General features: G+C 46.3%; 100 protein-coding genes, 1 tRNA gene and 1 other RNA gene (3 of these 102 running past the window's edge). 51 read left to right on the forward strand and 51 right to left on the reverse strand.

The features are described 5' to 3' along the window. Positions 1 to 3: the final stretch of an MlaC/ttg2D family ABC transporter substrate-binding protein gene (locus F5971_RS00550; protein ID WP_246187749.1), read on the forward strand. Its footprint begins 654 nt before the window's first position; the window shows 3 of its 657 coding nt (coding positions 655-657); its start codon lies beyond the left edge, outside the window; its stop codon occupies positions 1 to 3. Further along, positions 1 to 283, forward strand: partial view of an STAS domain-containing protein gene (locus F5971_RS00555; RefSeq protein ID WP_193493433.1) — the 3' portion only. 11 nt of this gene lie to the left of the window's left edge; 283 of the gene's 294 nt are visible here — the last part of the coding sequence; its start codon lies off the left edge, out of view; it ends in the stop codon at positions 281 to 283. The genes F5971_RS00550 and F5971_RS00555 overlap by 14 nt, the downstream gene beginning before the upstream one ends. Positions 284 to 385: 102 nt before the next feature. Next, complete coding sequence (locus F5971_RS00560; RefSeq protein ID WP_036506380.1) at positions 386 to 628, forward strand: BolA family protein; 243 nt, start codon at positions 386 to 388, stop codon at positions 626 to 628. 20 nt (positions 629 to 648) lie between these two features. Continuing rightward, entirely contained in the window at positions 649 to 1,911 is a 1,263-nt protein-coding gene (gene murA, locus F5971_RS00565; protein ID WP_036506383.1) for a UDP-N-acetylglucosamine 1-carboxyvinyltransferase, read from the forward strand. 11 nt (positions 1,912 to 1,922) lie between these two features. Continuing rightward, positions 1,923 to 2,570 (forward strand): ATP phosphoribosyltransferase, encoded by a 648-nt coding sequence (gene hisG / locus F5971_RS00570; protein WP_036506386.1) that lies wholly within the window; start codon positions 1,923 to 1,925, stop codon positions 2,568 to 2,570. Further along, the gene (gene hisD / locus F5971_RS00575; protein WP_193493435.1) at positions 2,571 to 3,878 is read left to right on the forward strand and encodes a histidinol dehydrogenase; all 1,308 of its coding nucleotides are present in this window, start codon (positions 2,571 to 2,573) and stop codon (positions 3,876 to 3,878) included. It abuts the gene before it with no gap. A 31-nt stretch (positions 3,879 to 3,909) separates the two neighbouring features. On the opposite strand, the gene F5971_RS00580 is transcribed toward hisD, so the two are convergent. After that, positions 3,910 to 5,055: a trypsin-like peptidase domain-containing protein gene (locus tag F5971_RS00580; RefSeq protein WP_193493437.1), complete on the reverse strand. Its 1,146-nt coding sequence runs from the start codon at positions 5,053 to 5,055 to the stop codon at positions 3,910 to 3,912. A gap of 68 nt (positions 5,056 to 5,123) precedes the next feature. Between F5971_RS00580 and F5971_RS00585 the strand changes: the two genes are divergently transcribed. Further along, complete coding sequence (locus F5971_RS00585) at positions 5,124 to 5,894, forward strand: Nif3-like dinuclear metal center hexameric protein (RefSeq protein WP_193493444.1); 771 nt, start codon at positions 5,124 to 5,126, stop codon at positions 5,892 to 5,894. On the opposite strand, the gene F5971_RS00590 is transcribed toward F5971_RS00585, so the two are convergent. The 3 genes from F5971_RS00590 to ppk2 form a co-directional block, all read right to left on the reverse strand. Next, positions 5,891 to 6,436, reverse strand: a complete 546-nt coding sequence (locus F5971_RS00590) for a Z-ring associated ZapG family protein (protein WP_036506399.1) — start codon at positions 6,434 to 6,436, stop codon at positions 5,891 to 5,893. The two genes, F5971_RS00585 and F5971_RS00590, sit on opposite strands and share 4 nt — an antisense overlap. 114 nt (positions 6,437 to 6,550) lie before the next feature. After that, positions 6,551 to 7,123, reverse strand: coding sequence for a cob(I)yrinic acid a,c-diamide adenosyltransferase (locus tag F5971_RS00595; RefSeq protein ID WP_036506402.1), 573 nt, complete (start codon positions 7,121 to 7,123; stop codon positions 6,551 to 6,553). A gap of 22 nt (positions 7,124 to 7,145) precedes the next feature. Continuing rightward, entirely contained in the window at positions 7,146 to 7,907 is a 762-nt protein-coding gene (ppk2, locus tag F5971_RS00600; RefSeq protein ID WP_193493446.1) for a polyphosphate kinase 2, read from the reverse strand. A gap of 323 nt (positions 7,908 to 8,230) precedes the next feature. Between ppk2 and F5971_RS00605 the strand changes: the two genes are divergently transcribed. Next, complete coding sequence (locus tag F5971_RS00605) at positions 8,231 to 8,713, forward strand: YajQ family cyclic di-GMP-binding protein (protein ID WP_193493448.1); 483 nt, start codon at positions 8,231 to 8,233, stop codon at positions 8,711 to 8,713. Positions 8,714 to 8,787: 74 nt separating this feature from the next. Here F5971_RS00605 and F5971_RS00610 read toward each other — a convergent pair whose 3' ends face one another. Then, positions 8,788 to 9,549 carry an SDR family oxidoreductase gene (locus F5971_RS00610; RefSeq protein WP_193493450.1) on the reverse strand — a complete coding sequence of 254 codons (762 nt, stop codon included), beginning with the start codon at positions 9,547 to 9,549 and terminating at the stop codon, positions 8,788 to 8,790. Positions 9,550 to 9,775: 226 nt separating this feature from the next. Here F5971_RS00610 and F5971_RS00615 point away from each other — a divergent pair, with 226 nt between their 5' ends. The 7 genes from F5971_RS00615 (at position 9,776) to F5971_RS00645 (ending at position 17,562) form a co-directional block, all read left to right on the forward strand. After that, entirely contained in the window at positions 9,776 to 10,243 is a 468-nt protein-coding gene (locus tag F5971_RS00615; protein WP_036506414.1) for an FxsA family protein, read from the forward strand. Between the two features lie 212 nt (positions 10,244 to 10,455). After that, positions 10,456 to 10,749 carry a co-chaperone GroES gene (locus F5971_RS00620; protein WP_036506416.1) on the forward strand — a complete coding sequence of 98 codons (294 nt, stop codon included), beginning with the start codon at positions 10,456 to 10,458 and terminating at the stop codon, positions 10,747 to 10,749. Positions 10,750 to 10,813: 64 nt separating this feature from the next. After that, a complete protein-coding gene (gene groL / locus F5971_RS00625; RefSeq protein ID WP_036506418.1) occupies positions 10,814 to 12,457 on the forward strand; it encodes a chaperonin GroEL in 1,644 nt (547 codons plus the stop codon). Between the two features lie 147 nt (positions 12,458 to 12,604). Next, complete coding sequence (locus F5971_RS00630) at positions 12,605 to 13,627, forward strand: coiled-coil domain-containing protein (RefSeq protein WP_193493452.1); 1,023 nt, start codon at positions 12,605 to 12,607, stop codon at positions 13,625 to 13,627. Between the two features lie 75 nt (positions 13,628 to 13,702). Beyond that, positions 13,703 to 15,028, forward strand: coding sequence for a prephenate-dependent tRNA uridine(34) hydroxylase TrhP (gene trhP, locus F5971_RS00635; RefSeq protein WP_223116238.1), 1,326 nt, complete (start codon positions 13,703 to 13,705; stop codon positions 15,026 to 15,028). 7 nt (positions 15,029 to 15,035) lie between these two features. Continuing rightward, complete coding sequence (locus F5971_RS00640) at positions 15,036 to 15,938, forward strand: prenyltransferase (RefSeq protein ID WP_193493456.1); 903 nt, start codon at positions 15,036 to 15,038, stop codon at positions 15,936 to 15,938. A 115-nt stretch (positions 15,939 to 16,053) separates the two neighbouring features. Continuing rightward, positions 16,054 to 17,562, forward strand: coding sequence for a fumarate hydratase (locus F5971_RS00645; protein ID WP_193493458.1), 1,509 nt, complete (start codon positions 16,054 to 16,056; stop codon positions 17,560 to 17,562). A gap of 62 nt (positions 17,563 to 17,624) precedes the next feature. On the opposite strand, the gene F5971_RS00650 is transcribed toward F5971_RS00645, so the two are convergent. Genes F5971_RS00650 through coaE form a run of 5 tightly spaced genes read right to left on the reverse strand, consistent with a single transcriptional unit; the run spans position 17,625 to position 22,284 of the window. After that, complete coding sequence (locus F5971_RS00650) at positions 17,625 to 18,887, reverse strand: nucleotide sugar dehydrogenase (protein WP_193493460.1); 1,263 nt, start codon at positions 18,885 to 18,887, stop codon at positions 17,625 to 17,627. Beyond that, positions 18,884 to 20,533 carry a glucose-6-phosphate isomerase gene (gene pgi, locus F5971_RS00655; RefSeq protein WP_036506421.1) on the reverse strand — a complete coding sequence of 550 codons (1,650 nt, stop codon included), beginning with the start codon at positions 20,531 to 20,533 and terminating at the stop codon, positions 18,884 to 18,886. The genes F5971_RS00650 and pgi overlap by 4 nt, the downstream gene beginning before the upstream one ends. Positions 20,534 to 20,556: 23 nt before the next feature. Continuing rightward, a complete protein-coding gene (gene galU / locus F5971_RS00660) occupies positions 20,557 to 21,429 on the reverse strand; it encodes a UTP--glucose-1-phosphate uridylyltransferase GalU (RefSeq protein ID WP_036506422.1) in 873 nt (290 codons plus the stop codon). A 20-nt stretch (positions 21,430 to 21,449) separates the two neighbouring features. Continuing rightward, a complete protein-coding gene (locus tag F5971_RS00665; RefSeq protein ID WP_337588570.1) occupies positions 21,450 to 21,653 on the reverse strand; it encodes a DNA gyrase inhibitor YacG in 204 nt (67 codons plus the stop codon). After that, positions 21,640 to 22,284: a dephospho-CoA kinase gene (gene coaE, locus F5971_RS00670; protein WP_036506424.1), complete on the reverse strand. Its 645-nt coding sequence runs from the start codon at positions 22,282 to 22,284 to the stop codon at positions 21,640 to 21,642. Before coaE ends, F5971_RS00665 begins: the two co-directional genes overlap by 14 nt. Positions 22,285 to 22,407: 123 nt before the next feature. On the opposite strand from coaE, the gene F5971_RS00675 reads away from it, so the two are divergent. Then, on the forward strand, positions 22,408 to 23,754 hold the full coding sequence (locus F5971_RS00675) for an MATE family efflux transporter (RefSeq protein WP_246187734.1): 1,347 nt from the start codon (positions 22,408 to 22,410) through the stop codon (positions 23,752 to 23,754). Between the two features lie 51 nt (positions 23,755 to 23,805). On the opposite strand, the gene F5971_RS00680 is transcribed toward F5971_RS00675, so the two are convergent. After that, on the reverse strand, positions 23,806 to 25,503 hold the full coding sequence (locus F5971_RS00680) for an L-lactate permease (RefSeq protein WP_036506426.1): 1,698 nt from the start codon (positions 25,501 to 25,503) through the stop codon (positions 23,806 to 23,808). Positions 25,504 to 25,797: 294 nt separating this feature from the next. On the opposite strand from F5971_RS00680, the gene phbB reads away from it, so the two are divergent. Next, positions 25,798 to 26,547, forward strand: a complete 750-nt coding sequence (gene phbB, locus F5971_RS00685; protein ID WP_036506428.1) for an acetoacetyl-CoA reductase — start codon at positions 25,798 to 25,800, stop codon at positions 26,545 to 26,547. Positions 26,548 to 26,621: 74 nt separating this feature from the next. Here the strand turns inward: phbB and F5971_RS00690 are convergent, their stop codons facing one another. The 3 genes from F5971_RS00690 to F5971_RS00700 form a co-directional block, all read right to left on the reverse strand. Next, entirely contained in the window at positions 26,622 to 29,255 is a 2,634-nt protein-coding gene (locus F5971_RS00690; RefSeq protein ID WP_193493462.1) for a DUF349 domain-containing protein, read from the reverse strand. Between the two features lie 166 nt (positions 29,256 to 29,421). Further along, positions 29,422 to 30,567: a hypothetical protein gene (locus F5971_RS00695; protein ID WP_193493464.1), complete on the reverse strand. Its 1,146-nt coding sequence runs from the start codon at positions 30,565 to 30,567 to the stop codon at positions 29,422 to 29,424. 122 nt (positions 30,568 to 30,689) lie between these two features. Then, positions 30,690 to 31,118 (reverse strand): YchJ family protein, encoded by a 429-nt coding sequence (locus tag F5971_RS00700; RefSeq protein WP_036506437.1) that lies wholly within the window; start codon positions 31,116 to 31,118, stop codon positions 30,690 to 30,692. Positions 31,119 to 31,214: 96 nt separating this feature from the next. On the opposite strand from F5971_RS00700, the gene sbcB reads away from it, so the two are divergent. Beyond that, positions 31,215 to 32,663: an exodeoxyribonuclease I gene (sbcB, locus tag F5971_RS00705; protein ID WP_193493466.1), complete on the forward strand. Its 1,449-nt coding sequence runs from the start codon at positions 31,215 to 31,217 to the stop codon at positions 32,661 to 32,663. Between the two features lies 1 nt (position 32,664). Beyond that, a complete protein-coding gene (locus F5971_RS00710) occupies positions 32,665 to 33,219 on the forward strand; it encodes a hypothetical protein (protein WP_193493468.1) in 555 nt (184 codons plus the stop codon). A 27-nt stretch (positions 33,220 to 33,246) separates the two neighbouring features. Here F5971_RS00710 and F5971_RS00715 read toward each other — a convergent pair whose 3' ends face one another. After that, positions 33,247 to 36,087 carry an insulinase family protein gene (locus tag F5971_RS00715; protein WP_193493470.1) on the reverse strand — a complete coding sequence of 947 codons (2,841 nt, stop codon included), beginning with the start codon at positions 36,085 to 36,087 and terminating at the stop codon, positions 33,247 to 33,249. A gap of 218 nt (positions 36,088 to 36,305) precedes the next feature. Between F5971_RS00715 and F5971_RS00720 the strand changes: the two genes are divergently transcribed. Next, positions 36,306 to 37,187 carry a Tim44 domain-containing protein gene (locus tag F5971_RS00720; RefSeq protein ID WP_036506442.1) on the forward strand — a complete coding sequence of 294 codons (882 nt, stop codon included), beginning with the start codon at positions 36,306 to 36,308 and terminating at the stop codon, positions 37,185 to 37,187. A 61-nt stretch (positions 37,188 to 37,248) separates the two neighbouring features. Here the strand turns inward: F5971_RS00720 and yaaA are convergent, their stop codons facing one another. Next, a complete protein-coding gene (yaaA, locus tag F5971_RS00725; RefSeq protein WP_193493472.1) occupies positions 37,249 to 38,019 on the reverse strand; it encodes a peroxide stress protein YaaA in 771 nt (256 codons plus the stop codon). Positions 38,020 to 38,049: 30 nt separating this feature from the next. Then, positions 38,050 to 38,283 (reverse strand): DUF2789 domain-containing protein, encoded by a 234-nt coding sequence (locus F5971_RS00730; RefSeq protein ID WP_036507227.1) that lies wholly within the window; start codon positions 38,281 to 38,283, stop codon positions 38,050 to 38,052. A 195-nt stretch (positions 38,284 to 38,478) separates the two neighbouring features. Between F5971_RS00730 and trpS the strand changes: the two genes are divergently transcribed. Continuing rightward, complete coding sequence (gene trpS, locus F5971_RS00735) at positions 38,479 to 39,759, forward strand: tryptophan--tRNA ligase (RefSeq protein WP_036506449.1); 1,281 nt, start codon at positions 38,479 to 38,481, stop codon at positions 39,757 to 39,759. A gap of 83 nt (positions 39,760 to 39,842) precedes the next feature. Here trpS and F5971_RS00740 read toward each other — a convergent pair whose 3' ends face one another. From F5971_RS00740 to F5971_RS00750, 3 genes are read right to left on the reverse strand one after another with little or no spacing between them, the layout of a single operon-like run. Next, positions 39,843 to 41,264 carry a DUF4139 domain-containing protein gene (locus tag F5971_RS00740; protein WP_193493474.1) on the reverse strand — a complete coding sequence of 474 codons (1,422 nt, stop codon included), beginning with the start codon at positions 41,262 to 41,264 and terminating at the stop codon, positions 39,843 to 39,845. A 24-nt stretch (positions 41,265 to 41,288) separates the two neighbouring features. Then, a complete protein-coding gene (locus tag F5971_RS00745) occupies positions 41,289 to 43,250 on the reverse strand; it encodes an SUMF1/EgtB/PvdO family nonheme iron enzyme (protein ID WP_081763658.1) in 1,962 nt (653 codons plus the stop codon). A 51-nt stretch (positions 43,251 to 43,301) separates the two neighbouring features. Continuing rightward, positions 43,302 to 43,514, reverse strand: coding sequence for a DUF2788 domain-containing protein (locus F5971_RS00750; RefSeq protein ID WP_036506454.1), 213 nt, complete (start codon positions 43,512 to 43,514; stop codon positions 43,302 to 43,304). 186 nt (positions 43,515 to 43,700) lie between these two features. Here F5971_RS00750 and dauA point away from each other — a divergent pair, with 186 nt between their 5' ends. Next, positions 43,701 to 45,437 (forward strand): C4-dicarboxylic acid transporter DauA, encoded by a 1,737-nt coding sequence (gene dauA / locus F5971_RS00755; protein ID WP_193493476.1) that lies wholly within the window; start codon positions 43,701 to 43,703, stop codon positions 45,435 to 45,437. Positions 45,438 to 45,440: 3 nt separating this feature from the next. Here the strand turns inward: dauA and F5971_RS00760 are convergent, their stop codons facing one another. Both F5971_RS00760 and radD read right to left on the reverse strand, forming a co-directional pair. Next, positions 45,441 to 47,438: a putative bifunctional diguanylate cyclase/phosphodiesterase gene (locus F5971_RS00760; protein WP_193493478.1), complete on the reverse strand. Its 1,998-nt coding sequence runs from the start codon at positions 47,436 to 47,438 to the stop codon at positions 45,441 to 45,443. Positions 47,439 to 47,579: 141 nt separating this feature from the next. Next, the gene (radD, locus tag F5971_RS00765; RefSeq protein WP_237748457.1) at positions 47,580 to 49,328 is read right to left on the reverse strand and encodes a DNA repair helicase RadD; all 1,749 of its coding nucleotides are present in this window, start codon (positions 49,326 to 49,328) and stop codon (positions 47,580 to 47,582) included. A 57-nt stretch (positions 49,329 to 49,385) separates the two neighbouring features. On the opposite strand from radD, the gene F5971_RS00770 reads away from it, so the two are divergent. Further along, positions 49,386 to 49,868: a GNAT family N-acetyltransferase gene (locus F5971_RS00770; RefSeq protein WP_036506457.1), complete on the forward strand. Its 483-nt coding sequence runs from the start codon at positions 49,386 to 49,388 to the stop codon at positions 49,866 to 49,868. A gap of 150 nt (positions 49,869 to 50,018) precedes the next feature. Here the strand turns inward: F5971_RS00770 and luxS are convergent, their stop codons facing one another. Continuing rightward, positions 50,019 to 50,525, reverse strand: a complete 507-nt coding sequence (luxS, locus tag F5971_RS00775) for an S-ribosylhomocysteine lyase (RefSeq protein ID WP_193493480.1) — start codon at positions 50,523 to 50,525, stop codon at positions 50,019 to 50,021. Between the two features lie 81 nt (positions 50,526 to 50,606). On the opposite strand from luxS, the gene F5971_RS00780 reads away from it, so the two are divergent. From F5971_RS00780 to F5971_RS00795, 4 genes are all read left to right on the forward strand, one after another. Then, entirely contained in the window at positions 50,607 to 52,904 is a 2,298-nt protein-coding gene (locus tag F5971_RS00780) for a sensor domain-containing protein (protein WP_193493482.1), read from the forward strand. Positions 52,905 to 53,259: 355 nt separating this feature from the next. After that, positions 53,260 to 55,341 (forward strand): two-component system response regulator, encoded by a 2,082-nt coding sequence (locus F5971_RS00785; protein WP_193493485.1) that lies wholly within the window; start codon positions 53,260 to 53,262, stop codon positions 55,339 to 55,341. Positions 55,342 to 55,358: 17 nt separating this feature from the next. Next, a complete protein-coding gene (locus tag F5971_RS00790) occupies positions 55,359 to 56,516 on the forward strand; it encodes an FIST signal transduction protein (protein WP_036506462.1) in 1,158 nt (385 codons plus the stop codon). Positions 56,517 to 56,543: 27 nt separating this feature from the next. After that, the gene (locus tag F5971_RS00795; RefSeq protein WP_051513807.1) at positions 56,544 to 59,084 is read left to right on the forward strand and encodes a response regulator; all 2,541 of its coding nucleotides are present in this window, start codon (positions 56,544 to 56,546) and stop codon (positions 59,082 to 59,084) included. A 29-nt stretch (positions 59,085 to 59,113) separates the two neighbouring features. Here the strand turns inward: F5971_RS00795 and F5971_RS00800 are convergent, their stop codons facing one another. Further along, on the reverse strand, positions 59,114 to 60,109 hold the full coding sequence (locus tag F5971_RS00800) for an MDR family oxidoreductase (protein ID WP_193493487.1): 996 nt from the start codon (positions 60,107 to 60,109) through the stop codon (positions 59,114 to 59,116). Between the two features lie 272 nt (positions 60,110 to 60,381). On the opposite strand from F5971_RS00800, the gene F5971_RS00805 reads away from it, so the two are divergent. Further along, complete coding sequence (locus tag F5971_RS00805) at positions 60,382 to 63,243, forward strand: EAL domain-containing protein (RefSeq protein WP_051513810.1); 2,862 nt, start codon at positions 60,382 to 60,384, stop codon at positions 63,241 to 63,243. Between the two features lie 8 nt (positions 63,244 to 63,251). Here F5971_RS00805 and F5971_RS00810 read toward each other — a convergent pair whose 3' ends face one another. Next, on the reverse strand, positions 63,252 to 64,223 hold the full coding sequence (locus F5971_RS00810; protein WP_193493489.1) for a calcium/sodium antiporter: 972 nt from the start codon (positions 64,221 to 64,223) through the stop codon (positions 63,252 to 63,254). A 256-nt stretch (positions 64,224 to 64,479) separates the two neighbouring features. Between F5971_RS00810 and F5971_RS00815 the strand changes: the two genes are divergently transcribed. Next, positions 64,480 to 64,567 (forward strand) — tRNA-Ser (locus tag F5971_RS00815). 324 nt (positions 64,568 to 64,891) lie between these two features. Here F5971_RS00815 and F5971_RS00820 read toward each other — a convergent pair. From F5971_RS00820 to F5971_RS00840, 5 genes are all read right to left on the reverse strand, one after another. Continuing rightward, positions 64,892 to 65,299 carry a type II toxin-antitoxin system HicB family antitoxin gene (locus F5971_RS00820; protein WP_193493491.1) on the reverse strand — a complete coding sequence of 136 codons (408 nt, stop codon included), beginning with the start codon at positions 65,297 to 65,299 and terminating at the stop codon, positions 64,892 to 64,894. A 65-nt stretch (positions 65,300 to 65,364) separates the two neighbouring features. Then, the gene (locus tag F5971_RS00825; RefSeq protein ID WP_193493493.1) at positions 65,365 to 65,526 is read right to left on the reverse strand and encodes a type II toxin-antitoxin system HicA family toxin; all 162 of its coding nucleotides are present in this window, start codon (positions 65,524 to 65,526) and stop codon (positions 65,365 to 65,367) included. Between the two features lie 310 nt (positions 65,527 to 65,836). Continuing rightward, on the reverse strand, positions 65,837 to 67,138 hold the full coding sequence (locus F5971_RS00830; RefSeq protein ID WP_223116225.1) for an NAD(P)/FAD-dependent oxidoreductase: 1,302 nt from the start codon (positions 67,136 to 67,138) through the stop codon (positions 65,837 to 65,839). Positions 67,139 to 67,238: 100 nt separating this feature from the next. Beyond that, entirely contained in the window at positions 67,239 to 67,607 is a 369-nt protein-coding gene (locus F5971_RS00835; RefSeq protein ID WP_193493495.1) for a nuclear transport factor 2 family protein, read from the reverse strand. 110 nt (positions 67,608 to 67,717) lie between these two features. Continuing rightward, a complete protein-coding gene (locus F5971_RS00840) occupies positions 67,718 to 68,548 on the reverse strand; it encodes a helix-turn-helix transcriptional regulator (protein ID WP_193493497.1) in 831 nt (276 codons plus the stop codon). Between the two features lie 374 nt (positions 68,549 to 68,922). Between F5971_RS00840 and F5971_RS00845 the strand changes: the two genes are divergently transcribed. The 3 genes from F5971_RS00845 to F5971_RS00855 all read left to right on the forward strand — a co-directional run bounded on the left by F5971_RS00845 (position 68,923) and on the right by F5971_RS00855 (position 70,668). Continuing rightward, positions 68,923 to 69,102, forward strand: a complete 180-nt coding sequence (locus F5971_RS00845; RefSeq protein ID WP_036506473.1) for a MerR family transcriptional regulator — start codon at positions 68,923 to 68,925, stop codon at positions 69,100 to 69,102. Continuing rightward, entirely contained in the window at positions 69,102 to 69,677 is a 576-nt protein-coding gene (locus tag F5971_RS00850) for a MerR family transcriptional regulator (protein WP_246187735.1), read from the forward strand. The genes F5971_RS00845 and F5971_RS00850 overlap by 1 nt, the downstream gene beginning before the upstream one ends. Positions 69,678 to 69,870: 193 nt before the next feature. Beyond that, positions 69,871 to 70,668, forward strand: coding sequence for a DODA-type extradiol aromatic ring-opening family dioxygenase (locus F5971_RS00855; RefSeq protein WP_193493499.1), 798 nt, complete (start codon positions 69,871 to 69,873; stop codon positions 70,666 to 70,668). An 85-nt stretch (positions 70,669 to 70,753) separates the two neighbouring features. Here the strand turns inward: F5971_RS00855 and F5971_RS00860 are convergent, their stop codons facing one another. Then, positions 70,754 to 71,305: a sugar O-acetyltransferase gene (locus tag F5971_RS00860; protein WP_036506475.1), complete on the reverse strand. Its 552-nt coding sequence runs from the start codon at positions 71,303 to 71,305 to the stop codon at positions 70,754 to 70,756. 173 nt (positions 71,306 to 71,478) lie between these two features. Between F5971_RS00860 and F5971_RS00865 the strand changes: the two genes are divergently transcribed. Then, positions 71,479 to 72,324 carry an SDR family oxidoreductase gene (locus F5971_RS00865; protein ID WP_036506479.1) on the forward strand — a complete coding sequence of 282 codons (846 nt, stop codon included), beginning with the start codon at positions 71,479 to 71,481 and terminating at the stop codon, positions 72,322 to 72,324. 72 nt (positions 72,325 to 72,396) lie between these two features. After that, the gene (locus F5971_RS00870) at positions 72,397 to 73,761 is read left to right on the forward strand and encodes a hypothetical protein (RefSeq protein WP_193493501.1); all 1,365 of its coding nucleotides are present in this window, start codon (positions 72,397 to 72,399) and stop codon (positions 73,759 to 73,761) included. Here F5971_RS00870 and F5971_RS00875 read toward each other — a convergent pair whose 3' ends face one another. From F5971_RS00875 to F5971_RS00885, 3 genes are all read right to left on the reverse strand, one after another. Next, positions 73,762 to 75,162 carry a sensor domain-containing diguanylate cyclase gene (locus F5971_RS00875; RefSeq protein ID WP_193493503.1) on the reverse strand — a complete coding sequence of 467 codons (1,401 nt, stop codon included), beginning with the start codon at positions 75,160 to 75,162 and terminating at the stop codon, positions 73,762 to 73,764. It lies immediately after the preceding gene. A 148-nt stretch (positions 75,163 to 75,310) separates the two neighbouring features. After that, positions 75,311 to 75,631, reverse strand: a complete 321-nt coding sequence (locus F5971_RS00880; RefSeq protein WP_036506487.1) for a high-potential iron-sulfur protein — start codon at positions 75,629 to 75,631, stop codon at positions 75,311 to 75,313. Positions 75,632 to 75,960: 329 nt separating this feature from the next. Further along, on the reverse strand, positions 75,961 to 77,145 hold the full coding sequence (locus tag F5971_RS00885; RefSeq protein WP_193493505.1) for a multidrug effflux MFS transporter: 1,185 nt from the start codon (positions 77,143 to 77,145) through the stop codon (positions 75,961 to 75,963). Between the two features lie 207 nt (positions 77,146 to 77,352). Between F5971_RS00885 and F5971_RS00890 the strand changes: the two genes are divergently transcribed. Both F5971_RS00890 and F5971_RS00895 read left to right on the forward strand, forming a co-directional pair. Further along, entirely contained in the window at positions 77,353 to 78,384 is a 1,032-nt protein-coding gene (locus F5971_RS00890) for an AI-2E family transporter (RefSeq protein ID WP_193493507.1), read from the forward strand. Positions 78,385 to 78,398: 14 nt separating this feature from the next. Then, positions 78,399 to 79,979 carry an MFS transporter gene (locus F5971_RS00895; RefSeq protein WP_193493509.1) on the forward strand — a complete coding sequence of 527 codons (1,581 nt, stop codon included), beginning with the start codon at positions 78,399 to 78,401 and terminating at the stop codon, positions 79,977 to 79,979. Positions 79,980 to 80,124: 145 nt separating this feature from the next. Here F5971_RS00895 and gcvP read toward each other — a convergent pair whose 3' ends face one another. Continuing rightward, positions 80,125 to 83,025 carry an aminomethyl-transferring glycine dehydrogenase gene (gene gcvP, locus F5971_RS00900; protein ID WP_193493510.1) on the reverse strand — a complete coding sequence of 967 codons (2,901 nt, stop codon included), beginning with the start codon at positions 83,023 to 83,025 and terminating at the stop codon, positions 80,125 to 80,127. A gap of 312 nt (positions 83,026 to 83,337) precedes the next feature. On the opposite strand from gcvP, the gene F5971_RS00905 reads away from it, so the two are divergent. Further along, entirely contained in the window at positions 83,338 to 83,958 is a 621-nt protein-coding gene (locus tag F5971_RS00905) for a methylamine utilization protein (protein ID WP_193493511.1), read from the forward strand. A 21-nt stretch (positions 83,959 to 83,979) separates the two neighbouring features. Next, positions 83,980 to 85,860: an adenylate/guanylate cyclase domain-containing protein gene (locus tag F5971_RS00910; protein WP_193493512.1), complete on the forward strand. Its 1,881-nt coding sequence runs from the start codon at positions 83,980 to 83,982 to the stop codon at positions 85,858 to 85,860. A gap of 153 nt (positions 85,861 to 86,013) precedes the next feature. Here the strand turns inward: F5971_RS00910 and F5971_RS00915 are convergent, their stop codons facing one another. From F5971_RS00915 to F5971_RS00925, 3 genes are all read right to left on the reverse strand, one after another. Next, positions 86,014 to 86,499, reverse strand: a complete 486-nt coding sequence (locus F5971_RS00915; RefSeq protein ID WP_193493513.1) for a methylated-DNA--[protein]-cysteine S-methyltransferase — start codon at positions 86,497 to 86,499, stop codon at positions 86,014 to 86,016. Position 86,500: 1 nt separating this feature from the next. Then, positions 86,501 to 87,865, reverse strand: coding sequence for a DNA-3-methyladenine glycosylase 2 family protein (locus F5971_RS00920; protein WP_193493514.1), 1,365 nt, complete (start codon positions 87,863 to 87,865; stop codon positions 86,501 to 86,503). Between the two features lie 158 nt (positions 87,866 to 88,023). Further along, the gene (locus F5971_RS00925; RefSeq protein WP_193493515.1) at positions 88,024 to 89,340 is read right to left on the reverse strand and encodes a lytic murein transglycosylase; all 1,317 of its coding nucleotides are present in this window, start codon (positions 89,338 to 89,340) and stop codon (positions 88,024 to 88,026) included. A 103-nt stretch (positions 89,341 to 89,443) separates the two neighbouring features. Here F5971_RS00925 and F5971_RS00930 point away from each other — a divergent pair, with 103 nt between their 5' ends. Further along, on the forward strand, positions 89,444 to 90,424 hold the full coding sequence (locus tag F5971_RS00930) for a DUF4862 family protein (RefSeq protein WP_193493517.1): 981 nt from the start codon (positions 89,444 to 89,446) through the stop codon (positions 90,422 to 90,424). 76 nt (positions 90,425 to 90,500) lie between these two features. On the opposite strand, the gene F5971_RS00935 is transcribed toward F5971_RS00930, so the two are convergent. Next, positions 90,501 to 92,066, reverse strand: coding sequence for a SulP family inorganic anion transporter (locus F5971_RS00935; RefSeq protein WP_193493519.1), 1,566 nt, complete (start codon positions 92,064 to 92,066; stop codon positions 90,501 to 90,503). Between the two features lie 181 nt (positions 92,067 to 92,247). Here F5971_RS00935 and F5971_RS00940 point away from each other — a divergent pair, with 181 nt between their 5' ends. Beyond that, entirely contained in the window at positions 92,248 to 93,081 is an 834-nt protein-coding gene (locus F5971_RS00940; protein WP_193493521.1) for an alpha/beta fold hydrolase, read from the forward strand. Here F5971_RS00940 and F5971_RS00945 read toward each other — a convergent pair. The 6 genes from F5971_RS00945 to F5971_RS00970 all read right to left on the reverse strand — a co-directional run bounded on the left by F5971_RS00945 (position 93,015) and on the right by F5971_RS00970 (position 98,079). Beyond that, positions 93,015 to 93,941: a DUF1853 family protein gene (locus F5971_RS00945; RefSeq protein ID WP_193493523.1), complete on the reverse strand. Its 927-nt coding sequence runs from the start codon at positions 93,939 to 93,941 to the stop codon at positions 93,015 to 93,017. The genes F5971_RS00940 and F5971_RS00945 overlap by 67 nt on opposite strands. 4 nt (positions 93,942 to 93,945) lie before the next feature. Next, positions 93,946 to 94,452, reverse strand: a complete 507-nt coding sequence (locus tag F5971_RS00950) for a disulfide bond formation protein B (protein WP_036506506.1) — start codon at positions 94,450 to 94,452, stop codon at positions 93,946 to 93,948. 26 nt (positions 94,453 to 94,478) lie between these two features. Further along, positions 94,479 to 94,814: a YdbL family probable chaperone protein gene (locus tag F5971_RS00955; protein ID WP_036506509.1), complete on the reverse strand. Its 336-nt coding sequence runs from the start codon at positions 94,812 to 94,814 to the stop codon at positions 94,479 to 94,481. Positions 94,815 to 94,825: 11 nt separating this feature from the next. Continuing rightward, positions 94,826 to 95,026, reverse strand: coding sequence for a YnbE family lipoprotein (locus F5971_RS00960; RefSeq protein WP_246187750.1), 201 nt, complete (start codon positions 95,024 to 95,026; stop codon positions 94,826 to 94,828). A gap of 74 nt (positions 95,027 to 95,100) precedes the next feature. Beyond that, positions 95,101 to 97,413, reverse strand: coding sequence for an intermembrane phospholipid transport YdbH family protein (locus tag F5971_RS00965; protein WP_193493525.1), 2,313 nt, complete (start codon positions 97,411 to 97,413; stop codon positions 95,101 to 95,103). Between the two features lie 27 nt (positions 97,414 to 97,440). Beyond that, positions 97,441 to 98,079: an O-methyltransferase gene (locus tag F5971_RS00970; protein ID WP_193493527.1), complete on the reverse strand. Its 639-nt coding sequence runs from the start codon at positions 98,077 to 98,079 to the stop codon at positions 97,441 to 97,443. Between the two features lie 114 nt (positions 98,080 to 98,193). Between F5971_RS00970 and F5971_RS00975 the strand changes: the two genes are divergently transcribed. From F5971_RS00975 to ftsZ, 3 genes are all read left to right on the forward strand, one after another. Further along, positions 98,194 to 98,541: a hypothetical protein gene (locus tag F5971_RS00975; protein ID WP_036506516.1), complete on the forward strand. Its 348-nt coding sequence runs from the start codon at positions 98,194 to 98,196 to the stop codon at positions 98,539 to 98,541. A 445-nt stretch (positions 98,542 to 98,986) separates the two neighbouring features. Beyond that, a complete protein-coding gene (gene ftsA / locus F5971_RS00980; RefSeq protein ID WP_036506518.1) occupies positions 98,987 to 100,246 on the forward strand; it encodes a cell division protein FtsA in 1,260 nt (419 codons plus the stop codon). Between the two features lie 46 nt (positions 100,247 to 100,292). After that, positions 100,293 to 101,483, forward strand: a complete 1,191-nt coding sequence (gene ftsZ / locus F5971_RS00985) for a cell division protein FtsZ (RefSeq protein ID WP_036506521.1) — start codon at positions 100,293 to 100,295, stop codon at positions 101,481 to 101,483. A gap of 55 nt (positions 101,484 to 101,538) precedes the next feature. On the opposite strand, the gene F5971_RS00990 is transcribed toward ftsZ, so the two are convergent. Continuing rightward, on the reverse strand, positions 101,539 to 102,342 hold the full coding sequence (locus tag F5971_RS00990; RefSeq protein ID WP_193493529.1) for an RluA family pseudouridine synthase: 804 nt from the start codon (positions 102,340 to 102,342) through the stop codon (positions 101,539 to 101,541). Between the two features lie 92 nt (positions 102,343 to 102,434). On the opposite strand from F5971_RS00990, the gene F5971_RS00995 reads away from it, so the two are divergent. The 5 genes from F5971_RS00995 to F5971_RS01015 all read left to right on the forward strand — a co-directional run bounded on the left by F5971_RS00995 (position 102,435) and on the right by F5971_RS01015 (position 109,814). Next, the gene (locus F5971_RS00995) at positions 102,435 to 104,231 is read left to right on the forward strand and encodes a sensor histidine kinase (protein WP_193493532.1); all 1,797 of its coding nucleotides are present in this window, start codon (positions 102,435 to 102,437) and stop codon (positions 104,229 to 104,231) included. After that, a complete protein-coding gene (locus tag F5971_RS01000; protein ID WP_036506524.1) occupies positions 104,231 to 105,580 on the forward strand; it encodes a sigma-54-dependent transcriptional regulator in 1,350 nt (449 codons plus the stop codon). Before F5971_RS00995 ends, F5971_RS01000 begins: the two co-directional genes overlap by 1 nt. 249 nt (positions 105,581 to 105,829) lie before the next feature. Beyond that, entirely contained in the window at positions 105,830 to 106,852 is a 1,023-nt protein-coding gene (locus tag F5971_RS01005) for a TAXI family TRAP transporter solute-binding subunit (protein ID WP_036506526.1), read from the forward strand. A gap of 71 nt (positions 106,853 to 106,923) precedes the next feature. Continuing rightward, positions 106,924 to 109,053: a TRAP transporter permease gene (locus F5971_RS01010; RefSeq protein WP_036506529.1), complete on the forward strand. Its 2,130-nt coding sequence runs from the start codon at positions 106,924 to 106,926 to the stop codon at positions 109,051 to 109,053. A 5-nt stretch (positions 109,054 to 109,058) separates the two neighbouring features. Beyond that, entirely contained in the window at positions 109,059 to 109,814 is a 756-nt protein-coding gene (locus F5971_RS01015; RefSeq protein WP_193493534.1) for a sulfite exporter TauE/SafE family protein, read from the forward strand. A gap of 37 nt (positions 109,815 to 109,851) precedes the next feature. Here F5971_RS01015 and F5971_RS01020 read toward each other — a convergent pair whose 3' ends face one another. Beyond that, on the reverse strand, positions 109,852 to 110,346 hold the full coding sequence (locus F5971_RS01020) for an Lrp/AsnC ligand binding domain-containing protein (protein WP_036506536.1): 495 nt from the start codon (positions 110,344 to 110,346) through the stop codon (positions 109,852 to 109,854). A 239-nt stretch (positions 110,347 to 110,585) separates the two neighbouring features. On the opposite strand from F5971_RS01020, the gene F5971_RS01025 reads away from it, so the two are divergent. Continuing rightward, positions 110,586 to 110,972, forward strand: a complete 387-nt coding sequence (locus tag F5971_RS01025; protein ID WP_036506539.1) for a RidA family protein — start codon at positions 110,586 to 110,588, stop codon at positions 110,970 to 110,972. Between the two features lie 27 nt (positions 110,973 to 110,999). Then, a complete protein-coding gene (gene alr, locus F5971_RS01030) occupies positions 111,000 to 112,091 on the forward strand; it encodes an alanine racemase (protein WP_036506541.1) in 1,092 nt (363 codons plus the stop codon). 43 nt (positions 112,092 to 112,134) lie between these two features. On the opposite strand, the gene F5971_RS01035 is transcribed toward alr, so the two are convergent. Together F5971_RS01035 and F5971_RS01040 are read right to left on the reverse strand one after the other, a co-directional pair. Then, complete coding sequence (locus F5971_RS01035) at positions 112,135 to 112,929, reverse strand: response regulator (RefSeq protein WP_036506544.1); 795 nt, start codon at positions 112,927 to 112,929, stop codon at positions 112,135 to 112,137. 56 nt (positions 112,930 to 112,985) lie between these two features. Then, positions 112,986 to 113,525, reverse strand: coding sequence for a DUF2058 family protein (locus tag F5971_RS01040; protein WP_036506547.1), 540 nt, complete (start codon positions 113,523 to 113,525; stop codon positions 112,986 to 112,988). 206 nt (positions 113,526 to 113,731) lie between these two features. Between F5971_RS01040 and ffs the strand changes: the two genes are divergently transcribed. Further along, positions 113,732 to 113,828, forward strand: an RNA gene (gene ffs, locus F5971_RS01045) — signal recognition particle sRNA small type. 177 nt (positions 113,829 to 114,005) lie between these two features. Here the strand turns inward: ffs and F5971_RS01050 are convergent. Then, a complete protein-coding gene (locus tag F5971_RS01050) occupies positions 114,006 to 114,932 on the reverse strand; it encodes a phosphatidate cytidylyltransferase (protein WP_036506550.1) in 927 nt (308 codons plus the stop codon). Then, positions 114,929 to 115,343 carry the 3' portion of a lysophospholipid acyltransferase family protein gene (locus F5971_RS01055; RefSeq protein WP_193493537.1) on the reverse strand. The gene runs 215 nt beyond the window's last position, so the window shows 415 of its 630 coding nt (coding positions 216-630); the start codon falls outside the window, past its right edge; it ends in the stop codon at positions 114,929 to 114,931. The genes F5971_RS01050 and F5971_RS01055 overlap by 4 nt, the downstream gene beginning before the upstream one ends.

A 115,343-nucleotide genomic window follows, 5' to 3' on the forward strand; every position in this document is an offset into this window, starting at 1 on the left:
TGAGTTAAAGGAATCGACCCTATACTTGTCGGGTGATATTGTCTTCGCTACCGTAGTCGATATGCGTGATGCCTTTGTTAAATTGATGAATACTCAGGCGCGTGATGCGAAGTTGAGTGTTGATTTTTCAGGGGTGGGTAGAGTAGATAGTTCAGCGTTGTCCCTGTGGTTGTGCGGTCTTCGTGCAGCAAAAAATCAAAATATTCAGCTGTCCCCGCTGTCTATACCTGCGGATTTGCGATCAATTGCTGAGTTGGTCGGGCTTGAAATGACAGCCCATTGATTTGAGTCAGTAGGGCCAAAAAGGCTAGGTCGCCTTTTTGGCCCTTTTTCGTTATGATGTCCACCTTGTTCAGCGCGGCTCTACACTGTACCGGAGTTTTCTATGCATGCCGATGAAGTAAAAAAAATTATTGAACGTCAGTTAGATGGTTGTCAGGTGTATACTGCAGGTGAAGGCTGTGACTTTCAAATTACTGTGGTAGGTTCTGTTTTTTCTGGACTGTCTCCTGTTAAAAAACAACAACTGGTTTACGGTTGTTTAAATAAAGAAATCGCAAGTGGGGCAATACACGCCATCACCATTAAAACCTATACCCCAGAGCAATGGGCCGATATCGCAGGTTAAGCGATTAAACAGGATTCTAAATGGATAAGTTATTAATTGAAGGCGGTGCCTGTCTGAATGGCGAGGTTTGGATTTCGGGTGCCAAAAACTCGGCATTGCCTATTCTTGCAGCTTCAATTCTGTCAGATGAGCCCATCAATATTACCAATCTTCCTGATTTGCATGATATCTCAACGATGCTTGAGCTATTGCGTAAGATGGGGGCAGAAATCAGTCGAGATGAAAAGTTTAGTGTTGTAATCAATACAGGCTCGCTCAACTCGGTCATAGCTCCTTATGAGCTCGTCAAAACGATGAGAGCCTCTATTTTAGTGCTTGGGCCTCTGTTGGCGCGGTATGGTAAAGCCGAGGTGTCTTTACCCGGTGGGTGTGCAATTGGCAGTCGTCCAGTCGACCTTCATCTGCGTGGCTTGGAAGCCATGGGTGCAAAAATCGAAGTGGACGGTGGTTATATTCGAGCGAGTTGTAATGGACCCTTAAAAGGGGGGCGAGTCTTTTTTGATACAGTGACCGTTACTGGGACTGAAAACATTTTAATGGCGGCGACCCTAGCAGAGGGGCAAACCCTGATCGAAAACGCGGCACGTGAACCTGAAATCGTTGATTTGGCAAATTGTTTAAATGCGATGGGCGCGGATATCACGGGTGCAGGAACGGACATGATTACCGTGAGGGGCGTTAAGTCCTTGAAAGGGTGTCGTTACCCCGTTATGGCGGATCGTATTGAGACCGGAACCTTTCTTGTAGCCGCAGCGGCCACTGGCGGTCGAGTTAAGACTTTGCATACACGCCCTGATACGCTTGACGCAGTATTGCAAAAGCTGGAAGAGGCGGGTGCGCATGTGACAGTGGGCGATGATTGGATTGAGTTGGATATGCAAGGACGTCGACCCAAGGCTGTGAATATAACAACAGCACCTTATCCAGGGTTTCCTACTGACATGCAAGCTCAGTTTGCTGCAATGAATGCTGTCGCAATTGGCGTTGGTATCATCAAGGAGACCATCTTTGAAAATCGCTTTATGCATATGCAAGAGATGATTCGATTAGGTGCGGATATTACCATTGATGGCAAGTCAGCCATCATTGAGGGTGTTAAGCGCTTAAAGGCGGCACCGGTCATGGCAACCGATCTTCGTGCATCGGCCAGCTTGGTCATAGCGGGCTTGGTGGCCGAAGGTGATACCTTAATTGATCGCATCTACCATATTGATCGTGGCTACGAAGCGATTGAAGAAAAATTCCGTGCACTGGGTGCAGGCATACGGCGTATTAAAGCTTAAGAGAGAAAGTTATGACGCAACAGCTTACGATTGCCCTGTCAAAAGGCAGGATCTTAGACGAAACCCTACCGTTATTGGCGGCTGCTGACATTTTTCCGGCTGAGGATATATCACGCAGTCGTAAGCTGATTTTTGATACAAACCATCCTCATATACGTTTAATGGTTATTCGCGCAACCGACGTTCCCACTTATGTAGAGTACGGTGGTGCAGACATGGGGGTTTCAGGTAAGGATGTGCTCATGGAGCATGGGGGGCAGGGACTGTATGAACCCTTAGATCTAGAAATCTCTCGCTGTAAGTTAATGGTTGCAGGCCTTAAAAACGCGGGACGTGTCGAGGGGCGGATGCGTGTAGCAACAAAGTTTGTTAATGTGACTCGAGAGTATTATGCCCGGTTAGGAACGCAGGTTGATATCATAAAGCTCTATGGGGCAATGGAGCTTGCGCCAGTGATGGGGCTGGCGGATCGAATCGTGGATATCGTTGATACTGGCAATACACTCAGAGCCAACGGCTTGGAAGCGATGGAGCATATTGCTGATATTAGCTCTCGTCTGGTTGTTGGACAGCCTGCAATGAAAATGAAGTATGAACTGATTCAGCCGATCATTGAGCAAATGAGAGCGGCCGTAATTGCTAAACGAGAGGGTTTATAAATGACGCAAGTGTCTATCAAACGTTTGTCCTCCTCCCAAAGCGATTTTGCGCAGCAGCTAGATGCATTGTTGGCGTGGGAGTCTGTGTCTGATAAGCGTGTTAATCAAGTAGTTGATGACGTCATTGCACAAGTCAAAGCTAGAGGTGATCAAGCATTGGTTGAGTATACCAATCAGTTTGATCGCATGCAGGCTCAGAGTATGGCTGAGTTAGAGCTTTCGCCTGAGCGTCTAGCTAAGGCATTGCATGATTTGCCAGCAGAGCAGCGTGCGGCACTTGAAACAGCGGCGACACGTATCAGCCAATACCATGAACGTCAGAAAAGTGATTCTTGGCGTTATATGGAAGCGGACGGAACGCATCTGGGGCAGCAAGTAACACCAATGGATCGGGTAGGTATTTATGTACCTGGTGGTAAAGCGGCATACCCATCGTCTGTATTAATGAATGCATTGCCAGCAAAAGTGGCAGGTGTGAAAGAAATTATTATGGTGGTTCCTACACCAGACGGCGTTGTCAATGAGTTGGTGTTGGCAGCGGCGGCTCTTGCGGGCGTTAATCGAGTCTTTACCATTGGAGGAGCGCAAGCCGTTGCTGCTTTAGCCTATGGTACAGCCACCGTTCCTAAAGTGGATAAGATTGTGGGTCCTGGCAATATTTATGTTGCCACGGCAAAGCGAGCAGTCTTTGGTGCTGTTGGTATCGATATGATCGCAGGGCCATCCGAAATTCTTGTTATTTGTGATGGAAAAACAAACCCTGATTGGATTGCAATGGACTTGTTCTCTCAGGCTGAGCATGATGAAGACGCGCAATCCATTTTGTTATGTCCAGATGCTGATTATCTGAATGACGTTCAGGCTAGTATCGAAAAACTACTACCGACAATGGAGCGTCAAGCGATTATTAAAACGTCGCTTGAAACGCGTGCTGCATTGATTTTAGTGGCGGACTTGGCAGAGGCTGCGCAAATCAGTAATCGCATTGCTCCGGAGCACTTGGAGCTTTCAGTTGAAGATCCAGAAGCCTTGTTGCCTGCGATTCGTCATGCGGGTGCTATTTTTATGGGGCGTTACACGGCTGAAGCGCTTGGCGATTATTGCGCAGGCCCGAACCACGTTCTTCCCACGTCAGGTACTGCACGCTTTTCTTCACCTCTGGGTGTGTATGACTTTCAGAAGCGTTCATCGTTAATTATGTTTTCGCCTGAAGGTGCATCTGAAATGGGTAAAGTCGCGTCTGTTTTGGCCCGTGGAGAGAGCTTGACGGCGCATGCACGCTCAGCTGAGTATCGTATACTGGATTAGCGGTATCTAGGATTAAGGCCCTCAGATTTGGTCAACGAATCTGAGGTCTTTCTCCAATAGTGGCGATCAACGACATTTCGCGTCCATCGCGCAAAATCTCCATCCTTGCTTTCTCACCGGGGCGTATTCTGGCTATGCGGCTCATGGTCAAACGCGCCGTTGACGGTGGTTCTCCATTTAAGGCCAGTAAAATATCACCGGGCTGAAGACCTGCTTGATGCGCCGGACCATTGCGAAAAATGCCCGCAATAATCAGCCCTTGACGGTCCGTTACACCAAAGGACTCTGCTAGAATTGGAGTCAGCTCTTGAACCTCTATGCCAAGCCAGCCACGAATGACACGACCGTGCTCAATTAAGTCTTGCATGACCTTTCGAGCGACTGACGCTGGAATTGCAAAGCCTATGCCATGTGAGCCACCGGATTGGGAAAAAATGGCGGTATTAATGCCCAGTAAATTACCGTCCGGGTCGATTAGCGCCCCCCCTGAGTTCCCTGGGTTGATGGCTGCATCGGTTTGAATGAAGTTTTCGTAAGTGTTTAAGCCAATACTGTTACGACCTATCGCGCTGATGATCCCCATTGTGACAGTTTGGCCTACACCGAAAGGGTTTCCAATCGCTAATACCACATCACCGACTCTTAAATGGGCATCCGATGTGCTCAGTGTGATGCTGGGGAGGTCGGTTAGGTTAATTTTTAAGACGGCTAGGTCTGTTTCAGGGTCACTACCTATGACAGTTGCAATGGACTCTCGTCCATCCTGCAGCGATACAATGATCGTGTCAGCACCGCTGATGACATGATTGTTGGTAACCACATACCCTTGGCGACTGATGATAACGCCTGACCCTAAACTGGATTGGATTCGCTCTTGCTGTTGAGGGAGGCGATCTTGATTAAAGAATTGACGAAAAAATGGGTCTGCAATTAAAGGATTGTTGTTTTCACGAACGACAGTTTGCGTAAAAATATTGACTACAGCAGGCGACGCACGATCAACAGCATCGGCATAGGAAATACGCTTGATACTATGGGTTTGCTCTGGAATAAAGGTTTCTCGAATTTCAACTTTATTCACTTCTTGCACATTGAAATTAGGTAGGAACTGTAAGATCAACAGGGCAGCAAGGATACCTGTTAGAATTGGCCAACCGAGGAAACTAAACTTTTTCATCGTTCCTTATCTGCGTATGAATTTGTTACATTATACGAGTTGTTTAACTAAATTGGGACGTCTAGGCCATGAATAATCCGGTAATTGAACGAGAGGCATTGTTGAAGTACTGCCATGAATTGTTAAAGGTGGATCGCTTCAAGGATTATTGTCCTAATGGCTTACAGGTTCAGGGTCGTTCGGATATACGCAAAATCATGACGGGGGTAACAGCATGCCAAGCGCTCATTGATGAGGCTGTGGCGTGGGGAGCTGATATGCTATTGGTTCACCATGGGTATTTTTGGAAAGGTGAATCTGAAGTCATTACCGGCATTAAGTACCAGCGTCTGAAAACCTTGCTTGCCAATGATATTAACCTGGTTGCTTATCATCTGCCTTTGGATGCTCATCCTGAGTTGGGCAACAATGTTCAGCTTGCGGATAGACTAGGGTTTGTGGTTCAGTCAACGATGGAACCGAACAATCCTTTTGCAATTGGAAATATTGGTGCTCTCGCAGAGCCTCTTGAATTAAGTTTATTCTCTCAGCATTTGGAGAGGGTGTTGCAACGAGTGCCTCAGGTGATTGCAGGTGGGGCGCATCCGGTGGGTAAGATTGCTTGGTGCACGGGAGCGGCTGACAAAATGATTGAAAGTGCGTATGCGTTGGGTGCAGATACCTACATCAGTGGAGAGATTTCTGAGCCTGTTGTTCACTTTGCACGAGAGGCGGGTATACATTACATTGCAGCAGGGCATCATGCTACCGAGCGATACGGGATTCAAGCCCTAGGCCAGCACTTGGCTGACCGTTGGGAGATTGAGCACAGGTTTGTTGATATAGATAATCCAGTTTAACGCTTAGTTTCATTGCCTTCGTCGTTGAGGCCTGGATCTGGTTGAGGCGGAGGTGTGATTTCATCTTTCTTTTTTAAGCCGTAACTGCTCGAAAGAGTGCCTTCTTCATTCGGTGCCTTGGGTGCATAATCACGAGGAGGTTCGATGACGTTTGTTTGATCTTCTAAGTTTGAGTCTTGAGGTGGCTTAACGTCTTCAGTTTGTACGTCGGGTATCAAGGCTTCAACCTGCTTTGGTTGTAACGATGCATGAAGAGAGTTACCCGCGGCTTGATTTGGACAGAGTGTCTGTGCTCCAGATGCCAGATGCTCATGAACTTTACGATATTGCTCAGTCAAGTTGTTGACGAGCTCAGCTGTCGTTTCGAAGTGAGACGTGACTTCCTGCTTGTATCGGTGCAGTTCGGTTTTGGTTTGCTTGATTTCGTTGGCTGTCTCAATTTTTTGTTTGCTGCTTCCTTTCGAAAAGCCAAGCATATAGCCAATCATGGCGCCAATAACTAGGGCAATAAGAGTGATTATCCAGATAGTTTCCTGTTCCACTAGAAGTTCCTCTTCGGAGAGTCGTCGTTAAATTCAATAAAAAGCATAATATCAGATTCAACACTCAAGTGTTGTGCCTAATCAAGTAATGAAGCGAAATTTTCTGAGAGGATCTTAGTTTTCGCGTGCCGATGACGGCTGCCAAAGAACCTCGCGCCCTCCTTTTTCTCTTGCTAAAAAACGTGCCGTAACAAAAAGGTAATCGGATAATCGATTGAGATAAGCCGCGCCCATCGGATTGATGGTCTCATCTTCTATACTGGCCAATTCAACCATACGGCGTTCGGACCGACGACAAACCGTGCGAGCAAGATGGGCTGTGGCAGCGGCTCGATTTCCACCGGGTAAAATAAACTCTTTCAAAGGAGGAAGCTCGTCATTTAAGATATCCAGCCAGTGCTCTAAGCGATTGACGGTTTCCAGTTGAATGACAGTGTAGCTCTTGTCGGCTATTGCAAGCTCACCTCCTAAGTCAAAGAGATCGTTTTGGACGGTTTGCAGATTGCTTAATAAGGGGTGAGAGCTTTCTAATTCACTAATTAGCAGGCCAATTAAACTGTTAAGTTCATCGACATCACCCAGTGCTTCAATTCTGGGATGATACTTTGGTACGCGGGAACCGTTAGCCAGTCCAGTAGTGCCTTTATCACCACTGCGGGTGTAAATCCGAGTTAAGCGATCAGCCATTGTTTGCTCTCCTTGGTGTCTATTAAAGTAGCGTACGTGCAGGGATGCATATCTGTGGATCGGGCGTTAAGTTCAACGATGGGTTTTTGTTTGGATAGGGTAGATTGTTTAGGATATAGCGCATGGCATTGAGTCTCGCACGCTTTTTATCGTCGGATAAAAGTGTGATCCATGGGGAGTCGGCTGTATCTGTATGTCGAAACATGGCTTCTTTTGCATCGGTATAGGCGTCCCATTTGTCCAACGAAGCCATATCAATCGGTGAAAGTTTCCATTGTTTAAGTGGATCTGTTTTACGTGATTGGAAACGTTGGAACTGCTCATCGCGGCTGACTTCGAACCAGAGTTTAAATAATCGAATTCCACTACGGACCAGCATGCGTTCTAGATCAGGGGTGTCTCGCATAAACTCCAGATATTCTGATGGGCTGCAAAACCCCATGACACGCTCTACACCTGCGCGGTTGTACCACGAACGGTCGAATAACAACATTTCGCCTGATGTGGGCAGTTGTTTAATGTAGCGTTGGAAATACCATTGTCCAGATTCGACATTAGAGGGTTTTTCAAGAGCAATGATTCGGGCGTGCCGAGGGTTTAAGTGCTCCATGAAGCGCTTTATCGTGCCTCCTTTGCCTGCCGCATCACGCCCTTCAAAAATGATTACGACACGCTGTCCCGTTTCTCTAACCCAGCTCTGCACTTTCAAAAGTTCTATTTGAAGTGCTTTTTTTTCTTTTTCATACTCTTTACGCGAGAGTTTATTAGCATAAGGGTAGTTCATACTTCGCTCTTGTTTGTTGGTCGCGATTCCAATTTAGAGAAGGGTGTGTCCAGTTTGTTAGACAAGCGCTCATATTCATGGGCGTCTCTAAATTCCAATGCTCGGCTTCTTCAAGTGAAACCGTCCAAATTTATTGTGTTTTGGCCTTGATTCACTGATCATAGAGCGTTTGCACAGTGCGATTGACCAAGGTTATGTTTAGTCAGCTTTGTACATTCGCAGGCTTAAGGACGATGAGTTGTCCTAATGCCAAGAATGGGCTGGTTCATTACACTTCCCAATAATTTAACCTATCGTATACCTTAACACAAAGGAGATAAATTATGCCTTCATTTGATGTGGTTTCCGAGCTGGATTCCCATGAAGTGACCAACGCGGTAGATCAAGCAAATCGTGAAATTCAAAGTCGCTATGATTTCAAAGGTGTGAAAGCTGACTTTGAGTTGCAAGATGATACGGTCAACATGACAGCCGAAGTAGATTTTCAATTGCAGCAGATGATGGATGTTTTACGCAACAAGCTAACAGCACGTAAGATTGATATACGTTGTATGGAAGTAAAAGAGCCCGATTTGAGTGGGGTTAAGGCGCGTCAGCAAGTCATTCTGCGCCAAGGGCTTGATCAAGCCTTGTGTAAGAAAATTACCAAATTGGTAAAAGACACTAAAATGAAAGTACAGGCTCAAGTTCAGGGCGAGAAGGTGCGCATCACAGGTAAAAAACGTGATGATCTACAAGAGGCGATGGCTTTGCTCAGAGAATCCAATCTTGAGCTGCCTGTGCAGTTTAATAACTTCAGAGATTGATTGCTTTGTGAGTTCATCGTGGAGTATCTCAACATGCCCAGGCTCGGGTATGTTGAGATACTTTGTTAGCAGGATTAGATACGCAAACCGCCATCCACTTCGAAGCAACGTCCATTTACATAGTCATTCTCAAGAATGAAGGTTACGGTTGACGCAATTTCTTCAGGCTTGCCTAAACGTTTTGCTGGAATACCTGCCGCGATTTTTTCGAGCGCTTCAGGCTTCATGCTCATGACCATTTCAGTGCCAATATAACCCGGTGCAATTGACGCCGCACGGATACCGTAGCGAGACAGTTCTTTTGCCCAAGTAACCGCCATTGCTTGAACGCCGGCTTTTGTCGCCGTGTAGTTGGTTTGGCCCATGTTGCCAGAGCGAGACACAGACGAAATATTCACGATGCAGCCAGATGTGCCAAGCTCAATCATTTTGCAAGCGGCTTCACGACCACAAAGGAACGTGCCTGTTAAATTGACATCCATGACTAGGTTCCACTGGTCCATTGTCATTTTAGCCGCTACTTTTCCATCTTTGACTTTGATGAATAGACCATCGCGAGTGATGCCCGCATTGTTGACGAGTCCATGCAGTGTGCCAAAATCGCTGACAACATCATCAAACAGTTTCTCGACATCCGCTTCTACAGATACGTTGGCAATGTAGCCACGCGCTTCTGAGCCCAATTCGGCGCAGAGTCCGATGGTTTCGTCCAGATCTTGCTGGTTCAAATCGGCCAGAGCCAATTTAGCGCCTTTGCTGGCCAGTTCAAGCGCCATCGCGCGCCCTAAACCACGTCCGCCACCGGTGATGACGATCACTTTATCTTGCAGATCCATAATAATGTACCTAGTTGGTTGAACATGTCTCTATTGTGCGACGCAAAATGCTGCAGCGCAACAAATATTCTGTTATAAGTTGCTCATCTTTTGGTCGAATTTGAAATAAGGGAAAATACCTATATATGGGTGTAGGTCGGTTATGAATTGAGCTTCGTTCTATCATTGCTTGATTCACACTTGCGAATGTGATCCACTGCATTGGATTCATGCAAAGAGGTTACCTATGCGCTATATATTTTTACTCTTCATTATTGTCCCAATCATTGAAATCACCTTGCTGATTAACGTCGGCCAGATGATTGGAATTATGTACACGATAGGGTTAGTGCTGCTATCGGCATTTATTGGCGTCAATATGTTACGCGTTCAAAGTCTTAGCACTCTGATGAAGGCTCAGGAGCGGGTGAATCAAGGTGAAATTCCTGGAAAAGAAATGGCTGAAGGTGTTGTGCTGGCTGTTGGCGGTGCTTTGTTAGTGACGCCGGGGTTTGTCACGGATGTTGTGGGGTTTTGCTGTCTTATACCTTGGACGCGTTCGGCCATTGTTCGCTTTATTAGCCAGCGATTTCAGCTTATCGCGTCGCACAAGACCGTTCATGCTCGTTATACCGAAACCCATGTTAAATCCTCTCATGCATCCCATGCGGCTCCGGGTGATGTGATCGATGGTGAGTATACCCGTAAAGAATAATTTTTTGATGAACCATTGAAAATGAGTTTGCCTCCCCCCATATACCCCACCAGAGCTTAAGACGGACAGTGAAGTTAAATTTTTTTGACTTCAACCATTGAAAAAAAGATGTCTGGCCATATGTATCAGGCATCCATTAATGGAAACTGTCATTCTTTGACATTAAACCAAATAACATCGCTTTAGATCCTAACTACCAGGAGATATACCAGATGAACATTCGTCCACTTCACGATAATGTCGTTGTACGTCGCAGCGAAGAGGAAAAAACCACTGCAGGTGGCATCGTATTGCCAGGTTCTGCAGCTGAAAAGCCAAATCGCGGAGAAGTTCTTGCCGTTGGACCAGGTCGTACATTGAATAATGGAGAAATCCAAGCATCCTCTGTCAAAGTTGGCGATACAGTATTATTCGGTCAATATGCCCGTTCAAATGTAGTAAAAGTCGATGGCGAAGAACTGATGATTCTTCAAGAAAGTGAAATTTTCGCAGTGGTTGAAAAGTAATAACTCTCTCTATATCACGTAGCGTTTTTTATCTGACACCGAATTTATTATAGGATTCTAAATAATGGCTGCTAAAGAAGTACGTTTTGGTAATGATGCTCGTCAGCGTATGCTCGCTGGTGTAAATATTCTTGCTGATGCAGTAAAGACCACCTTAGGCCCTAAGGGTCGTAACGTTGTTCTTGAAAAATCGTTTGGCTCTCCAACCATCACCAAAGATGGTGTGTCTGTTGCTAAAGAGATCGAACTGAAAGACAAGTTCGAGAACATGGGCGCGCAGATGGTTAAAGAAGTTGCGTCTAAAGCCAATGATGTTGCAGGTGACGGTACAACAACGGCGACTGTTCTGGCACAAGCGATCGTTAATGAAGGCCTCAAGTCAGTTGCCGCGGGTATGAATCCGATGGACCTTAAGCGCGGTATCGACAAAGCGGCTGCAGCCGTTGTTGAAGAATTGCGCAAAATGGCAGTTCCTTGCACTGACTATAAGGCAATTGCACAGGTAGGTACTATCTCTGCAAACTCTGACGCTGAAGTCGGTCGTATCATTGCAGAAGCGATGGAAAAAGTTGGTAAAGAAGGCGTTATCACCGTTGAAGAAGGCTCTGGTTTTGATAATGAGCTAGATGTTGTTGAAGGCATGCAGTTTGATCGTGGATACCTGTCACCTTACTTCATCAACAACCAAGAAACCATGTCAGCTGAGCTAGACGATCCGTTCATTCTGTTGGTTGATAAGAAAGTTTCTAACATTCGTGAACTTCTGCCTGTTCTAGAGCAGGTTGCTAAATCCTCACGTCCGTTACTGATCGTGTCTGAAGATGTTGAAGGTGAAGCCTTAGCAACGCTTGTGGTTAACAACATGCGTGGTATTGTTAAGGTGGCGGCTGTTAAAGCCCCTGGATTTGGTGATCGTCGTAAAGCCATGCTGCAAGACATTGCTGTTCTGACCGGTGGACAAGTCATCTCTGAAGAGATCGGTTTGTCTCTAGAGCAGGCAGGCCTTGATCATTTGGGAACGGCTAAGCGTGTTAGCATTACCAAAGAAAATACAACTATTGTTGATGGTGCGGGTTCACAAGCTGACATTGAAGCACGTGTTGCGCAAATTCGTGTTCAAATCGAAGAAACATCGTCTGATTACGACCGTGAAAAACTGCAAGAGCGCGTTGCTAAATTAGCAGGCGGTGTTGCTGTTATCAAAGTCGGTGCAGGCACCGAAGTTGAAATGAAAGAGAAGAAAGCACGCGTCGATGATGCTCTTCATGCTACACGCGCAGCCGTTGAAGAAGGTGTTGTACCTGGCGGTGGTGTTGCATTAATTCGTGCACTTGATAACGTCGGTAAGTTGCAAGGCGATAACCATGATCAAACGATCGGTATCGAGTTGGCTTTCCGTGCGCTTGAAGCACCGATTCGTCAAATCGTTACCAATGCTGGTGGCGAAGGCTCTGTAGTGGTATCTAAAATCCGTGAAGGCAGTGGATCTTTCGGTTTTAATGCGGCGACAGAAGAGTATGGCGATATGCTAGAAATGGGTATCATCGATCCTGCTAAAGTTACACGTGCAGCGCTTCAAGCCGCTGCGTCTATCGCAGGCTTGATGATCACCACTGAAGCTATGATAGCAGATTTGCCAGAAGACAAGCCTTCTATGCCTGATATGGGCGGCATGGGTGGAATGGGCGGCATGGGCGGCATGATGTAATATCGCCCTAGTTAGTCTTTTCTAACTGAAAAAAAGCTCTGCATCTGATAATCTGATACGCCTTAGTATCTTTATCAGGTGCGGAGCTTTTTGCATTATAGCTTCACCTAACAATGGTCACTGTTTGGCAATGGGAGTTTGGTGTTCATGAGTACACGGCAAGAACCTCAACTTAATATCGAACGGCTGAAAGATCGCTCAGAAGATGCGATCAGTATTTTGCGCGCAGATGTCCAATTGATTAAACAGCAGCAAAAGCGTGGCGTTAGTATTTTTTTTCGACTGCTTATCCTGCTGTTGTTAGTAGCTGTAGGGGGGCTGGGTTGGAAACTGATTGAATTAAATGACCTGCTTGATCGACAGCAAGCGGTGCTCGCATCAACACAAGCCGATTTGGAAGCGCAGTTGCAGAGGCTGGATCGAAACATGTCTGAGAATCAGCAGGTGGTTGATGTAACAGAGGCGTCTTTTGCGGATATGCTGGCCAGTGTCGAAGCGGAGTCGGCTGAAAATTATGGCTATTTGAATTCAGAGATCATCAAAATATGGGATCAAATGTTACGGCTTCGTCCTGAAGATATTGGGCATATGCAAGCGTCTTTAATACAGCAAGAAGTGGCGTTAGACGCGATTAATCAGGCCATTCAGCAATTGCAGTCAAGCAATGAAGAGGTTGCTGTATTAAGCAATGCCGTTGATAGATTAGAAGAGCGTTTTACTCAAAATCCAATCGATGAGGTTGTAAACCAGCTTCGTGACCAAGTGATTGCAATAACGGTAACGCTGGAGCAGTTGCCGAGCGTCGCGCAAGTGAGTGATATGAACGACAGGCTGGATCAATTAACTGCAGCCGCAGATGTAAGCGAAGCGATCGATGTTGAGCCTATCTCTCGCCGCCTTGATGAGATCGCTCGTCAGTTGCAAACCCAAGAAGCTCAGATAGCCTCTCAAATAACACAGCTGCAAAACGATCAGCGTAGAACGGATCAACGTTTGGCAGGGCTGAATAACCCTGCGCCTTCCGTTCCTGTAGGCTTGGAGACAAAGGTGAATCAGCACGAGATCGCTATTCAAGCCATTGATGGTTCAAGAATTCAGATAAGTCGTGATATTTTACAGCTACGAGAGCAGGTCAATCGTATACAATTACGATTAGAGCAAATGAATTAACGGAATAAATGCTTTTAGCAGACACTTGGGTTTTGACCCAATGTAAACGTATTTAAAGTGATGAGTAGATAAATGATACGACAGCCAGAGCTTTTGTCTCCAGCGGGGACACTCAAAAACATGAAATATGCCTTCGCATATGGTGCGGATGCCGTATATGCAGGTCAGCCGCGTTATAGCCTGCGTGTGCGCAATAATGATTTTAATCATGACCACTTGGCTCAAGGTATTTCGATTGCTCATCAGTTGGGTAAGAAGTTTTTTGTTGCGAGCAATATATTGCCCCACAACTCGAAGCTCAAAACCTACATGGATGACATCACGCCCGTTATCGAAATGGGGCCAGACGCGTTGATTATGTCAGATCCAGGTTTGATCATGATGGTTAAAGATCGCTTCCCTGAAGTGCCAATCCATTTGTCCGTTCAAGCCAATACAATGAACTGGGCAAGCGTTAAGTTCTGGCATCGTATGGGCGTTGAGCGAGTGATCCTGTCTCGAGAGCTGTCGCTTGATGAAGTTGAAGAAATACGTCAACGCTGTCCTGAAATGGAAATAGAGGTTTTCGTTCACGGTTCATTATGTATTGCTTATTCAGGTCGTTGCTTGCTGTCAGGCTATATCAATCATCGAGATCCAAACCAAGGGACTTGCACGAATGCGTGCCGTTGGAAGTACGATGCACATGAGGCAAAGCAAGATGATTCAGGAGATATTGTTCCGGTTCAGCAGTTTGAGCCAGAACAAAAGCCAAGTGAGCAAATATTCTTGCTACAGGAGCAGTCACGTCCGAACGATTATATGCCTGCATTTGAGGATGAACATGGAACCTATATCATGAACTCAAAGGATCTTAGGGCTATACAGCATGTGCATCGACTTGCTTCCATGGGCGTTGATTCGCTGAAGATCGAAGGTCGCACTAAATCACACTATTATGTTGCCAGAACTGCGCAAGCCTATCGTCGTGCCATTGATGATGCGGTTGCCGGAAAGCCCTTTGATATGGAGCTGATGGATGTGTTGGAAAACCTGGCAAACCGTGGCTACACCGAAGGCTTTTATCGCCGCCACGTTCATGACCAGTATCAGAACTATGAGACAGGTAACTCTGTGGGCGTGCACCAGCAGTTTGTTGGTGAAATTGTAGAACAGGATACTCAAAATGGACGTTTAGTGATTGATGTAAAAAATCGTTTTGAGTGTGGAGACGCGCTAGAATTGATGACGCCAGCCGGTAATCATCGTTTCCGTTTAGATGAGCTTTTATCCACAACGGGTGCCAGGATTGAAGCGGCCCCAGGCTCTGGTCATCGCGTTATGTTTCCCATGAATTTAGAGGGCGATATGACCTACGCACTTTTAATGCGAGACCTTCCAAACGCCCCTGCTAAAAATTAAGAACCCAATGGCAAAATCGTATGATTTCATAAGGGCTGTAAGGCCCTTTTCATTTCCAGTTGCACTGATTACCTGTGGTTTGGGTATTTTGATGGCCTTTTTGGATGGTGTCTGGAGTCCATCAAAAGCTGGGTTGATTCTTGTCGCAGGTATCCTGCTTCAAGCCGGTGTTAATTTAATTAATGACTACGCCGACCTGACAACGCACCCGCAGCTTAACAACAAAAAGGCGTCCAGTCTCTTGGCGGCTCGTCAGATTGTTCGTAACTTTCAGCTAGGGCTGTTGGCGATTCTATTAGCGGCTGTCATCGGTTTTTATTTGGTTATCCAATCAGATCCACTCCTGTTGTGGATTTGTGTGATTGGCTTTGTTGGCTGTTTGGGCTATACCTTGCCACCCTTGTCTTTTAAGCACCGTGGATTGGGTGTTGTCTTGGTCTTCTGGTTGATGGGCGTCCTAATGGTGAAGGGAAGCTATTTAGCCTTAGGGGCCAACTTCAACCTGCAAGTCGTCTTAATGTCGTTGCCGATCAGTTGTTTAGTGTCTCTGCTATTGTTGAGTAACGAGTTGCGCGATTATGAGGTTGATGCGGCGCAACACATCACAACACTTACTGTTAAGATTGGCTACGAAAAAGCGCAGTGGCTGTATATCGGATTGCTGGTGATGTCGGTATTGGTCAGTTTGGCATTATGGCTATTTGGACTATTACCTACACCTTATTGGCTGATCTTGAGTCTGCCGTTTCTGATCAAACCTTTCCGATTGCTCAGTGCTGAGCCTGCTGCACGTATGGCTCTAACGCCCGCTACAGCTCGGTTTTTGTTATTATTTGGCCTGTGCTTTGCCCTGACCTTAGTACAGCCTATCCTGATTGGCGTTTTCTATACGTTTTATACTAATACCTGACAGGCAGTTGTTCGATTTTAGGGTATAATCACGTCCCTATGACGCGTCGATATTCTGCGCATCTGTCGAAGAACCACCTGTCAATTTAATGTAACAGCCCGATTGGAGACTCCCAATGAGCGTTATCCGTCAAGACGATTTCATTAATAGCATTGCTGATGCACTGCAGTTTATATCCTACTATCACCCGATTGATTTTGTAAAAGCAGTGCATGAAGCGTATCAGCGCGAAGAAAATCCTGCCGCTAAAGATGCAATGGCACAGATTTTAATTAACTCCCGCATGTGTGCTGAAGGTAAACGCCCTATCTGTCAAGATACGGGAATCGTGACGGTTTTTCTTAAAGTGGGTATGAACGTTCAGTGGGATGCCAAAATGAATGTGACCGATATGGTCAATGAAGGCGTCCGTCGTGCTTACTTGAATCCTGATAATGTCTTGCGTGCTTCGATATTAGCTGATCCAGCAGGAAAGCGTCAGAACACTAAAGACAATACGCCTGCCGTCATCCATTATGAGATCGTTGACGGTGATGAGGTTGAAGTTCATGTCGCTGCAAAAGGCGGTGGTTCTGAAAACAAGTCCAAAATGGCCATGCTGAATCCTTCAGACAGTATCGTTGATTGGATTGTGAAAACAGTTCCAACCATGGGAGCGGGTTGGTGTCCTCCTGGAATGCTCGGAATAGGCATTGGTGGCACCGCAGAGAAGGCGGCTGTGATGGCGAAGGAGTCCTTGATGGATCCTATCGATATTCATGAAATTCGTGAGCGTGGTCCTCAAAATCGAGTGGAGGAGTTGCGTTTAGAAATCATGGATAAGGTCAATGCTCTAGGCATTGGTGCTCAAGGTCTGGGCGGTTTAACAACGGTACTGGATATCAAAATCAAAGACTATCCGACTCACGCGGCGTCTTTGCCTGTCTGTATGATTCCGAACTGTGCTGCTACGCGCCATGCCCATTTCACACTTGATGGTTCTGGCCCAGCTGTATTGACACCACCGAGTTTGGAAGACTGGCCAGAAGTGACGTTTGAAGTGGGCAGCAATACCCGCCGTGTTAACCTGGATGATGTAACACCTGAAGAAGTCGCAACTTGGCAGGTCGGCGAAACCGTTTTATTGAATGGTAAAATGCTGACTGGACGTGATGCTGCCCACAAGAAAATGATCGAAATGTTGAACAACGGCGAAACCTTGCCTGTCGATCTGAAAGGCCGTTTCATTTACTACGTTGGACCTGTTGACCCTGTTCGTGATGAAGTGGTGGGTCCTGCTGGCCCGACAACGTCTACGCGTATGGATAAGTTCACTCGCCAGATTCTCGAAACAACGGGGCTGTTGGGGATGATTGGTAAGTCGGAGCGTGGGCCGGTTGCAATCGACGCCATACGTGACAGTAAAGCCGTTTACTTGATGGCCGTTGGTGGTGCTGCTTACTTGGTATCAAAGGCGATTGTCGGTGCTAAGGTGATTGCTTTCCCAGAGCTGGGGATGGAAGCGATTTACGAGTTTGAAGTAAAGGATATGCCTGTGACAGTTGCGGTTGATGTTAAAGGGGAGTCTGTTCACAACACAGGTCCTGCTAAATGGAAGGACATCATCGCTCATCAAAAGGCCTAACGTTTGAATCAATCAGCTGCAGTATTGTATGACTGCAGCTGATTGATTCATTTACACATTGATCACCGACCAACGCCGTAATAGGTAAATCCAAGTTCTCTTAAATATTGAGGTTCCCAAATGTTGCGGCCATCAATAATGAGGGGGGTTTTCATATTGGCTTTAAGTTGATCAAAATCAGGTGATGCATACTCATTCCATTCCGTTATCAACAACAGTGCATCGCTGTTTAGCGTCGCCTCAATCGCCGTTTCACAATAAATAATCTGGCTATTGGCACCAAAGTAGGTATGCAGCTCCAACATTGCAGCTGGATCATGCACTTTGATCACTGCACCTTGGGCCAACAAGGCTTTAATCACACGGACAGCGGGTGCATTTTCAATGCTGGCGATGCCGGGTTTGAATGCCACTCCCCAGATACTTATTACCTTATCGCGAATATCACACTGATAGTGTTGCCATAGCTTACGAAATGGCAATTCCTTTTGTTTTTCGTTTTCGCTTAGCACCATTTCCAGTAGTGTTGATCTTTGTTTGTGGCTGAGAAGGTCGGCCAAGCTTTTGATGCTGTGTGTAAAATGCTGGCCACCAAATCCACAGCCGGGCTGAAGATAGTGTTTGCCAACTCGAACATCGGCACTCATGCCCTGTATGACCAAATCGATATCCACGTGAAGTTGATCGGCCAGATTGGCTAATTCATTGATATAGCCTAAGCGAAGTGCAAGCATGCCGTTTATTGCAAACTTGGTGAACTCAGCTTCCTGCGGACTCATGAATTGAATTTGTTCCAAACCACCGCTAAATGGCCGGAAAATGGCTTTTAGCAGGGGTAGGGTTCGATCCGTATCACTGCCAATGATGAGTACGTCAGGATTGTTAAATTGATACAAAGCCAATCCCTGTTGGAGCGTGTCAGGGATGTAAGCGATACTCTGATGTGCGGGGTCGATTAAAAAACTGCGAAGCTTTTCACTTGCGCCAATACCAAAATTGCTTTGGTTTATGACTAACAAGCGCTTGTTGCGAGTTGTTAATGTGTCAATGATGGTCTGGGCTTGATTGAACTCCGAGGGGGCCATCGCCATCCAATGAGTTTCAAATGCACAACCTTCTTCAAATGAGCATGCAAAGAGTTGCTTTTTGTCCCGTTGTGTTTGAATGGCTGCCATTAAGCCAGGCTCATTGCAAATGCTAGTATCTTTGGGAATGAGCGCGGTGTTATGGGTTTCGCGCACCATATAGATATGATTGCCTTTTTCGGCAAGGCTGACAGCGCTGACCCATGCGGCTAGTTCGTCTCCCCATATTGCAATTTTCATGATGTTGTATCCTGATCCTTGTATTGGCAAAACTGGTTCAGTGCATGGATTTCTGTGAGCAATGCATTGGTTGCTCCATCAAAATTGCCCGTCTCTTGGTTTTCTATACTTTCTAGCAACTCATTTGCCATCACTTTTCCGAGCTCCACACCCCATTGATCAAAAGGATTAATATTCCAGATGACCGCTTGGGTATAGACCTTATGCTCGTAAAGAGCAATAAGCGCTCCAAAATTATAAGGGTTGAGTTCATCAAGTAAAAAGGTTGTGCTGGGTTGGTTACCGGGATAGCGCTTGTGGGCTGGCGCATTTTCCGCGTGTTTAATAACATCGTCACCCAGTGCCAGTGTACGTGATTGCGCTAAACAATTTGCCAGGGCAAGGCGATGTTGTTTTTTCAACTCATCGCTGTGGTCATCGTATCGTCGTGCAGGCAGAATAAAGTCGCACATGACTCTTTCTGTTCCCTGATGCAGAAGTTGGTAAAACGCGTGTTGCGCATTTGGACCCACTTCACCCCATAAAACAGGGCAGGTGCGTCGTGTTACAGGTTCACCGGATTGCGTAACGGATTTGCCGTTACTTTCCATTTCAAGCTGTTCTAAATACGCCGGCAAATGTGCCAAGCGACCATCATACGGAAGGATGGCATGTGCATGAATGTCTAGAAAATTAATGTTCCAGATTTCCGTTAACGCGAGCAAGACAGGTAGATTGCGCTCAAAAGGCGTATGTCTGAAGTGCTGGTCCATGCTGTGGGCACCATCCAAAAGCTGACGGAAGCCTGTCATCCCAATTTTGAGGGCGATGGGCAACCCAATCGCAGACCAGAGTGAATAACGTCCGCCGACCCACTGTGCAAAGTGGAGCTGATTCTCGCAAGGGATTCCCCACTCATTGGCTTTATCAGGAACGGCTGTCACACCGATAAAGTGGCGTTTCATCAATAGGGCATCATCAAGACCACTGGCATTGCACAGCCACTCTCTAGCGGTGGCTCCATTGGCTAAGGTGTCAATGGTTGTAAAGGATTTGGATGCCAAAATAAAGAGCGTGTTAGCAGGGTTGAGATGGTCGAGTACTTCTGCCAGTTGACTTCCATCCATGGAGGAAACAAAAATAAACTCCAGTTTTTGTTCTGTTGGAGCTCTAAACTCGGCCAAGGCTTTACAGGCCATCATTGGCCCTAGATCCGATCCGCCAACACCAATGTTTACGATAGTGGTAATCGGCTCACCTGAGAATCCACGCCATTGTCCAGCATGAATTTGAGTCACGATTTCATCCATGCGGCCTAAGCTTTCATAGACTTCATCAATTACATTCCGACCCTCATACTCGATTTGAGTCGATTTGGGGGCACGTAAAGCCGTATGCAATGCTGGGCGTTGCTCGGATTGGTTGACGATATCGCCTTCGAATAAACGTTCAATATGCTTGGTTAAATCAGACGCCTCAGCCAGTTGTGCAAGGCGTTTGAAGGTTTCAGGCACGATCCGCTGTTTTGAAAAATCTAACAATAAATGGTCATGACGGTGCTTCAATGAGTCAATGCGTGCCTCATCCTTGAGTAACTCTTTCAAATGGAGCGATTTCACTTCCTCAGCGTGCTCGCTGAGTCGTCGCCAAGCGTTTTCTGTCGTCATAGTCCTATTACTCCACTCTCGGTTTAGAGAGACTTCAGGAAGGATTGCACCGCATCTTTGGTTTCTGGATGTTGAAGCCCAAATGCAATATTGGCCTGTATGAGTCCGGCTTTATTACCGCAGTCATAGAGATTGCCACGCATAGAATAGGCCTGCAGCTTAGACTCTTGCAATAAGGCTTCTAATGCATCCGTCAGTTGAATTTCACCACCTGCCCCAGGTGTAGTGTGCTGTAAAATTTCCATCACACGAGCGGGCAGTATATAGCGCCCAACAATGGCGAGGTTAGAAGGAGCTTCAGCGGCCTTAGGTTTTTCGATCATACCGATGATATCGGTCGATTCGCCAGGCTGGATGCTAATGCCCGCGCAATCAACAATACCATAGCGCTCAACCTGTTCTTCAGGGACGCCTTCGACCATGATTTGACCCAGTCCCGATCCTTGGTAAGCCGCTACCATTGAGGTCATGTCCCCTGTCGTTTGGCTGTTATCAATCAACATATCTGGAAGCATCACCGCAAAATCGTCCTTGCCAATAACACTGGCCGCACACAATACCGCATGACCTAAGCCGAGTGCTTTGGGTTGACGCACACTGATGACCGAAACCCCAGCAGGTAAAATATGGCGAACGCTATTCAGTAGATCAACCTTTTGCTTCCGTTCTAATTCGGCTTCAAGTTCATAGTTATGATCAAAGTGATCCTCAATCGCATTTTTGCCGCTGCGAGTGACCAGAACAATCTCTTTGAATCCGGCAGCAATTGCTTCTTCGACCACGTACTGGATAACAGGTTTATCCACAACCGTCAGCATTTCTTTTGGAATGGCCTTGCTGGCTGGCAGTACGCGGGTTCCTAAACCTGCCACGGGAATCACAACTTTACTTAACATCTGCTTATATCCTTAATTGTTTAATGTGGTCGTTTGGATGATCCATCGTCTGTTAATTCATCACTCCAGAGGTCAGACTCTGGAGATACTGGGATTTGATAACCTTCACTGGCCCATTCTCCTAGGTCTATGAGTTTGCAGCGCTCACTGCAAAAGGGGCGCCAAGGATTGCTGGCGTCATATAGAGTGGGCGTTTGACATTGTGGGCATTTAATCTGTTTCACGGGTATCTCTGGATAGTTGTTGCACAGTCTTTGATAATGTTTGTTCTTGTAAGGTGCTATGAAGGTTCGCCAACTGTTGATGCAGCTCTGTCAATGTCTGGCTGTTATCAATGATAAAATCGGCACGGTTGAGACGATCTACGCGGCTTAGCTGTTGGCTCATGATTTTTTGTATGGACTCAATGGATGCCTGATCGCGTGATGCGCTGCGAGCAAGTTGGAGTGCTTCGGGAACGTCAATGATGACAATCTTATCAGCGAGTGTCCATTGATCGGTTTCAAGTAAAAGGGGAGACACTAACACAACATAAGGAGATGAACTTGGGGCTTGAAGGTCCATTAAAATCTGGCTGCGAATCATAGGGTGCAATAGCGCCTCAAGCCAGTCTTTTTCTTCGGGTTGATCAAAAATAACACTCCTTAGATAGCGTCTATTGAGGTGTCCATCTTGATTGATAGATTGCTCGCCGAAGTGCTCTGCAATTTGAGCAAGCGCAAACGAGCCTGGCGCAACAACACTGCGAGCCACTTTATCGGCATCAATAATTGAAACTCCGAGTGTTTCCAAATAATCGGAAGCGGCGGTTTTCCCACTCCCAATGCCACCCGTGAGTCCTACAACCCAGTTCATGATATTCCTTTCATTCTACAGACTGAGCCAATATTACCTCAATTTTTGCTGAGTATCATCACTGCATGTATAACCTAAGGGTTAGGTGGTAGAATTTTGTTCTTTTGGGTTTAATGGGAGCTCATGAGTAATCCACCTGATCTATTAAAGGGTCCGCTGCGTCCTGTGTTAGTGCAAATGACGGTACCGATGATGTTTGGTATTGTCAGTTTAATGCTCTTTAACTTGGTGGACATTTGGTTTGTAGGCTTGCTGGGCACTGAACCTATGGCAGCGCTTGCGTTTACCTTCCCTGTCTCGTTTGCCATTGTTAGCTTGGCGATAGGTCTTGGGATTGGCATGTCAGCGACTCTAGCACGTCGTATTGGCCGTGGAGAGACCGATACCGCTGCAGCCATGGCGACCGATACATTGTTAATGACTTTTATCCTTATGCTATTTGTTGGCATTCTGGGGCAGTGGGCGATTGATCCTGTTTTTGTGCTCATGGGGGCTGATGAAGCTTTACGGCCACTGATTCATGATTACATGCAGATTTGGTTTGCAGGCTCGGTTTTCATGGTGATGAACATGGTCTGCAACAGCATTTTCCGCGCGCGAGGGGACACGCGGCGCTCGGCGATGGTGATGCTCATTGCGTCTGCTCTGAATTTGATATTCGATCCTATCTTAATCTTTGGGTTAGGTCCGATTCCGGGGTTGGGGATTCAGGGGGCCGCATTGGCCAGCGTGTTGGCTTGGGCGATCACTACGGCCATCGTGATCAGTATTTTAGTTCGGCGCCGTCAACTCAAGTGGCGTCCACTTGCCTCCATTCATGCAATCTTTAGGCATTGGGGGGAAGTCTTATCCATCAGTATTCCTGCGGCGTTATCCAATATAACGACGCCTATCGCAAATGGTGTGTTAACAGCCTTGGTTGCCAGTCATGGTGCGGCGGCTGTGGCTGCTTTTGGAGTGGGTAATCGTTTAGAGTCTTTGTCTTTATTGGTGTGTTTAGCCCTATCCATGACCTTGCCTCCACTGATTTCTCAAAATTACGGTGCAGGTCAAATAACTCGTGTTAAGAAAGCCTATTCGAGTGTGATTCGTTTTGCATTGTGTTGGCAACTAGGCCTTTATCTTGTTTTCATTCTCATCGCTGATCCTGTTTCGAACTGGTTTACCTCAGATCCAGATGTGGCTTATTGGATCAAAATCTGGATATTGATCGTTCCGGTGGGTTTTGGTTTTCAGGCGACAACTTTTCTTAGTGCCTCGACATTTAACGCGTTGCATCAGCCGCTTAAAGCACTATGGATCAGTTTAATTCGCTTATTTTTGTTGTATCTGCCCTTGGGGTGGCTTGGAAATTATGTCGGTGGGTTAGAGGGGATGTTTGCTGCGCTGGTTTTGGCCAATGTATTAACGGCTATGCTGGCTTGGTATTGGGTGAGGCATCATTTACAGAGTTTAATGCAGCCCGTGTAGACACCCCTATCTAAGGCGAGCTTGATAGGGGTGTCATAGGTTCAATAAGGGTTAAGACAGCAAAGGATCGCTTACATTAAATACGTGAATCGCCATTAGGGTGAGAATGCCCGCCATCACTAAGTAATAGACTGTTGGGATAATCGTCATGCGAATGGTTTGACCTTCGCGTCCCAGAAGTCCTACGGTTGCTGAAGCGGCGACGATGTTGTGTATCGCGATCATATTTCCAGCCGCAGCACCCACGGCTTGCGCAGCGATTAACAGCGCGCTGGAGACTCCAATAAGATGTGCTGTATCAAATTGGAATTGCGCCATCATCAAGTTAGAAACCGTATTGGATCCTGCGATGAATGCGCCTAATGCCCCTACGCTTGCGGCGAAGAAGGGGTATACATCTCCGACACTATGAGCAACGAATTCAGCCATGGCTCTTGGCATTGAGGGTAAGTCAGCCATATTCACGCCGGAGTTGATCAGAATACGAACCATGGGAATGGTGAAGATTAAAACGAACCCTGCACCTAATAGCGTTTTGGATGACTCACTAATTGCAGATCCCAACTCAGGCAAGCGCATTCTGTGCAGTAAAAAGGTCGCAAGGACGATGAGCACCATGATACCGCCAGGTAAGTACAGGAACTGAATACTTCCCGACACGCCCGCTTCTCCCAGAATATTAGACCACCCTAAGACTAGGTTCTGAGTAAAAAAGGCTTTTACATCGCTATTGACGCGTGACAGAACGAGCAGTGCGGCGAGTAAAAGATAGGGAAGCCAGGCCAACCAAAGGTTCATTGGACGTTTTGCCGTTAAGCTATCAAGCTTAATTTCGATATTTCCCATCCAGCCTACAGGCCAGTGTTTCGCCTCTGCAAAATCCCAGCCTTGTTTTGGAATTAAAAATCCGGCTTTTGCGGCTGGAACAACAATGAGAAGTCCAACCAATGCACCAATCATGGATGGGAATTCAGGGCCAAGGAAAACGCCAGCCGCTGCGTAGGGAATCACGAAAGCAAGCCCTGCAAAAATAGCAAAGGGAGCAATTGTTAGCCCTTCTTTCCAAGAACGTTTTTCACCAAAGAAACGGGTCAGCATGATACACATGAATAGCGGCATCAAAATACCAATGACAGCGTGAATGATGGCGACTTCCGATGTGATGAGCCGATAAAAAGTATCCCAATCTGAACCTTGAGCGATCAGCGTTTCGGTAATGCTTGCTCTATCAAGTCCACCCGATACACCCACCACAATCGGGGTGCCAACAGCGCCAAAAGATACAGGTGTGGATTGAATCATCATCCCGATCATAACGGCAGCCAGTGCTGGAAAACCTAGCGCCACTAACAAGGGAGCGGCAACAGCAGCGGGCGTTCCAAAACCTGAAGCCCCTTCAATGAAGCAACCAAATAACCAGGCAACAATAATCACCTGTACTCTTCGGTCTGGGCTAATATCGGAAAAGCCCCCGCGAATGGCGGTGATGGCACCCGAGTGCTTTAGTGTATTGAGTAACAGAATGGCCCCAAAAATAATCCAAAGAATCGATCCTGTCAGGATTAACCCTTGGAGCGTGGAGGCGAGGACACGATTCAACGTCATATCCCAAGCGGTGAGTGCAATTGCTGCTGTCATTAAGAAAACAACAGGCATTGCACGCTTTGCGGGCCAATGTAAGCCGACCAAAAGAATGGCTGCTACGATCAGCGGGGCAAAGGCTAAGAGAGAAAGCCATGTTTGACTCATGCTTAATTCCCGTTCATTAATGTTTATTTTGTAAATTGGTATTACCAATTTGTCCGGTTTAAGTTGGCTAGAGTAGGTGCATGTGTGTGGGGAGTCAATTAAATAACGCGTATCTACGACTTATGTATAAAAACTTTTGCAGTTAACACTAAAGTCACGCTAGAGTAATAATTCGACTGGTACTATGCTTAGGAAGAGCAAATAAGATGGTATACGCCTTTAAATATCTGACTAAGCGTGTTCTTATTGATCGAGTAATACTAAAAGACAAAAATTTACAATGGGATGTGAAATATGACAAAAAGAGTAGCTTTGGTAACAGGTGGTACAGGTGGCATCGGAACAGCAATTTGTAGAGCGCTGGTTGATGCTGGTTTTCGCGTTGTTGCGGGATACAACAGTGGCGGTAATCATGACAAAGCAAAAGAGTGGCAAGAAGAGCAACGTAAAGACGGATATGAAATTGACGTAGCGTATGGCGATGTCACCGATGCTGAGTCTTGTGCAGCCTGTGTTGAGACCGTAAAAGAATTGACAGGAGGGAGTGTTGATGTCTTAGTGAACAATGCAGGTATTACGCGTGACGGTATGTTCAAGAAGATGAGCTGGGAGCAGTGGAACGAGGTGCTCAGTGCAAACCTCGACAGTATGTTCCACATGACGCGCCTTGTGATTAATCCTATGTTAGACAAAGGCTTTGGTCGGATTATCAATATATCGTCTGTAAATGCTCAAAAAGGCCAGTTTGGTCAGTGTAACTATTCGGCTGCAAAAGCGGGTATTCACGGTTTCACGAAAGCACTTGCACAAGAAGTGGCAGCCAAAGGCATCACAGTGAATACTGTCTCTCCTGGTTATATTATGACGCCAATGGTGGCTAAAATTGCGGAGGAGGTTCAACAAAAGATTTGTTCAACGATTCCAGTTGGTCGTTTCGGTACGCCTGAAGAGATTGCTCGTGCGATTGCCTTTATTGCGGATGAAAGTTCAGGTTATATCACAGGATCTGACTTGTCGATTAACGGCGGATTGCATATGAGCTAATTCGACGACGTCGAACAGCTAAGCATTAAGCATTAAGCCCGGATTTCCGGGCTTAATTGTGTCTGACGAGACGATTAGTGATGTGTTTCAGTTAATGAATGTTCTTGAGTTAGCTCATAGAACCTTTCTTCAATCTCATTAAACTGCCATGAAAAGCTTACAAACGACCACTCGGTGATTAAATCAGTAACATCGGCATCATGAGAAAGGTTAGACGCTGAATCTAAAGAGTCTTGCAAACGTTGCATTTGATAAGCCATACGAAGCGTTTCATCTTCTTCCGGCGAAGGCTGTTGCTTTAATATTTCCAAACGAATACAAACGAGTCTGGCCTCTTCTTGGGCGCGGGTCAGTAAAGCATCTAGAGTATCAGGATTGTCTAGCAGACTTTCTACACGCTTAATTCTTCCTATAAAGCCTTCGATCACAGGTGCGGGGAGTGAAGTGCTCTTAAGCGTATTGAGTGCTTCTAGGCACAGCTCAGGCGTTAAGGTGCTTTCCGCATAGAGGACTTCCACATTCTCACAAAGAGCTGACATGCGTTTTAGCAATTGTAAATGTTGTTGCTGCTGTTTTTGGCGATGATTGGCAACTTGTTTTGCTTTTTCATTGTCTTGACGTTGAGTCTGTTTTAAATGTGCGAAAACCTCATCACTAATTTCACGTAACTCAAGCCATAAACGTCGTTCTAAACTATGGAAGGTAGTACCAACGGTTTTCCATTCCTGTTGCAAACGTTTGATCTGTTCTGCTGCGTCGCGCTTATCTTCCAGCTCGAGAAGGGTTCGTGCTTGCGCCAGTAGGCTTTTTTTCATCTCAGCACAGGATTCTTTATGAGCATTAATTTTGTGATCAATTTGCGAAATGAGTTCATTGAATTGTTGTTGAACCAGTTTTCCTGGAGAGCGATCAACTGGTGTGAAGCGTTTCCACTCTTGTTTTGCGGTATGTGCGATTTGGTCAATCGCTTTCCAATCAGGGGCAGCCCAGTCTAAATGCTGGAAATAGTCACTCAAGTATTCACAAATGGCTTTTCGCTGCGATAGATTCCACGCACGTTCCTGACTCAAGCGCTTAAAGTGTTCATCACACGGCTTATACGCTTCTTGGGAGGCCTGATGGAAACGTTGCCAAAGCTCGCGTGAATGTTGAGCACCTTGTTGATCTAACTGCTTCCATTCTTTTTGAAGCGTTTTAATACGCTCTGCTAACGCCGAGGGTTCTTGGTTTGGGCTTTCAGCTAAGGCTTCCATTTGCAAGCAAAGTTGTTCTTTCTTGGCTTGCGTTGCAAAAGACTGCCATTCTAGCAACTCATTAAGCCTTGCAATTTCGGCTTTGAAGGTCTTTTCAATATGAGCAGACACAATCGGATCATGCAAATAAGGTGTCAGTTCATCAATGATGCTTTGGGCATTCAGTGTTTCACCCGCATTGATACAACTCGTTAACAGATTGAGTTTTTCACTGGCATGCGCGAGTGCTTCGCTGTTTTTGCTTTGGATTTGTTCGAGGGCTTGCTTCAATGTCGATTGCATTTGCTCCAGCTGCTGAAGCAGACGTGGTAAAGGCAAATTAGATGGCCATGCAATCAACTTAATGGTTTTTTGAATCTGTTTGAGTTGTTTTTCCTGTTCAGCATCACTTTCTGGCAGGGCCAATAACCCGTCAAGATCGGAGGTGTGCTGTTGATAGCGTACCAGTAAATCCAGCTGTTGCTGAGAGCACTCAAGGAGTTCAGGAATATCCTGTTTGTAGGTCAGAATTCTCAATACTTTATTCAGCTCGTTTTGCTGGATTTTGCATTCTGATAACGGACCTGCTTCTAATTGAAGTTCATCTGTTAAATTTGCAACCAGTGCACTGAGTGCATGCAAGTGCGCTTCACAAGAGGTTCTCAATTGATCTGATTGGCGTTTGTTTTCTTGTATGGCGGCCTCTTCCTCCTGCAGTGTGGCTAAGTACGCATCTGCTTTAGAGATCAGGGCCTGATACTCGTCATTGCGAGTATCTAAATTAAGATGGGTCCACTCATCGGTTAAAGACTTGAGCCGCGTGGAAAAGTGTAGTTTATCTTGCCCATCGACAAGGTTTGAGAAGCTTTTTAACAGCTCCTGTTGTTTGTGTTGCTTGGCCTGTGCCGCCATCAGGGCTTCTGCATGTGCATTAAGCGCGTCTTTTGTGATTCTGAAGACAACCTTGTCGTGACCTTTTGACTGCTTGTTCACTTCCTCAAGTTCAGGAAGACCCGTCAGTGCCGATGCCGCTTGCTGGCGAGTCGATGCGAGCGGTGATTTGAGAGCCAGTGTTGCCAGTGAAGATTGATGAGCAACGTATTTAAATAAGGTGTCATGGACGGCGGGTGCCTGGCTTTCAAGCAGAAGTGTGACCAGCAAATCGTGAGTTTCAGGTGTTAGCTGATATTTAGCCCCCTTAATTTGCCCTGATGTCACAAGTGTTTGACTTAATCGCGTCAGCAGTAACGCCATGACATCTGTATCCGTTTCGGATAACAGAAGTTTGGCGAAGACGGAGAGGCTGTCTATTTTGGAGATAGCCGATTTCCTAACCTCAGCGGAGGGGTCTTGCTGTGCAAGATTGACGAGTGTTTCAAATTCATCAGCATTTTGAGCGTTGAGCTGATTGACTGCACGTGATCTGACGCTTGCATCAGAGTGTCGCCATTTGGGCCTAAACAGATTTAAAAACATCAATTACCCCAGCCGGTATGGGGATACCGACAGTCCATAAAAAGTTAAAGCGAAGGGACGGTATTCTAACGGTGGCAGGTGCTGCATAAAAGCCCTGAAGCCCATGCAAACAAAATTAAGTTTAATACAAGGCTCTTTTCCGAGGGGATAGTGTGTCTTCTAGGGCTTAAACCGTCAAGTCAACATGTTGTATTGTACCAACCCGACCGTCTTCTGATAAGTAAATACCCGTCGATTGGATCATACCCAACAGATTTGAATCGCCTGACTGGAAAAGTGAAAAGGGTGTTTTTGCGTTTCCTAGATAAATCGCTCCAATCCCCGCTTCAGATAGTGTCATTAACTGCTGTGAGTCTGAGTTTCCCGGATGTACCCAGAGTTTTAAATGCTGGAATATCTCATCATTTTCGTCTATCCAGCCGTTATTATCATCGTCATAGGCGGCTAATTCATTAAATCCATCCCCTGTGATGGCTCCAAACAGTTCACTGCCATCGTTGATGATACCATCATTGTTTTTATCAAGCGCTAAAAATGCGCTATTCGCGCCCAGGCTTGGGATTAAATCGGGGCGTCCATCCAATGTTAAATCAAACTCAAAGCGCGTTTCAGTTAACTCGGCAGAGTGGCCGTTAAAGTTAATCACCAAGGGGTCGATTAGATTTTGTCCAACGCGCAGCATAAATGAATTGTGCTGCACGAGTTCTCGGCTTAAGTTGAGTTCTAGGCTGATATCAATGCTGCGTCCATCTGCTGTTTTCACAATGCCTGTTGCATTGAAATGGGTGTTTTCGGCTTGATAGAAGGTTTCGTGGCGTTGATACTGAAAACTGACCGTTTCGACTTGAGGTGGTGTCGTAGGTAAGGGTTGGAATGGCAGTTCAATATCAGATTTGAAAGGTCGAGCATCAAAGAGCTGCATTTTAAACTCTTTTCCCGTTAGTGTTTTCATCAGTTGCTGAATCAGGAGCAGACGAACACGATCATCTGACGACAACTCTAAGCGAAAAGGCGCATCGGCTGACACATTGCCTGTATTTGTTGTATTCGCCGTCGACTGATTCTGGATGTTGGCAGGAACTTGATTGTTGGGTTCCAGTTCACTTTCTCCGAAACGCTTGCGAAGATCGGAATAGGTAATCAGTTCTTTGCTAGTGAAGTTGATAGACCGAGTGATACTGATACGTTGAGTCGACTCTTCCCCTTGGGCATTGGTTTGTCTGCGCTCAGTCGTGAGTGTTTCGGCACGCTCATAGCGAGTTTGACTGGCATGACCAGACTTCATATTGATCTGACTGGCTTCAATACGCATAAACCGCTCCTCATCCTATTGGGATGTTTATTTCAAAGGGCTGTCTTCGTTCATGAAGTCTGTATCGGCCAAATCGTGTAAACCTAAAGCAGCTATTTTAAAAAGAGTCGAGATCTAGAGTATTAGTCAATGATAAAATTGAGCTCACCGTCGACATAGAACCACTGATTGTCATCAAAACGAAAGCGCGAGATCTCGTGCAGCGTACCTGAGTCTTCGGGCGTTTCAAAAGAGGCTTTAAACTCTACAGTTCCCTCTGAGTCTCCGATTTTTCCCTGTTGTGTCGATAAAATCTCCAGCTTTGTCCAAACCGTGATTTGCGTTTGCTCGTTCAAAACCTCTTGATCTTCGGGTTGGCGTTTTTCAGGCGCAGTTGTGTGAATGAGGTAATCAACCGCTCCAATGCTAAAGGCCGTATACCGTGAACGCATTAACGCTTCGGCGGTTTTAGCTGGACGATAGCCATTAATGGCGGGTGCACAGCACATCATAAAGGGTTTTCCCGACTGGCAAGGACAGGCTTGTTCAGTATTGTTTTGATCTTGCATCATGAGGATGATCCTATGTCGGTTAACTGGTAATCTACACAGATTAACACGACGATAAATCCAGATACATCTTACGGGCATTCAAATTAAGTAGACGTTATGGCTATAACAGAACCTCTAACCTTCCTGTTTCATGACTACGAAACGGGCGGTGTGGACCCCAAACGCGATCGACCTTTGCAGTTTGCGGCTATTCGCACAGATGAGCATTTCAATATTATTGAAGAGCCCATTATGCTCTATGCAAAAATATGTGATGACTATATTCCTCACCCAAAAGCCTGCTTGATTACGGGTATTACACCTCAAAAAACTTTAGAGGAAGGCGTATGTGAGGCAGAATTTATTGCGCGTATTCATGCGGAAATGGCACGTCCTGGAACCTGTGCACTGGGATACAATAGCATACGCTTTGACGACGAAGTCACGCGCAATACACTCTATCGGAATTTTTTCGATCCCTATGCTCGCGAGTGGCAAAACAATTGTTCTCGCTGGGACATTATCGACAGTTTGAGGCTTGCAAGAGCCTTGCGTCCTGATGGTATTGTTTGGCCAACCTATGCCGACGGTTCGCCGAGTTTACGTTTAGAGGACCTGACTCAAGCAAATGGTATCGGTCACGATCACGCGCATGATGCTTTATCTGACGTGTATGCAACAATCGCCATGGCGAAGTTGCTAAAAGAAAAGCAGCCGCGTTTATTTGATTTTGTCTTTCAGAATCGTTCCAAGCAGACCCTGCAAAAGAGCTTGGATGTGGCGAATATGAAGCCATTTCTCCATGTGTCCTCTCGATATCCCACGAATCTGGGAAATCTAGCGATTGTTGCGCCCTTGGCCTACCACCCCATTCAATCCAATGCCGTGATTACCTGGGATCTTCGTTGTGATCCTACTCCCTTATTGGATTTGGACGTTGATGAATTGCATCGGTTACTCTACTCACCTAGAGAGACCTCAGAAGAGCGCGTGATTGGCCTTAAGCTTGTTCACTTGAATAAATGTCCGATTGTCGCACCCGCAGGTATGTTAAACGCAGAGGAGGCCCAGCGCTATGGCATAGAGGGGGCCGTGTGTCGTCGTCATTTATCCATTTTACGTCAAGCCCCGCAGATTCAGCCGAAGCTCAAGGCTCTTTATGAGATCAATACATTTGTCCCCGAAAAAGATCCGGATCATATGCTCTATTCCGGTGGCTTTTTCAGTCCGCATGATCGTCATTTAATGGATAAAATCCGCCAGTTCAGTGCAGATGAACTGATCGGTTTACAGTTGCCTTTTCAGGACCCGCGTTTAGAGGAAATGCTGTTACGATATAAGGCGCGAAACTACCCTTATACCTTGGACTCTAATGAGCAGCAGCGTTGGGAAGAGCATCGAAGCCAGCGCTTATTAGGGCCTGAGAATGAGGGATGTTTAACCTTGACCCAAGCATTTGACGAAATGAATAGAATCGCGACGGAGACAGAGTTGTCGGCGCGTGAGATGAGCATTTTGGAAGACTTGGCTTCGTACATCGAATCTGTTTACCCAATGGAGTTTTAGCGTGTTAAAAGAAGGGGGGGCGGGTCTGGTGGTGGTGCTGATGGCGATTCCGTGCGTTGCTCAGCCATTAGCACCTATTCCCTACCAGGTCGTCTATCCCGAAGGGTTTTCGACGGGAACTCATCATGGTCGAGACGTTTTTGAGGGACGGGACTGGGGCGCTTTTGATCCTGAGTCTATGCCAGAGTTGTACAATGATGTTGAGGATCGGCCAACGCCCAGTGTACAAGTGATTATGTATTCAGAGCCAGAAGAGATTAATGAGATTTTAGTGGATGACGTCGAGGTGGTTACCCCCTTAGAAGGAGAAGATCTTGTCTATCAGGAGATACTCGATGATCTTTATGAGCAAGCCTGTGCCTTGGTTCCTGAAGGAGAGGCGTGTGATCCGTTGCTGGGGTTTCAGGGAGATTTAACCGTGGGTGATGAGCCTGCAGCGACACCGTCGGCTCCTGTGTTGCCGATCAATAGCGAACAGGAGGAGCAGGATGTGCTGGAGCGATTCCAAGCGCTTGAAGAGGGGTTTACGCCAGACTTTGATCGTTTATTTGATTAAAGTCCGGCGTTAGACAAGCGTTGATCATCAATTCAATTGGAAAAACGCACGTTGCTCCCTAAGTGATTGAATTTTTGAATCTGCATTGTCTGAAATCAAGGCTTCCGGATCAGTTTCGAACTTACCAAAGCTGCGCAAGAAGAATTGGCTTTGACGCAACTCTGATAGTGTTTGTTCAAGGTCGCCCTTTTGAATTCTTTGAACCGATTCGGCCACTTGTTGGTGACTGCTGAAGGAGCCATCTCTGTCTAACTCACGCCAGTAGCGTTGAGACCGAGCCCCGATAGAGGTATCAGGCTGAAGCAGACGCGATACCAAACTGGTTTGGAAGCGTTGAATGTCCTCGGGCTCCATCCTAGCCAATTCTTCTTGCATACGGTCTAAGAAGTCATGGAAATGGGATTCCAGTGTAATAGGGTCTGCAACGCTGGATTGGACAATCAAGGCTAAGCCAGGGACATCCCCCATTGGTACATAATTCGAAAAGACGATATAGCCGAATTGTTTTTCGGTGCGCATTTCTGAGTAGAAGGGTGTTGAAATGATTTCATTTAATAAGGCAACGGCCGCTCGACTCTGTGATGAGTTGTCTTTACCTTGAAGAAACTGCGTTAACACCGCATCGTGATGGTTGAGCTTCAGGGTGGCTCTTAAGTCCTCGGATGTCGGCAGTTTTACAACGGGAACCTGAATAGCTGGGATTGCACGCGTTTTGGTTAGCAGGGCTTCTTTAACCAACTCAGCTAATGCTAGGCTGGTGTCGGCGGTCAGGTTGCCATGCGCGAGCATGCGAACATCTAATTCGGTATAGAGTTCGCTGATAAAGTGTTCTAACTCCTCCAGCGAAAGGCGATCAAGAGCTTCCAGTTTGTCATCGGTGCTCCATCTCGACATTAAAGACGTGAACAAATGTTGCAAGGACAGCTGATAAGGTGTTTCTTGCTGAAGATTAATCAGGCGCTCTTGCAGTTGCCGTTTTACCTGCATAAAACGCCGGTTGTCCATTTCTGGATGACGTAAAAGTGGAAGGACTTTGGTTAGTAACGTGATTTGCTTATCATTGTAACCTGAAAGCTGTAGAGATAAGCCACGCATGTGAGGGTAGACAGATAGCGACAGTCCAGCCAATGAGGCGTCGTATAGCACTTCATTCAGCTGGTCATTGACCATGCGTGTGTAAAGATCAATCATCACTGCATTGTTGGCACTGGCCATCGCTTGATGCGTCATGAGGGCCACAAAAAAGTCAGCTCTTGGACGCTCAAACGTTTGGTCTTGTTGGTGCCAAAGGCTTATTCCTGGAGAGTTGAGCAGTTGCATGGGAACGTCTGAGCTGTCTTCTCGATCAACCAAGGATAGATCTTCTGGAATAAACGGATTGAGCGATCTGACAAATAATAAGTCATTTCTTGCCGCAGAGCGCCAAGATTCCAGATTAGAGTCCAAAACGTCAGACACCTTAAAGGGCGCATTATAGCGACGTTCCGATTGATCGGTCTTCAGCTCTTGAGCCATGAGCGTTAACAGCATATTGTCAGGGTTTAGAAAGCTTAAAAATTCTTTGAGGGTATTCTCATCAAAGGTTTCTAACAAAAAGTTCGCACGCAGTATTTCTTCAGTCGGGTAGCGCTGTTGCATTTGCGCCATCATCATGGCGTCATGAATCGGCTGGCGTCTGTCGGCAAATAAAAACTGCAATTCGGCCATGTTGCGCTCTTCAGCATACAGCGATTCATTAATACCCGTCTCGGCAAGAGCGTTTACGAATTCAAAAAAATGCGTAACGACTTGGGAATAGTCCTTCATACCCTCTTCAGTTAAGGCAATTGAAACCTGAAAAAGACCTTCATTGTCTAAGTCAATCGCAGTAAAGGCACCGAGCTCGGTAGCGAGGTTTTCTGACTTCAAATACGACAAAAGGCTGCCTTCTCCTTCATATCCTAGCAGGCTGGCAATGTAATAAAGCGGCTTGTCTCGCCAATGATCGCGTAATGAAGGAACAGGAAAACTTAAAGAAAGTTGGCGCATTTGGCGCAGGGTTTGAATTTCAAGTTTTTTAGGTAAGCTGTTTTCAACGAAGAGCGGAGCGGTATCTACATAGGCTGAAGCATCAAAATCACGAATCTCAGTGAAGCGTTCGGTGACAAGATCCTTGAGTTCTGGAATCGATTGAGGGCCAATCACCACTAAACTCATTAAGTTAGCGGAGTAATACTGGTTATAAAAATCAATCAGCTCGTCTTGAATATTGCTCCCTTCTCGATCAGAGAGTGAATGTAAATCACCGACAGCAAATCGGCTCCAAGCATGCTCGGGGTTCATGACCTGTTTGGTGACCTCATGCTCGCGGCGACGGTCATCGCGGCGGCGTGATTGGAACTCAGATTCTACTGCGTGACGTTCACGATCAACATACTCTGTGCTAAAAAGTGGGTCTATAAAAAAGCGAGAGAAGCGGTCGAGTGCTTCTGGCAGAGCGTCTGGATGAATATCGAAAAAATAGTTGGTGTTTTCATAGGCGGTAAAGGCATTGTGTGAGCCGCCGTTCGAGCTGATAAAGGCTTGATAGCTGTCCGCTTCTGGGTAAGTCGCTGTTCCTAAAAAAAGCATATGTTCTAAAAAGTGCGCAAGACCCGGTCTATCAATCGGATTTGCATTCGAGCCAACGAGAACGTCCATGGACGCCGCTGCTTTTTCAGCCTCGGGATCTGAAACCAATAGAACTTTTAGGCGGTTGGGAAGTTCAAACTGTTCATAGGCGCGAGAATCATACGAACTTTTGATGATGTCATTCGCCAATGCAGGTGTTAGAGAAAAAATGAGTAGTGTGTAAACTAAAAAGGGAGCTATCCGTGATGTGTATAACATAATCTACCTGTTAGAACCGAACTGCTTTCATTGACTTAGTCTGACTCGGCCAATGCGGGGAAGTTCCTGTCCAAAAATGTGCGTGTGATCGATTGGGTTTTCGGGACTAAATGGGAGGGTATGCTATCAATTCGCGGCAAGACCGCCTATATTTAGTGGTTGACTATTCTAGCATGTAAAAATAATTTTTTTTAAAAAATCACACGATAGGAGTGTTCATGAGTAAACTGTCATTGCCTTTGTTGACCTTATTACTAGGGTTGTTCTTGATACCTATAGAGGCTGAAGCTAAGCGCTTTGGTGGTGGGCTCAGTGGGGGTAAATCTTACTCCACACCACAACGTCAAGCACCCGCTCCAGCTCAACAGCGTCAGCAGCGTCAAGATCAAAACCAACAACCCGGCGCAGCTCAAACGGCGGGGCGTGCAGGTATGGGGGGAATGCTAGGAGGCTTGCTGGCCGGCGGGCTTTTGGCCGCGCTCTTTATGGGCGGAGCTTTTGATGGTATTCAGTTCATGGATATTTTGTTGATTGCCTTGCTTGGTTTTGCCGCTTGGAAGTTGTTTGGCATGTTTAGAGGTCAAGCTCAATCACAGCAACAGCCAGCGTATGCTGGGCCTGCACAGGTGCGTACGGAAGCCCCTCGTCAATTTGAACCCGTTGCCCCTGTTAGTCAACCAGAACCCTTGGTGACCAACTTTGGTTCCGGCTTTTCTGATGCTGAGTTGAGCTTGCCTGAGTGGTTTGATAAGAGCGCATTTTTGTCGGGTGCTACGGGACATTTTAAACACCTACAGCGCGCTTGGGATGAAAAGAACTGGGATGAGATTTCAACCTATACTAGCCCTGAAATGCTGGCTTGGTTGCAATCACAACCCACAGAAACGGCTGAACAGTTCACCGAAGTCGTGTCGGTGATGGCTGAGCTGGTTAATTTCATCCAAGAAGATGATCATGTGGTTGCCAGTGTTCATTTTTATGGATGGCTACGTGAAACGCAGGATAGCGATGCAACAGAGTTCAGCGAAGTATGGCATCTCAATCGTCAGATGGGTGAGCAGCCCGGTGATTGGCTGATTGTGGGTATTGAGCAGTCTTAATGCAGCAACTGCGCTGATCGAAATAGCCACGGAGTCTGATGGCTTCGTGGCTAGTGTGTTGTTAGTGATCTCTTAAAAACACAGGCTTCGCGTCAGTCGAATCTTTCTCTGAAAAATAATAGCCTTCAAGATCAAACTCTTTGAGCTGAGATGGGTCTTCTATTTTATTTTGAATAACGAATCTCGCCATCAAACCTCTCGCCTTTTTCGCGTAAAAACTAATAATTTTATACTGACCATTTTTGAGATCTTTAAACTCGGGTGAAATCAGTTGACCCGTTAACCGCTTCGCCTGTACGGATTTAAAGTACTCGTTGGATGCAAGGTTGAGCGTGATTGGGGCCGGGTGTGCTAAGAGCTCTTGATTCAGATACTCGGTCAAACGATCTCCCCAGAACGTATACAGGTTTTTATAATCACCTTTCGTAAATTTGGTGCCCATTTCCAGCCGGTAGGGTTGCAGCAGATCTAATGGGCGTAATACACCATAGAGTCCGGACAGAATGCGCAGGTGCGATTGCGCGTACTCAAATTCCTCTTCGCGGAAACTCGCTGCCTCTAAACCTGTGTACACATCACCTTTGAACGCCAGTAGAGCAGGGCGAGCATTGTGGGTGTCATGGATGGGATGCCAGCTCTCATAACGAGCAACGTTTAAACTGGCAAGCTTGTCACTCAGCGACATCAGTTCCGCTATGTCTTGAACAGAGTATCCGCGCATGTGTTCAATTAAGGATTGAGCCGACTCTACAAATAAGGGTTGAGAAAATTTTTGGGTTACAAGCGGTGATTCGTAATCCAAGGTTTTTGCAGGTGATATCAAAATCAACATAAACAGTTATTACTCGCTGAAGTGAGGGGGTTAGCCCCTGAGCAGATTATTGAGTTCATCGACGATTTCAGCCCAATCCGAATCGTCCATCAGCGCATCTTTCAGAAAACTGGCTTGGGCTTCAGTCCAAAAGGTTGCGTCTTCTAGTTTAACACTTGCACTAAATAATTTGTGATTGCGAACGAAGGTCTGTATTTCAGTGTCACTGGCTGGCAATCCTAGTTGTTGGAACAAGGCTTTCATCGTATGTTTTGACGTATCCATTGTAAGCTCCAGAACGTTGTGTTTGCGTACATTGAGTGTTAAAGAAAAAGAGAGGTTTGTCAAAAGATTAGATTTGTTGATCACCGAAAAAGACGTTAGCATGAATAACCTGAGTCTAGACAGTGAAACCTTACTGCATTTGCACCGAATGTAGTATAGTCCATCGTTTGCAAATCCAACCTGAATGAGTATCAGATGAGTAAAAAAACGGTATTAACCGGTATTACCACAACCGGTATTCCTCATATAGGGAATTATCTTGGCGCCATTTCACCTGCAATTCAAGCCAGTGAAGATCCCGCGTTCAATAGTTTCTTCTTCTTGGCCGATTATCACGCACTGATTAAGTGTCATGACCCTGAGCGGGTTGCGGAATCCACCCGTGCCATCGCAGCCACTTGGCTGGCGTTAGGTTTAGATACTGATAAGGCCACGTTTTATCGGCAAACTGACATTCATGAGATACCCGAGTTGGCATGGATACTAACCTGCATGACGTCTAAAGGGTTGATGAACCGAGCGCATGCCTATAAAGCATCGGTCGATGTCAACCGAGATGCCGGTAAGGAGGATCTTGATGATGGCGTAACCATGGGGCTATTTAGCTATCCCATCCTCATGGCGGCTGATATTTTAATGTTCAATGCAGACATTATCCCGGTTGGAAAAGACCAAATTCAGCATATTGAGATGGCCAGGGATATTGCCGCTCGTATCAATCATCATTATGAACCCTTGTTAAATCTACCTGAAGCCAAAGTCGATGAACAGACGCAGCTGATACCTGGATTGGACGGGCGGAAAATGTCGAAGAGTTACGACAATACCATCCCTTTGTTTTCGGATAGCGATACTCTGTACAGCCTGATTAAACAAATCAAAACGGATTCAAAAGGCCCAGGTGAACCGAAGGATCCGGATACCAGTACCCTGTTCCAACTCTATAACTGTTTTGCAACGCCATCAGATACGCATGCTATGCGTGAAAAGTTTCTTAACGGGATTGCTTGGGGTGATGCAAAAAAAGAGTTGTTTGAGTATATCGATCAGCATCTGAGTGCACCTCGTCAGCGCTACACGGAGCTCATGCAAGATATGGCATTTGTTGAAAGCGAACTGCAAAAAGGGGCAATTAAAGCCCGTGAATTCGCAGCGCCGATGCTGGATCGGATGCGGATAGCAGTGGGGATTCGCCCTTTGACCTATGTGGCGCCCGTACGTGAAAACCTGTCAGTTAAAAAAGAGGTGTCAGAAGAAGCGCTTGAGCGGGCTGAGGCGGGACGAAAGCGTGCGGTTCTAATGCAAGTGCAGCATTTGATTGATGGGGTGAAGAGTGCAGAGAACCCCCGTCAAGCGGCAGAAGAGTTGATTCAGCAAAAAGAAATGGAAGTTGAAGGGCTTAAAAAGAAAGCGCGCCAGAAAGCACAAAACGAACTTGATGTCTTGCGCGACGAACTGGCTCAATGGCTTGCTTAATCTAAGTAAGGCCGTTATCCCTTTGGTTACATGGCCTTATACCGCCAATATCCCGTCTATCGACTGGATATTGGCGGTTTTGTTTAATTACGAGGTAGACGCTTTTTCAACTCAACCGTAAACCGAATGGTTTCAGCGCCCATTGCTGGCAAGTTCATTGTCCAGCTGAGTTTGCCCGCGTTGTCTTCTTGCATAACGTGAGTGCTCTCTGTCAGCGTCCAAGCTTGTTGGAATTGAGCAGACAGATCCACTTGACGACTTTCCCGTGCACTGTTGCTAGCGGTGACTTCGTACTGAATCAGCAAGTTGTCCTCGTTATCTGTAAACATGACTTGTCTGCGTTGTATGCTAAGGTCCATGGCTTGACCGAGGGTCACGCTGGCCTCTTCGCCACTGCCGAGGTTTCCAATGGATCCCGCTCCAATAAACTGCATTTCACCCTCGGTATCCGGTCTAAACACTCGAATATTGCCTGCGGGTGCTGGGCTGCTGCTGTCCATAATGTTTGGGAGGTTGAATCTCAGTTGAATATTCGGTTGTGCATCATAGCGCTGGTTGTCCAAGATGGGGATGATTGGAAAGCTATGTTGGTAGCTTAAGACAGCAGGTAGATCTTGTGCGGAAATAAGTGGAATCAGTTTGTGCTCCTGATTTTTCAACGTGATTTCAGTCGGCCAGCGATAAATATAGTATCCCTGAAGGCTGCTGGGTTGCACAGGCGCTGCCGATTCATAGCTGTCCGCCATCGCCATGGCACGCATGATTCGATGCGGTTCTGGATCACCTTGCTTGACATCACCGGCCATCAAGCGCAAAGACGCATTGTTAAAATCGGTACCGGATAGGTTATGAAGGCTGGCCAGCCCCTCTAGCGACAGTGAGCGACCATTTTGCGCAAGATTGATTCTGTAGTCCATCGACCAGCCAAGACCATGGCTCAGGTAACTTAGGGTGAGTAAGCCAGGTGTCTCTGTTCCTTGGGTTCGAAACCCCAATACAGGCTGGGCATTCAACTGAGCGGGCACCTCTTCAAACAGAAAACGCCATGCATTGTCGTAGAGATCAATCGGCTCAACTCGACCATTCTCTTGTCGGATCAGTGCGCGCACTCCTTCTAAACTTAACAGGGTGACGCGGCTCAGTGTTTCCTCGCCATTCACTGGATTGCGATACGCGAGTGTCACAGGTTTACCGACGTGGGTTTCGAGCAGACGATCATAGTTGAGTTGAGCGGGTATTAAACTTTGCTCCAGGACTTGTCCGGCACCTTGGATTCGAAGTGTTTCAGTCAAAAGTTGTGGACTGACCCCTTCAATATAAACCGACTGATTTGCATCCAGTGCGGGAATGGCACGTTGGTCTTGAATATGTGCCAAGTCTTGATGGTACAGCGTGAGAGTGATGCTCTCGGGTTCGCTGTTTAGCGATAGTTGAGCGTGGGCTAAAGTTGCAAAAGGCGCACAGAGGAGTGATAAAAGAGCTAAACGAGATAAAGTTGCGTTCATACGTCTGTCCTGAATAATTAAACATTAGGGCGTGAGGTCAAGCGCGACACGGAATCCACGTGTTGAGTCTTGAGTATCCGCTGGGTGTCGATAACGGCTGGATGAGCGTGTTACACGATCAATATCAAACCAAGATCCTCCTCGCAATACTCGAAAGTGACAGTTCGGCTGAGTGAGAGGACGACCGTCATTGGGTGCAATCGCATAGGTATCGCTGTAGCAATCTTCTACCCATTCTTCCACGTTGCCATTCATATCGTATAGCCCCCAAGGGTTTGCTTGCAGTTGCCCGACGGGGGCCGTTTGTTGGGCGTCCCATTCAGATCCACAGCCATCACACACAGACATGCCGGGTTGCATTTGGTTCCCCCACCAGAAGTTGGAGCTGCTTCCGGCTCTAGCGGAATATTCCCATTCGGCTTCACTGGGGAGGCGGTAGGGTTTTCCAGTCACTTCGCTCAGCCATTGGGTGTAGGCTTTCGCATCAAACCAGCTGACGTTAATGACTGGACGAGTTTCACGCCCCCATCCTCCATCATCGGGTAGTGCACGCCCTGTAGCCCTTGCAAATAGATCATACTCAGCAAAGGTCACTTCGTAACGTGACAGCGCAAAATCCTGCAGAATTGACACCTCACGCACAGGGCGCTCGTTATCGTCGCCGATACTGGTTAAGTCACCCATTAAAAAAATCCCTTTTGGGATACGAATCATTTCTGGTCCCATGTCGGTATCACTCACTCGATCTTGCAAGATACCTTCAGAAACCTGTACGGAAGGTGAATCAAGAGAAGCACGTTCAGCCTCTAATTCTAAGACAGGGGGGAGCATTTCCTGTGTTGTCTGTTCATTGGCGTCGTTTTGAGTCTGTGGAACCGCATTTTGGCTGGACAACAGCTCTTTGAGTTGAGATATCTCGTTTTGAAGACGATTAAGATCCGATACATTGATAAATAAGCCGAGCATAAAACCACCCACACCGCCTACTGTTAGCAAGAACAACCCCTTTATCCAAGGCTTAAGAGCAAAGGAATGGGCTCTCTTCTTCTTCCCAATCAGTAAAGGTTGAAGAGGCTCGTTAGGAGGGGGGGAGTGCTCATTTTCGTCTAGTGAGCTTAACGTTGCGTCGGGAGTTGACTCAGAAGAGTCCGGAGTCTGAGAAACTTCATAAAGGTCAAACAGTAAGGGCAGAGTGCCAGTGTGGCGATCATCTGCTTCAGGGACTAGAGACGCTTGTAAGTATTTCCACTGGGCTTCGTTCAGAATAGGGGGGGCTTTCGGCTCTCTTTGGTAGCGTGCACGCTCGTCATCTTCTAACCTAAACAAAGGTTTTTGTGCATAGATTTCATAGGTTAACGCTGCTAACGCAAAGACATCGCTTTGAATATTAGAGGCTGTCGATTGAAAGCCTTCTGCCGCTTGATATTGAGTGTACAAAGGTACTTCTGGAAGAAAGTCCTTATAAGGGTTGGCTAAGGCTTTCCAGTTAATCAGTAAGAGTTTAACCCCCTGATTACGGTTAAGAAAAATTAAATCAGGGCCAAGGGTCTGAAACGCTTTGTGCATTTTACTGTGGTAGGCCTCAAGGGCCTTTCCCGTTTGCACTACAAGCCCTTGCTTCTGTGAGGGTGTTAGATGTTTGAGTTGTTGATCGTTGATTAAATCGGTAAGGCGCATTCCATCAACATATTCAAATGCGATGAAATAGGCATTCTGATAACTAAATAACCCATAAATATCGAGAGCATGCTTATGTGTCACTTTACGCAGTAAAATCAGCTCCTGACGAAGTGTCTCAATAAAGCCTTCTTGTCGAGTGAGCATGGGCGTTAGAATCAAAATGGATACATTAGGATGCCCTGCGGCTGTCAGATCTTCTGCTTGCCATATCTCGCCATAGGGGAGGTTTGCCACCACCGAAGCGATCCTAAACCTATGTCGTTCAGGGCCGATGATAAGTCCAGGGCGAAAGAGGTCTTGTGTCATTGAAGGAGCTCTCAAGTGTTGGGGAGTACACAACTATAGGACTAAAAGTACCTACAAGCCTCCATTGCTATCCATTACGAATACAATGATGTTCTTAATTAGAAAGGCTGCTAATCCAAGTCCCAGTGCTAGAAATAAAATAAACGTTCCAAACTTTCCTGCTTTGGATTTTTTGGCCAAGTCATAAATAATAAAAAAAATAAAGCCAGCAAATACTAATAATCCAATGTTTAACGCAATGGCTTCTACTTCAGCAAGACGCATCTAGGGTTCCTCTAAAAATGGTAAAAGCTTTATTCTACGCATTAATCTAGAGCTTAAACAGGCCTCTTTATTAGGGCTATAGTGTCAATCGCTCGACTAATGGCGTAGTGTTTGGGATTGAATACCTGTGTTGTTGGCGTTTATTATGAATGACACTTCATTCCCATATCCGTTAAAGGCGAAGGTATGCCCCATTCTAAACGCGCGCGATTGCACTCATTAGGATTTGCCAGTGCGCTTCGTGAGACTTTCAGGGAAGGTTATTCTCGTCATGATTTTCTTCGAGACTTAGTGGCAGGTGTGACGGTCGGCATTATTGCAATTCCATTGGCAATGGCATTGGCGATAGCCAGTGGTGTTTCTCCAGAGTACGGTTTATATACCGCGATTATTGCAGGATTCCTGATTGCGCTCAGTGGAGGCTCTCGCTACAGCATATCCGGCCCGACAGCTGCATTTGTTGTGATCCTTTACCCAGTGACTCAAGCATTCGGTTTGGCAGGTCTTTTAGTGGCCACGTTGATGGCTGGAATGATTTTAGTGGCATTGGCTGTTGCGCGCTTAGGGCGTCTAATTGAATACATTCCTGAGTCAGTTACCTTGGGCTTTACATCGGGCATTGCGATCGTGATTGCTGTTTTACAGCTCAAAGACTTTTTCGGCTTGGACGTAGAGGCGTCTTCAGAGGCATTTATTGAGCGTTTAATCGATTTGATTGCGGCTTTACCAGGATTAAATTTGGCCAATACCTGTGTTGCCGCTTTAACGTTAGGTATTTTAATTGTTTGGCCAAAATTGAAACTTCCTATTCCTGGGCATTTACCTGCGATTATTCTTGGTGCACTCCTCGCGGCGGCTTTTATACATATGGGCTGGAGTGTGGACACGATTGGAAGTCGGTTCAGTTACGAGTTGCCTGATGGGCAAATGGGCAGTGGTATCCCACCTTTTTTGCCTTCATTTGAGTGGCCATGGATGCGCCCTGGTCCCAATGGTGAGCCGTTAGAATGGAGTTGGTCGACAATACGGGCGTTACTGCCGGCTGCCTTTTCGATTGCGATGCTGGGTGCGATTGAGTCTTTGCTATGTGCAGTTGTGCTGGATGGTATGAGTGGGCGCCGTCACCATGCCAATGGTGAACTGTTAGGGCAAGGGCTTGGTAATTTAGCGGCTCCGTTCTTTGGTGGTATTACCGCAACAGCTGCGATCGCTCGTTCGGCAACGAATTATAAAGCAGGCGCTAAGTCACCCATTTCAAGCATGATTCATGCTTTAGTGGTGCTGGCCGGATTATTGGTTTTGGCACCTATGTTGTCTTGGCTGCCCATGGCCAGTATGGCAGCACTGTTGGTGATGGTGGCGTGGAATATGAGCGAGACACCTAAGGTCGTGGCACTCTTAAAGCGCGCGCCAAAAGGGGATATTATTGTACTGTTAACCTGTTTGTCGTTAACCGTATTATTTGACATGGTGTTGGCTATTTCAGCGGGCATCGTAATGGCGTCTTTGCTGTTCATGCGAGATTTGGCTGGTATGACACGTTTCAATGACATCACGCAACAGCGTAAGCATGTCCCGAATGGTGTTCCTGAGGGCTGGAAGGTTTTGAAGGTATCCGGTCCCTTGTTTTTTGCGGCTGCAGAGCGTGTCTTTGATGAACTTGCCGCGTATATTCAAGATCAGCAGGGTGTTGTCTTGTATATGGATGGGGTTCCATTACTCGATGCGGGTGGCCTGCATGGATTTGAACGTTTTACGGTGTTTTGTGAGAAGAACAACATTCACGTGATAACGGCAGACTTGCAATTCCAACCGTTGAGGACAATGGCAAGAGCCGGCATTAAGCCTGCACCTGGGGTGCAGTTTTCACCGACGTTGGAAGAGGCGTTAGTGCTTGTGAACTCGGTTGCTCATTCCCGATGAGCCTTAAGCATGCGCGCTTAAATACTCGGGTTCATAATGAGTGAGCCACGTTTGCACCTCAGATGCTGGCATGGGTTTAGCGAAATAATAGCCTTGAAGAAACTCACAACCCAGCCGTAATAGAATTTTTCGCTGCTCTTCCGTTTCCACACCTTCCGCGATTAAGCGAAGTTTTAAACTGCGTGCCATGGCAATAATGGCTGTGACAAGCTCAACGTCGTCTGAATCTGACGTGAGGTCGCGAACAAACTCCTTGTCTATTTTGAGGCTGTCAATAGGAAAGCGTTTTAAGTAGCTTAATGACGAATAGCCCGTTCCAAAATCATCTATAGCTAAATGGACGCCTAAATCTTTGATAGACTCCAAACGGATAACGGTTGTGTCGCTGTTATCGAGTAAAAGACTTTCGGTAATTTCGAGCACAAGATAGCTAGGATCAAATTGATGCTTGGACAACAAGGCGCTTAATTTTTTGTCATTCATCCCCAGATCAAGTTGTCGTCGAGATAGGTTTACTGAGATATAAAGTTTTTGGCCCTGATTGTGCCAATTTTTTGCATGCATGAGGGCCGTGTCGAGAACCCACTCTCCGATGGAGCCGATTAAGCCAGACTCTTCAGCCACTGGAATAAATTTGTCCGGTGGAATATTACCGAGCGTTGGGTGATGCCAGCGTAAGAGGGCTTCGAATCCTGTCACTCGCCCTGTTCGAGACCTTACCAAGGGTTGGAAGTGCAGTGAGAGTTGGTTGAGCTCTAGGGCATTTCGAAGGTGTTGTTCTGTCTCCATAAGTTCAGCGGCATGTTCTTGTAAGCTTTTAGTGAAGAACATAAACTGATTTCGGCCTGATTGTTTGGCACGATACATTGCGAGGTCCGCATCTCGTAAGAGGTTGTCAGGTGAGTCATCATCGTTAGGGTAAAGCGCGATTCCAATACTGGCACCAATCACGATTTCGCGGCCACTTAACTGAAAGGGTGCTGAGAGGGTGTGGATGACTTTATCCGCGACATGTGCGGCATCGCTTTCAGAGCTAATATTATGTAAGAGCATCACAAATTCATCGCCGCCGAAACGTGCGATGGTATCGCTTTCCCTCACACAGTTTTTTAAGCGTTTACTAACCATGCTGAGTAATTCATCGCCTGTGCCATGGCCAAGAGAGTCGTTTACGTTTTTAAAACGATCAAGGTCAATGAACATGACAGCAATTGTTTGATAGTCTCTCTCTGCAGTGCGTATGGCTACATCCAACCGATCCATTAGCAGAGTGCGGTTGGGCAGCTCCGTTAAGCTGTCATAGTAAGCTTGGTGTTTGAAAACAGATTCGAGCGGTTCACGCGCATCAATTAAGGATTGTTCTGGATCTGAGGTATTCAAGGGTGCTGTTGTAAGCTGGCGTCGCTGCATTAAAAAGAGAGCAGAGAAAATGGAGGTTAATAAACCCACAAAACCTAAATACAAGAGTTTGTTGGTCCTCATTATTTTTTGATGCTGATCAAGAATATGTTGATCAATACTGTTGAGGGCATGTGTTAAGTCTAACTCGTAGAACTCAGCTTTTAATGTGTCAAGTTGATAGGTCATAGCAAAGTAATCTGCAATACCAAGATGGCTTTGAATGAGTCGTTGGGTTATATGCTTTATATGCTCGGCGGTTAATTGTTTTTGGTGAGCGATATGCGAAAAGTTGTCCAAAAGTTTGATCAGCTTAGGATCATTGTTCGAGATAAGTGAAGAATAATCGCGTGGTTTAAGGAGCATGGGCGCTTGAATGGACCTATCCTGTTTTGAAAAAGAGTCCTGTGAATAAGCATTAAGTAATTGCTCTGTAATGTTTTTTTCGATTTGTATTGTGTCTTGATACAATCGGCCCATTAAAAAATGATAGTCTGCGATTTGACGATGATCGGAGAACTGAGAGGGTACCCAAAGTATAATCCCTGCTAGGAAGAACAAGGTTAAAAGGGCTAAAAATAAATTGTTTTTTTGTCTCAACATGAATACGCGCTATTATTTGAATTATTAGTGGCAAAAGAACCTTAATCTACCGCATTTTTGAATGAAAATCTGTATTAATGCGAAAAAAACAAACACTATTGAGTTCGTGCTTTCGTCTTTAGGGAAACACCTGATGCTCAATTAATAAAGCTGGTTTGCTTTTCGATAACGTCCTTGGTAGTCAAAAATGCGTTGGCTGATCTTCCAGATATGATTGACTTTACGAGCGATGACAAAATCTGGCGCAGGATATAGGTGTTGGGATTTAATTATATTAGATAGGTCTTTATAAGTTAGCTGTTTGTTTTCTTGTGAGCGTCTGACGAACTGTTGATTAAAATCATCCCACGCATGAGGATTGGTTAAGTAGAGTGTTTCATTTAATGTCTCACCCTGCTCGTCATGGTAGGTGATTTTTAATCCTCCCTTGTGTTCAGTAAAGGTAATCCCAGAGCAACGCAGCACCTTGGCATCTTTTAAGCTTAAAGCGCGCTTGAGAAGGTCGTCTGGATCAATCAAGGTGCCTTGGCAGCTATGGCATGTTCGTGCGGCAATGTCGTTTTCGGCATGACAGTGAGGGCACTCTTTAAATTTGAATCGAAAGTCACATTGATGTGATTCATCATCCTCGGCCTCAACGAGGCCTTGGCAGCGTCGACCAAAGTGATCAAGCACTTGTCCTGTGACGTCTTTATGGCCCCAAAACGAATTGGCGAAGCCGCAACTTGGGCAAAAAACTTGAACGACTTCAGAATCGCTATCGGGTTTAGGTGTGCCAATTTCGGGTTGGAAAAGGTCAAATCCATTGCCTGCATAGTCCATCACTAAGCAGTTATCTTTGCCGGGAAATAAACGCAATCCCCGCCCAACCATTTGTTGATACAAGCTGACCGATTGGGTTGGGCGTAGAAGAGCGATTAAGTCGACATGGGGGGCATCAAATCCTGTCGTTAGAACCGATACATTGACTAAATACTTAAGCTTCTGTGCTTTAAATAACGCGATGATCTGATCACGTTCATCACTCGCTGTCTCGCCTGTAATCAAACCTGTCGTGGATGATGGTAAGTATTCAGTGATTTCCTGAGCGTGCTTGACCGTGGCGGCAAACACCATCACGCCTAAGCGATGTTGACTGAGTTTTTGAATCTCTTCACAGATGCTTTTGGTGACACGGCGGTATCGTCCTAACAGGTGATTCACCGCACGTTCACTGTATTCACCAGAAGAAGAGGGTGTCAGGGATGAAAAATCATAGCCAGCAATCGCCGCATCAATTTTGAGCGGTGGGGTGAGGTAGCCACGTTTAATCATAAGTGCCAGCGGTTGCTCAAAAATACATTTGTCAAAAATGGCTGAATCGGTATCTCTAAAAAAGCCTCGATAGTCCTCTTTATATATCCAGCCCTGCCCAAGTCGGTAGGGTGTTGCCGTCAGTCCTAGCAGCTTTAATTGAGGATTGAAGCGGCGGAGGTGATTGATGATCGTTTGGTACTGACTGTCAGGGTCGAGGCTGACGCGATGGCATTCATCAATAATCACCAGTGAAAAATGATCCTTAAACGACTCAAGGTTTCGGGCTAAGGATTGCACACTGGCAAAAATAATTTGGTGTTGATGGTCTTTTGATCTAAGACCTGCGGAAAAAATGCCTGCCTGAACACCTAGGGCTAAAAGTTTTGAGTGATTTTGTTCAACTAATTCTTTTACATGCGTGATGACTAAAATGCGATGCTTTGCTAAACGAGAGAGTTCGGCAATCACTAAGCTTTTCCCTGCACCAGTGGGTAACACGATGACAGCGGATTTTGATGATTGACGAAAATGTTTTAAAGTCGACTCAACGGCCTGTTGTTGATAGTCTCGCAAGGTTATTTTTTGAGCCAACACACAAATGCTCCCAACGCGGCCCCATAGGGCTAATCTGAATTTACTGATAGGAATACTATGCTGCACATTATCAAAGCAGATTATGATAATACCTTACATTCAGGGTTTATAGTTGAACTGATGAACGACTATGCACAAGACGAGATGGGGGGTGGAGAGGCGCTTACGGATTTTGTGAAAGAAAACTTAGTGAGCGAAATGCGCAAGCGCCCACACCTTCATACGTTTATAGCGCTGGAGTCATCCTGCGCCATTGGCCTTATTAACTTGGTCGAAGGTTTTTCGACGTTTTCTGCGAAACCCTTGTTGAATATCCATGATGTGATTGTAAAGGGGGGCTATCGAGGGCAGGGAGTTTCGAGGCGATTGTTCGAAGCCGCTGATGAGTTTGCAAGAGGCATGGGCTGTTGTAAATTAACGCTTGAGGTCTTGGAAAAAAATGAAGCAGCACAGCGCGCTTATCGTGCCTTCGGATACGAGCCATATCGTTTAGATGATCAGTTTGGTATCGCGCAGTTTTGGCATAAAAAATTGCAATAGGTGTTTCTGTCTTTTCTGTATTTTGGTAATCTAATCACATGTAAAGTATACGTGTAAAAAAGTCTTGGTTGGAAATTTCAAACGCGTCATGCTTCTGCTTTAAGTTAGGCTGTGTTAGCGAGTTTTAGCGTAGCACAGCCCTTAAGAATTTTAAGCGTTTAGAAAGTCATCGCTTAGGTAAAGCTCATCGTTGTGATTGACTGAAACTCCACGTTTGATGATGTCTTGAGCGATTTGTTGAGCTTCCTCTAATGAGTGCATTTCATAGGTGCCGCATTGGTATTCGTTCAGTTCAGGAATGTCTTCTTTGGACTTAACGCGAATAACGTCTTGCATTGCAGCTAGCCAAGCATTAGCTACTTGTTGTTCGCTAGGAGCGCCAATTAAACTCATATAAAAGCCAGTGCGACAGCCCATTGGAGATATATCGATAATTTCGACGTTATCACCGTTAAGGTGATCGCGCATAAAGCCAGCAAAAAGGTGTTCTAGCGTGTGTATGCCCTTTTCAGATAGCATTTCGCGGTTAGGAATGCAGAAGCGCAAGTCAAAGACTGTGATAATATCGCCAGAAGGCGTTTGCATGTTTTTAGCGACACGAACAGCAGGTGCATGCATACGGGTGTGGTCAACGCGAAAGCTGTCAAGTAACGGCATTGGATGGTTCCTGTTTTGATAAAATCAGATCTCATGAGAAGTACCTATAGTTTAGTCTATACGAGATTTTTAGGTAACCCGATGCGTTTTAATCTCTGGACGATTCCATCGGGTTTTCTGCGTCATCCATTCAATATTATTCTTTTAATGTGCGTTTTTTATTCAGGCCACTTACATGCGAATGCTGATCTCGCCTCAAGTGTTTTAAGTCGACACTCCGCCCCCATTCTTCTAATTGATCCCGAAAGCGGTCAGATCGTAGATGCCAATCAATCGGCCTCCCGCTTTTATGGCCTATCATTGGACCGTCTGAAAAAATATAAAATTCAAGATTTTAATGTTTTGGATGAGGATGCCATTCGTCAAGAAATTGCGCGTGCGGCTTCCGAACAGCGTAATTACTTCGTTTTTTACCATCGGCTTGCGGATCAATCTGTCCGAGCGGTTGAGGTCTATTCCTCACCCATCGAGCTAGTGGGTAGACCTTACCTTTTATCGATTGTGTTGGATGTCACCGACAAGTCCATCCCTGAACGGGTCTTTACTGATCACAAAGAAACACTCGAACGTTTAGTTCAGGAACGAACTGAGCAGCTTGAAACCAGCCAAAGTATTCAAAAACATATTATTTGGCTTGCGTTGTTTTTCCAGTCCTTAGTCATATTGGGACTCTATCTGAGTATACGCCGTCGACAAGAGGCAGAAAACCAGCTGCAAAAATTGACGATGGCGGTCGAGCAAAGTCCGGACAGCATTGTGATCACGGACCTTAAAGGTAATATAGAATACGTTAACTCTGCATTCGAAGAGAAAAGTGGTTATAGTTTTCGTGAAACTGTCGGGCAAAACCCGCGCTTTTTGCACTCAGGTAAAACAGATGCACAGGTATACAAAGACATGTGGGAGACGCTCATCGATGGGCGTATTTGGCGTGGCGAGTTTGTGAATCAACGAAAAAATGGCAAAGAGTATACCGAGCTCGCAACCATTGCTCCGGTGAGGGATAAAGCGGGTGTTGTCATCAATTATTTAGCGATAAAGCGTGATATCACTGAGCAAAAAATGGCGGATGAGAAAATTCATCAGCTGGCGTTTTTTGATAGTTTAACAGGTTTGGCCAATCGCAGTTTACTGTTTGAACGTTTGTCGCAAGCCTTAACCTCAACGGCACGCTTGCAGCATCAAGAGGCGTTACTGCTCATCAATATTGATCGATTTAAAATGATTAATGATGCTCATGGTATCGGCTTTGGCGATGAGCTTTTGAAAGTGGTCAGTTTGCGACTGGTTAACCTACTTCGAGTTGGCGATACTGTGGCGCGCACGGCAGGGGATGAGTTTGCTGTTTTGTTGCCGGATATAAACCAACAAGCGGGCCGAGCCAGCCGACATGCACTTGTGGTGGCCGAAAAAATACATGCGGCTCTACGTGCGACCTTCGATGTGCAGGGCGAGGCATTTGCGCTGACGGTTAGTATAGGTATTACCACGTTTCCCGATGATCAAGATACTCTTTCGGGAACTGTGTTTCGACGAGCGGAAACCGCTTTGCATCGCGCTAAATCCAGCGGTGGCAATCAGACGGCATTCTTTGAAACCAGTATGGGGGAAGCGGCATCCAGTAGCTTTAGAACTGAGCAAGAACTTCGTTCAGGTATTCAGAACAATGAATTGTGTTTGTATTTACAGCCACAGTTTAATTACGCACGTCAAATCGAAGCCGCAGAGGTATTAGTGCGCTGGCAGCATCCTTCCCGAGGGTTATTGTATCCAGGCGCCTTTATTCCAATCGCAGAAGAGTCGGATTTGATTGTGGATCTGGGTAAGTGGGTATTCAGGGAATCTTGCCGTCTCATGGTATCGGAATACTCGAATGGGCGTGTGCTACCTCTATCCATCAATATTAGTCCTAAACACTTCACAAAAAAGAACTTTGTTGAGTGGATAGATCATATTGTCAGTGAAACCGGTGTTGATCCAAACTGGGTTGTGCTTGAAATTACTGAGAATCTTTTCATTAAAGATTTCGATACAGTTGTTGTGAATATGCAAGCCTTAGTGGAACGCGGCTTCCGCTTTTCTATAGACGATTTTGGTACGGGATACTCATCCCTGGTTTATTTGAAACGTTTGCCGATCCATGAATTAAAAATTGATAAAGCGTTTGTGCAAGAAGCACCCTTTAATCATAGTGATGCTGTGTTGGTTGAAACCCTTTTATCGGTCGCTAAGCATATGAATCTAAAAGTGGTTGCAGAAGGGGTTGAGACTCAAGCTCAAGCCGATTTCTTACAGGCTAGAGCCGATATTCTGTATCAAGGGTATCTTTTTGGGAGACCAGAGCCTGCAGCCTATTGGATCGAAAACTGGCGTAATTGAGATTCAAAAGGGTTTCAGGGTCTAGCCGTCTATCGATTGGCAGTGATTTACTGACACGGCACGCTTTTCTCTCGTTACTATCCACCAAGTCCAATAAGCGGCTAGGGAGATCACTGAGCCACGGTGATGGCGATGAAAAATGGAAAATTTAGAAATTGTTAGAGATTCTTGCTTAATCTTTAGCTAATATTCATTAAAGAGTGCCCAGTATTCAATCAGAACTCGATGATCAATTGAATGCACAGACCGCGTTAGTGCCTTTGAGTGTTGGTTTTTATAGCCCCTTAAGTATGATCAAAGGAGAGTTGTGGATGATTTTTCAATGCCAGTAATTTGATCGGTGCAGCGAAACAATATGATTAAAACAACACCTACATTGCTTGTAGTAGAAGACTCTCGCCCAGTACGCTTACTTTTAACCCAAGGCTTAGGTCGATCAGGCTATCGTGTATTGGAGGCGGCAGACGGCCAAAAGGGCGTCGAGTTGTTTATTTCAGAGAAGCCGGATTTGGTTTTGATGGACGTCAACATGCCGATCATGGATGGGTTTGATGCATGCAGAAACATTCGCCAGCATGAAGAGGACACCGTTACCCCCATTTTAATGCTGACGGGCTCTGACGATCTTCATTCGATTCAGACGGCCTTTGAAGTGGGTGCTAATGACTTTATAACGAAACCCATTAATTTGCCATTGCTTGAGCAACGTATCCGTTATGCGCTTCGTGATGCAGACAGAGAGCAAGCGTTGCGTAAAGCGAAAGGATTGCAAGACAATGCGAGGGCGTTAGCCGGACTGGGTTTTTGGGAGTACAACCAAACGCTTGAGCAATATACTTGGTCGGAAGATGCCAGTGAAATATTGCATTGGGTTAAATTCTTGCCTGAAACCCTAGAATCGATGGGGCAGATCGTTCACCCAAATGACCGCAAGCGTCTTTTTGCGGTCTTCGAGGATACCTTGATCATGGGAGGTAAGTTTGATCTTGAAGTTCGTTCAGTCAACAATAAACAAGAATATTTGTTAAAAATTGTTGGTCAGAGAGACGGCGAACAAAAACGCTTAATTGGAGCCTTTCAGGATATTACCGCGCAGCGTCGCTTAGAGCAGCAAGCGAATTTTCTAAACTTCCATGATTCTGTAACGGGTTTGCCAAATCGAAAGCTATTCCAACGTGATTTAGAAGATGTCCTAACTCAACTTCATCATACAGATCTTAACTTTGCGATTATTGTTCTTGATGTGGCACGTTTTCATCAGATACACGATGCGTATGGCTCTGAAGTGTCCGATCAGTTACTCAGTTTAATGGCCAGTCAATTGAAAACAGCGATGCCAAGAGATGCGTTTTTGGCGCGATTGGACGGTGGCAGTTTCGCGTTGAAGCTGCCCTTAAATGCACAGTGGAATGAAGGCAAAATTTATTCGGCGATAGAGCGTTGGCTAAGTGTATTGGATCGATCTTGGGTGGTGGCGGATAAAGAGGTCTTTCTGAATTTTATTGCAGGTGTTAGCTTAGTGCCGCGCCATGGTGATGATGCCAGCCTTCTAATCCGTAAGGCGCATCGTGCGCACAGGGGTATTAAACCCTCCGGTAACATCAGTATTGGTATCTATGAGGGTGAGCAAGAAGATAGTTTGCAAAAGCGTTTAATGCTGGAAATGGCACTGCGCAAAGCAATTGAGCAAGAAGAGTTTTATTTGGTGTATCAGCCGCAGGTGAATTTGACCTCAGGGGATGTTGTTGGCGTGGAAGCGCTTATACGGTGGCGACGTCCTGATATTGGTGTCGTTCCCCCCGATCAATTTATTCCTGTTCTGGAAGAAATGGGACTTATACAGCAACTTGGCGATTGGATTGTTCAGCACGCCGCTAAGCAGCAAGTGGCATGGAAAAAGAAGGGAGTATCGTTAAGGATGGCCATAAATTTGTCACCTGTTCAATTCGAACAAATGGATTTGCCCGATAAAATTATGCGTCTTATTGCGGAAACAGGGGCTAAGTTTAGCGATATAGAGCTAGAAATAACGGAAAGCTTGGCTATGCACAGCCCAGAAACCACCATTCGGATGTTGAAGTCTTTACGTGAAGAAGGGTTTAAAATTGCCATTGATGATTTTGGTATTGGTTTCTCCTCTCTAGAATATTTACTGAGATTTCCGTTGGATACACTCAAAATAGATCGTGCCTTTATTAAAGATATTACCCGCGGACGTAGCGATTGTGCAATTGTAAGAGCCTTAACATCTCTGTGTCAGGGACTTGGCTTAACCACGATCGCAGAAGGTGTAGAAACACAGCGGCAGCGAGATTATTTGGATGCATTGGGTGCGACTGAAATACAAGGGTATTTAATTTCTAAGCCTTTGGAGTCGAATGAGCTCATTCAATTTATAGCTGATTTCAAAAAAAATCAAAATAACCAATCCATCTGAAGAGGTAGGGGGCGTGTATGAAGAGTTACTTTCAGCCGAGTGCGGATGTAAATCAGTTAAAAGATACGATTGATGGCTTGTTGATAGAAGATCCTTCTCTGCGCTCGTTTATGTTACTCGGTTGTGATGCCAATGCTTGGAATATCGATGATGTTAATTCTATTCTAAAATCGTCATCAGTCCCTGTTTTTGGTGGTGTTTTTCCTCAAATTATTTATAAACAATCCAATTACGAAACAGGATTTATTCTAGTTGGTTTTCATGATGTACCTGATTGGCAGGTGATTGAAGGATTAAGTCAACCAGAATCCGATGATATCAGTTTGCAGGTTGAAAATGTATCTGTTGAATGGGAAACGCTTTCCGGGGATGTGACGCTATTTTTAGTGGTTGATGGCTTGGCAAAATCAATCGCTAAATTGATTGAAAGTTTATTTTTTAATTTTGGTTTGGAGCATAACTTTATTGGTGGTGGTGCCGGCTCTTTGAGTTTTGAACAAAAGCCCTGTGTTATTACACCTGAAGGTATTAAAAAAGACTGTGCATTAATTGTTCGTTTGAAAGCATTAAGTGGTTTGGGTGTCTCGCATGGTTGGCAGCCAATTTCTGAGCCCATGAAAGTCACGCATTCAGAACAAAATCGTGTGATTTCATTGGATTGGAAACCTGCATTTGATGAGTATCGGAAAATCGTCGAGGCGCACAGTGGTTCCGCTTTTAATGATCAGAATTTTTTTGATATCGCTAAATCTTACCCTTTCGGAATCAGTAAGCTTGATGCGGAAATGGTGGTTAGGGATCCGTTAATGCTGAATGATGCTCAAGACATTGTGTGTGTGGGCGATGTGCCTCAGGATGCATTTGTTAAAGTGCTGACGGGCACAAAAGAGAGTTTAATCTCAGCTGCCCGTGAGGCGTCTAATAAGGCCAAAATAAGTTATGACCGAGTATCTGAAAAGCCACCGGCGTTAACATTGTTTATTGATTGTATATCGCGTGTACTGTTTCTTGAAAAAAGTATAGAGGATGAGCTCAATGTCATTTCTTCGGAAGGGGCTGTCGTAGGTGCTTTAACACTCGGTGAAATTGCGAATACCGGACAGGATTATTTAGAATTTTATAATAAGACAGCGGTCGTGTGTTTGATGTCTGAGAATTCCGATGTTGGCAAATGACGTTAAAAAAGCGAAAAGGGTCTGTTCGTGACAACCGCAGAAGAAATTGAACTTCTTTTTGAGATTTCGTTATCGATTGGCTCAAGTCTAGACTTAAAGCCAATGCTAAAAGAAACGCTCACTACGATGCTTAGAGTACTCAATGCCAGTGCTGTGCTTGTTGAGCAAGCGGTGCGCGTAGATGAAGGCCCATCGTGTCTTCTTGAATGGTCAAATTGTGTTTCCTATCCAAAACGTTTTTACCTAAGCTCTGAATGGCTATCGGTCTATCAAACATTGGACCTTCCTAAATATGCGAACAAATGCACTGAGTTTAAACACTATTGCCCTTTGCATGTTCAGAAGGGGTCACATCATATATACGTTTTTGCTTTGGAACAGTTTGGTTTGCTTGCGTTGCAAAAGAACGGGGCCGCTTTTTCTGAGAACATGTTAATGTCCTTAGATAAGCTCATGAGTAAACTCGCGTTATCGGCAAGAGCTTGCTTGTATGAAGCGGAGTTACGCAGTCAAATCGAAGCCGCCAAAAAGGCCAGTTTAGCCAAGAGTCACTTCTTAGCGAACATGAGCCATGAAATACGTACACCGATGAATGGTATATTAGGAATGCTTGATTTGGTCCTCGAAACGGACTTGTTGAAGGAGCAAAAAGAGCATTTAGGGCTTGCAAAAATGTCCGCTGTTCATTTACTTGATATCATCAACCATATACTGGATATCTCTAAAATTGAAGCAGGGAAATTGGATTTGCAACCCGAATCCGTCGATCTTGTTGAGTTGATTGGTCAGTCGGTTAAGTCAATGTTGGCAAGAGCGACAAGTCGAGGTGTGCATCTGAGTTATGATTTTGAGGAGTCCTTGCCAAGATTTGTTATGGTGGATGCCTCTCGTTTGCGTCAGATTTTAATTAATTTATTAGGGAATGCGATTAAGTTTACCGAACATGGGCACATCAAACTGGAAGTTCTTCCTCTAAACAAGCAGGATGATGATCGGCCTTGGTACGTGTTTAAAGTCACGGATTCGGGAATTGGCATACCGAAAGAGAAACTAGAGTCGATTTTTCACCCGTTTGAACAAGTGGATGCTGCGACGAATCGCAGGTATGAAGGGTCGGGCTTAGGTTTATCGATTTGTCGTCAGCTGGTTGAGTTGATGCATGGTAATATTTATGCTGAGAGTGAGCTAGGACAAGGCTCTGTTTTTAGTTTTGAAATTCCGCTGCTCTTAGCCGATGAGCCAGAAGGACTGCCTGACTTAGTCACTGACTTCAGCCAGCATCGTGTTTTACTTGTGGATGATGAACCCGTCAATATTCATGTTATCTCATCGATGTTAACGCTTTTAGGTGTTCCGTTTGAGGTGGCAAGATCGGGCCCTGAAGCATTATTTAGTGTTCAGCAAGCGCAACGAGACGCTAATCCATTCAGTTTGGTATTAATGGATGCCATTATGCCAGGGTATGACGGTTACACGACAGCTGAAAAAATTTTGTCCTTGCCAAACTCCGTGTCTACACGAGTGCTTATTTTAACATCATCTGCCATTGCAGGCGATGCGCTTCGGTGTCAAGCCTTAGGGATGTCGGGTTACTTAACAAAGCCCTTAACGTTGGTTGAATTAAAAGGAGCGTTACAAGAGCAGTTAGGCTACGTCAATATCCAAACACAATCCAATCTATTCGACTCTCATAATGGCCTACATGGGCTTCAAATATTGCTAGCAGAAGATAACTTAGTCAATCAACGCTTAGCGATTAAGTTGTTGGAGAAAAAAGGGGTTCTTGTGACACTCGCGACAAATGGTCGAGAGGCTTTTGAGTTATATCTATCGCAAAGCTTTAATTTAGTTTTAATGGATGTAATGATGCCGGAAATGGATGGTTTGGAGGCGACGTGCTTGATTCGTGAACATGAAACGAGAAACCATATTGCACACCCTATCCCAATTATCGCAATGACGGCAAATGCGATGCAAGGTGATCGTGAGCGCTGCTTTCGAGCGGGTATGCAGGGCTATGTTGCTAAACCCGTTAAACCGACGGAGCTGTATTCCGAGATTATGAGAGTACTAGCGTTTGAGCCAGATTCAGAGGGCCGTATTACATCAGCACCGAATCGAGGCGCTGATCGAATACTTGATGAATGGATTTCTAAGATTGACAATAAAGCGCTTGATCAAGAAATCTCGGGTGCCACAAAAATTGATGAACTATATGGGGGCTTAATGTCTGACGAAGTGCTTTACAACTGGGAACAAGCCGTTGAAATGATAGGTGGAGAGGATGAGCTTCTTAAGTCAGTTCTTGAAATGTTTCTGGAAGAAACACCTGAGTATATGAATGCTATTGAAGCGGCCATTCTTGCACAGGATATGGAGAGTTTGATTCGTTCGGCACATACCATGAAAGGGTTGCTATCGACATTCTGCGCGGATCCTGCAACGTCTGCAGCGCAGGCCTTGGAAAAGGCAGCTAAAAGTGGCAGTGGTCTCAATGAGGCATATGCAGACTTTCAGGCTGCCGTGGATCAGCTTATTCCACAATTACAGCAACGATTGAATGGTTAGCGCATCGGATTGCTTAGGTTGTTAAGGGTTTAGAGGTTTGGGTTCACCAGAATTCGACCTCTAACGACTCCGTTAATAATGGCGTGGGCGCTGAGTTCAAGCTCTTCAAGTCCTATGGTTTTGTGCAGTGTTTGCTCAAGGTTGGATGGAAGATTGGATGCTAGAGCCGTCCAGGCAGCAATGCGTGTTGGGGTCGGACAGTTAACAGAATCAATGCCTTGTAAACGTACATTTCGAAGAATAAATGGCATGACGGTTGTCGGGAGTGTATGGCTTGCGGCAAGCCCGCACGCGGCTAGGGTGGCTCCATACTGTGCTTCAGCCAGTATGCGAGCTAAAATATTTCCTCCAACGGTATCAATACCCCCCGCCCAGCGTTGTTTCTCTAGTGGCCTTGCGGGTTCTGACATTTCATCGCGTGAGATAATGTCTGTTGCGCCTAGAGAGCGAAGATAGGCCTCTTCTTCCAATCGGCCCGTGACGGCTGTGACGGAGTAACCTCGCTGTGCGAGTAAAGAGATTGCAATACTGCCGACACCGCCAGCCGCACCTGTTACGATGACAGGGCCTTGTTCAGGTAAGACGCCTCCATCTTCTAGCGCAGACACGCATAGCATGGCTGTTAATCCTGCTGTTCCTAGAAGCATTGCATCCCGAGCCGTCAAGGAAGAGGGAAGGGGAACCAACCAGTCAGATTTAACACGCTGGAATTGGCTGTAGCCCCCCCAGTATTTTTCGCCAACTGCCCAACCTGTACAAATGACTGAGTCGCCATTCTTAAATCGATCCGATGAGGACTCAACCACACGGCCTACAAAATCAATTCCAGGCACCATGGGCCAGGTTAATACAATTTTGCCAGTGCCTGTGATGGCCAACCCATCTTTATAATTTAATCCAGAATAGTCAATGGCAACCAGCACATCCCCATCAGGCAAATCCTGCCGAGACAGCGTTTGAATACCACGACTCAGTCCCGCTTCAGTTGTGTCTAAGACGAATGCACGAAAGTGTTCTGATGACATAATCTGATTACCTCTATTGGATTGACATGTTCCATAGTTACAATAATTCAATGAGTTGTCTATGCCACTAAGGCACATATAACTGAAGAAAGTCCATGAAAAAATTAATGGATTATTGATACGATTCCTAATTGATGTTTCATACCTAAATAGGCTATAAAGGGGCTCATTTACGGGATTTGAAAAAATCGGAAGATTAATAGTATGAAAAATTAATGTCTATTAATGGTTTTAAATGCTTGTTTTACAGATGGTGATTTTAAGGCAGAAAGTTGAAAACATTACAGTATATCAGCTCATTATTTTTATTAGCGCTATGTTATTTTGCTGCTGCTCACCTTGTTAGTGATTCAGGCTTGCATTCTCAAATTATTCCCTTGTGGATTCCCGCAGGTGTTGGCCTTGCGGCTGTTATTCATTTCGGAACAAAGATGGTGCCTGGTGTTTTTTTGGGCTCATTTGCGTTCAATTCGACTCTTCAGAGTACATCCCTCGCCGATTACGACCTAAGTTACATAGCAACTGCCATTATTATTGCCTCGGGCGCAACACTGCAAACCCTACTGGGTGCTTTCTTGATTAAGCGTTTTGGCGCTCATCCGATTCAGCCTAGTAGCTATCGTGGCTTATTCAAGTTTATGTTGTGGGCAGGTTTTGTAACCTGCACGGTAAATGCGACGATTGGAACCAGTGCAATCTATTTCTTTGCTGATAGCTCAGGGAACTCAGGTTTCGTATTGGATTGGTTAAGCTGGTGGATGGGGGATACCTTTGGTTCAATTGTCGTAACACCACTATTACTATGTCTATTGAGCTCTAGTCAGATTGATAACTTTCAGCGGCGTGTGTTTATTTTGGCTCAGTTAGCTGTGTTGGTCGCGTCTATTTTGATTTTGAATAAAATCTTCTTAAATCACCTAGACCAACAAGTGCGTCGCGGTTTTGAGCAAGATGTGAAAATCCTTGATGCACAACTGCAGGCAACGATCCAGCAAAACTTTGCTGATTTGGCAATGCTGGAGGGGGTTCTGACAGCCGGTCATCTCACTGAGCCTGAATTATTCAGAGAGCGGGTTTTGGATATCCAAACGAATAATGCTTCAGTGCTTGCGTATTCTTGGGACCCTATCATTCCTCAGCATCAGCGTACGGAGTTTGAACAGCTGACCGCCCATTTATTGAATCGCCCTGATTATCGGGTGCGGGGTGAGTCCTTGGGGGAGTCAGACCCACTGATCCCCGTCCAATTTGTAGAACCTTTGGAATCAAATACTGCCGCACTGGGTTTTAACTTATTATCCCTAGAAGATCGCCGCGAGTGGGTACTCAAGTCGCAAAAAACGGGCCGTCCTGTCGCCACGCAAATCATAAATCTTACTCAAGCGCCGAACGAACCGGGTTTACTGATTTTGCACCCTGTATATGTCTCTGTTGATGAGGCGTCATTTCTGACGAGGAATAAGCGCTTGGCAGGCTTTATGGCTGGTGTTTTTACTGTCGAGCGTATGTTTAACAGTACTCTAAAAGATGCGGGCGTCCAGCATATTCATTTTAAACTTTATGAGTTAGATGAAAAAATCCCTTTTTACCAAACAGCTCTTTCTCTACAAAATCCCCATGGTCTTACACGTGAGTTTACGTTAGAAATTGCGCAGAACCGCTGGAGGGTCGAAGCTGAAGCGGGCCCGGATTATATTGCGATGCACCCATTTAGTAATGCGAATCTAATGCAGTCTTTATTGGTTATTCTCGGGTGTATGGGGACCTTCTTGATTTTGCATATGAACGATCGGGAGCGACTGCTCATTCAACAGGTTCAACGTCAAACCGAGAGTCTTGCCCATCAAGCGCGACATGATGTATTAACGGGTTTACCTAATCGCTATCACTTACAAAACCGTGTTTCACAGCGTATTGCTGATGATCGAGAACAAGTGTTTAGTTTGCTCTTTATAGATTTGGATCGTTTTAAGGTCGTGAATGACAGCTTAGGTCATCAAGCTGGAGATCAATTACTGCAAGCCTTATCATCGCATCTCCAGTCGCATTTGGTCGGTGATTGTGAGCTTTTTCGAACAGGCGGGGATGAATTTATCTTGATTGTTGGGGGGGAGCTCAGTCGAGCGAAGCTGGAAGCCGAACGCTTTCTGGGTTTATGCACCTTACCTCATTCGATAGATGGCCATCATTTTCAGCTGACCGCAAGTATAGGTGTGAGTGTATTTCCGGAGCATGGCGCCGATTTAGATACGCTGATTAAGCATGCGGATACTGCGATGTATCGTGCTAAAGCTCAGGGTAAAAATTGCTATGAACTCTATAATCCCTTGCAAACAGAAGAAACACTGCATGCGTTTCAGATGGAGCAAGATTTGCGAGTTGCATTGATAGAGGATCAGTTCCTCTTACATTTCCAGCCACAGTTTAGCCTGAACAATCAATCTATTTGTGGTCTTGAGGTGTTGATTCGCTGGCAACATCCTGAAAAAGGTATGATGCCACCTGGTCAGTTTATACCTTTGGCAGAGGAAACCAATCTGATTATTCCATTGGGGTGGAGGGTAGTTGAAAAAACGTGCCAGCAGATATTGAGCTGGCAAGAGCAGGGGTTCATGGTACCTCCTGTTGCGGTGAACATCTCTCCAAAACAGTTGATGGAAGCGGATTTTTTACAGCACCTTAATGAGCTATTGGGTAAGTATGGTATCGCGCACGAACAAATTGAATTGGAAATTACAGAAAGCTTGATTTTACAAGATCCAGAGAATGCCATACAGCGACTGAACACTCTGCAAGCGGCGGGTTACCGTCTAGCATTAGACGATTTCGGGACGGGCTATTCGTCGTTAAGCCGTCTTAAACAAATTCCGCTTGATCGACTGAAGATTGATTATAGTTTTACCCGAGATATAGGTAAGGATCCCAAAGACGAGGCGATTATTTTAACGGTCATCGCGCTTGGGAAGAGCTTGAACATAGAAGTCTTAGCTGAAGGTGTGGAAACGCAAGAGCAGTATTTGTTTTTAAAGCATCACGGCTGCGACAGCGTGCAAGGGTATTTACTGGGATATCCCGTTGCTTCTGATGAGTTAACGCTTCCAGATGAGCTTGTTGCAACAAACGGAAGCGTATAAGAATTAAGTCAGACTACTTGAGTTAAGGTATAAACCAAGTACGTCAGGTAGGCAACAAACGTCAGCAGCATTGCCGCACCTTCGAATCGGTTGATGCGCCCTAAGTCTGGACCTTTGAAGCCATAGCCTGTGATTAAAAGTGAAAAGGTCAATAACGCCATGACGGGCCAATCACGTGTCAGTACTTCCGGGGCAACGTCAAGTGGTTGAATGACTCCGGCCAAGCCCACAACAGCTAAGGTGTTAAATAAGTTAGAACCAAGGACGTTGCCGAGCGCTAAATCATGTTCACCTTTCCGGATAGCAGCGAAGGCTGCGGCCAGTTCTGGAAGAGAAGTGCCAATCGCCACCACTGTCAACCCAATCACTAGATCACTAATACCTAATGAGCTGGCAATGTCAACGGCTCCCCAAACCAACAGACGAGAGCTAACAATCAGTAGCAACAACCCGATTGCTAGCCACATGCAGGCTTTTCCTAATGTCATCTCCGGAATTTCATCATTCAACTCGCCAGTGTTGTTTGCTTTTTGCTTGAGTCCTTGCAAAATGGTCCATGCCATTACCCCAGCGAATACAACGAGCATAATCGTTGCGTCGAGCCGGGATATTTGACCATTCAGAAGTAGAGCTCCGGATAAAAGAGTGATACCTATTAAGATTGGAATTTCTTTTTTGAGAACGACCGATTTCACGGCAATTGGACTGATAAGGGCCGTTAAACCCAGTATCAAACCAATATTGGCGATGTTAGATCCATACCCATTCCCGAGTGCTAGACCAGGGTTTCCTTGAGCAGCTGCAATGGCTGAGATGAACAGCTCTGGTGCCGAGGTACCAAAGCCTATGATGACCATGCCAATTAGCAGAGTGGACATGCCTGCATAACGAGCCGTAGCGGCTGCACCGTCGACAAAACGATCGGCACTCCAAACCAATAAAACTAGACCGCCGATAACAGCGCCTAAAGCGAGTAACATGGAGAGAACCCCTAAATAGTTGGAATTGCGAGGCGCTATCTTAACGTGTTGTTGTTAGGCTTCAAAGTGGCTTGAGGGTTATGTTTAAAGAGGCAGGGCCTAATTTTGGCTCACTTGATTGTTTAAATGAAATTTGATGGATAATTCCCTTGTGCTTTATTTTCAATCTGATAGAATTTGCGACCTCAAAACGCAGATGTCTGTAAGTGGGTCTTAAGTCCACGCAAGCGCATATTAAGCGTTTTGTTTTGCAAAAGGTCAGGTGTCCGAGTGGCCGAAGGAGCACGCCTGGAAAGTGTGTATACGGAAACGTATCGAGGGTTCGAATCCCTCCCTGACCGCCAGTAAAAAATTCTTTTCTATCATGCTGTGAATATCAGCATCGTCTTATTTTATCGAAACCAATAATACCCTTTAAAAATTACCTACTGTTTATAGGGTTTAGCCTTGGTAAGTTATTTTCATTTCCATCACTACCAATTGGCCGAGCACGTTATGACAAATCAGCAAAGGCTGGACATTCGATTTACAAATCTGTGGAAGTGCCATAAAGCATAAAAAAGTAAAATGTAGGGTTTACGAGTTCAGTGGCAAAACGCCTCGATAATAAAAATCCTAAATAAAGAGGCCCCCATTCATTTGACATTCTAATTATTGGGGGCTTTTTATTACCGTGCTACAGATAGTAGCCTTAGTGCAGCTTCAGATAAGAACTGAGATCGGCTTTTAAACAACTTATTTTCACTCACTACTTTGTCTATTCTAGTTACAAGTAAGTGGGGCAGTGTAATATTGAGCCGGTCTACTTGGCCCATATATTTGGTTAAATCAACATCGATTATAAACCATACACCCCCACTGTACTCCTCCTTATGGGTAAGCTCGTCCAGTCGACTGGCATGGGGAATGTCCTCCCCGTCCTCGACCATGCTTTCCAGCTGTAGGTCGATAGCTTCGGCTACATTACCGATAGTTTCCTCCAAAGTATCTCCTGCTGAAAAACAACCTGGGAGATCCGGCACAGTCACACCGTATGCGTTATCTCCCTCTTGATGAATCACCACGGGATACAGCATTTTCTTCACCTTATTTAGTCATTGATTGCCTTCGGGCTTACTTTCCGGCCTTGAAGGCTATCGGACTATTTAAGCCCGGCTTGCTTCAAGATACTGGCAACAGTTTTGGATGGTAGATCTTTTTTAGGGTGAGGCAAGGTTACCTTGCCTGCTTTTAAGGGGTGCTTCAACTTGTGTATGTACCACCCATCGTTTTCTAGCATCTTCAGTAGATCACGACTGTTCATCAGTCTGTCCTCTGTAGATGCACTAAGTGAAAAATACACATGGTACACACTCTTGTCAATAATTTATGTGTATGGTGTGTAGTCAGCGGCATGTTGAATACCAATATTGTTATCTACGTAATCAAGCGATGACCAGTTGAAGTTTTGGCTGTATTTAACCGCCATGCCGGACAGATGTGTATCAGCTCAAGCACTCTGGCCGAGCTCATGAAGTTACTATGTGTAATGAGTTGATAGTGTCAATGCTGTCACCTTTTTCCGGTTTTCACCTGAAAAAATTACGCTCTAATGAAGAAGTCTTCATTTTGCGTTATCTTCTTCCTATTCTATACGCATCAAGCTGTTGGGTGATCTTACCCAGTGTGCAGATGATGGATCTGAAGTTATCTTTGCCATAGACGGTTTTACGTGGGACTGAACTCATCGCATCCCATGCTTTTGAGCCTTTGTCCATGCCGTCGGCAATAACTTGAGCAATAACATGACTTGGGGTTACGCCAAATCCCGAGTAGCCCTGAACAAAGAATACATTGCCGTGTTCAGTCAACGTACCAATCTGCGGAAAAAAGTTAAGCGTGCACTCCATAGGGCCACCCCAGGCAAGATCAAGTTTTACATTTTTCAGGTATGGGAATACGCCTATCAACTTCGTATGCAGAAAAGCCTTCAAATCGTTCGGAACATATTCCAAAAGTAAGCCGCAGGTTCCGTACAACAGACGATTTTCGTTGGTTACGCGGTAGTAATCAATGATCGGTGAAATATCACTGAAAGCGCCTCGAATAGCGCTTATTTGATTGATCAGCTCCTCTGGTAGGGGTTCGGTCACTGAGTTGAAGGCATAGACATTAATGGTGGTTTTGTGCAGTTCTGGTTCTAATTTATCTAGGAAAGCACCACAAGCCCAAAGCATCTTATTTGCTTTTACTGAGCCTTTAGCTGTTCGTACGGTAATCTGTTTTCCGTATCTTACTTCGAGAGCCGGGGTGTTCTCGTAGATTCTTCCACCATGTACCTCTGTAAAGGCTTTAGCTGCACCGAGCAACAGGTTCAGAACATGCACATGGCCGTTACCCATATGTTTTAGGCCGCAGGTGTATTTATCTGAACCAACGATTTCATGAACCTCGCGGCCTTCAAGGTAAGTGATTTCTTGATCAGGGTTCAGTTGTGAAAAGATCCGTTGCCAAGACTGCAGTGTTTTTGCTTGACGTTTGTTCCAGCCCATGTAGCCGTATCCGTGCTGGAAGTCTGCATCAATATTGTATTTTTCAATACGCCGTTTGATGATGGAGGCACCAATATCACTGATCTTAAGTATGGCTTCAAGTCCATCAGGTCCTACATCTCGGGCAATTTTATCTAAATCGTGTCCAATACCCGCCATTACATGGCCACCATTTCGGCCTGATCCGCCAAAGCCTAGATAATTGTTTTCCAATACAACCACGTCTTTGATACCGCGTTCAGCCAGTTCTAAGGCTGTGTTTATGCCAGTAAATCCACCGCCAATAATAACGACATCTGCTTCAATATCCCCTTCTAGATCAGGATAGTGCAGATCATATTTGCGAGTCATTGTGTAATAGGTCGATGGGTTTTCAAGAGTCATAATTACTCCAATCAATTTTATTATTATCGTATCTAGTAGTTGCAGGACTTCCTGCAATTATTATGGGATGAGAGGCAAGTGATCACTTGCCTTTTCAAAATTACGCTTCGAAACGACCTATACCGTACATATCTGAAGTTACTTTCCACTGGTCATTGATTTTCTGCCAGACTGTAAGTGATCTGAACTCGATAGGGCCTTCTTCACTTGGACAGCTCCACTGTAGCCAGGTTGTAACGACTGAATCACTGAGCTCTTGAACCTCGGTAGCCGAGATTGTCAGGTTTGGAGTCTGCTTAATAACGTAATCAAGCACATCACGAATTGCAGCCTCGCCATTAGCAATAGCGGGAGCAGACTCACCACAGATCATCGCATTTGGTGAGAAACATTCAGCTTGTAGTCTATCGACATCGCCTGCTCGAAACAGGGATTGAAGTCTGTTTACTGCATTTTCAATATTGATCATTAGGGACCTCATTGTTTGGGATCAAGTTTTGATGCCCTTATATTGAGATCTATGGTGTTTAATGTGTATCCCCCAGCTGTGTTACGCCTCCCCCCTAATTGTGGGGGGGCTTATAAATAACCGGAGAGTGGATCCAGTGAGTTTTCGGGGTTATACGTTTTGAGTGAGTCTATGAATAGATTGAAAAGTTCTGCTTGGGATGTGATATCTAGTTTTTGGTAGATATTTTTTTTATAGCCCTTGACTGTTTCAGTACTCAGTCTAAGTTTGAGCGCTTGGGCTTTTACGGAGTGGCCTTCAAGGGAAAGCCTCGCTACTTCTCTTTCTCGCGGGGTCAAAAGAGAAGCTCCAAAATTTTCCAATGCATCATCTAAACGAGGCCCTAGCGATGTTGCTTCTGATAAAGGGTATTGCTGCTTAATGCTCCACCATTTTTTGATCACGGTTTCGAGAATTGAAAAGCAGCTGAAAAAGGAGTTGAATGCCCAAGCTTCATAATTTTTTTCTGTATCAACTCGGCAAACTGATACTATTGCTGATACATCCTCAGACAGTTGGAAAATTGCACACATTTCATCATGTACAGCGATTTTCTCGTAAAAAATATGGTAGAACTGAGTTTCATTAAAATTATCGGGTACGATATCCTGTAGGGAAAAAACACCTTCAGATCCATTCTTCGAAAGGTGGTAGAAGGGATCTAGCAGATAGGCTCCATCTCGGTAAGGTAGTGAAAGAGACTTCCATTCTCGTTCACTCATTTGGCGTTTAAGAGGCCAATAGGGCTTGTTGCTTTTATAGAAAAGTATCAGAGTGCTTATCTTGCTATCAAGTAGTGACGCCAGCTGATGTATAAGATTACTAATTGACTCGTCTGAGAAACCGAATTTTAAAACGTCGGAGATGGCATCATTCCATGGTTTCAGCTTAATTTGACGCATATCTACCCTATACATGTTTCTGCTCTAGCCTCATATACAAGAACCCACGTATTTTGAACAAGCCAGCTTCAGCTAGGCGTAAAAATGATTGATGGCAGGTGCTTAAAATTGTCCCAGCTGCACTATTTAAAAGAGCTTAATTGTTTTTTATTAAAATCTCAAACTGTGAGAAATGTTGGGGGTGGTGCTGCATATATCCTAGACACCGAATAGGCAACGCTTGTGGACCATATAATTGAGCGATGTTATACGGTTGTAGAATTGTAATGTCAGCAATGAAAACATTAAGCCCTTGACCTGTCTATCACTTGATACTTCAAAGTGAGTTTCTGGTGGTGTGGTGCTGCCAGATATTGAGCTTAGGAGGTTTTCAAATGAACGTTGATCAATGGGTAGAAGTATTCCGCGAAACAGGGCTGGATGAAGAAATGATGCATCGGTGGCATCGTGAGTTTGAGCATCGCTATCCGAAGGAGCATGAGTCTTTCTTGAAGTGGCTCAATTTGTCATCCGACGCTATCCTAGCGATCAGGAAAGAGTCGCAAGGTCATTAATGAACCGGGAATCCCAGTGGATAGGCGCTGGGATTCCCTTTCAAGGAAGTATTGCCATGTACACAGTAGGGCAACTCGCCAAAATGTTTGGTCTTTCGCGTAGCACGCTTCTTTATTACGATGAGGTGGGAATTCTTTCGCCGTCAGCACGCAGTGCATCCAACTACCGTCTCTATTCAGATGACGATGTTCGACGAATGGAAAGAATAAAAATCTATCGTGAAGCTGGGCTTTCTTTGGAGGCCATCGGTGGATTGTTGTGTGAGGATGGCGATGCGGTTCCTGCGGTACTGGAGCGCCATCTCCAAGAATTGAGTTGTGAAATTGCAAAGCTGCGACATCAACAACATCTTATAGGCGATCTGTTAGGTAACGCAGAGTTATTGCGAGGAAGCCGCTCATTAACAAAGGAGCAATGGGTGTCATTGCTAGCCTCGACAGGAATGACTGACGATGGAATGAGTCAGTGGCATGCAGAGTTTGAAAAGAGCTTCCCTGAGGCACACCAAGACTTTCTTGAATCCTTGGGGATCGCGGATGAGGAAATTGTTCGGATCCGCAAGCTTTCTTTTTAGTTTTTGTGCACTGAATAGGGTAGTCACTGGGTTCAGGATGACAAGGTTCAATCATGCCTTTCCACGTGAAGACTATATACTGAGTTGCTAATGTTTTTTTGTGGGCTACCTGCATAACGCATAGATTACAATATATCATCGCTTACAGTTATTACTAAGATCATCAACGAGTATGTTTGATTGGGAGCCGGCCATGACATGCAGCACACAGGTTTTGTATATTTCCCATGGCGGAGGGCCTTTACCTTTGCTGGGCGATGCCAGTCATCAGGCGATGATTGATAGCTTAAAAGACCTGGCTCAACGTATAAAACGGCCTAAAGCCATCTTAGTGGTGAGTGCGCATTGGGAGGCCGCAACTCCAACCTTGACATCATCAGAGCATCCATCATTACTGTACGATTATTATGGGTTTCCTGAAGAAGCTTACCATATACAGTACCCCTGTCCTGGGGCCAATGATTTGGCTGTACAGATACAAAGCGCATTGGCCGACGCTCAGATTCATGTTGAACTAGACAGTCGCCGTGGCTTGGACCATGGTGTGTTTGTGCCTTTAAAAATCATGTACCCTGAGGCTGACATTCCTTGCTTGCAGTTGTCTTTGCTGAAAGGGTTGGATGCAAAACAGCACATTGAGTTGGGTCGGGCATTAACATCACTGGAGATTGATGATTTGTTGATCTTAGGCTCAGGATTTTCATTTCACAATATGAGTGCTTTTTTTGCTCAAGAGACGGCTGACATTAAAATGAGGAATGAGGCATTTGAAGCTTGGTTGATTGACACCTGTTCGAATAGGGCGTTGGCAGAAGTCGATCGAGAGCAGCGGCTGATTGAATGGGATAAAGCCCCTTACGCACGTTTTTGTCATCCGAGAGAGGAGCATTTATTGCCTTTGCATGTATGCTACGGAGCGGCTGGACGCCCTTGTGAGGACGTCATTGAGGTTAGAATCCTAAATAAAAAAGCCAGTTTCTATCTGTTTTAGATCTACGCATCGATTAAGTGTCTTTGGTTTGTGCGTTTGCCATCAGAGTTCTTTTTATTAGGATTGTTTAGGACAGAAAGAAGGCTCAACAGGTTCGAATAACGCGTGCTGGATTGCCTGCCAGCACGACATTATCGCCAAAGCTCTTGGTGACGACCGCTCCAGAGGCCACCACCACATTGTCACCTAAATGCACACCTGGATTGAGGGTTGCATGCCCTCCGATCCAGCAATTATGGCCAATATGAATCGGTTTGGCGTACTCGATTCCCTGTGCTCTTTCGGTTGGATCAATCGGATGAGTGGCCGTGTAAATACCAACTTGAGGGGCAATCAGGCAATTATCGCCAATACGCACCTCAGCCACATCAAGAATGACACAACCAAAATTGGCGTAAAAGTTTTCACCCACGTGAATATTGATTCCATAATCGCAGTTAAAGGACGACTCAATATAGACGTTTTTCCCCGTTGAACCGAACAAAGACTTTAAGATTGCCGTACGTTGCTTTCGATGTGCCATACTGGTTTGATTTAGCCTTTCGGTCTTCAAACGCGCTTCAAGTCGAAGCGCCACCAATTCTGAATCAAAGGGGTTAAAGTGCAAACCGGCGAGCATTTTTTCTTTTTCGGTCATGGGGTAGGGCTTCTCATTCTCTTTTTAACGTTCGAGCGTTAGGGTTGGTGGTATGAAGTGTAATCTTTGATTAGGATGTGAGTTAACGCAGACGTATGTCGGTTGATCATCACATGGAGATTAACAGATAGCGTACAGGTCATGCGAGATCTTTATCACGTTCAGGAGACAGTGTGAAAAAATCCATATTAATAACGGGTTGTTCAACAGGAATCGGCCTTTATTGCGCGTTGAAATTAAACGCGTCCGGCTACCAAGTCATTGCAACGGCACGTAAAGAAGAAGATGTTCAAGCCCTTCAAGCGCAAGGATTAGAGTCCTTTGTTCTGGATTTGGCCTCGTCAGAATCTATTCATGCAGGTGTTGAACGAACATTGGCGCTCACAAATGGACGTTTGGACGCCTTGTTTAACAATGGCGCATACGGTCAGCCTGGCGCGGTAGAGGATTTGAGTCGAGATGTTTTAAGAGCTCAATTTGAAACGAACCTCTTTGGTTGGGTTGAATTAACAAATGCAATCATTCCGATTATGCGCCAGCAAAAGCAGGGACGCATTGTCATGAACTCATCGGTACTAGGATTGGTCGCCATGAAGTACCGTGGTGCTTACAATGCGTCGAAGTTTGCACTGGAGGGCATTACAGACACCTATCGATTGGAGTTAAGTGGCAGCGGTATCGGCGTGTCTTTGATTGAACCGGGTCCAATTGTCAGTGATTTTCGCAAGAATGCCTTACGTGCATTTCAAGCGAACATCGACATAGAGTCGAGCGTTCATACAAAAGTGTATAAAAGTGTCTTGTCACGCCTTGCGTCCACAGATGAAGACTCAACTCCTTTTACATTAACGCCCGAAGCTGTCTATCATGTATTGCTTCACGCATTGGAAAGTGAGCGCCCACGCCCACGGTATTATGTGACGAAAGCCACCTACCTATTGGGTTATTTAAAACGTATTTTACCGACGCGTTGGATGGATACTGTATTAAAAGAAGCATCCAAAAAAGAAAACCGTTAGCCGGTTAAGCAACGTAAGCCCGCATCTTAAGGTTATAATTTTAACAATGATTCGGGGCGATGGGTTAGGATTGTGTCGGTTAAGATTAATACGCAAAATACAGATCGTACATCCCCATCAGACAGTCGCTATGCGTTTATTCGACTTAGGGTAACAGGTGTTCGTCCTACGACTGATCGTATTCGAGGCATTGATCTGGTATTGAAGGACGGCAATCAGGTCGTTTCAGAATGGTCGGTAGAGATTCCAGTGCCTAATTTGGCGCCCGCAGAGGCGAATCCGGCCTTTGCTAAAATCGCCAGTCAGCTGCTTGTTAGGTTGACTGGGCGTGTTTTGGTTGGACGTAATATGCGGTTTGTCTCTGCCATGCTACGTAATGAGTTAAAGCGAATTGGCAGTGATCAACGCTTTAAGGTGATTTGTCTTTCGCGTTTGATAAATGTTTTTTCTCTGAGGAAAGAAGGACATCTACGCGCATCTCAACTGACAGCCCAAGATTTACTCATGGAACTAGTGTGGATTAAAAAAGAGGTGGGTCATGATCGATTCGAGGAGGCGCTAGTCGAGCAACTGCGCTACCAATCCTTGCCGCCAAATATAGCCTTACAGGATATTCAGCGGTTGCCAGATAGCCCAGGCGTGTATTACTTTTATGGCGATCAACGCCGTTTATTGTACGTGGGTAAAAGCATTCAAATCCGTACACGAGTTTTATCTCATTTTTCCGATGACCATCGAGAAAATCGAGAGATGGAGATGTCACGGCAAGTGTGTTCGATTGAGTTTACTGAGTGTGCAGGAGAGCTTAGTGCTCTTTTACTTGAAGCTCAACACGTAAAGCAACTGCGTCCTTTGTATAATCGTCGTTTGAGACGTCTGAATCAGTTGTACAGTGTATGTTGGACCGGTGAGCCTTCTCATGCACCTGAAACTGTCATACTGTCAACAGATCAGCCCTTGAAGTCTGAGCATTTGTTTGGTCTGTTTCGCAACCGGATTAACGCCGAGCAGGCGTTACGTAAGCTGTCTGACAAGTATGCGCTTTGTTTAAAAGTACTGGGTCTGGAACGAGGAAAAGGCTGTTGTTTTGGATATCAGCTGGGGCGTTGCCATGGAGCCTGCATTAATCAGGAAACACGGGTAGCTCATGCGCAGCGCCTTCGTGTCGCATTGGAAAGGTTAAAAGTCCAAGCTTGGCCTTTTCCAGATACAGTTGTTCTGACAGAGACAAATGTAAAAAATGGCCGCTCTCAGTCTCATCTCATTCAACAATGGTGCTATTTGGGTGACGCCTCACAGCCCGGTTCTTTGGAGTCGATCGTATTTGATCTGGATATTTATCGATTACTAAACCAGTATTTAAAAGGTCAAACCGTCTTTTCAAGATGGGAGAAAAAGGGTTTTCAATACCATCTAACGTTACCCAATTCCAAGTAATCACGAACGTCCATGACTGCTATCGCTATACCAATAAATATCTGTTTTTCCTTCGCGTTTGGCTGTATACATGGCTTTATCACCTGCAGAGATAAGCTCTTGAAAGCTCTGCCCATCCTGTGGATAGAGGGCTATACCAATGCTGACACCCACGTAATGTTTATAGCCCTCAATCTCTATAGGCTCGCGCAGGCTTTCAATGATTTTTTCAGCCACACACTGCACCCCAGAGCGTTCTTTGATGTCCTCTAACAATAAAATGAACTCATCTCCACCAATTCGCATAACGGCATCCGAGCCACGGGTGGCTTGACGAAAGCGATTGGCGACTTCTTTTAACACCACGTCACCGACTTGGTGGCCAAATTCGTCATTCACTTGTTTAAATTTATTTAAATCCATAAACAATAATGCCACTCGATATTGTTTGCGTTGAGCGCGAGCAATGGCCGAACGATAGAGTTCTTGAAACATTGAGCGATTCGGCAGCCCCGTAAGACCGTCATGTTGAGCAAGATTCTGATAGCGTTGCTGCGAATGATGAAGTTTTTCGGTTGTCGCAATCAGTTGAAAGGTTAGAAACCCGGTGAGCAGTCCTAACACCAGCCCGGCTATTTTGGCGCCCAATACAAGGTTGCTGGCAGAGTGACCATAAGGTGCTTTAGGCACAGCCGCTATATCCCAAGAGCCATTTAAAATACTCACTTGTGTAGTAAAAACGTCAGGTTCCGAAAAAAGACTGGCTTGACCATAAAAGACTTTGGATGGATCTGCCGTGGAGCGCATACTGACTCTAAGGTCTAATTGAGGATCGTTTAGTCCCGCTTTTTCAATAAGCTCACTAAAATCAATCGGGGTGCTCATTAATCCCCAGTAGCGCTTTTCCGAAGCCTCTTGAATGTAAATAGGAACTCGGTGTATCACAGCAACGCCACCTTGTGCTAAGTCGAAGGGACCCGCAAGAATGGGTTGCTGGGTTTCAAGCATGGTTCGCGTTGCGGCACCTTGAAAGGGATGATTTAAAAGATCCAACCCTAAGGCGGCCTCATTATTCTCCAGAGGGAATACGTATTGAATTACATTTTGTGGGGCGAGTGTGATATTGCGAATAAGAGGATTCTCAATCAGTAACTCATTGGATAGGTTTTCAAATAAGGACGGCTCTATATTTCCTGTGACGCGAATGTGCGCAATTAATCCCATCGTCAAATTGGTCGCGCCATTGAGTGAACCTTCAATTTTGGCACGTATCTCGGCTAGGCGCTCGATATGAGTGGCTCTTTCTTGTTCAATGGCCGTGTTCTTGTATAAGTTTGACATAGAGAAGAATAAAACGATCACAATGACACCGACAAGGATAGGCGCAAAAAACTTATAAAGTGTCAGATGTTTGATATTCATCGAATACCCTTCGAGTATGAGGGTGGTCTGCACGGATTGACATTGGAATTAGTATAATGAATTGTCGGCGGTAGAACAGTGGGCATTTACAAATAACCCCGAATAAACGGGGTTATTAGGCATCAATATTGAATATTGACTGGGTGGATTAACTACCTGGGCGTTGTACCCAAGATTGACACCAGCCTTTGGCTTCCACAGAGAAACCTTGGAACAAGGTACAGCCTTCAGTATCGGGTTGCCAGAACATGCAGTTATCGCAATAGCTGCCTTCTTTAAAGGCAGGGTGGCTAGACGCATCAGCGGCCACTTTTTTGTAGTTAAGTGCTTTAGCATTCGGTGCATCTTCGCTCAGAGGCGGTAAGCTAGCTGCAAACGACTTAGACGTTAAAACGCCCATGCCAAGTGGTAGAGCGGCAAGACCAAACATGCCTTTTTTCAGGAAACCACGGCGAGTTGAATTAGCCATTTTTAAATCCTTATTTCATTGACGGTTGAACCCGTGCCCGATTCTGCGATCAGGTCGAGGGTCTTGGAGTTGTTGGATATATTAGAACTTTATTTTATTAAAGCTGCAATGATCCAAATCAAAACTCTTCTGTCTGACCAAGGTAAAGGAAACGAGTTCCTTATTTTTGAGCCTACTTTGTGTTACCTTGATGCAAACAGAGCGTATCTTATACACACTTAATCGCTCATGAACAGATGTTACGGGTATTTAATATGCATGCCCTTTCTCATACGGTAACCTCATACAATCAGTTTAATGCGGGGCAAAGGTATTCCGTATTCTGAGTTTTATGGCGTTCGATGTAGAAAGTATCGAGTGCTCAGACCCAGCCCTACCGCGCCCGTCATCACCGACACCATAGGGAGGGGAGTTCCATCTCCCAGTAATCCGACAGCGGCTCCTGCAAAAGCACCTAAGGTAAAACCTGCCGCACCAGTGAGGGCCGTTGCGGAGGCGGCACTGTGAGGAAAAAACTCTACTGTACAGGACATACCATTGGACATGACAAATCCTTGCAAGCCCATAAACATGATGATGAGTGGGATGAGTAGTGATAGAGGATGAGGCGTTAATAAAATGCATAAGAGCGTGATAATGCCGATGATCACTTGTGCAGCTTGGGCCGTGAGTAGAATTTTTTGAGGGCCAAAAATATGGACAATACGCGCATTAATTTGATTGCAGACGAGGATCATTAGAACATTTGCACCAAATAATAGCGGGTACATTGCAGTGCTGACGGAGTAATAGGTTAGGTAAACGGTCGCTGATCCAGTAATAAATGCAAACATGCCGCCATTACCAAATGCGACGGAAAGTAAGTAACCCATGGCTTTTTTGTGCAGGATAATCTCTCGGTAGCGTTGCGCGAGGGTTAAGGGGAGGCGGTTTGGGTCATGGCGACGTGTTTCAGGAAGGTGGACCCACAAAACCCAAAGTAAAATCAAACAATACACTTGAAGGAGAATAAAAATACTGCGCCAGCCCGTTACCATTAACAGCAAGCTGCCAAGTGCAGGCGCAAGCATCGGTGCGACCATCATGATGGCGGCGATACGTGACATGGCTCTGGCACTGTCTGCTCCTCGATATAGATCTCGGACAATGGCGGCGGAGTTGACGACGCTTATTCCGCCACCGAGTGCTTGTAGAAAGCGGCTGCCCCATAAAACGCCAATAGAGTCACTTAAAATAATTCCAATCGAACCAAGGCTAAAAATACTCAATCCGCAGACGATTGCTGCTCTTCGTCCCCAATGGTCGGAAATGGGGCCGCCGGTCAACTGACCCAATGCAAATCCGCCTAGGAATACGCTAAGCGTTAATTCGATGTCATGTACGGAAACATGAAGATCTTCAGCCATGAGTGGAAAGGCCGGTAGATAGGCATCAATGGATAAGGGAGCCAGCGCGGTTAATGCGGCTAGCATCCAGACTAAGCCAGGGATAACTTTTTGATTAGTTGTCGTCATGGGGTGTCTCGGGAAAAGAAAAAATGCTATTTTAGACTGATCAGTATAATTATGTAACAGCTGGATAGACGTTTTTTGATTTTAAGTTCGGCTTCGTTGTTCACGGGCCTCCTTAAATTATTTCTGTACAACACAAGTCTTATGATTGGGAAAGGCTGTTCAACAGGTTACAATTCCATTTTAGTGCACAGTAACGAGAGGGGTGCTATGTCTGAATCTCATGGATTGAAGTGGTTGCTCGGTATTGCAGGAGTTATTGTGATTCTTGCGGGATTAAAGGCAGCGGAAGCAATCGTGATTCCAATCATGCTTGCATTATTTGTGGCAATCATTAGTACACCCTTTGTGCGCTTGATGACAAAAAAGGGTATTCCTGCCTACCTCTCTGTTATTATTGCACTTTCAGTTTTAATTTCTGTTGGCAGTGTTTTAGTGATGGTGGTCAGTCAGTCGATTGATACCTTTATGACGCGCATGCCTGCTTATCAAGCGCGTTTGCAAACGGTGGTCGTGGATTTTTTGCCGTATTTAGAGCGCTGGGACATCCCAGTGGATCGGGATGTGATCATGACACACCTGAACCCAAGTCAAATGATGGGTTTAATTGGCTCAACCTTATCGAGTATAGGCTCGTTGTTGACCAACCTGTTTTTGGTGGTGTTTATTGTGATCTTTCTGTTGCTCGAAGAGGCAACTTTTTCCGATAAGCTAAAAGCCGCTTTACCCAATGCTGAGCACTCATTGCAAAATGCATCTGGGTTTATGCGTCAAGTGAATCAATACTTGGTGATTAAGACAACCATTAGCCTCGTGACAGGGGTGCTTGTTACCTTATGGCTGTGGTGGCTCGATGTTGATTTCCCCGTGCTTTGGGGACTCATTGCCATGTTAATGAATTATATTCCTAACGTAGGGTCTTTAATTGCGGCGGTTCCGGCTGTTCTGTTATCGCTCGTGCAGCTTGGCGTGAGTGATGCAATCTTTGTTGCTTCAGGATACCTTGTGATTAATATCATCATGGGAAATCTGATTGAACCCCGCTTTATGGGTAAGGGGCTAGGACTTTCGCCACTTGTGGTGTTTCTGTCATTGATTCTCTGGGGTTGGCTATTTGGCCCTGTGGGAATGTTTTTATCCATTCCTCTGACCATGATTGTCAAAATAGCGCTGGAACAAAATCAGAGCACTCGCTGGATCGCGATCATGTTGGGCAATGAAGCGCCCGCTACCAACGAATAACTTTAAAGGTTTTTATGTTACGAACAGCCAGAACCCTCCTTTCGCTTTATACCAGCTATGGTTTGCTGGTACTGGCGAATGCGCTTTTTACCACACTCACCAGTTTACGGGCAGACTTAGAAGGATTTACGGTACAAACCATTGGTTTGATTATGGCCGGGTACTTCTTAGGGATGTTCTTAGGGGCGCGCTATACGTCCTACGTGATCCAACGTGGAGGGCATATTCGTGCCTTTGCGGCCTTTGCATCATTCATGTCTCTGTCGCCTTTACTGCATGTGTTATTTATTGACCCATGGGTGTGGGCCGTATTACGCTTGATCGACGGCTTTTGTTTAGCGGGTTTGTTTATCATTACAGAGAGTTGGTTGAATGCACGCTCGGATAATAAAACCCGAGGCAGTATTCTGGCCATTTACATGGTGGTGAACTATTTAGCATCCGGTCTAGGGCAGTTGTTTTTGATCTTCACCTCGCCGGATACGTTTGAGGCCTTTGCTGTGGCCTCGATTTGCTTCTCGTTATCTCTGATGCCTTTGATGATGACGCGGACAGAGGCTCCCATTCCGAATCCCGTCACCGGATTTGCCATTCGACCTCTGTTAAGCGTTGCTCCAGCTGGCTTCTGGGGAGCTGTGTGCGCAGGCTCGGTAAATGCGGCTTTCTTTGCGATGGCGCCTATTTACGCTCAGAACCTGTCCTTTAGTGTGCAAGAAATATCCTTTTTTATGATGGCCGGGGTTTTTTCTGGCTTAGTCTTGCAAATTCCGCTGGGTAAACTGTCTGACCGTATTGAGCGTCGTAAGGTGCTGGCGGGTGTTTGTCTTGGAGGGCTGGTTTTTAGCCTGTTAATGGTGGTGCAAAGCTTCTTCCAGCTGCCTTTTTATCTGTTGCTGATCAATGTGTTCTGTTATGGCTCGTTGGCCTTTGTTATTTATCCGCTCTCGGCTGCGCATGTGAATGACTGGAGTGATCCTGGTCAGTTAATGCAAACGTCCTCAGGCTTGTTAATAGGCTATGGCAGTGGTGCGATCTTTGGGCCACTATTAAGCTCATCTTTAATGTCTGCATTTGGCCCTGCGGCCTTATTTGCGTACATTGCGTTGAATTTATTGGTTATGATGTTGTTTGCATTGTACCAGTCCAGCGTGGCTGGCTTACAGCGTGAGAAAATGGAGTTTGTGCCTCAGCCTTCGGTCCAGTTCCCGGTTGAAGAGCTTTTCCACGCTGCACAAGATGATTCGTCCCCAGTACCTGAAGCGCTCTATGATTCAGGCGACTCAGTGGATAAGCCGGTTGATCCAATATCGGTTGATGAAGCGGATGCAACTCAAGCCGATATCGCCGTCTCTGATGAGACACCAATAGACCCTGTTGAATCTGAGCCTAACGTAGAGGAAAAAAGCTTTATTGAGCAATGGGAGGAGGAGCGACTGGCGGAATCCGAGCGGATCAATCCAACGGATGAACCTAAGGTCAAACTGACGGATGAAGCACCTAGCTTGAGTCAAGCCTCTATTGTGGACGATATGCCGAAAACAGATGAAGCATCGAATGTAGATGAAGCGTCTGGCTCAAAGACTAAGAAACCTTAAAGGTGCTTTGCTTAAAAGACGCTTTATTCAGCGCAACTCTTGCATAAGTCCCCCTAATACTAGGGGGCACGTTGCAAATCACATTAAGCGTGCAAGAACCCAAATGCCTAGGATGTCTCGCCTAGGCATTTTGATTGCTTGAGGTTTAACGATAATCCTCAACAGGGATACAGGCGCAGAAGAGGTTACGATCACCGTAGACGTTATCAACACGGTTAACCGATGGCCAGATCTTGGCTTCTTTCAACCAATGTGCAGGGAACGCGCCTTTTTCACGGGTGTACGGGCGATTCCATTCTGCATCCATCAAGTCGGCTTGGGTATGGGGAGCGTTTCTGAGTGGGCTCTCTTCAGCCGCCCAGGTTCCCGCTTCAACCGCCGAAATCTCCTCGCGAATCGTAATCATCGCTTCAATAAAGCGATCAAGCTCCGCTTTCGGCTCTGATTCTGTAGGCTCGATCATTAAAGTGCCCGGTACCGGGAAGGACATGGTGGGTGCATGGAAGCCAAAGTCCATTAAGCGCTTCGCAACATCTTCTTCCGTTATTCCGGTCTTTTCTTTGAGCGGACGGATATCGATAATGCACTCATGAGCAACGCGGCCTTTGACGCCTGTGTAGAGCACAGGGTAGTGTGCACTCAGACGCTCAGCGATGTAGTTTGCATTGAGAATGGCAACCTCCGTTGCTTGACGCAGACCTCGTCCCCCCATCAGTGCAATATAGACCCAGCTAATTGCAAGGATGCTGGCGCTGCCCCAAGGAGCTGCCGAAACAGCAGTATTGGTGACATTGTCGTCGTTGTTAACAGCAATGACCGGATGGTTTGCCAGATGCGGAACCAAATGTGCTTTCACACCGATGGGTCCCATGCCAGGACCACCACCGCCATGTGGGATACAAAAGGTTTTATGCAGGTTCATGTGTGACACATCCGCGCCGATTTCAGCGGGCTGACTGACACAGACTTGCGCGTTCAAGTTGGCACCGTCCATGTAAACCTGGCCACCGCAATCATGAATGATCTGGCAGATTTCTTTGATTTCTTCTTCAAAGACACCATGGGTCGATGGGTAAGTAATCATGAGGCAAGCGAGATCGTCTTTATGTGCCAAGGCCTTTTCGCGCAGGTCGTTGACATCAACGTTGCCTTTTTTATCACAATCGACCAGCAGAACCTGCATGTCGACCATCGCTGCCGTAGCAGGGTTGGTACCGTGTGCTGAGGTAGGGATTAAGCAAATATTGCGATGACCTTGACCTTGTGAGCGCAGGTAATTACGAATGGCTAACAAGCCTGCGTATTCGCCCTGTGCACCGGAGTTCGGCTGCATGCAGATGGCATCAAAGCCTGTAATAGCACGCAACATCTGATCTAACTCATCGATCATTTGCTGATAACCCTTAGCTTGCTCTATGGGCGCAAAGGGGTGCATATTGGACAGTTCAGGCCAGGTGACGGGAATCATTTCCGCTGTGGCATTTAGCTTCATGGTGCAGGAGCCGAGAGCGATCATACTATGTGCTAAGGAAATGTCTTTATTCTCAAGACGTTTCAGGTAGCGTAGCATTTCGGTTTCGCTGTGGTGCGTGTTAAAAACGGGATGCGTGAGAATGGCGTGATCGCGTCTTAACGTTGCAGGAATCGACGTAGATCCATCAGCTAAAAGCGCTTGATCCAGCACGTCGATTTCAAGGCCATGATCCTCGCCGAGAATGGCTGTCCAAAGCGTGTTGATTTCAGCCCTTGTTGTACGCTCATCACAGGTGATGCCTAACTTAGTCTGATCAAGCTTTCTTAGGTTAATGCCCATTGCTGCGGCGCGAGCAAAAGCCTCGTCACGCTGGTCTCCTAACTCCAATGTCAGGGTATCGAACCAGTGTTCATGCGTAATACGAATGCCTTTTTGAATCAGTCCGCGTGCAAAAATATCGGTGAGTCTGTGGATACGCTCGGCAATGATTGTTAAGCCTTGTGGACCATGATAGACCGCATAGAAGGCAGCCATATTGGCGAGTAACGCTTGTGCAGTACAAATATTCGACATGGCTTTTTCGCGTCGAATATGTTGCTCTCGGGTTTGCATGGCCATGCGTAATGCGGGCTTACCGCGACTGTCCACCGACACACCAATAATACGGCCAGGAACAGAGCGCTTGAACTCATCACGCGTCGCAAAGTAAGCGGCTGATGGGCCACCATAGCCCATGGGGACACCAAAGCGCTGTGAAGAACCAAAGACAACATCGGCACCCAGCTCGCCCGGAGACTTGAGCAGAACCAATGCCATGATATCGGCCGCCGCACAGAAAAGTGCTTTTTGGGCATGGGCTTTTTTAATCAGGTCAGTATGATCAATAATGTTGCCCGTTGTGTTCGGGTACTGTACCACCACACCAAAGTAGTCGTGCTCATCCATCAGTTGCGCGACATCGCCAATGACGACGTTAATGCCCAAGGGCGCCGCACGCGTTAGAATAACACTGATGTTTTGTGGGTGCAGGTGCTCATCCACAATAAATGTATTGGCTTTTTTTGCTTTAGACATGCGCTTGCAAAGGGTCATGGCTTCAGCTGCGGCTGTGGCTTCGTCTAATAAGGAAGCGTTGGCCAGTTCAAGACCCGTCAAGTCCATGATCATTTGTTGGAAGGTCAGCAAACCTTCCAGACGACCTTGTGAAATTTCCGGTTGATAAGGGGTGTAAGCGGTATACCAGCCCGGATTCTCAAGGACGTTTCGCAAAATGACATTGGGGACAATGACATCTGTGAAGCCCATGCCAATCATAGAGCGTTTAATTTGGTTTTGCCCCATGATCGACTTGAGTCGGGTCAGTGCCTCAACTTCTGTTTGCGGTTGCCCTAAGCCCTTGGGGATATCGGTTCGTATAGTGGCTGGGACGGTTTCTTCAATCAACGAATCGAGTGATTCGAGCCCAAGAGCCGACAGCATGTCTTGTTGCTCTTCAGGGGAGGGACCAATATGGCGCTCAATAAACGCGTCATGGTGTTCAAGTGTATGCAAAGAGGAAAGCTGCTCGCTCATTATACTGTAATCCCGCAAAAAATGGCTTGACCGCTGGCGTGCCGCGATCGGATAACAAAAATTAAGCCGCACATTCTACCCGCTTTTAGTCGTAATGTGCGGAAAAAATGGTCGAATAGGATTTTCGAAATCGGGACAACGACACTTCCTACAAATGACGGGTGACTAAATACAATTTGCCTCATGCCTTTCTTTATATCACACTGAATGAACTGAAGTTTGCTCATTCTTTTTAATTTTATTGGCCAGCCTATGTATACTCTTGCTGCTGTACGTAAAGCCTCATTACCGTCCATATTATGCGTGATGAGTATGATTACATTGCTGTTTTGCGTTGATATCAGGGCAGCGGATGTCCAGATTTTGGTTGTAAGTGAGTCACAACAACCACTTATTAATGCTGTGATTGTTATAGAGCCACGAGATCATCCACTGAACAATACCTTTGATGCGACGGCTCAGGTTGCCCAGATTGATCGAGCGTTTGCACCTCATGTTCAGGTGGTTCAGACGCATACTTCTGTGAGCTTTCCTAATCATGATGATGTTCGCCATCATGTCTATTCATTTTCCGAGGCTAAGCGGTTTGAGTTGCCACTGTATCAGGGAGCAGAAGCGGCACCTGTTGTCTTCGATAAGGCCGGAATCGTTACGTTAGCGTGCAATATTCATGATCAGATGTTGGGTTTTGTGTATGTTACTGACAGCCCATGGTTCGCAGTCACCAATGCATCAGGTCATGCTATGCTAACTGTACCTGACGCGTCGGATTATAGGTTACGTGTTTGGCATCCGAGTTTAGGTGCCAATGTGTCGGGTGTTGACGCGCAGTATACCGCGGATCAATTGCAAGCCTTGGTCGTGACACTCGAACCACCGCTGCTTGATTCGCGGCGACTGATTCGACGCACGCTATCGTCTCATTCCCATTAGTATGTTGATGAGCATTTCAGTATGAAGTGGCAATTTCGACGGTTCCATAGTCAACTTTTGCTCTTCTTTCTTGGCTTATTTACGTTGATTCAATTGTTGGGTTTTGTTGTTACCCGTCAGTTGAGTGAGCGGGATGCACATTTACGTGTTACCGAGTCGTTAGCAATCGCAGGGGGAGTATTAGAGCAGCAGTTGGTTGACAGAAATACACGCTTATTAGAAGCAGGTCGTTTGCTTGCAGGTGACTTTGCCTTTAAAAGTGCGTGGTCAACGCGCGATACACCAACGTTACTCTCGATGCTCAATAATCATCGTAACCGACTTGGTGCGGATTGGATGGCCTTTGTCGATTTAGACGATGTGTTGGTGGCCGATACGCTTCAATTGGACAGCGTAGGACAAAGGTTTACTCATTCAGCACTGATTGACGAGGCTTTTGAGAGTGAGGGGGGCGAAGCATCCGGTATTCTTTTTATTCATGATCGTTTGTTTCAGGTTATTATTCTGCCGCTGATGTCGCCCTTTCATGAGGCGTGGATTCTGATTGGCTTTGAATTGGATCATCGATTAGTGCATCAGTTACAGTCATTCGTCCGAGCCGACCTCTCCATTGTCCGAATGGATACGACACCCCCAGCTGTTTATGTGAGTACATTGGAGTCAGATAAGCAGGTTGCACTGCAAGACAGTTTAAAAACACACTCTTTTGACAATCAAATACCTCAAAGAATTTCGATCCAAGGCGATCCGTATTTAAGCCTTGCCATCCAGTTGAATGCTGAGAATAACATCCCCCTTTTTGCTTTGATTCAACGTGATATGGAAGCCATATTGGCTCCCTATCGTCAATTACAACACATCTTGGCTTTGTTGTTTGTAGCGGGTGTTATTGCAACGGGGCTTGGTGTCGCCATCTTGGCAAAAGGCATTGCGGGACCCTTACGTAAACTTGCTTTAAGCACAGAGCGAATTGCAGCAGGTGATTATCAGCAACATATTTCGTCAGATAGAAAAGATGAGTTAGGGCAGTTAACCCACGCCTTTAATCACATGGCAAAGGGGTTAGCCGAAAGAGACAAGGTGCGTGATTTGCTTGGCAAAGTTGTGTCGCCCGAAATCGCCCATAGGCTTCTGAGTCGTGATGCTACGCTAGGAGGGGAGGATCGAGATGTCACCATCATGTTTACCGACTGCCATGGCTTTACTGCATTCTCAGAGAGCCGCGCTCCGCAAGAGGTGTTGGAGCAGCTTAATCATACTTTGACTAAGTTGACTCATGTTATTGAAAACGAATCCGGGGTTGTCGATAAGTACATAGGTGATGCGGTGATGGCATTATTCGGAGCTCCTGTTGAACAGCCTGATGCGGCGAGTCGAGCTGTTCGAGCCGCCATGGCAATCATAACCACTATGCAGGGCCGTGAGGATGTATTGCAGGTAGGCATTGGCATCAATACGGGAAGAGTTGTGGCGGGTAATATGGGATCAACGAATCGCCTGAATTACAGTGTTATTGGCGATAATGTTAATTTAGCATCCCGTTTGGAGTCGTTGACTCGATATTATGGGGTGTCGATATTGGTCAGTGAATATACCCGTGAGCAGTCACTGGAAATCACCTACCGTGAAATTGATCGAGTGATGGTGAAAGGGAAGCGAAATGCCGTTTCAATTTTTGAGCCCTTGATTGGAGAGACCAGTGTTGCGCTTTTGCAACAGCACCAACGCGCATTGGAGCACTACCGAGCAGGTGAGTTTGCACAAGCGTTAGAGGAGTTCCAAAGCTTGGCGCTTGCATGGTCATGTCAGTTGTATTCCATATACTGTGATCGCTGTCAGCAGTATCTAGAATCTCCACCGGAACCGGACTGGCAAGGTATCACACGCTTTGAGACGAAGTGACTCGGATAGGGAAGAGCTGCAGCCATATTTTGTTGTCATACTATGTGAATGCTCCCCGCCCCATCGGGCGAGGGTTTATGCGAGTTTTTGCTAAATGCGCAAGGCATTTCGCATTATCAGAATAGGCGTTTATTGTTCCTGTACGTTACCGATTTATTTGACAAGGCTTTTCATTTTCTCAAGTTCCAATAAGCTTGCTTTGCGGCTTAACCCACCCGCATAACCCGTGAGTTTGCCACTTTTGCCAATGACTCGATGACAAGGGACGATAATCGAAATTGGATTTTTTCCATTGGCCAATCCGACGGCTCTGACTGCTTTTGGATTGCCTATGGCATCTGCAATCTGTTGATAGCTCCAGGTTTCACCATACGGGATTTCGCATAATACTTGCCATACTGATTGTTGAAATGCAGTGCCTTTTGCGGCTAAGGGCAGCGTAAATGACGTGCGTTTACCGGTAAAATACTCATCTAACTGTTTGATTGTATTAATAAGTATAGGGTTGTTTTCAGATTTTTCTCCTAAGTTTTTAGGCATCGTAGTTTCTGTTTCAAACCAAGCGCCAAGTAAGCCTTGCTCGCAGGCTTGTAACGTCATGATCCCTAAGGGGCTGTGGTAATGGGTGAAGGTGTTCATCTTATTGATTCCAGCAATGAAAGGTGGCGTAACTCCCCCAAGGAGATGCGTTGGTGGCGTTCAGTTCAGGGAAACGAAGCAAGGCTTTTTTCACCATTAAATCAGTATCTAAAAAGCAATCCGAGTTCGATTGGCCTCTTAACCTAGCGTAGTTAGCGGTCCAAGGTCCAATGCCTTTTAGTGCTAGCCAGGAGTCGACATCGGCTTTAGGGGTGCGGTGAATGAATTCTGCAAAGCGTTTTAAGGTCTCTTTTCGGCTTGTCGGCATTCTTAAAAAGCTTAAGTCGAGTTGTGTGATTTGCTCGGGTGTAGGAAAGTAAGTGGCCGAAGTCGTATGGTTACTAAGCGTGTTGACGAGCAGGTTGAGTTGCCCAATTGCCGCTTTTACTGATACTTGCTGCCCTAAAATGGCCCTAACTCCAGCCTCCCAACAGTTCCAAACGCCGGGGATACGTATACCCGAGTGAGTGACTAAGCCCGGTGCACAGTGTTCCAAATGGGTTTCGATCTGGTTGATATCCGCGTCGAGGTCAAAAACACGGCGTAGCGTTGCCACTAGTTGACGCAGCTTGGTAATGTCCTCTAACTCAAACTCAACGTTCAAATGGCCGGGCGAGGTGAGGCTGGCACGAAACCAACCTGTCGTATTCTGTAAGTTGAATGTGCGTTGATAGGTGTAATCCCCCACTTGCTCAATGGCGTCTATTGCACGTAATCGGTAGAAATTTAACAGGTGTTGCCAGTCAAAAGGACCGCGAAAGGGTAAGGTTAAGAGGTTTGTTGGCATCCGTGACGTTTTCGACTGGCGTACTTGGCTGGGTGTGAGTTTGAGTGTTTTGATAAAGGCATCGTTAAAGCGTCGTGTACTATTGAACCCACACGCAAATCCAATATCAGTAATCGACATGGCGCTGGAGTGCAGCAACTGTTTAGCGAACATCAACTGATGGTATTGCGCATATTGCTTGGGGGATACTCCTAAATGGGTTTGGAAGAGTTGCCGTAGGTAGCGGTCGCTAATACCCAAACGTTCGGAAAATTGAGTCAGGTTGCTCGATTGCAATTCACCTTGTTCGATGAGCTGGATGGCGCGTAGGAAGGTTGTCTCAACGCCTTTCCAGGCCCAAGAATGAGGGGCGCTATCTGGGCGGCAGCGTAAGCATGGCCGATAACCCGCTTGTAGAGCGAGTGCGGAGTTCGAGAAGTATTCTACATTTTCTTCTTTGGGCAGGGGAGCTGGGCATATCGGGCGACAAAATATCCCCGTTGTTTTGACAGCGACATAAAATCGGCCATCAAAGCGCGGATCACGGCTCATGCGAGCTTTTTGACATTGTTCTCGATCAAGTTCCAACCAGGATGGCATGGGTATCACGCGCCTTATGCAGTTTTTATACACCCAGTGTATGCATAAATTTTTACGATACTAGCCATTTTCGGAACTGAATAGTGTTTCACATTCGCGCTTGGATTGACGCCCAACACACCCTCATCATGAGTGTCTTATGTGTGTTGGGCTTTGTTTTAACGCCGCTTGATCCGCTCCAATAACGCCTGGGTAGCAAAGCCGTCCGGAACCAGCCCTTGATCTCGCTGGTAAGCACTCAAGCCTCTGCGTGTATTTGGTCCCTGAATCCCATCAGGCTCGCCGACGTTATACCCCATGGCATTCAGCGCTTGCTGAAGCTCACGTACTTGTGCACGGGTGAGGGGTAGCTGATCACGAGGCCAGGACTGCTGAATGCCTGCGCGTCCGGCAATGGCATCGCTCAACGTGGCCACGGCTAGGGCATAGCTTGTGGCGTTGTTGTAGCGCAGAATCGCTCGGAAATTCGGTCCAACTAAAAAGGCCGGTCCCTGAGCACCCGCTGGGACGATCACGCTTGCGCTGGAGAAAGACGGTAGGGAGCCATTCAAGGCTTGCACCCCTTGAGCGGCCCACTCGGCACTGCTACGTTGCTCGGTTTGGCTATAATCAAAACCAGAGGGTAACCTGACTTCTACACCCCAAGGCTGACCTGTCTGCCAACCCGAACGGGCCAAGTAATTGGCGGTTGATGCCATGACATCGGGAATGCTGCCCCAGATATCGCGGCGGCCATCGCCATCGCCATCCTTGGCAAAGGTTTCAAAGCTTGAAGGAATAAACTGGGTGTGTCCCATGGCTCCTGCCCAAGAGCCAATCATATTTTCTGCAGCAATATCACCACTGTCGATAATGCGCAGTGCCGCTAGTAACTCGCCGCGGGCAAACTCACTGCGTCGACCGTCGTAGGCTAGGGTTGCAAACGCACTCAAGGCTGAAAAGCTGCCGAAGTTGCTGCCATAACTGCTTTCAATGCCCCAAATGGCGACGATAACTTCTGCTGGAACTCCATAGCGCTGCTCCATCTGCATTGCTGTCTGTCGATGCTCGGCCAGCTTAATTCGACCGTTGTTAATTCGAGCAGAGGATACGGCACCCTCTAAGTATTCCCATATCGGTCGAACAAATTCAGGCTGGAATCGGTCGAGTTCGATCACTCGTTCCAAATAGCGCACATTATCGAGCGCGGATAGCGCTCGTGGGCTAATGCCTTGAGCCGCAGCATCACGACGGAATGCCTCAAGCCAAGCGTCAAAGTTCGCATAAGCTTTGGGTTGTTGAGCTTGTGCCTGACGAGTTGGCTCTGTTGTCTGCGGTGGTGTCTGTGGTGCCACCTGTGGGGTGTTAGATGCCACGATGGGGGCCGTCTCTGATTGCGTTGCAGCACAGGCCGAAATAAGGGTGAAAGGCAATATCAAACTTGCGCTGAGTAGGACTGAACGGCAGGGATGCAGTATGTTTTTATAGAGTGTCATTCTAAATTCCTTTGAGAAGTCTATGTTATTCTACACTCCTAAAGGTGCTGTTTGAATGCTGATTCATCATTGTTCGTCAACTCGGAAATGGATACTTAATACGATGAAATATTACCTGGGTGCGTATGCGGCTTCACCTAACCAAAACGGTTGGAACGCACAACTGGAAACGGCTTTTTATGATGAATTAAAAGCCCTGCCAAATGTGAAAGGATTAGAGCATCCATTTTTGGGGAGCCACCTGCATCCCTATGATGATCGCTGGTTTTTAGCGAATATTGACCCAGCTTGGGATTATGTGTTGACCTGTATTCCCGGCATTATGAATGCGTTGGGGCAGAACCCGCAGTTTGGTCTGGCGTCTGTAGACGAGTCTGGCCGTTTGGCGGCGTTGGACTTTATGCAGCAGGCCTGCACAGCCGTTGGTCAGTTGAATGCCCATTTGGGCAGGCCAGCGGTTCAGGCGATACAAATACAAACAGCGCCAGCACGACACAATGCGCCGTCTTCTAAGGCCGCGTTGCAAACGTCGCTTCAAACACTGATGAGCTGGGACTGGCAGGGGGCTCGTTTGGTGATCGAACATTGCGATGCGTATGTTGACGGCCATACGCCATCTAAAGGCTTTTTGGCATTGGCTGATGAGCTTGAGGTGCTAACGCAGTTAAACATTCACCTGCCTGCTGAGCAGCATTTGGGCATGGTCATTAACTGGGGCCGCTCGGTCATTGAGACACGTCGGGTTGAGGGTGCGCTTGAGCATATCAATGCAGCGCAAGCCGCAGGCGTATTAAGTGGTGTTATGTTTTCTGGAGTGTCGGACCAAAACAGTGAATATGGTGCCTGGTGTGACAGCCATCAACCGCCACGTCTTAGTGAGCAGGTGTTGCATGGCGAGCCGGGTAGTTGGATGACTGAACAAGCCATTTGTCAGTGCTTAGCGGCGGTGGATTCAGCGGAGCAACTGCTGGTGTTGGGTGCGAAAATAGGCATCCGTCCGTTGTCCGCAAGTGTTGAGCAACGTATTGCTTATGTTCGTAATATGCTGGCTATTTTTGATCGGTATTTTGCAGTTGCCCCTTGAGGTATTGACTGAGTTTAATGGCATAAAAAGCCAACTTCCAAGGCGCACTAACACTAAAGCGCCTTGTTGAAAAAGCCTATTGCCCCATGGCCTCCTTCATATCCGCAAAAATAATCGACTCGGTCAAGTTGGGTGTGTTCATCTGCAACAGCTGTTGACGTATTTCTTGGGTGGCGACCACTTTGGGTCGAATCTTACGCTGATGGAGGCGTGCAACCATATCATCAAGCGTAAAAATGGCCGTTAAATCCAAAAAGTCGACCTTGCGACAATCAAAGATGATTTGTTGAGTGCCAACCACCTTATCAACGGTTTCTATGCGATCAAGCATATGGCTGGTCGAGCCGAAGAATAACGGCCCCTTCACTTGCACAATTCGAGTCCCCGGATTGGCTTTGTCCAAATAGGGATAACGAGTGTTGCTTGTGTCAAACGTGATATCCGCCTCTTTTGCAACACGCCAGGTTAACAGTCCCATGGCCAAAACAACCCCCACGCCGACCGCCATCACTAGATCCACTAAAACCGTTAATGCAAAGACCGAAGCCATAATTAAGGATTCAGGTTTTGGTGCTTGTTTTAGAAGTTTTAACAAGCGGTAATCAAGAATATCAATACCGACCTTAATCAGAATGCCAGCCAAAACAGCTAAAGGGATTTGTGCGGCTAAAGGCGCAAGACCGAGCAACAGGGTTAATAAAAATAACGAGTGAATGACGCCACTCACTCGTGTTTTCCCGCCTGAATTAATGTTAACGACGGTTCTCATCGTGGCTCCAGCTCCTGGCAGTCCTCCTACAAATGAGCAAAGAATATTGCCGATGCCTTGGCCGATAAGTTCTCGGTTCGGCTGGTGACGTGTTTGCGTGACTGAGTCGGCGACAATCGAGGTCAATAAACTGTCAATACTCCCTAACAGTGCCAATGTTAAGCCAAGGCTGAAAATTAGACTCCATTGGCTCAGTGTAAACGTGGGTAGATGAAACTCGGGTAGGCCCGTTGGAATGTCACCAATAATGGGTAAATGTAAATCAAGCGCAACACTGATGATCGTGCATAAAACCAGTGCGAGTAGGGGAGAGGGAATAAAGCGACTGATTTTAATGGGTGTTAAAAAAACGATGGCGAGTGTTAGTAAACCCATAGCGAGCGCGCTCACGTTAATCAGTCCTAAGTTCGCAGGGAGCTTAAGGATTGCTTCAAGCGGGGAGGCTGATGCCGGAGCACCCAGTAAGGGGGCGGTTTGTAAAAGAATGATGATAAATCCGATACCGCTCATAAAGCCTGAGATGACCGGATAGGGAATATAGCGAACCAGTCCTCCGGTTTTAAGCAGACCTAAACCGATTTGTAGAATTCCACCCACTAAGACAACGGCCAAAGCCATTTCAAAGCTGCCTCCAAAGGCGGCAAGCGCAGAAGCAAACACGACCGTCATTGGGCCTGTTGGGCCGGATATTTGAACCCGCGTTCCCCCTAAACATGCGGCGACCAATCCTAAGACAATCGCACCGTATAAACCGGCTGCAGCACCTGCTCCAGAGGCGACACCGAACGCCAAGGCTAAAGGTAAGGCGACGACACCTGCAGTGAGACCTCCAAAAATGTCACCTTTCAGCAATGAGATCGAATAGCCTCGCATGGTGAATCCTTTTTTCTTGTAATTAATTTTTTAAGAGGATTCTATACGTTAGAGAAGATGCCTGTGTCCTGCAAGTCCGACCTTGGCATTATCCAGCAGTTTGATATCTGGGTGAAAGCGTTGATTGACGTGAATTGTTTGGATTAATATCGGATAGGTTCTGTTAACAAGGAGAGTCGCTATGAGTCCGGTACATCATTTTATCGAATGCTTGGGTCTAGAAGTTCATGTGACCACTTGGGGCAATCCGTCCTCCCCCTGCGTTGTGCTGTGGCACGGGCTGACTCGAACCGGGCGCGACTTTGATGAGCTTGCGCAAGCGTTAAGTCTCGATTACTTTGTTCTGTGTCCTGATACTCCGGGTCGGGGACTGTCTCAGTGGTGCGAGCACCCAGAACAACAGTATACAATCCCCTTCTATGCTCAAATTGCTAACGAATTGATTCAGTACTTTGGTGTTCGCCAGTGCAAGTGGGTTGGCACATCCATGGGCGGGTTGATTGGTATCTATGTTGCGCATCATTATCCGGCCCGGATTGCCTCCTTACTTGTTAACGATGTTGCGCCAGAAGTGCCAGCCTTGGCGGTGGAGCGAATACGCACCTATGTGTCATTGCTGCCGACCTTCAGGACATTCAATGAGCTCGAGGCTTGGTTTCGTCAGGTGTATGTATCGTTTGGTTGCAATACTGACGTTTTCTGGCAACGTATGGCGATTACCTCTGCTCGTCGCACGAATGAAGGGCATCTCACGCTGCACTACGATCCTCGTTTAGTGATCCCCTTTCAAGAACAGGGGAGTCAGGATTTATGGGACGAATGGTCTGGGCTTGCGGCGAATGTATGGATTATCCGAGGTGAAATGTCCGATGTTTTATTGCCCGAGTTGGCGGAGAAAATGTTGGAATCCAAGCCGCAGGCTCAACTGATCGAGTTGTCAGGGGTGGGTCATGCCCCAACACTTGTCCAATCAGAGTCTATTGAGCTCGTTAAGCGCTTTTTGGCTGAGAGTTGAGTAAAGGCTTGTGCGCGTTGTTGCCAGCATGCATTGACGACAAAGCAGCGACCGATTTCGTCATTTTGATCCGATAACAGTGCAATTTGATAAGGGTTGTTGTCAGCGTTTGCCTCCAATAGAGACGGTAACTGAGCGATGCCCGAGTGCTCATCAGGGTGTAAAGGGCTGAGCCACAGGCGCTTAGGTAAATAACGTGCTTTCTGATTGGGCCACGTTTGCAAGAGTTGCTCTTGTGTCATCCATACATTGCGTTGTTGAGCGGTCGCTCCCTGTGAGAAGAGGGTGCCTTTCATGATGGCAATCGATTTATCGATGCTAAGGTTTTGTTCCAACAGTATTTCGTGCGTGCAGGGATGCTGAGATAGGGGTAGTTGTTGTGTGAGGGTTTTTTCATATTTGAAATCAAATCGATCCCGCAGCTCAGGGCCAACCCAGTGGCGTAAAGGTTGAGTTTGGTGATTCCAAGGGTTCAGATAAAACTTAATGGCCAGTTCGATATGAAGGCTTTGGTTGCCTATATGATCCTGAACAATGAGATCTAACTCGCCTAATGTTGTTTGCCTATCCGGTTGAATCTGCAGGTTACTTGCAAGCCGTTCAAATCTTGGATGCTGATCAAAGTAAAAGTGCCAAAGTGTTTCAAAATACAAGCCTAGGCGAGATTGCGGGTGATCCGATAGATGTTGAAGTAAGGGGGTCGGGTTGGCATCTAAGGCGAGCAAGCGTTGATGAAAATCCGGGCTGTCATCTTGCCAGTGAGTCAAACCTGGCAAGTCGGCGACCGAGGGGCCATTAATGGCACAGTACAGGTCGCGAACTTGCTGGACTTTGAGTTGCTGTAAAAACGCCGAATTCATGGGGTTAACCGAATAAGGGGCGCTTGGTCTTTTTCTTTAAAATTGTCAAAATTAACGCAAGCAATACAACAAACAAGAGTGCGGTTTGGGCTGGAATGCTCAGTCCCATAAATGTCCAATCAATTTCAGCGCATTCCCCCGAGCCACTGAAAACATGTTTAAGGACAGAGACCAGGGGTAAGGTATCCATAAGGTATTCCAATCCCGGGCCGCAAGCGGGTACCTCATCGGCGGGCAGGTTTTGCAGCCAAACGTGGCGCAGCTGAACGCCAAGTCCGGTGATTGCGATTATCAGGTTGAGCCCCGCATAGAACTTCTGGCCACCGCTGTTAGGATTGTGTAAGAAGGCGAGTAAAAACACCACGGCGAGGCTGATGACGATGATGCGTGTCACAATGCATAACGGGCAGGGTTCGAGACCTAAGTGGTTTTGAAGAAAAAGTAGGGCGAAGGCCATTGCGCCGACGCACAATACAAGCCCTAAAAAATTGAGTTGGCGGTAACTGAACAAAACAACCTCCTTATACGAGTCGTGAATTATTTACGACGCCATTGTCCGTTTGAGTCTTGGATGAATTCGCCACTGTTGGCGCGTTCTCTCAGTCGTTCACCTGCACGTGCTTCGAAAACATCCAATGTCACAGACGACTCGCGCGCGCGTTGTTTGTAGAGTTCGTTACGTTGTTGGTTGATGGAGTTAACCAGGTTTCGAACCTCAGCCGAGGGCGAGTTTCCAACTGCACCTAGATAGCCATTGAGTTGCTCTCCAACTAAACCCTGGCTTTTTGCTTGTTCTAAAGACAGTGCCCAAGCGGGAAAAGCAACGATGAGAAGGGCCGCTATGGCAAAAAATGTTTTAATCGATTTAGACATCATCATTGTCCTCAGAAAAGGTCGCTGTTTTGTTCAAGTAATGCATCAATCTCACGATCAACTTTTACTAAAATTTCATGCTGGATTTTAACATTCAGATTGATCGTAATTGGGTCAGTCGGCGCAGCAACCTGCACGGTAGGTGTGCAGCCTACCATCATAAGCAGCAAGGTAAGCGTGCTTGCTGTAAGCAACTGCGTTTTCATCATCATCTTCTCCAATGTTAAATCCTCTTACGGTTAGACTAAGGGATGCATGCTTAACCTATACTAAACAGAGATGTTTTTCACCGCCTAAATCGTCGATCCAGTGAATCGGTGATTCGGTTGCTGATTTGCAAGGCCGTTAGAAGGTCTAGAATATTCTCTTCAACACTCAGTGTGAGGTCGATAGGACGTCCTTGTTGCCAGTTTGGATTATTGCCCTGCAGGCGTGCGATTAAGTGTGCATCCCCCGAGGGTTGGTAGTTTACTTCTAAATCCAATAGGGTATATCTCAGATCAGTTAGCGCATCTAACGCCAAACGCAGGCCAATATTGCTGCTGGCTGCTGCTCCTACCCCATGACTGGGTGTGTAACGAATGACTCCCGGTATAACGCTACCTAAATTACCGCGCGTAATGCTAATGCCCAAGGGGGTAATCTGTATGGGAAGTTGTCCATCAATCGTCCCTTCACCATAGAGTCCTTGTTGCGCATAAAGTTCAAGAATGGATGATAGTTGAATGTCGCGGATGCTGACTAGAAAAATACTATTGGGGTTTAAAGGATTAACTTGTATGGCGGGTAGATAAATTTCTCCCCCGAGTAAAAACAGTTTCTGTGACTCAAGGCGTAACTGGTGGGTGTTAGTATTGCTCGTATTGCCTCGGTATTGATAGTGAATACCTGAGGATGTGATCGGCAGTCCAATGTTGGCATACTCCAGTAATAGATTGCCCTGATCTTGAAACTGGCCAGTTGAATCGAGACTAAACTGGCTTTTCCAATCAACGTTCTGAGCATAGATTTCGCCGTAGTTGACCACTCCAGAGGTGAGTTCGGTGTTCGCTTGCAGCGACCAGCGGTTTGCACTAAACCGGAGACTCGCGTTGTGCGTTAGATTGCCTTGTGCCAAATCAAGTTTGGCGGGCAGCTCAGGTAAAAAGCGTTTCAGTACGGGTGTCTGGCCTTGCAACGCGTAACGCGCCAGAGTCCAGTTCAGAAAACCAGCCCCCTGAGTGTTGTACTGGTAATTGGCATCCAACTGTAAGGGGAGATCTTGAGTTTTAACAGATGCTCTGCCTGTAATTGAGTCACGTGTCTTGTTGAGTTGAAATGGCCCCTCAATGCTTAAAATAGGCAGTGTTCTTCCAGGTGGCGATATACGCAACGATGGAATGCTTGCACGCCCTTTAACGCCCGTGTTGGCATTACCGGCTTCCAGGCTTAGGAGTAGAGGCAGCGCTTGCAGGTCATCCAACGCCTTCAGTTGGGGCTGTTGACCGTTCATAATCCATCGGCTCGGTCCATATCGCCAAGGCTCGCCATGCAGCAGATCGAATTCAAGCTCTAGATTTGATAAAAGCTGCAGGTAGAGTGAGGGCGTGTAAAAATCACCAAAGGTGAGTTCATTTAAGTGAATGGAAGCTCCCTCAATGAGTTGGGCTTTCAATTGCCCAGACTCAAGCCTTGCCGTGGCATTTAACATGAGTTGTGCTGTTTGACTCTGCAGATGAGGTGTCGAAAGATCTAAGTGAACTCCCAGGGACGCATCGATTTGAATCTGGCTTAAGCTCTCGATAAGGCTGCCTTGCCAGTAATCGGGCAGTAGAATATGAGTGCTCCCGATCAGTTGAGCCTGTTTAAACTCAGGCAGATCTATCGTAATTTCATGCTGAGTTTGAAGCCAGTTTATGGCAACATCTGCATGCAATATGTGACCCAAGTTTAGTAGCCAATGGTCTTCTTGATGTGCCAAATGTCCGCTCATTTCATACAAAGGGCGGTCTTCGTAATTCAACAGCAAGTAGGTTTCAAGCGACTGGGTAACTTTAATCTCAGCATCAATCAGTGACTGGCCTTGTTGTCGCACATGAAGGTTACTGTACCAGCGTTCATCATTAAGGCTAAGGCGGCCTTCAATTTCATAATGCTGATTCGGGTTTTGCCATTCAAAGGTCAGCTTTTCTATCTCAAGATGCTCTAGTGGGAGCAGAGGCAGTCGCTCCGTGTTAATAAACTCAGATAGCCAGAGATCGAACTGTGTTTCCTGCTCGGACAGGACGTGTTGCTCTATTTGAATGGATGCATGCTCGATATGGAGGCTAGGCAAGCTTTGTTGTTGAAGAAGCGGCTTAAGGTTAAAGGACAGCAGGCTGTTGTCTAGACAAATGTGAAGTGTTTGGGTGACGTCTGTTTGCGAAAAACAGAGCTGGTTAAGATGAATCCGGTCCATCGCAACTGGCGACATTTCAAAGTGAATCTTCTCAAATCCCTGTTTTTCAAGCCATAAGGGTAAGGCGTACCGGGTTATTTGAGGGAGAAAAAACAGGCTAGAGGTAACAAGTGCCAGAATCAGGAGCAGCAAACAGAGACATAGATACATCAACGTTTTCATTCATCTGCTCCTGCTGAATTTAGATCATTAGCGTTTACGGACAACGTTGAGCCCATCGCGGACGGTTAAAAACACATTCTCAACGTCAGGGTCGTTCGCGATTCGATGGTTGGTTTCTACCAGTATATCGTCTAATTCTGACTCGGGCTGCAAAACTTTGCCCGACCAGAGGACGTTGTCGAGTATAATCAAGCCGCCGGAGCGCGTGCGTTTTTTGACTTCTTCGTAGTATTCAAGGTAGCTGCGTTTATCGGCATCAATAAACGTAAAGTCCAGTTCGTAATCAATGGTATTGAGCGTTTCCAGGGCGCGCCCGAATGCGACATCGATTTTATGGCCGTGTTCGCTTCGTGCGAAAAATGATTTGGCCATGTCAATTGCGCGTGGATTGGTTTCACAACAGAGTAAACGTCCATGATCCGGCATGCCTTCGGCAATCGATAAGGCAGAATAGCCTGTGAACATGCCAATTTCGAGCGCGTGTGTCGGTTGCACTAATGACGATAGAAGCTTGAGTGTGCGGCCAACCAAACGCCCAGACAGCTTCTGGGGCCACCCCATTTGAGCATTGGTGGTGTCAATGAGCTCTTGGAGCAGTTCGGGTTCTTTTTGAGTGCTAATAAATGCGTAATCTTCTACGGCTTCATCAACGAGATAGTCGGGCATGGGTCACCAAAGGCAGCAAAGGATGTCTTAAGCAGAAGATTGTATCATTAATTACGTGATAGGAGCGGCTTTGTCGTACAATGGCGGGCGAGTATCTAAAAGAGGAGTGTAAAAGTGGATCCCGTCTTTATTTTTTTGTTAGCCGGTGTGTTTTCTATGTCAGCTGCACTCAGTGCGGGCGCATTGAACAAACTACCCGAAGAGCAAAAGCCTAAGTTGTTACAGTCGCAACAAGGGTTGGTGTTTGTGATGGTATTAGGAAATGTATCTGCACTGACATTAATCGGTGCATTGGCCTATGGTTTTTCGCGTTTAGACTGGTGGATTCCTTTAAGCAGCGTGTTTGTTTCTTTTCCAGTCGCGCACTTTTTGGTGCTGCATAAGCTTGGAGACCTGCGTAATGTGTTCATTTCTGGTGCGGCGGCGTTGATTTCAATCCCTGTACTTTATGTCATGTGGTGAAGCCTGTGTTTTTTGCTGATTGAAAAATGGACTGAAAAAAATCCAGACATGCTCATAATTTTTCTTGAAAAATCAAAATTTAATTTTGATTTTACTTTGATTTATCAAGATTAAAATTTGATTTTTTGCCGATTATTCAAAAAGAGATCTTGATTGAAAATATTTCTTGATGAATGAATTATTTTAGATTGGATATTTTTTGATCGGCAACCTTGTTCATGTCTAAAGGAGCTAGTTTATTGAAAACACAAAGGTTTGCCGTATAGAGCGGCAAATTTTTGCCGTTTTTATAGGCTAAAAAAAAGTTGAATATAGGCGGCAGACTCGGTGATAATTAGCATTGGAAAGTTTTTATCCTGTGCTAATTAAAGTTGGCCTGTAATTTGCGTGTGAATAATAAACGGCCGTTAGATACAGGCTTTGACCTTGAGAACCTATCAAAACTATGTTGACTGTTAACAACATGATTGTCGCCCTCGATATCGGGACATCTAAAGTGGTATGTCTTGTGGGTGAACTACGCCCGGATGGCACTATTGAAACAGTTGGCGTTGGCACCCACCCATCGACAGGGTTAAAACGGGGCGTCGTTGTCAATATTGAATCCACCGTCAGTGCTATTCAACGAGCCGTTGAAGAAGCTGAGTTGATGGCGGGTTGTAAAATTCACTCCGTCACGGCTGGGATTGCAGGCAGCCATATCAATAGTCTCAATTCACATGGCATTGTGGCTGTGCGTGACCGTGAGGTAACAGAGCAAGACCTGGAACGAGTGATTGATGCCGCCCGGGCGGTTGCTATTCCGGCTGACCAAAAAATCATTCATATTCTTCCACAAGAGTACATGATCGATAACCAAGAGGGCATTAAAGAGCCTCTGGGAATGTCTGGTGTTCGCTTAGAAGCGAAAGTGCATCTGGTAACCGGTGCAACGAACGCGATTCAGAATATTGAAAAATGCATTCGTCGCTGTGATTTAGAAGTTGATGCCATCGTTTTGCAACAGTTGGCGTCAGGTTATTCAGTGCTGACCGAAGATGAAAAAGATCTAGGCGTTTGCATGGTTGATATTGGCGCAGGTACGACCGATATAGCCGTGTTCACAGCGGGTGCTATTCGTCATACGGCGGTGATTCCAATCGCTGGTGATCAGGTGACCAACGATATTGCAATGGCACTGCGCACCCCGACTCAGCATGCCGAAAAAATTAAAATTAAGTATGCTTGTGCTTTATCACAGCTAGCTCAAGCAGACGAAACCATACAAGTGCCCAGTGTTGGGGATCGTCCTTCACGTAACTTATCACGTCAGTCATTGGCCGAAGTGGTTGAGCCGCGTTATGAAGAACTCTTCAATCTGGTTTTGACCGAACTTCGTCGTTCCGGTTATGAAGATATGGTGGCGGCAGGAATCGTATTAACGGGTGGCACATCTCGCATGGAAGGTGCTGTTGAACTTGCGGAAGAAATTTTTCATATGCCTGTGCGTTTGGCCGTGCCTGATGGCGTTCGCGGGATGGAGAGCTTACTGCATAATCCTGCGTATGCCACCAGTATTGGCTTGCTGCACTATGCAAGGTTGTCTCAAGGCACGGTGAATGAGTCAGGTCTAACGGTGCCTGAAACAGCTCGGCATCCGGTTGAAATACCCCCGAAGAAAAAAATGATGCAAAAAATCAAGACATGGTTTCAAGGCAATTTTTAATGATTTACACCCACCAATAGAGTGGGAAAAAACCTGGAGGTAATAAATGTTTGAACTGTTGGATAGCGTGCCGCAGAGCGCGGTGATCAAAGTGATCGGAGTGGGCGGCGGTGGCGGCAACGCTGTTGAGCACATGTTGATCTCTGAGGTAGAAGGTGTTGAGTTTATTTGTGCAAACACCGATGCTCAAGCGCTTGCTAAATCAGCGACGCGAACGGCTTTGCACATTGGCAGTGAGTTGACCAAGGGATTGGGTGCCGGTGCAAACCCAGATGTTGGACGCCTTGCAGCACAAGAGGATCGTGATCGTATTGCTCAGTCTTTGTCGGGTGCTGATATGGTGTTTATTACGGCAGGCATGGGCGGTGGCACGGGGACAGGTGCTGCGCCAATCGTGGCTCAGGTGGCGAAGGAAATGGGCATTTTGACCGTTGCCGTTGTTACTAAGCCTTTCCCATTTGAAGGGCGTAAGCGGATGAAGATTGCTGAAGATGGCATCCGTGAATTGCAAGAAAGCGTTGACTCACTAATCATCATTCCAAACGAAAAATTGCTGCCAGTACTGGGTCGTAATACCAGTTTGATCGAAGCATTTAAGATCGCGAATGATGTCTTAAGAGGCGCTGTTCAAGGGATAGCTGATCTGATTATTCGTCCAGGCATGATTAACGTTGACTTTGCGGACGTGCGCACCGTGATGTCATCGATGGGCATGGCCATGATGGGAACGGGTGTTGGTCGCGGTGATGCTCGATCCACGATTGCAACAGAGGCTGCAATCAACAGCCCATTGCTTGAAGACGTGGATTTAAAAGGGGCAAGTGGCATCTTAGTGAACATTACCGCAGGGCTGGATCTCAGTCTGGGTGAGTTTACTGAAGTGGGTAACATCATCGAAGAATACGCTTCAGATACCGCTACCATTGTAATAGGTACGGTTATTGACCCTGAAATGAGTGATGAAATTAAGGTCACTGTTGTAGCAACCGGTCTATGCAAGGCTCAAGAAGTCAAGCAAGTGGTGAACAGCGGTATGCGCATGCGTGCAGTCAGAAGTGCATCCGTTTCGACACAGGTTGAGATGCCCAGCGGAATGAGACCTGCTCGTCGCGAAGAGCGTTTTCAAGTCAAAAGAGCCGAAGAAAAAAGCGCCAGCTCAGAGCCCACTAAGAGAACTGGCACGGACGATATGGAGTTTCTAGATATACCTGCTTTTTTACGTCGTCAAGCTGACTGACGTAACTTTTTAACCATCCAGGTTAGCCGCCCTAGTTTTAGGGCGGTTTTTTTGTTTAAGCGAAATGCTTTTCTTCATGGGTAAATGGACAGGTAAATATCAGCTCCGATGCGGTTAGCTTTAACCCTTGGGTGTTTTTATTCCCTTTTCCATAGCGAGGGTCTCCTATGACAGGGTGGCCAATCATATCGAAATGACGGCGTATCTGATGCGTTCGCCCCGTTTTTAGTTCTATTCTTACATGGCTGATATTTAAGGTGTCATCATAGGCCATGCATTCGTATAAAGTGTGTGCAGGCTTTTCGTCTATAGGAAATGCCATTTCTCCTTTACTATCGACTTTGCCAAGCACTTCGGCCGTGTAAATTTTGCGTATTTTATGCTCGGTAAACAGTGAGGTTAATGCCGCGGCACTTTTGGGTTGGTGGGCAATGAGCATTATTCCTTGCGTTTCTTTGTCTAAGCGATGGATAAGAAATACGGGGCGTTGTGTGGCGACTTCTACGTATCGCAGCAGAGATAAATGGTCGCCAAATTGTGTGCCCTGTGACATAACGCCTGCGGGCTTAAACCAAACGCTGTAAAAGCGGTTTTGTTCTAGGCAGTGTATCCCGTCAGGCAGTGCCAAGCTCAACAAAGCGTCGTCATAGTAAATTGACAGTACATCGCCGCTTCTCAGGGGTTCTTTGATTCGCCTCAAGCGCAGTTGTTTTTTGCGTTTTAACCAAACAGCACCTTTACTCATCGCATCTTTGAGTCGAAGCTTTGGTAAGTTCGTGAGTCGACTGAGAAGATCAATGGCGAGGATGCCTTGGTCATCAGGGGTCAGTTGATAGGTTACTTTAATGGGCTGAGTCACATCCAACACCTATGATGGCTTAAAGGCCGTGATTTAAATTGATTGGTGGGTATTATAGAGTGTTATTTTGTGGACTGTCAGGAAATTAGCCTATGAGTTTGGCTCGTCGTTCATTTTTTGAGTACCGACGTTTTTGGTTTTTTGGTTTGCTGCTGTTGCCCATTTTAATGGTGTTAACAGCTTGGCAGGCCTACCATTTTGCAAAAGAAGAGGCCTTGGCAAGAGCCCAAGAGCGGTTGAGCTTGTACGCCAGTAGCTTTGAAGGAGCCATTGAAAAATTTGATTACTTACCCTGGATGTTGGCCAAACAACCTAGGGTGCAAAACCTGCTAACCGATATGGAAAATCACGAACATATCGAACGTATTCAAGATTTTTTGGTGAGTGCCCGAGACGCGTCCGGTGCAGACACACTCTATTTATTGGACACTGAAGGGCTTACGTTGGCTTCCAGTAATTATTTGGAAGAGGGTAGCTTCGTTGGCAATAATTACGCTTATCGGCCCTACTACTTAGATGCAGTGAATCACGGTCGGGGTGAGTTCTTTGCGATTGGAACAACAACAGGGTTGCCGGGTTATTTCTTATCACAGCAGGTTGTCAATGCCGCAGGGCGACTGTTAGGAGTTGCTGTCGTCAAAGTCGATCTAGAGCCTTTACAAGCGGACTGGACCTTGGCAGCTGAGCATGTTTTGGTGATCGATGCGAATCAGGTTGTAGTGTTGTCGAGCCATCCAGGTTGGAAGTACAAAATGCTCGCGGAGTTGTCTGAAGAGCAGGCGCTTTGGATTCAGCAGGGACGTCAGTTCTTTGATGTGGAGTTGCAACCTCTAGGGCGCGAATACGACAGTCATTATCGAGTGTCGGTTGGTGATGAGCGGGATGCGGATTATGTGATGGCTGAATATCCATTAACTCGGTTAGGCTGGACAATTGTCTACATGGTTCCAGTTCAATCGCTTTATAAGGTGTCAGCCTTGGTGACAAGTCTTGTTCTGGTGCTCTATGTGCTCCTTTTAATGGGAGGTTTATGGCTAAGGGAGCGCAGTCGACGAACGCAAGCGGCTCTGGTTGCAGAAAAAGCGCTTAGAGAAGCAAATGATACCTTGGAGTTTCAGGTGCAAGAGCGAACCGCTGAGCTGAATGCTCGCAGTCTTGAATTGCAGAATGCTCAACGCGAACTGGTGCAAGCGGGTAAGTTGGCGGCCTTAGGCACCTTATCTGCCGGGATAGCACATGAACTTAATCAGCCGATTACGGCTATTCGAACCTACACGGCTACGGCCAAAAAGCTTCTCGATACTGAGCGCTATGCATCCGTTGCGCCCACGCTGGATAAGGTATTCACGCTGATCGATCGCATGAGTCAGATTATTACACAAATGAAAGTCTTTGTTCGAGAATCTCCTCAGCAGTTACAGCCTGTGAATTGGGTGGATCGATTGCATTTTGTCTTAGATATGCTGAGTGCACGAATCGACACTCAGGCGGTTGAAGTGGTGCTTAGGTTGCCGAATGAAGCTTGGATTAGAGCCGATGCCACGCGGATAGAGCAAATTTTATTAAACCTACTCAGCAATGCCTTAGATGCAACGGCGACTTTGGGTCATGCGAAAATTGAAATTCAATTATGGCGTCAGGATGAGCACTGGATACTCAGTCTGGCTGACAATGGTGAACACTTCGATGAAGCACGGATTGATCGACTGTTCGATCCCTTTTACAGCACAAAAGCAGCCGGAGAGGGCATGGGGTTGGGTCTCTTCATATGCTACGGGTTGATCCAAGATATGGGTGGACATATTCGCGTTGAACGTGCGCACATGGGTGGTGCTGCCTTTGAAGTTAAATTGCCTGCAATCGATAGTTTAAAATGTGAGATATCCTGATGACAGTAGATACATTAAAAATCGCAATGGTGGATGATGATCCGGCTGTGCTGGAGGCGACCACTCAATGGTTAGAGTTATCGGGGCTTACTGTCAATGCTTGGTCAGATCCAGCTAAGGCATTGCTAGAGATAGACGATCAGTATCCTGGCGTTGTTGTCAGCGATATTCGTATGCCCAACATGGATGGGCTGAGTTTTATGGACGCGTTGCATAAAAAGAGTCCACAACTGCCTGTAATTTTGCTGACAGGTCAAGGGGATATCCCGATGGCGGTCGATGCAATGCGACGGGGAGCTTGGGACTTTATCGAGAAGCCCTTTGACCCAGAGCGCTTGGAAGAGGTCATACGTCGAGCCTTGATGACGCGTCAATTGCAACTTGAGAATGCAGCGCTTAAGGAGCAAACAGAAGACTCGCTAGCTAGAATCCTCATGGGCAATAGTGGATCGATTCAGCAATTGCGTCATCACATACGTCGCTTAGCCTGTACGCAGACCCACGTGTTGATTCGGGGGGAAACAGGGGCAGGTAAAGAAGTGGTGGCGCGTTGTATCCATGAAGCAAGCACAAGACGTGAAAAACCCTTTGTTGCCATTAATTGTGGGGCCTTGGCAAAAGATTTAATTGAATCTGAGTTGTTTGGCCATCAGAAGGGAGCATTTACCGGTGCCATCGAAAAGCGTGAAGGCAAGTTAGAGCTGGCCAGTGGTGGGACGCTTTTTTTGGACGAAATTGAGTCAATGCCGATGGACGCTCAGATCAAGTTGCTTCGAGTCATTCAGGAGCAGCAGTTAGAGCGTGTAGGTAGCAATACCTTGATACAGGTTGATTTACGCATTGTTGCCGCGACTAAGGTGGATTTGTTGGAGTTGTCGGCCAAAGGTGCCTTTAGGGAAGATTTGTACTATCGTTTGGCCATTGCCGAGTTGTCCATTCCTCCTTTGCGAGATCGTAAAGAGGATATTATGTTGCTGTTCAGGCATTTTGTTCGCCAGACCTGTGATGTGCATGGGGTTGAACTTCATGAGCCAGATTCGGCTTATGTGCGTCAATTGCTGCAGAATGTTTGGCGTGGCAATGTGCGCGAGTTACGAAATGTTGCAATGCGATTTGCACTAGGGCTGTATCATCAAGATGAAGTCGCTCAAGGTGAGGAAGGTGGATTGGCCGATTTGGTTGCCGCCTACGAGCGTATTTTAATCAGTCAGTCCTTGGTTCGGCATCAGGGTAATATCCAGGCCGTTATGGACGAGCTAAAGTTGCCGCGACGAACATTAAATCAAAAAATGTTGCGCCACGGATTGCGCAGAGAGGCGGTGTGTTCGGATGATGGTTCCTTTTCTTGAAACCCATAAGCAATAAATGGCCGATGCTGATTGCGCAGGTAAGCCATTTGTTGCCTAGAATACACCTAATCGAAGTGCTATCTGCTCAAAATAGAAGGTCTTGTTTATACAAAACAATAGATTAGATGATGTTGGCACATTTTCTGCTTTAACTAAGACCGATGTGTTGCTCCCTTGTGTCTGCACATTGGGAATGCCCTCATTCTCAAAACAATAATATTCGGTTTATGCAGATGAGGAATAAAGATAATGAAACTGTCTAAGCGTACACTTCTAAAATCTGCTTTGTCCTTAGCGTTAGCCACTACCGTAGGTTTCTCTGCAACTGCCTCCGCACAAACGGGTGGTGCTTCCTACATCATGGCAACGGCAACAACGGGTGGTACTTACTACCCTGTCGGTGTTGCATTGGCCACGCTCGTTAAAGTGAAACTTGAGCCAACGATGGGCATCAGTGTTTCAGCCATCAGCTCTGCAGGATCAGGCGAAAACCTTAAGCTAATGGATGAAAATCAAGTTCAGTTTTCAATCCTCCAGGGGCTTTATGGTGGTTGGGCTTGGACGGGAACAGGTGATGTACCTAAGCAGTACGAAAACATTCGCTCTGTCAGTATGTTGTGGCAGAACGTTGAACATTTCGTAATCCACAATCGCCATGTAACGACTGGCACGATTACGGACATCGGAAATTTGGGCAACAGCGGTTTCTCTATTGGCGCTCGTAACTCCGGTACAGAAGGGTCAGGTCGTCAGATTCTGAAGGGTGTGGGCATTGATCCTGATTCGCTGAATTTGGCCTACATGGGCTACGGTCCTTCAGCAGAAGGCATGCAGAATGGAACGATTCGCGCGATGAATATTCCTGCAGGCGCTCCAGCGGCGGCTGTAACGAGTGCTTTTGCCAATATGGCACGCGATATCAAGGTGCTGGACTTTACCGATGAGCAAATTCAGCAGGTTAACTCCGACTTTGAGCTTTGGACACGCTTTGTTATCCCAGCAGGCACCTACCCAGGACAAACCGAAGATATCAACACGGTTTCTCAACCGAATATTCTAGCGGTTAATGCCGATGTTCCTGAAGAGCATGTTTACCAAATCACGAAAGCGATGTACGAAAATTTACCCTTCCTAAACAATATTCACCCAGCCACACGGGATATGGCGATTGAAAAAGCGATAGAAGGCCTACCTTTACCTTTGCACAAGGGTGCAGCTCGTTACTTGACAGAGCAAGGTATCGACATTCCTGCTCGTTTGCTAGTGGACTAATACTGGCATAGCTGCTTCGGGGTTAAGGCTCCGAAGCAGTCCTTGATGATATAAAAACAAGCGAGACGCTCATGAACACACCTTCAGACTTATCATCCATTCGTGATGAGGATGCTCCTGTTTCCAACGAACGCGAGCAGCATCCTATACTGTCCAAAGTTTTTTACGGCTTAGCCATTATTACTGCGCTATGGCACATTTATACCAATACCCTTGGCACTGTCTCAGAGCTTTGGAATAGCGTGATACATTTTGCGGCTTTTGGTTTGTTGGCTGCGCTGACAATTCCCGCTATTAAGACCACCCAGCAACGTATGGGGCGAGTTGTATTGGCTGTGGACATCCTTTTGGGTTTGGCAGCTGTTTCGTGCGCGCTGTATCTGATGTTGTTTGAGAACAATCTCTATGCGCGAGGCGTGGTGTTTAATGGATGGGATTGGTTTTTCTCAATTTTAGCCGTGGCGTTGATTCTAGAGTTTGCTCGACGAGCAACAGGATGGTTTATTCCAACTTTGGCCTTTGTTGCACTAACCTATGTTCCCGTTTGGGGTGCTTGGGTCAGTGGTATGTTTCACTTTCCAGGGCTGACTTGGGAAACCACACTGTACCGTAGTTTCTTTGCTGGCGAAGGGATGTTGGGGTCTATTGCCAATATTTCCTGGTCGTTCGTATTTATGTTTATTCTCTTTGGTGCCTTTTTAATTAAGTCGGGTGCGGGGGACTTTATTATTGATATTGCCAAGGCTGTGGCTGGACGCTTTATTGGTGGACCAGGTTTGGTTGCTGTGTTTAGTTCTGGCTTAATGGGATCGGTTTCGGGCTCATCTGTAGCCAATACGGTATCAACCGGGGTGATTACCATTCCATTAATGCGTAAGGCAGGTTTTCCACCAAAATTTGCAGCAGGTGTTGAGGCCGCCGCATCAACGGGTGGTCAGTTAATGCCGCCGATTATGGGGGCCGGTGCGTTTATTATGGCATCTTACACCCAGCTGCCTTACCTCACGATTATCGCCTATGCGGCTCTGCCTGCTTTGCTGTACTTTTTATCGGTTGCAATGTTCGTTCGCGTTGAAGCGCGTCGCTCAGGTGTGCAAAAAGTGGAAGAAAACCCGCCAAAGGTGATTGATGTCTTCAAGAAGGGATGGCATTGCTTATTACCTATCGCCGTATTGGTGGCAGCACTGATTTATGGATTTACACCCACGTATTCAGCGGGTATTGCAATCATATCGGTGATTGTCGCCTCCTGGTTATCAAGTAACCCAATGAAATTGAAGGACGTGATGGATTCGTTGGTCTTGGGTACGCGCAACATGGTGACCACCGCGATTCTGTTGCTAACGGTCGGCTTGATTGTCAATGTCGTTTCAACGACGGGTATAGGCAACACCTTTTCATTGTTAGTCACGGATTGGGCAGGCGGTAGTTTGTTCATTACCATCGTGCTCATTGCGTTAGCGTCTTTGATTTTAGGCATGGGGTTACCGGTTACTGCAGCTTATATCGTGCTGGCAACTTTATCGGCACCCGCACTTTATGTATTAATTGCTGAAAGTCAGTTGCTGTCTTTATTAATGTCGGGCCAACTACCGCAGCAGGCTCAAGCCATCTTTATGCTCGCGGCACCGGATGCTATGAGTCTATTAAGTGCGCCAATGGATACGGAAACTGCCCAGTCTTTGTTGGCTGCTGTTCCGCCAGATTTTAAAACAACCCTGTTACAGCAAGCACTGTCTCCGCATGCATTGGGGATGGCACTCTTGTCCGCACATATGATTATTTTCTGGTTGTCACAAGACTCAAACGTGACGCCACCAGTATGTCTGACGGCGTTTGCTGCTGCCGCCATTGCGAAAACCCCTCCTATGGCGACAGGCTTTACAGCTTGGAAAATTTCAAAAGGCTTATACATTATTCCGGTGTTATTTGCCTACACCAGCTTCATTGGCGGCAGTAACATCGAAATACTTAAAATATTCTTCTTTGCTTTGTTTGGTGTCTATGCGCTGGTTGCAGCGATGGAAGGCTATTTGGAGCATCCATTGAATCTGTTTCTACGAGCCGTATTAGCCGTGATTGGACTCTCCATGCTGTGGCCACATGGCATGCTTCTGGTCGATGTCGCGGGCTTGATTGCGTTTATTGCAATGTTTGCTTGGAGTTACAAAACCAATCCACCTAAGTTGCAGGCGGCTTAATCGGTATGACGTTAATTGAAGCGATTATATTGGTTGCCGTTGGTGGATTAACCGGTTTTATGAATGTGATATCGGCAGGCGGGTCTATGATTACCTTGCCAGTGCTCATGTTTATGGGGTTGGATAGTGCAACTGCGAATGGGACGAACCGAGTCGGGATCGTTTTACAAAATGCAACCGCTGTAACGCGCTTCAGAAAAGCAGGGCACAAGGATGTGCGGCTTGCCTTGAAATTGTCGATTCCGGCTGTGTTAGGCTCTTTGTTTGGCGCATGGCTTGCCACCCAGGTTGGGGATGCGTTATTTCAATGGATTTTGATTGTCGTAATGGTGGGCTGTTCAATCCTGATGGTAATGCCACAGCCTAAGAATATTCGTACTGAGCCGCTTAACGACAGCCATTTAACCCCAGCGGTCTATTTGGCAATGCTGGTCATTGGTTTTTATGGTGGGTTTATTCAAGTGGCAGTTGGCATCTTGTTTATTGTCATGTTGTACCGACTCCTGAAAATTGACTTGGTTCAGGTCAATATCCTCAAGGTTTTGATTGTGCTGGTGTATATGGTGCCGGCACTTGGCGTTTTTATTTACTCAGGTCATGTGGCTTGGAGCTATGGTTTGGTCTTGGCTGTGGGGAGCATGTTAGGCGCTTGGATGGCCGCCAGGGTAACCTTAAGTCCTGACGGTGCCAAATGGATTCAGCGTTTCACCCTAGCGGTTATTGCGATCATCATTGTAAAACTGATTATCGATCTCCTTTAATGAGGTAGCTTTGCGTTTACAGGTACATGCGGAGCGCCTACACACGATTGATCGGTAGCTCAAGGCTTTCTTTCACGCTTTCCATCACGATATAGCTTTTAGAGTTTTTGACTCCAGGTAGCTTCAATAGCATATCGCCGAGCAATTCACGGTAGTGCGAAATGTCTTCTAAACGGGCTTTGACCAGGTAGTCCGCATCACCTGAGACCAAATGGCACTCAAGAATGTAGGGTAACTCCATAACGGCTTTACTAAAGCGCTCGAACGCATCAGCGGATTGATAGGATAGCGAAATCTCGACAAACACCAGCATGTCATACCCCAAGAGGGTTGGATTGACATGTGCGTGGTAGCCCATAATGAATTTATTGCGCTCAAGCCTCTTTACGCGCTCCATGCAGGGGGTTGTGGATAATCCTACGCGATCAGCTAACTCGGTATACGAAATACGGCCTTCCTTTTGCAATACATTGAGAATGTGGCGATCAATACGATCTAACTTTTTAAGATTGTTGTTTGAGGGCTTTTCCATCTGAATTTTCCTGTTTTTATAAGTTTTTCAGAAGAATTACTGGATTCGTGAGTAATTATAAATAATGTTTCTGCTAATTCTGTCTTAAAATAAGAAATAAATCTATGGCCGAAATAAAAAATGATCTAGAGAGAGGCAGTCTTTGTCGGGTTGTTTACAATAGGCGTTGCCTAGCCGAAAAGGGCTGGTAAACGAAGGCTTTAAATCTACATAAATCTACAGGTTAAGGAAATAAACAGATGTCTAATAAAAGCATTATTTCAACTGAAAACGCGCCAGCGGCAATCGGTCCATACTCTCAAGCGGTTAAAGCCGGTGACACTGTCTATTTGTCGGGTCAAATCCCTTTAGATCCAGCCACTATGGAAATGGTCACTGAAAGCTTTGAGGCTCAGGCTGTGCGCGTGTTCGAAAACTTGAAAGCGGTTGCGGAAGCAGCCGGCGGATCATTGAATGATTGCGTCAAATTAACCATTTTGTTGACTGATCTAGACAACTTTGCCGCTGTGAACGAAATCATGTCTCGTTACTTCACAGCACCTTACCCTGCGCGTGCGGCGTATGCGGTAAAAGCCTTGCCAAAAGGTGCCGATGTTGAAGTCGAAGGTGTCATGTACTTAGGTTAATCGACAGCAAGTTCAGGAGCAGGATGAATGGCACGAAATCTTCGAGCTGAAGTTAATTTGGCGGCGATCCGTCATAATTATCAGTTGGCTAAATCTCAAGCTAAAATGGCGAAAGCGGTTGCGATTATCAAAGCAGATGCATACGGACACGGGGCTGTTCAGGTGGCTAAGAGCTTGTCTGGAGTAGCAGATGCTTTTGGTGTCGCGGCGATTGAGGAAGCGCTGGAGCTCAGAGAGGCAGGTATTGAGGAGCCGATTTTATTGCTTGAAGGTTTTTTCGAAACCGACGAGCTTAAGCTGATTATTCAGCATCGTTTATGGTCGGCCATTCATAGCCTTGAACAGATCGATCGATTAGAGGCGTTCCTAGACGCTCATCCAACCGAAGGCTTGTGCCTTTGGTTGAAAGTCGACTCTGGAATGCATCGATTGGGTATTCATCCAGCCGATTTTAATCAGGCCTGGTCACGTTTGCAGGCGCGCAGCGAAGTTGCAGAGCTAGTGGTCATGAGCCATTTTGCCTGTGCCGATGAGCCAGAGCGTCAAGACACGTACAAGCAGATTGAGGCAATGTCTCGCTGCTTAGAAGGGGTTGATGCGAAGGTCAGCTTATCAAATTCAGCCGGTGTCATGCACTGGCCGCAAGCGCATTACGATTGGCTGCGGCCGGGCATTATGCTTTACGGCGCAAGCCCCTTTGCGGATGGGCATGCGTTGGAAGCGAGCCAACAACCTGCCATGACATTGACAACACAGGTCATCGCCATACGTGAGGTACCGGCTGGAGATGCTGTCGGCTATGGTGCCAGCTTTGTTTGTGATGTGCCTATGCGCATTGGTACCTTAGCGGTGGGATATGCCGATGGCTATTCCCGACATGCGCCTGCTGGAACGCCAGTAGTGGTTAATGGGCAGCGTACTCGGATTGTGGGACGTGTTTCCATGGATATGATCACGATTGACTTAACCCATCACGCTGATGTTCAAGTGGGTGATTCGGTGGAGTTATGGGGAGAGCAGTTGAGCATTAATGAAGTGGCTAAATACTGCAACACCATTCCATATACTCTACTCAGTGGCCTGACGCGTCGAGTCAAGCGCATCTACAAAGATCAATAGTTCTCAAGAGGGAGGGGTATCCCTCCCTTACTCTTTTTCACATTTATTCAAGTAAGCGGTTCAAGAGCTTTTTCACCAACTCTGGTTCAAATGGCTTGTCTAGCATAGCGTTTACCCCGCTTTGGGCAACATTGCTGAGATGCGTATGACTCGCTTCCGAGGTCACCATCAAAACGGGGATGTGCGTTAGTAATGCATTGTCACGTATATACTCGGCAAGCTGCAGCCCATTGATTTCAGGCATGTTGTAGTCAGTGACGATTAGGTCAAACGTCTCGTCGTGCAGGATTTCAATCGCAGCCGCACCATCCTCCGCGTGGGTGATGTTTTCAATGCCGAGATTTTTCAGCACGCGCGTGATCATTTTACGTGCCATTTTGCTATCGTCGACAACCAATACTTTAAGCGTATCTGGGTCATAGCATTGAAGATCGAGTTCGCTGGTACTGAGTAAATCCAGAGTGGCGTTTATGGCTGAGCGGATGCCTTCTCGCGTAAAGGGCTTGGGTAAAATAGCGATCACGCCGGATTGCTTGAAGGTGTCTAGCTGTTCGTGACGTGTCTCGCTGGAAATGAGCATAAAGGGAATGTCTATCCAACTAGGGTCAGCTCTTAGCGCCTCTAGAAAATCATCAGCATTTCCATCCGAAAAATGAAGAGCGCTGATAATCAAATCGGGTCGGATGCTCGAAATCGATGCCAATGCATCTTTTATGGATCGAACACCGTCGATTGAGGTTACGCCTTCATCAGTCAGCTGTTGAGTAATTATTTTGCGTTGAACGGCTGAAGGTTCAGCCAGTAAAACATTCAGCTGCGATGCGGACAACGTTCGCATATGAGACTCCTTTTACACAGAGTGAGTCATTGAACAATAAAGGTTTATTTCACAATTTACCAATCTAAATCATCGGGTATTGCATAATCAGCGTATTCTGCCTCTTCTGCTGCGATTTGTTTCTTCCGTTCCTCTTCATCTTGGACAACCGCAAGCGGATCACGCTGAATAATGCGCTTAGCAATCTCTGTTGGAACCAAAACAAACTTGGCCTCGACGGCCACAAGCGTGAGTTGTTTAAGCGCTAACTGCTTTTGCAGTGCGCTGTCGATCCAAATGTGTTTGACTTTGCTGTCATAGATAAAGTTATAGCGCACATCCGCCTGCGAAGGCAGTCGAACCTGGTGTTGTTGAGCCAGTTGCTTGATTTCAGCAAGCGCCGCTTTCCGGTCTTGTTCTTTTTTGCGCTGTTCATTCAACAGACGGTCTTTTTCAATTTTCTCTAGTCTAGCGGCTTCAAGGTGTTGAGCGGTTGCTTGATCACTGGGCGCTTTTTTCTGTTTTTTTTGCTTGCGCTGATCTAACTCAACCTGTTTTGCTTGTTTTTTTGATGCAACGCCTGCTTTCAGAAGTTGATCTTTTAAAGATCCTGCCATAGTCGAATTCCAAAACAATTCATACAGTAAACGCTTACTATAACATAGATGTAAAAGAGGGTAAGCGTCACAAGCTGACTTCATTGAGAGAGGGAGAGGATGTAAGAGTTGGGTCAATAAACCTGTGATAAAATTTGCAAAAAGCCTTTTTCCTGCTTATACTTCGCGCCTGTTAATTGAGATTAGCAGCTACGCAATGGTAGCTCTGCCGGTCCTTTCGCAACGATAAACCGTGAACCTGGTCAGGCCCGGAAGGGAGCAGCCACAGCGGCGATCTCGTGTGCCGAAATGTGGCTGGTGGAGCTGCCTCCAACACCTTCCTTCTTTAGTTGTTTCCGATTTAACTTCCTGTTTTATACCCTGTCTATTTTATGTAGAAAGCAATGGTTACCGCGTATGAGCCTTGATGCCAAATACGTATCGGACAAGTCTGTCTGAGCCCTAATGATTCCGATTGTTTTAAGTACGCGGCGCGCTTTATTACGTCCAAAAATACCGAATAATATGAAAATAAACAGGTGCAGCAAAGCAAACTGAATCAATGCGATCAAGCATGCCACCATGTCCTTGAATCATCGCGCCCCAATCTTTGACACCTCTGTCTCGCTTAATGGCTGACATAACAAGGCCGCCAGCAAAGCCAAGGGCATTGACTATTAATGCAATGATAAGGGCTTCGCTGAAGCTAAACGGCGTTATCCAATACAAAGCGCCGCCCACTAAGGTTGCTAAAAACACACCACCTACGAGACCTTCAAGGGTTTTGGAGGGCGATAGGCTTGGTGCGACTTTGTGTTTTCCCAGAAGTTTTCCGCAAACATATTGGAAAACATCAGAGAGTTGAACCACTAAAATTAGCCAAGCGATTAACAGTAAATTGCGTCCTTCGTAGCCAGCTATCTCAAGTGTTAAAAGTGCAGGTACAGAAGAGATGCAGTAGACAGCAATCATCAAGCCCCATTGAACCTTGGCTGTGCGCTCCAGAAAGTGATGCGTGTCACCACCAATCGAAGCCAGTATTGGCAGAAGCAAAAACACATACACTGGAATGAAAATCGAAAAGAGACCATACCAATCTATAGCGATTAAAAAATATTGTAGGGGCAGGGCGAGATAGAATGCGACGAGTAAGGCCCAATAGTCCCCACGTCGTGTGGGTAAAAGTGTTAAGAACTCACGCAAAGCATAAAACGAAATGCCTAGGAAAAGTAAAATGACTGCGTATTTTCCGGCTGCAAATGCAACGCCCAGAACGAGTACCATTAACCACCAGGCGTAGATGCGTTGATTCAGATTGTCGATGACGGCAGTCTTGCCTTGTTTCCAAACAAGAAACTGGCCAATTAATGTCGCCAAGAGTAAAAAAGCACCCAGTCCTACAAAAAGTAACAGCGTCGTTTGATTCATGTCGGTATGTCCTGTTGTAGAGCGGTAAGCGCTGTCGTGGCAAACTCTAAAGTGGTTGCTTTGCTTGTTTTTGGTGCAACACAAAACCGGGGGCCAAAGTTCAATGTGCACAGGAGAGGCAAAGGAAGTGGGTAGCCTTTCGGCATTGCACGGTTCAGATTGGTGATCCAAACGGGTTGAAGAATAAGGCTCGGATGTTGCTGGGTTAAATAGTAAAGACCGGACTTGAATGGGAGTAAGTTCGCATCTGTTAGGTTGCGTGTTCCCTCAGGAAAAAATATCAGTGAATCACCTTGGTTTAAGGCTTCGAACAGCGGTGCTAAAGGGTTTTCGCCAAGGGTGTTACCCTCGCGAGAAATCAATACGCCATTGAATACCTGATGGATAAGAAAACGTCTGAGTGGTGTTTTA

It is taken from the genome of Nitrincola alkalisediminis (assembly GCF_009821115.1).
Classification (GTDB): domain Bacteria; phylum Pseudomonadota; class Gammaproteobacteria; order Pseudomonadales; family Balneatricaceae; genus Nitrincola; species Nitrincola alkalisediminis.

Bases quoted from the DNA above. Each gene is read 5' to 3' on its own strand.
- F5971_RS00560 (WP_036506380.1), top strand. From the start codon at position 386: ATGCATGCCGATGAAGTAAAAAAAATTATTGAACGTCAGTTAGATGGT.
- murA (WP_036506383.1), top strand. From the start codon at position 649: ATGGATAAGTTATTAATTGAAGGCGGTGCCTGTCTGAATGGCGAGGTT.
- hisG (WP_036506386.1), top strand. From the start codon at position 1,923: ATGACGCAACAGCTTACGATTGCCCTGTCAAAAGGCAGGATCTTAGAC.
- hisD (WP_193493435.1), top strand. From the start codon at position 2,571: ATGACGCAAGTGTCTATCAAACGTTTGTCCTCCTCCCAAAGCGATTTT.
- F5971_RS00580 (WP_193493437.1), bottom strand. From the start codon at position 5,055: ATGAAAAAGTTTAGTTTCCTCGGTTGGCCAATTCTAACAGGTATCCTT.
- F5971_RS00585 (WP_193493444.1), top strand. From the start codon at position 5,124: ATGAATAATCCGGTAATTGAACGAGAGGCATTGTTGAAGTACTGCCAT.
- F5971_RS00595 (WP_036506402.1), bottom strand. From the start codon at position 7,123: ATGGCTGATCGCTTAACTCGGATTTACACCCGCAGTGGTGATAAAGGC.
- ppk2 (WP_193493446.1), bottom strand. From the start codon at position 7,907: ATGAACTACCCTTATGCTAATAAACTCTCGCGTAAAGAGTATGAAAAA.
- F5971_RS00605 (WP_193493448.1), top strand. From the start codon at position 8,231: ATGCCTTCATTTGATGTGGTTTCCGAGCTGGATTCCCATGAAGTGACC.
- F5971_RS00610 (WP_193493450.1), bottom strand. From the start codon at position 9,549: ATGGATCTGCAAGATAAAGTGATCGTCATCACCGGTGGCGGACGTGGT.
- F5971_RS00615 (WP_036506414.1), top strand. From the start codon at position 9,776: ATGCGCTATATATTTTTACTCTTCATTATTGTCCCAATCATTGAAATC.
- F5971_RS00620 (WP_036506416.1), top strand. From the start codon at position 10,456: ATGAACATTCGTCCACTTCACGATAATGTCGTTGTACGTCGCAGCGAA.
- groL (WP_036506418.1), top strand. From the start codon at position 10,814: ATGGCTGCTAAAGAAGTACGTTTTGGTAATGATGCTCGTCAGCGTATG.
- F5971_RS00630 (WP_193493452.1), top strand. From the start codon at position 12,605: ATGAGTACACGGCAAGAACCTCAACTTAATATCGAACGGCTGAAAGAT.
- F5971_RS00640 (WP_193493456.1), top strand. From the start codon at position 15,036: ATGGCAAAATCGTATGATTTCATAAGGGCTGTAAGGCCCTTTTCATTT.
- F5971_RS00645 (WP_193493458.1), top strand. From the start codon at position 16,054: ATGAGCGTTATCCGTCAAGACGATTTCATTAATAGCATTGCTGATGCA.
- F5971_RS00650 (WP_193493460.1), bottom strand. From the start codon at position 18,887: ATGAAAATTGCAATATGGGGAGACGAACTAGCCGCATGGGTCAGCGCT.
- pgi (WP_036506421.1), bottom strand. From the start codon at position 20,533: ATGACGACAGAAAACGCTTGGCGACGACTCAGCGAGCACGCTGAGGAA.
- galU (WP_036506422.1), bottom strand. From the start codon at position 21,429: ATGTTAAGTAAAGTTGTGATTCCCGTGGCAGGTTTAGGAACCCGCGTA.
- coaE (WP_036506424.1), bottom strand. From the start codon at position 22,284: ATGAACTGGGTTGTAGGACTCACGGGTGGCATTGGGAGTGGGAAAACC.
- F5971_RS00675 (WP_246187734.1), top strand. From the start codon at position 22,408: ATGAGTAATCCACCTGATCTATTAAAGGGTCCGCTGCGTCCTGTGTTA.
- F5971_RS00680 (WP_036506426.1), bottom strand. From the start codon at position 25,503: ATGAGTCAAACATGGCTTTCTCTCTTAGCCTTTGCCCCGCTGATCGTA.
- phbB (WP_036506428.1), top strand. From the start codon at position 25,798: ATGACAAAAAGAGTAGCTTTGGTAACAGGTGGTACAGGTGGCATCGGA.
- F5971_RS00690 (WP_193493462.1), bottom strand. From the start codon at position 29,255: ATGTTTTTAAATCTGTTTAGGCCCAAATGGCGACACTCTGATGCAAGC.
- F5971_RS00695 (WP_193493464.1), bottom strand. From the start codon at position 30,567: ATGCGTATTGAAGCCAGTCAGATCAATATGAAGTCTGGTCATGCCAGT.
- F5971_RS00700 (WP_036506437.1), bottom strand. From the start codon at position 31,118: ATGATGCAAGATCAAAACAATACTGAACAAGCCTGTCCTTGCCAGTCG.
- sbcB (WP_193493466.1), top strand. From the start codon at position 31,215: ATGGCTATAACAGAACCTCTAACCTTCCTGTTTCATGACTACGAAACG.
- F5971_RS00715 (WP_193493470.1), bottom strand. From the start codon at position 36,087: ATGTTATACACATCACGGATAGCTCCCTTTTTAGTTTACACACTACTC.
- F5971_RS00720 (WP_036506442.1), top strand. From the start codon at position 36,306: ATGAGTAAACTGTCATTGCCTTTGTTGACCTTATTACTAGGGTTGTTC.
- yaaA (WP_193493472.1), bottom strand. From the start codon at position 38,019: ATGTTGATTTTGATATCACCTGCAAAAACCTTGGATTACGAATCACCG.
- F5971_RS00730 (WP_036507227.1), bottom strand. From the start codon at position 38,283: ATGGATACGTCAAAACATACGATGAAAGCCTTGTTCCAACAACTAGGA.
- trpS (WP_036506449.1), top strand. From the start codon at position 38,479: ATGAGTAAAAAAACGGTATTAACCGGTATTACCACAACCGGTATTCCT.
- F5971_RS00740 (WP_193493474.1), bottom strand. From the start codon at position 41,264: ATGAACGCAACTTTATCTCGTTTAGCTCTTTTATCACTCCTCTGTGCG.
- F5971_RS00745 (WP_081763658.1), bottom strand. From the start codon at position 43,250: ATGACACAAGACCTCTTTCGCCCTGGACTTATCATCGGCCCTGAACGA.
- F5971_RS00750 (WP_036506454.1), bottom strand. From the start codon at position 43,514: ATGCGTCTTGCTGAAGTAGAAGCCATTGCGTTAAACATTGGATTATTA.
- dauA (WP_193493476.1), top strand. From the start codon at position 43,701: ATGCCCCATTCTAAACGCGCGCGATTGCACTCATTAGGATTTGCCAGT.
- F5971_RS00760 (WP_193493478.1), bottom strand. From the start codon at position 47,438: ATGTTGAGACAAAAAAACAATTTATTTTTAGCCCTTTTAACCTTGTTC.
- F5971_RS00770 (WP_036506457.1), top strand. From the start codon at position 49,386: ATGCTGCACATTATCAAAGCAGATTATGATAATACCTTACATTCAGGG.
- luxS (WP_193493480.1), bottom strand. From the start codon at position 50,525: ATGCCGTTACTTGACAGCTTTCGCGTTGACCACACCCGTATGCATGCA.
- F5971_RS00780 (WP_193493482.1), top strand. From the start codon at position 50,607: ATGCGTTTTAATCTCTGGACGATTCCATCGGGTTTTCTGCGTCATCCA.
- F5971_RS00785 (WP_193493485.1), top strand. From the start codon at position 53,260: ATGATTAAAACAACACCTACATTGCTTGTAGTAGAAGACTCTCGCCCA.
- F5971_RS00790 (WP_036506462.1), top strand. From the start codon at position 55,359: ATGAAGAGTTACTTTCAGCCGAGTGCGGATGTAAATCAGTTAAAAGAT.
- F5971_RS00800 (WP_193493487.1), bottom strand. From the start codon at position 60,109: ATGTCATCAGAACACTTTCGTGCATTCGTCTTAGACACAACTGAAGCG.
- F5971_RS00810 (WP_193493489.1), bottom strand. From the start codon at position 64,223: ATGTTACTCGCTTTAGGCGCTGTTATCGGCGGTCTAGTTTTATTGGTT.
- F5971_RS00820 (WP_193493491.1), bottom strand. From the start codon at position 65,299: ATGCTGTATCCCGTGGTGATTCATCAAGAGGGAGATAACGCATACGGT.
- F5971_RS00825 (WP_193493493.1), bottom strand. From the start codon at position 65,526: ATGAACAGTCGTGATCTACTGAAGATGCTAGAAAACGATGGGTGGTAC.
- F5971_RS00830 (WP_223116225.1), bottom strand. From the start codon at position 67,138: ATGACTCTTGAAAACCCATCGACCTATTACACAATGACTCGCAAATAT.
- F5971_RS00835 (WP_193493495.1), bottom strand. From the start codon at position 67,607: ATGATCAATATTGAAAATGCAGTAAACAGACTTCAATCCCTGTTTCGA.
- F5971_RS00840 (WP_193493497.1), bottom strand. From the start codon at position 68,548: ATGCGTCAAATTAAGCTGAAACCATGGAATGATGCCATCTCCGACGTT.
- F5971_RS00845 (WP_036506473.1), top strand. From the start codon at position 68,923: ATGAACGTTGATCAATGGGTAGAAGTATTCCGCGAAACAGGGCTGGAT.
- F5971_RS00850 (WP_246187735.1), top strand. From the start codon at position 69,102: ATGAACCGGGAATCCCAGTGGATAGGCGCTGGGATTCCCTTTCAAGGA.
- F5971_RS00855 (WP_193493499.1), top strand. From the start codon at position 69,871: ATGACATGCAGCACACAGGTTTTGTATATTTCCCATGGCGGAGGGCCT.
- F5971_RS00860 (WP_036506475.1), bottom strand. From the start codon at position 71,305: ATGACCGAAAAAGAAAAAATGCTCGCCGGTTTGCACTTTAACCCCTTT.
- F5971_RS00875 (WP_193493503.1), bottom strand. From the start codon at position 75,162: ATGAATATCAAACATCTGACACTTTATAAGTTTTTTGCGCCTATCCTT.
- F5971_RS00880 (WP_036506487.1), bottom strand. From the start codon at position 75,631: ATGGCTAATTCAACTCGCCGTGGTTTCCTGAAAAAAGGCATGTTTGGT.
- F5971_RS00885 (WP_193493505.1), bottom strand. From the start codon at position 77,145: ATGACGACAACTAATCAAAAAGTTATCCCTGGCTTAGTCTGGATGCTA.
- F5971_RS00890 (WP_193493507.1), top strand. From the start codon at position 77,353: ATGTCTGAATCTCATGGATTGAAGTGGTTGCTCGGTATTGCAGGAGTT.
- F5971_RS00895 (WP_193493509.1), top strand. From the start codon at position 78,399: ATGTTACGAACAGCCAGAACCCTCCTTTCGCTTTATACCAGCTATGGT.
- gcvP (WP_193493510.1), bottom strand. From the start codon at position 83,025: ATGAGCGAGCAGCTTTCCTCTTTGCATACACTTGAACACCATGACGCG.
- F5971_RS00905 (WP_193493511.1), top strand. From the start codon at position 83,338: ATGATTACATTGCTGTTTTGCGTTGATATCAGGGCAGCGGATGTCCAG.
- F5971_RS00910 (WP_193493512.1), top strand. From the start codon at position 83,980: ATGAAGTGGCAATTTCGACGGTTCCATAGTCAACTTTTGCTCTTCTTT.
- F5971_RS00915 (WP_193493513.1), bottom strand. From the start codon at position 86,499: ATGAACACCTTCACCCATTACCACAGCCCCTTAGGGATCATGACGTTA.
- F5971_RS00920 (WP_193493514.1), bottom strand. From the start codon at position 87,865: ATGCCATCCTGGTTGGAACTTGATCGAGAACAATGTCAAAAAGCTCGC.
- F5971_RS00925 (WP_193493515.1), bottom strand. From the start codon at position 89,340: ATGACACTCTATAAAAACATACTGCATCCCTGCCGTTCAGTCCTACTC.
- F5971_RS00930 (WP_193493517.1), top strand. From the start codon at position 89,444: ATGAAATATTACCTGGGTGCGTATGCGGCTTCACCTAACCAAAACGGT.
- F5971_RS00935 (WP_193493519.1), bottom strand. From the start codon at position 92,066: ATGCGAGGCTATTCGATCTCATTGCTGAAAGGTGACATTTTTGGAGGT.
- F5971_RS00940 (WP_193493521.1), top strand. From the start codon at position 92,248: ATGAGTCCGGTACATCATTTTATCGAATGCTTGGGTCTAGAAGTTCAT.
- F5971_RS00945 (WP_193493523.1), bottom strand. From the start codon at position 93,941: ATGAATTCGGCGTTTTTACAGCAACTCAAAGTCCAGCAAGTTCGCGAC.
- F5971_RS00955 (WP_036506509.1), bottom strand. From the start codon at position 94,814: ATGTCTAAATCGATTAAAACATTTTTTGCCATAGCGGCCCTTCTCATC.
- F5971_RS00960 (WP_246187750.1), bottom strand. From the start codon at position 95,026: ATGATGATGAAAACGCAGTTGCTTACAGCAAGCACGCTTACCTTGCTG.
- F5971_RS00965 (WP_193493525.1), bottom strand. From the start codon at position 97,413: ATGAAAACGTTGATGTATCTATGTCTCTGTTTGCTGCTCCTGATTCTG.
- F5971_RS00970 (WP_193493527.1), bottom strand. From the start codon at position 98,079: ATGCCCGACTATCTCGTTGATGAAGCCGTAGAAGATTACGCATTTATT.
- ftsA (WP_036506518.1), top strand. From the start codon at position 98,987: ATGTTGACTGTTAACAACATGATTGTCGCCCTCGATATCGGGACATCT.
- ftsZ (WP_036506521.1), top strand. From the start codon at position 100,293: ATGTTTGAACTGTTGGATAGCGTGCCGCAGAGCGCGGTGATCAAAGTG.
- F5971_RS00995 (WP_193493532.1), top strand. From the start codon at position 102,435: ATGAGTTTGGCTCGTCGTTCATTTTTTGAGTACCGACGTTTTTGGTTT.
- F5971_RS01000 (WP_036506524.1), top strand. From the start codon at position 104,231: ATGACAGTAGATACATTAAAAATCGCAATGGTGGATGATGATCCGGCT.
- F5971_RS01005 (WP_036506526.1), top strand. From the start codon at position 105,830: ATGAAACTGTCTAAGCGTACACTTCTAAAATCTGCTTTGTCCTTAGCG.
- F5971_RS01010 (WP_036506529.1), top strand. From the start codon at position 106,924: ATGAACACACCTTCAGACTTATCATCCATTCGTGATGAGGATGCTCCT.
- F5971_RS01015 (WP_193493534.1), top strand. From the start codon at position 109,059: ATGACGTTAATTGAAGCGATTATATTGGTTGCCGTTGGTGGATTAACC.
- F5971_RS01020 (WP_036506536.1), bottom strand. From the start codon at position 110,346: ATGGAAAAGCCCTCAAACAACAATCTTAAAAAGTTAGATCGTATTGAT.
- F5971_RS01025 (WP_036506539.1), top strand. From the start codon at position 110,586: ATGTCTAATAAAAGCATTATTTCAACTGAAAACGCGCCAGCGGCAATC.
- alr (WP_036506541.1), top strand. From the start codon at position 111,000: ATGGCACGAAATCTTCGAGCTGAAGTTAATTTGGCGGCGATCCGTCAT.
- F5971_RS01035 (WP_036506544.1), bottom strand. From the start codon at position 112,929: ATGCGAACGTTGTCCGCATCGCAGCTGAATGTTTTACTGGCTGAACCT.
- F5971_RS01040 (WP_036506547.1), bottom strand. From the start codon at position 113,525: ATGGCAGGATCTTTAAAAGATCAACTTCTGAAAGCAGGCGTTGCATCA.
- F5971_RS01050 (WP_036506550.1), bottom strand. From the start codon at position 114,932: ATGAATCAAACGACGCTGTTACTTTTTGTAGGACTGGGTGCTTTTTTA.